General features: G+C 71.9%; 106 protein-coding genes and 5 pseudogenes (1 of these 111 cut by a window edge). 49 read left to right on the top strand and 62 right to left on the bottom strand.

The window, feature by feature from the left end:
* Positions 1-309: the 5' portion of an ester cyclase gene (locus tag LZ495_RS26750; RefSeq protein WP_235055450.1), read on the bottom strand. It extends 120 nt beyond the left edge of the window; only the first 309 of its 429 coding nucleotides appear in the window; its start codon is at positions 307-309; its stop codon lies beyond the left edge, outside the window.
* 226 nt (positions 310-535) lie between these two features.
* Between LZ495_RS26750 and LZ495_RS26745 the strand changes: the two are divergent.
* Both LZ495_RS26745 and LZ495_RS26740 read left to right on the top strand, forming a co-directional pair.
* Positions 536-1,054 (top strand): annotated as a pseudogene (locus LZ495_RS26745) (ArsR/SmtB family transcription factor); the annotation flags it as partial.
* 179 nt (positions 1,055-1,233) lie between these two features.
* Positions 1,234-2,571: an MFS transporter gene (locus tag LZ495_RS26740; RefSeq protein WP_235055515.1), complete on the top strand. Its 1,338-nt coding sequence runs from the start codon at positions 1,234-1,236 to the stop codon at positions 2,569-2,571.
* A gap of 317 nt (positions 2,572-2,888) precedes the next feature.
* On the opposite strand, the gene LZ495_RS26735 is transcribed toward LZ495_RS26740, so the two are convergent.
* Both LZ495_RS26735 and LZ495_RS26730 read right to left on the bottom strand, forming a co-directional pair.
* Positions 2,889-3,692 (bottom strand): hypothetical protein, encoded by an 804-nt coding sequence (locus tag LZ495_RS26735; RefSeq protein ID WP_235055449.1) that lies wholly within the window; start codon positions 3,690-3,692, stop codon positions 2,889-2,891.
* A 162-nt stretch (positions 3,693-3,854) separates the two neighbouring features.
* A complete protein-coding gene (locus tag LZ495_RS26730) occupies positions 3,855-4,679 on the bottom strand; it encodes an MBL fold metallo-hydrolase (RefSeq protein WP_235055448.1) in 825 nt (274 codons plus the stop codon).
* A gap of 130 nt (positions 4,680-4,809) precedes the next feature.
* On the opposite strand from LZ495_RS26730, the gene LZ495_RS26725 reads away from it, so the two are divergent.
* Both LZ495_RS26725 and LZ495_RS26720 read left to right on the top strand, forming a co-directional pair.
* On the top strand, positions 4,810-5,421 hold the full coding sequence (locus LZ495_RS26725) for a helix-turn-helix domain-containing protein (protein ID WP_235055447.1): 612 nt from the start codon (positions 4,810-4,812) through the stop codon (positions 5,419-5,421).
* A 432-nt stretch (positions 5,422-5,853) separates the two neighbouring features.
* Positions 5,854-6,567, top strand: coding sequence for a hypothetical protein (locus LZ495_RS26720; RefSeq protein WP_235055446.1), 714 nt, complete (start codon positions 5,854-5,856; stop codon positions 6,565-6,567).
* Positions 6,568-6,764: 197 nt separating this feature from the next.
* Here the strand turns inward: LZ495_RS26720 and LZ495_RS26715 are convergent, their stop codons facing one another.
* The 5 genes from LZ495_RS26715 to LZ495_RS26695 form a co-directional block, all read right to left on the bottom strand.
* On the bottom strand, positions 6,765-7,205 hold the full coding sequence (locus tag LZ495_RS26715; protein ID WP_235055445.1) for an SRPBCC family protein: 441 nt from the start codon (positions 7,203-7,205) through the stop codon (positions 6,765-6,767).
* A gap of 179 nt (positions 7,206-7,384) precedes the next feature.
* A complete protein-coding gene (locus LZ495_RS26710; RefSeq protein WP_235055444.1) occupies positions 7,385-7,723 on the bottom strand; it encodes an ArsR/SmtB family transcription factor in 339 nt (112 codons plus the stop codon).
* Positions 7,720-8,181, bottom strand: coding sequence for an SRPBCC family protein (locus LZ495_RS26705; RefSeq protein ID WP_235055443.1), 462 nt, complete (start codon positions 8,179-8,181; stop codon positions 7,720-7,722). Before LZ495_RS26705 ends, LZ495_RS26710 begins: the two co-directional genes overlap by 4 nt.
* Positions 8,182-8,391: 210 nt before the next feature.
* Entirely contained in the window at positions 8,392-9,114 is a 723-nt protein-coding gene (locus LZ495_RS26700) for an SMI1/KNR4 family protein (protein ID WP_235055442.1), read from the bottom strand.
* Between the two features lie 646 nt (positions 9,115-9,760).
* Complete coding sequence (locus LZ495_RS26695) at positions 9,761-11,071, bottom strand: hypothetical protein (RefSeq protein WP_235055441.1); 1,311 nt, start codon at positions 11,069-11,071, stop codon at positions 9,761-9,763.
* A 262-nt stretch (positions 11,072-11,333) separates the two neighbouring features.
* Here LZ495_RS26695 and LZ495_RS26690 point away from each other — a divergent pair, with 262 nt between their 5' ends.
* Entirely contained in the window at positions 11,334-11,729 is a 396-nt protein-coding gene (locus LZ495_RS26690) for a DUF4259 domain-containing protein (protein ID WP_235055440.1), read from the top strand.
* Positions 11,726-12,211 carry a hypothetical protein gene (locus LZ495_RS26685; RefSeq protein WP_235055439.1) on the top strand — a complete coding sequence of 162 codons (486 nt, stop codon included), beginning with the start codon at positions 11,726-11,728 and terminating at the stop codon, positions 12,209-12,211. Before LZ495_RS26690 ends, LZ495_RS26685 begins: the two co-directional genes overlap by 4 nt.
* A 141-nt stretch (positions 12,212-12,352) precedes the next feature.
* Here the strand turns inward: LZ495_RS26685 and LZ495_RS26680 are convergent, their stop codons facing one another.
* Entirely contained in the window at positions 12,353-13,975 is a 1,623-nt protein-coding gene (locus LZ495_RS26680; RefSeq protein ID WP_235055438.1) for an SMI1/KNR4 family protein, read from the bottom strand.
* A 709-nt stretch (positions 13,976-14,684) separates the two neighbouring features.
* Between LZ495_RS26680 and LZ495_RS26675 the strand changes: the two genes are divergently transcribed.
* The gene (locus LZ495_RS26675; RefSeq protein ID WP_235055437.1) at positions 14,685-15,320 is read left to right on the top strand and encodes a hypothetical protein; all 636 of its coding nucleotides are present in this window, start codon (positions 14,685-14,687) and stop codon (positions 15,318-15,320) included.
* A gap of 748 nt (positions 15,321-16,068) precedes the next feature.
* Here the strand turns inward: LZ495_RS26675 and LZ495_RS26670 are convergent.
* From LZ495_RS26670 to LZ495_RS26650, 5 genes are all read right to left on the bottom strand, one after another.
* Entirely contained in the window at positions 16,069-16,302 is a 234-nt protein-coding gene (locus LZ495_RS26670; protein WP_235055436.1) for a hypothetical protein, read from the bottom strand.
* Positions 16,303-16,680: 378 nt separating this feature from the next.
* Entirely contained in the window at positions 16,681-17,853 is a 1,173-nt protein-coding gene (locus LZ495_RS26665) for an MFS transporter (protein WP_235055514.1), read from the bottom strand.
* A 44-nt stretch (positions 17,854-17,897) separates the two neighbouring features.
* A complete protein-coding gene (locus LZ495_RS26660; RefSeq protein WP_235055435.1) occupies positions 17,898-18,464 on the bottom strand; it encodes a Chromate resistance protein ChrB in 567 nt (188 codons plus the stop codon).
* Positions 18,465-19,033: 569 nt separating this feature from the next.
* The gene (locus tag LZ495_RS26655; protein ID WP_235055434.1) at positions 19,034-19,426 is read right to left on the bottom strand and encodes a hypothetical protein; all 393 of its coding nucleotides are present in this window, start codon (positions 19,424-19,426) and stop codon (positions 19,034-19,036) included.
* 451 nt (positions 19,427-19,877) lie between these two features.
* Positions 19,878-20,765, bottom strand: a complete 888-nt coding sequence (locus tag LZ495_RS26650; RefSeq protein ID WP_235055433.1) for a hypothetical protein — start codon at positions 20,763-20,765, stop codon at positions 19,878-19,880.
* Positions 20,766-20,991: 226 nt separating this feature from the next.
* Here LZ495_RS26650 and LZ495_RS26645 point away from each other — a divergent pair, with 226 nt between their 5' ends.
* The gene (locus tag LZ495_RS26645) at positions 20,992-21,459 is read left to right on the top strand and encodes a DUF5959 family protein (protein ID WP_235055432.1); all 468 of its coding nucleotides are present in this window, start codon (positions 20,992-20,994) and stop codon (positions 21,457-21,459) included.
* 120 nt (positions 21,460-21,579) lie between these two features.
* On the opposite strand, the gene LZ495_RS26640 is transcribed toward LZ495_RS26645, so the two are convergent.
* The 3 genes from LZ495_RS26640 to LZ495_RS26630 all read right to left on the bottom strand — a co-directional run bounded on the left by LZ495_RS26640 (position 21,580) and on the right by LZ495_RS26630 (position 26,812).
* A complete protein-coding gene (locus LZ495_RS26640; RefSeq protein WP_235055431.1) occupies positions 21,580-22,074 on the bottom strand; it encodes a GNAT family N-acetyltransferase in 495 nt (164 codons plus the stop codon).
* 389 nt (positions 22,075-22,463) lie between these two features.
* Entirely contained in the window at positions 22,464-25,922 is a 3,459-nt protein-coding gene (locus LZ495_RS26635; RefSeq protein WP_235055430.1) for a hypothetical protein, read from the bottom strand.
* 395 nt (positions 25,923-26,317) lie between these two features.
* Positions 26,318-26,812, bottom strand: coding sequence for a hypothetical protein (locus LZ495_RS26630; RefSeq protein WP_235055429.1), 495 nt, complete (start codon positions 26,810-26,812; stop codon positions 26,318-26,320).
* 196 nt (positions 26,813-27,008) lie between these two features.
* Here LZ495_RS26630 and LZ495_RS26625 point away from each other — a divergent pair, with 196 nt between their 5' ends.
* The gene (locus LZ495_RS26625; protein WP_235055428.1) at positions 27,009-28,016 is read left to right on the top strand and encodes an aminoglycoside phosphotransferase family protein; all 1,008 of its coding nucleotides are present in this window, start codon (positions 27,009-27,011) and stop codon (positions 28,014-28,016) included.
* A 261-nt stretch (positions 28,017-28,277) separates the two neighbouring features.
* On the opposite strand, the gene LZ495_RS26620 is transcribed toward LZ495_RS26625, so the two are convergent.
* Both LZ495_RS26620 and LZ495_RS26615 read right to left on the bottom strand, forming a co-directional pair.
* Complete coding sequence (locus tag LZ495_RS26620) at positions 28,278-29,294, bottom strand: glycoside hydrolase family protein (RefSeq protein WP_235055513.1); 1,017 nt, start codon at positions 29,292-29,294, stop codon at positions 28,278-28,280.
* 272 nt (positions 29,295-29,566) lie between these two features.
* A complete protein-coding gene (locus LZ495_RS26615; protein WP_235055427.1) occupies positions 29,567-30,142 on the bottom strand; it encodes a PadR family transcriptional regulator in 576 nt (191 codons plus the stop codon).
* A gap of 156 nt (positions 30,143-30,298) precedes the next feature.
* Between LZ495_RS26615 and LZ495_RS26610 the strand changes: the two genes are divergently transcribed.
* From LZ495_RS26610 to LZ495_RS26600, 3 genes are all read left to right on the top strand, one after another.
* Positions 30,299-31,291: a GlxA family transcriptional regulator gene (locus tag LZ495_RS26610; RefSeq protein ID WP_235055426.1), complete on the top strand. Its 993-nt coding sequence runs from the start codon at positions 30,299-30,301 to the stop codon at positions 31,289-31,291.
* Between the two features lie 261 nt (positions 31,292-31,552).
* Positions 31,553-32,176, top strand: a complete 624-nt coding sequence (locus tag LZ495_RS26605) for an isochorismatase family protein (RefSeq protein WP_235055425.1) — start codon at positions 31,553-31,555, stop codon at positions 32,174-32,176.
* Between the two features lie 294 nt (positions 32,177-32,470).
* The gene (locus LZ495_RS26600) at positions 32,471-34,480 is read left to right on the top strand and encodes a hypothetical protein (protein ID WP_235055424.1); all 2,010 of its coding nucleotides are present in this window, start codon (positions 32,471-32,473) and stop codon (positions 34,478-34,480) included.
* A 66-nt stretch (positions 34,481-34,546) separates the two neighbouring features.
* On the opposite strand, the gene LZ495_RS26595 is transcribed toward LZ495_RS26600, so the two are convergent.
* Entirely contained in the window at positions 34,547-35,401 is an 855-nt protein-coding gene (locus tag LZ495_RS26595; protein WP_235055423.1) for an arylamine N-acetyltransferase family protein, read from the bottom strand.
* A gap of 243 nt (positions 35,402-35,644) precedes the next feature.
* On the opposite strand from LZ495_RS26595, the gene LZ495_RS26590 reads away from it, so the two are divergent.
* Positions 35,645-36,163 carry a septum formation family protein gene (locus tag LZ495_RS26590; protein WP_235055422.1) on the top strand — a complete coding sequence of 173 codons (519 nt, stop codon included), beginning with the start codon at positions 35,645-35,647 and terminating at the stop codon, positions 36,161-36,163.
* A gap of 73 nt (positions 36,164-36,236) precedes the next feature.
* Positions 36,237-37,049, top strand: coding sequence for a nucleotidyltransferase domain-containing protein (locus LZ495_RS26585; protein ID WP_235055421.1), 813 nt, complete (start codon positions 36,237-36,239; stop codon positions 37,047-37,049).
* A gap of 224 nt (positions 37,050-37,273) precedes the next feature.
* Here the strand turns inward: LZ495_RS26585 and LZ495_RS26580 are convergent, their stop codons facing one another.
* Entirely contained in the window at positions 37,274-38,071 is a 798-nt protein-coding gene (locus tag LZ495_RS26580) for an SGNH/GDSL hydrolase family protein (protein WP_235055420.1), read from the bottom strand.
* Positions 38,058-38,627: a PadR family transcriptional regulator gene (locus LZ495_RS26575; RefSeq protein ID WP_235055419.1), complete on the bottom strand. Its 570-nt coding sequence runs from the start codon at positions 38,625-38,627 to the stop codon at positions 38,058-38,060. The genes LZ495_RS26580 and LZ495_RS26575 overlap by 14 nt, the downstream gene beginning before the upstream one ends.
* A gap of 164 nt (positions 38,628-38,791) precedes the next feature.
* Here LZ495_RS26575 and LZ495_RS26570 point away from each other — a divergent pair, with 164 nt between their 5' ends.
* A complete protein-coding gene (locus LZ495_RS26570; RefSeq protein WP_235055512.1) occupies positions 38,792-39,271 on the top strand; it encodes a nuclear transport factor 2 family protein in 480 nt (159 codons plus the stop codon).
* Between the two features lie 89 nt (positions 39,272-39,360).
* On the opposite strand, the gene LZ495_RS26565 is transcribed toward LZ495_RS26570, so the two are convergent.
* Positions 39,361-40,149, bottom strand: coding sequence for a nucleotidyltransferase domain-containing protein (locus tag LZ495_RS26565; protein ID WP_235055418.1), 789 nt, complete (start codon positions 40,147-40,149; stop codon positions 39,361-39,363).
* Between the two features lie 230 nt (positions 40,150-40,379).
* Here LZ495_RS26565 and LZ495_RS26560 point away from each other — a divergent pair, with 230 nt between their 5' ends.
* Complete coding sequence (locus LZ495_RS26560; protein WP_235055417.1) at positions 40,380-41,600, top strand: epoxide hydrolase family protein; 1,221 nt, start codon at positions 40,380-40,382, stop codon at positions 41,598-41,600.
* Between the two features lie 14 nt (positions 41,601-41,614).
* Here LZ495_RS26560 and LZ495_RS26555 read toward each other — a convergent pair whose 3' ends face one another.
* The 4 genes from LZ495_RS26555 to LZ495_RS26540 all read right to left on the bottom strand — a co-directional run bounded on the left by LZ495_RS26555 (position 41,615) and on the right by LZ495_RS26540 (position 44,140).
* Positions 41,615-42,199 (bottom strand): SMI1/KNR4 family protein, encoded by a 585-nt coding sequence (locus LZ495_RS26555; protein WP_235055416.1) that lies wholly within the window; start codon positions 42,197-42,199, stop codon positions 41,615-41,617.
* 90 nt (positions 42,200-42,289) lie between these two features.
* The gene (locus LZ495_RS26550) at positions 42,290-42,661 is read right to left on the bottom strand and encodes a DUF4180 domain-containing protein (RefSeq protein ID WP_235055415.1); all 372 of its coding nucleotides are present in this window, start codon (positions 42,659-42,661) and stop codon (positions 42,290-42,292) included.
* Between the two features lie 179 nt (positions 42,662-42,840).
* The gene (locus LZ495_RS26545) at positions 42,841-43,788 is read right to left on the bottom strand and encodes a methylenetetrahydrofolate reductase (protein ID WP_235055414.1); all 948 of its coding nucleotides are present in this window, start codon (positions 43,786-43,788) and stop codon (positions 42,841-42,843) included.
* 124 nt (positions 43,789-43,912) lie between these two features.
* On the bottom strand, positions 43,913-44,140 hold the full coding sequence (locus LZ495_RS26540; protein ID WP_235055413.1) for a hypothetical protein: 228 nt from the start codon (positions 44,138-44,140) through the stop codon (positions 43,913-43,915).
* A 421-nt stretch (positions 44,141-44,561) separates the two neighbouring features.
* Between LZ495_RS26540 and LZ495_RS26535 the strand changes: the two genes are divergently transcribed.
* Positions 44,562-45,587 (top strand): hypothetical protein, encoded by a 1,026-nt coding sequence (locus tag LZ495_RS26535; protein ID WP_235055412.1) that lies wholly within the window; start codon positions 44,562-44,564, stop codon positions 45,585-45,587.
* Positions 45,588-45,711: 124 nt separating this feature from the next.
* Here the strand turns inward: LZ495_RS26535 and LZ495_RS26530 are convergent, their stop codons facing one another.
* The 5 genes from LZ495_RS26530 to LZ495_RS26510 form a co-directional block, all read right to left on the bottom strand.
* Complete coding sequence (locus tag LZ495_RS26530) at positions 45,712-46,470, bottom strand: hypothetical protein (RefSeq protein ID WP_235055411.1); 759 nt, start codon at positions 46,468-46,470, stop codon at positions 45,712-45,714.
* On the bottom strand, positions 46,467-47,366 hold the full coding sequence (locus LZ495_RS26525) for a nucleotidyltransferase domain-containing protein (protein WP_235055410.1): 900 nt from the start codon (positions 47,364-47,366) through the stop codon (positions 46,467-46,469). Before LZ495_RS26525 ends, LZ495_RS26530 begins: the two co-directional genes overlap by 4 nt.
* Positions 47,367-47,417: 51 nt before the next feature.
* The gene (locus LZ495_RS26520; protein WP_235055409.1) at positions 47,418-48,137 is read right to left on the bottom strand and encodes a CYTH domain-containing protein; all 720 of its coding nucleotides are present in this window, start codon (positions 48,135-48,137) and stop codon (positions 47,418-47,420) included.
* A gap of 143 nt (positions 48,138-48,280) precedes the next feature.
* Positions 48,281-49,189: an NAD(P)-dependent oxidoreductase gene (locus tag LZ495_RS26515; RefSeq protein WP_235055408.1), complete on the bottom strand. Its 909-nt coding sequence runs from the start codon at positions 49,187-49,189 to the stop codon at positions 48,281-48,283.
* On the bottom strand, positions 49,189-49,788 hold the full coding sequence (locus LZ495_RS26510) for a TetR/AcrR family transcriptional regulator (RefSeq protein WP_235055407.1): 600 nt from the start codon (positions 49,786-49,788) through the stop codon (positions 49,189-49,191). The genes LZ495_RS26515 and LZ495_RS26510 overlap by 1 nt, the downstream gene beginning before the upstream one ends.
* A 573-nt stretch (positions 49,789-50,361) precedes the next feature.
* Here LZ495_RS26510 and aspS point away from each other — a divergent pair.
* On the top strand, positions 50,362-51,729 hold the full coding sequence (gene aspS / locus LZ495_RS26505) for an aspartate--tRNA(Asn) ligase (protein WP_235055406.1): 1,368 nt from the start codon (positions 50,362-50,364) through the stop codon (positions 51,727-51,729).
* 270 nt (positions 51,730-51,999) lie between these two features.
* Here the strand turns inward: aspS and LZ495_RS26500 are convergent, their stop codons facing one another.
* The gene (locus LZ495_RS26500) at positions 52,000-52,521 is read right to left on the bottom strand and encodes a hypothetical protein (RefSeq protein WP_235055405.1); all 522 of its coding nucleotides are present in this window, start codon (positions 52,519-52,521) and stop codon (positions 52,000-52,002) included.
* 192 nt (positions 52,522-52,713) lie between these two features.
* Between LZ495_RS26500 and LZ495_RS26495 the strand changes: the two genes are divergently transcribed.
* Positions 52,714-53,520: a cytidylate kinase family protein gene (locus tag LZ495_RS26495; RefSeq protein ID WP_235055404.1), complete on the top strand. Its 807-nt coding sequence runs from the start codon at positions 52,714-52,716 to the stop codon at positions 53,518-53,520.
* Here the strand turns inward: LZ495_RS26495 and LZ495_RS26490 are convergent.
* Positions 53,504-54,538: a LysR family transcriptional regulator gene (locus LZ495_RS26490; RefSeq protein ID WP_235055403.1), complete on the bottom strand. Its 1,035-nt coding sequence runs from the start codon at positions 54,536-54,538 to the stop codon at positions 53,504-53,506. The genes LZ495_RS26495 and LZ495_RS26490 overlap by 17 nt on opposite strands.
* A 71-nt stretch (positions 54,539-54,609) precedes the next feature.
* Here LZ495_RS26490 and LZ495_RS26485 point away from each other — a divergent pair, with 71 nt between their 5' ends.
* Together LZ495_RS26485 and LZ495_RS44575 are read left to right on the top strand one after the other, a co-directional pair.
* The gene (locus LZ495_RS26485; RefSeq protein ID WP_235055402.1) at positions 54,610-55,734 is read left to right on the top strand and encodes a dihydrodipicolinate synthase family protein; all 1,125 of its coding nucleotides are present in this window, start codon (positions 54,610-54,612) and stop codon (positions 55,732-55,734) included.
* 98 nt (positions 55,735-55,832) lie between these two features.
* Positions 55,833-56,888, top strand: coding sequence for a sigma factor-like helix-turn-helix DNA-binding protein (locus tag LZ495_RS44575; protein ID WP_284701868.1), 1,056 nt, complete (start codon positions 55,833-55,835; stop codon positions 56,886-56,888).
* A 160-nt stretch (positions 56,889-57,048) separates the two neighbouring features.
* On the opposite strand, the gene LZ495_RS26475 is transcribed toward LZ495_RS44575, so the two are convergent.
* Positions 57,049-57,345, bottom strand: coding sequence for a hypothetical protein (locus tag LZ495_RS26475; protein WP_235055401.1), 297 nt, complete (start codon positions 57,343-57,345; stop codon positions 57,049-57,051).
* A gap of 393 nt (positions 57,346-57,738) precedes the next feature.
* Between LZ495_RS26475 and LZ495_RS26470 the strand changes: the two genes are divergently transcribed.
* Positions 57,739-58,242, top strand: a complete 504-nt coding sequence (locus LZ495_RS26470) for a hypothetical protein (RefSeq protein WP_235055400.1) — start codon at positions 57,739-57,741, stop codon at positions 58,240-58,242.
* Positions 58,243-58,308: 66 nt separating this feature from the next.
* On the opposite strand, the gene LZ495_RS26465 is transcribed toward LZ495_RS26470, so the two are convergent.
* Positions 58,309-59,139: a metallophosphoesterase gene (locus LZ495_RS26465; protein ID WP_235055399.1), complete on the bottom strand. Its 831-nt coding sequence runs from the start codon at positions 59,137-59,139 to the stop codon at positions 58,309-58,311.
* Positions 59,140-59,484: 345 nt separating this feature from the next.
* Between LZ495_RS26465 and LZ495_RS26460 the strand changes: the two genes are divergently transcribed.
* From LZ495_RS26460 to LZ495_RS26445, 4 genes are all read left to right on the top strand, one after another.
* Positions 59,485-59,907, top strand: coding sequence for a MarR family winged helix-turn-helix transcriptional regulator (locus tag LZ495_RS26460; RefSeq protein WP_235055511.1), 423 nt, complete (start codon positions 59,485-59,487; stop codon positions 59,905-59,907).
* A 100-nt stretch (positions 59,908-60,007) separates the two neighbouring features.
* Complete coding sequence (locus tag LZ495_RS26455) at positions 60,008-61,102, top strand: NAD(P)/FAD-dependent oxidoreductase (RefSeq protein WP_235055398.1); 1,095 nt, start codon at positions 60,008-60,010, stop codon at positions 61,100-61,102.
* 220 nt (positions 61,103-61,322) lie between these two features.
* Positions 61,323-61,919, top strand: a complete 597-nt coding sequence (locus LZ495_RS26450) for an SRPBCC family protein (protein ID WP_235055397.1) — start codon at positions 61,323-61,325, stop codon at positions 61,917-61,919.
* A gap of 21 nt (positions 61,920-61,940) precedes the next feature.
* Positions 61,941-62,591, top strand: a complete 651-nt coding sequence (locus tag LZ495_RS26445) for an HAD family hydrolase (RefSeq protein ID WP_235055396.1) — start codon at positions 61,941-61,943, stop codon at positions 62,589-62,591.
* A gap of 58 nt (positions 62,592-62,649) precedes the next feature.
* Here LZ495_RS26445 and LZ495_RS26440 read toward each other — a convergent pair whose 3' ends face one another.
* The 3 genes from LZ495_RS26440 to LZ495_RS26430 form a co-directional block, all read right to left on the bottom strand.
* Positions 62,650-63,120, bottom strand: a complete 471-nt coding sequence (locus tag LZ495_RS26440) for an SMI1/KNR4 family protein (RefSeq protein ID WP_235055395.1) — start codon at positions 63,118-63,120, stop codon at positions 62,650-62,652.
* A 69-nt stretch (positions 63,121-63,189) separates the two neighbouring features.
* Positions 63,190-64,215, bottom strand: coding sequence for a methyltransferase (locus tag LZ495_RS26435; protein ID WP_235055394.1), 1,026 nt, complete (start codon positions 64,213-64,215; stop codon positions 63,190-63,192).
* A gap of 316 nt (positions 64,216-64,531) precedes the next feature.
* A complete protein-coding gene (locus tag LZ495_RS26430; RefSeq protein WP_235055393.1) occupies positions 64,532-65,821 on the bottom strand; it encodes a trypsin-like serine peptidase in 1,290 nt (429 codons plus the stop codon).
* Between the two features lie 547 nt (positions 65,822-66,368).
* Here LZ495_RS26430 and LZ495_RS26425 point away from each other — a divergent pair.
* Positions 66,369-66,662 carry a hypothetical protein gene (locus LZ495_RS26425; protein WP_235055392.1) on the top strand — a complete coding sequence of 98 codons (294 nt, stop codon included), beginning with the start codon at positions 66,369-66,371 and terminating at the stop codon, positions 66,660-66,662.
* 123 nt (positions 66,663-66,785) lie between these two features.
* Here the strand turns inward: LZ495_RS26425 and LZ495_RS26420 are convergent.
* From LZ495_RS26420 to LZ495_RS26410, 3 genes and pseudogenes are all read right to left on the bottom strand, one after another.
* Positions 66,786-67,643: pseudogene (locus LZ495_RS26420) on the bottom strand (IS5 family transposase).
* A gap of 83 nt (positions 67,644-67,726) precedes the next feature.
* Positions 67,727-68,152: a RacP protein gene (locus tag LZ495_RS26415; protein ID WP_235055391.1), complete on the bottom strand. Its 426-nt coding sequence runs from the start codon at positions 68,150-68,152 to the stop codon at positions 67,727-67,729.
* A gap of 2 nt (positions 68,153-68,154) precedes the next feature.
* Positions 68,155-68,277, bottom strand: a pseudogene (locus tag LZ495_RS26410) (DUF6192 family protein); the annotation flags it as partial.
* Positions 68,278-68,426: 149 nt separating this feature from the next.
* Between LZ495_RS26410 and LZ495_RS26405 the strand changes: the two are divergent.
* Positions 68,427-69,254 carry an NmrA family NAD(P)-binding protein gene (locus tag LZ495_RS26405; RefSeq protein ID WP_235055510.1) on the top strand — a complete coding sequence of 276 codons (828 nt, stop codon included), beginning with the start codon at positions 68,427-68,429 and terminating at the stop codon, positions 69,252-69,254.
* Between the two features lie 361 nt (positions 69,255-69,615).
* Here LZ495_RS26405 and LZ495_RS26400 read toward each other — a convergent pair whose 3' ends face one another.
* From LZ495_RS26400 to LZ495_RS26380, 5 genes and pseudogenes are all read right to left on the bottom strand, one after another.
* Positions 69,616-70,428, bottom strand: coding sequence for a leucine-rich repeat domain-containing protein (locus tag LZ495_RS26400; protein ID WP_235055390.1), 813 nt, complete (start codon positions 70,426-70,428; stop codon positions 69,616-69,618).
* Positions 70,429-70,819: 391 nt separating this feature from the next.
* Positions 70,820-71,446 (bottom strand): annotated as a pseudogene (locus LZ495_RS26395) (TetR/AcrR family transcriptional regulator); the annotation flags it as partial.
* Between the two features lie 145 nt (positions 71,447-71,591).
* On the bottom strand, positions 71,592-72,278 hold the full coding sequence (locus tag LZ495_RS26390) for a DUF4166 domain-containing protein (RefSeq protein ID WP_235055389.1): 687 nt from the start codon (positions 72,276-72,278) through the stop codon (positions 71,592-71,594).
* A 167-nt stretch (positions 72,279-72,445) separates the two neighbouring features.
* Positions 72,446-73,384 carry a hypothetical protein gene (locus tag LZ495_RS26385; RefSeq protein ID WP_372498652.1) on the bottom strand — a complete coding sequence of 313 codons (939 nt, stop codon included), beginning with the start codon at positions 73,382-73,384 and terminating at the stop codon, positions 72,446-72,448.
* Positions 73,385-73,502: 118 nt separating this feature from the next.
* A complete protein-coding gene (locus LZ495_RS26380; RefSeq protein WP_235055388.1) occupies positions 73,503-74,426 on the bottom strand; it encodes a pirin family protein in 924 nt (307 codons plus the stop codon).
* Positions 74,427-74,590: 164 nt separating this feature from the next.
* On the opposite strand from LZ495_RS26380, the gene LZ495_RS26375 reads away from it, so the two are divergent.
* Entirely contained in the window at positions 74,591-76,330 is a 1,740-nt protein-coding gene (locus LZ495_RS26375) for an alpha/beta hydrolase (RefSeq protein WP_235055387.1), read from the top strand.
* Positions 76,331-76,435: 105 nt separating this feature from the next.
* The gene (locus LZ495_RS26370) at positions 76,436-76,900 is read left to right on the top strand and encodes a hypothetical protein (protein ID WP_235055386.1); all 465 of its coding nucleotides are present in this window, start codon (positions 76,436-76,438) and stop codon (positions 76,898-76,900) included.
* A 59-nt stretch (positions 76,901-76,959) separates the two neighbouring features.
* Here LZ495_RS26370 and LZ495_RS26365 read toward each other — a convergent pair whose 3' ends face one another.
* The gene (locus LZ495_RS26365; RefSeq protein ID WP_235055385.1) at positions 76,960-77,112 is read right to left on the bottom strand and encodes a hypothetical protein; all 153 of its coding nucleotides are present in this window, start codon (positions 77,110-77,112) and stop codon (positions 76,960-76,962) included.
* A gap of 112 nt (positions 77,113-77,224) precedes the next feature.
* Between LZ495_RS26365 and LZ495_RS26360 the strand changes: the two genes are divergently transcribed.
* Positions 77,225-78,079: a hypothetical protein gene (locus LZ495_RS26360; RefSeq protein WP_235055384.1), complete on the top strand. Its 855-nt coding sequence runs from the start codon at positions 77,225-77,227 to the stop codon at positions 78,077-78,079.
* 502 nt (positions 78,080-78,581) lie between these two features.
* On the opposite strand, the gene LZ495_RS26355 is transcribed toward LZ495_RS26360, so the two are convergent.
* Positions 78,582-79,262, bottom strand: coding sequence for an NAD(P)-dependent oxidoreductase (locus LZ495_RS26355; protein WP_235055383.1), 681 nt, complete (start codon positions 79,260-79,262; stop codon positions 78,582-78,584).
* A gap of 258 nt (positions 79,263-79,520) precedes the next feature.
* Here LZ495_RS26355 and LZ495_RS26350 point away from each other — a divergent pair, with 258 nt between their 5' ends.
* From LZ495_RS26350 to LZ495_RS26340, 3 genes are all read left to right on the top strand, one after another.
* Positions 79,521-80,588 (top strand): LolA-like protein, encoded by a 1,068-nt coding sequence (locus LZ495_RS26350; RefSeq protein ID WP_235055382.1) that lies wholly within the window; start codon positions 79,521-79,523, stop codon positions 80,586-80,588.
* Positions 80,589-80,610: 22 nt separating this feature from the next.
* Positions 80,611-81,099, top strand: a complete 489-nt coding sequence (locus LZ495_RS26345) for a winged helix-turn-helix transcriptional regulator (protein WP_308268647.1) — start codon at positions 80,611-80,613, stop codon at positions 81,097-81,099.
* Positions 81,100-81,401: 302 nt separating this feature from the next.
* Entirely contained in the window at positions 81,402-82,715 is a 1,314-nt protein-coding gene (locus LZ495_RS26340; RefSeq protein ID WP_235055381.1) for a vWA domain-containing protein, read from the top strand.
* 27 nt (positions 82,716-82,742) lie between these two features.
* On the opposite strand, the gene LZ495_RS26335 is transcribed toward LZ495_RS26340, so the two are convergent.
* Together LZ495_RS26335 and LZ495_RS26330 are read right to left on the bottom strand one after the other, a co-directional pair.
* Positions 82,743-83,621: a hypothetical protein gene (locus LZ495_RS26335; protein ID WP_235055380.1), complete on the bottom strand. Its 879-nt coding sequence runs from the start codon at positions 83,619-83,621 to the stop codon at positions 82,743-82,745.
* Between the two features lie 198 nt (positions 83,622-83,819).
* Positions 83,820-85,340 carry a DNA-3-methyladenine glycosylase 2 gene (locus LZ495_RS26330; protein WP_235055379.1) on the bottom strand — a complete coding sequence of 507 codons (1,521 nt, stop codon included), beginning with the start codon at positions 85,338-85,340 and terminating at the stop codon, positions 83,820-83,822.
* Positions 85,341-85,730: 390 nt separating this feature from the next.
* Between LZ495_RS26330 and LZ495_RS26325 the strand changes: the two genes are divergently transcribed.
* The 4 genes from LZ495_RS26325 to LZ495_RS26310 all read left to right on the top strand — a co-directional run bounded on the left by LZ495_RS26325 (position 85,731) and on the right by LZ495_RS26310 (position 90,144).
* Positions 85,731-86,033 (top strand): hypothetical protein, encoded by a 303-nt coding sequence (locus LZ495_RS26325; RefSeq protein WP_235055378.1) that lies wholly within the window; start codon positions 85,731-85,733, stop codon positions 86,031-86,033.
* Positions 86,034-86,144: 111 nt separating this feature from the next.
* Complete coding sequence (locus LZ495_RS26320) at positions 86,145-87,311, top strand: hypothetical protein (RefSeq protein WP_235055507.1); 1,167 nt, start codon at positions 86,145-86,147, stop codon at positions 87,309-87,311.
* Between the two features lie 47 nt (positions 87,312-87,358).
* Entirely contained in the window at positions 87,359-88,429 is a 1,071-nt protein-coding gene (locus LZ495_RS26315; protein ID WP_235055377.1) for a hypothetical protein, read from the top strand.
* A 98-nt stretch (positions 88,430-88,527) separates the two neighbouring features.
* Entirely contained in the window at positions 88,528-90,144 is a 1,617-nt protein-coding gene (locus tag LZ495_RS26310; protein WP_235055376.1) for an amidohydrolase, read from the top strand.
* Positions 90,145-90,276: 132 nt separating this feature from the next.
* Here LZ495_RS26310 and LZ495_RS26305 read toward each other — a convergent pair whose 3' ends face one another.
* Positions 90,277-91,095, bottom strand: coding sequence for a TetR family transcriptional regulator (locus LZ495_RS26305; protein ID WP_235055375.1), 819 nt, complete (start codon positions 91,093-91,095; stop codon positions 90,277-90,279).
* 340 nt (positions 91,096-91,435) lie between these two features.
* Between LZ495_RS26305 and LZ495_RS26300 the strand changes: the two genes are divergently transcribed.
* Complete coding sequence (locus tag LZ495_RS26300; protein WP_235055374.1) at positions 91,436-92,656, top strand: acyl-CoA dehydrogenase family protein; 1,221 nt, start codon at positions 91,436-91,438, stop codon at positions 92,654-92,656.
* 265 nt (positions 92,657-92,921) lie between these two features.
* On the opposite strand, the gene LZ495_RS26295 is transcribed toward LZ495_RS26300, so the two are convergent.
* The 5 genes from LZ495_RS26295 to LZ495_RS26275 form a co-directional block, all read right to left on the bottom strand.
* Positions 92,922-93,551, bottom strand: coding sequence for a histidine phosphatase family protein (locus LZ495_RS26295; RefSeq protein ID WP_235055506.1), 630 nt, complete (start codon positions 93,549-93,551; stop codon positions 92,922-92,924).
* 231 nt (positions 93,552-93,782) lie between these two features.
* Positions 93,783-94,658, bottom strand: a complete 876-nt coding sequence (locus LZ495_RS26290) for an MBL fold metallo-hydrolase (protein ID WP_235055373.1) — start codon at positions 94,656-94,658, stop codon at positions 93,783-93,785.
* Between the two features lie 571 nt (positions 94,659-95,229).
* Positions 95,230-95,919 (bottom strand): tyrosine-type recombinase/integrase, encoded by a 690-nt coding sequence (locus LZ495_RS26285; protein WP_372498651.1) that lies wholly within the window; start codon positions 95,917-95,919, stop codon positions 95,230-95,232.
* Positions 95,916-96,293, bottom strand: coding sequence for a hypothetical protein (locus tag LZ495_RS26280; protein ID WP_235055372.1), 378 nt, complete (start codon positions 96,291-96,293; stop codon positions 95,916-95,918). The genes LZ495_RS26285 and LZ495_RS26280 overlap by 4 nt, the downstream gene beginning before the upstream one ends.
* A gap of 466 nt (positions 96,294-96,759) precedes the next feature.
* Positions 96,760-97,614: a thioesterase family protein gene (locus LZ495_RS26275; protein ID WP_235055371.1), complete on the bottom strand. Its 855-nt coding sequence runs from the start codon at positions 97,612-97,614 to the stop codon at positions 96,760-96,762.
* A 219-nt stretch (positions 97,615-97,833) separates the two neighbouring features.
* Here LZ495_RS26275 and LZ495_RS26270 point away from each other — a divergent pair, with 219 nt between their 5' ends.
* The 3 genes from LZ495_RS26270 to LZ495_RS26260 all read left to right on the top strand — a co-directional run bounded on the left by LZ495_RS26270 (position 97,834) and on the right by LZ495_RS26260 (position 101,298).
* The gene (locus LZ495_RS26270; RefSeq protein ID WP_235055370.1) at positions 97,834-98,055 is read left to right on the top strand and encodes a cation:proton antiporter regulatory subunit; all 222 of its coding nucleotides are present in this window, start codon (positions 97,834-97,836) and stop codon (positions 98,053-98,055) included.
* Between the two features lie 542 nt (positions 98,056-98,597).
* On the top strand, positions 98,598-99,803 hold the full coding sequence (locus LZ495_RS26265; protein WP_235055369.1) for a cation:proton antiporter: 1,206 nt from the start codon (positions 98,598-98,600) through the stop codon (positions 99,801-99,803).
* Between the two features lie 109 nt (positions 99,804-99,912).
* Complete coding sequence (locus LZ495_RS26260) at positions 99,913-101,298, top strand: TerD family protein (RefSeq protein ID WP_235055368.1); 1,386 nt, start codon at positions 99,913-99,915, stop codon at positions 101,296-101,298.
* 21 nt (positions 101,299-101,319) lie between these two features.
* On the opposite strand, the gene LZ495_RS26255 is transcribed toward LZ495_RS26260, so the two are convergent.
* Entirely contained in the window at positions 101,320-101,784 is a 465-nt protein-coding gene (locus LZ495_RS26255; RefSeq protein WP_235055505.1) for a pyridoxamine 5'-phosphate oxidase family protein, read from the bottom strand.
* A gap of 188 nt (positions 101,785-101,972) precedes the next feature.
* The gene (locus LZ495_RS26250; RefSeq protein WP_235055367.1) at positions 101,973-102,887 is read right to left on the bottom strand and encodes a helix-turn-helix domain-containing protein; all 915 of its coding nucleotides are present in this window, start codon (positions 102,885-102,887) and stop codon (positions 101,973-101,975) included.
* 102 nt (positions 102,888-102,989) lie between these two features.
* On the opposite strand from LZ495_RS26250, the gene LZ495_RS26245 reads away from it, so the two are divergent.
* Positions 102,990-103,610, top strand: a complete 621-nt coding sequence (locus LZ495_RS26245) for a TetR/AcrR family transcriptional regulator (protein WP_235055366.1) — start codon at positions 102,990-102,992, stop codon at positions 103,608-103,610.
* A gap of 127 nt (positions 103,611-103,737) precedes the next feature.
* A complete protein-coding gene (locus tag LZ495_RS26240) occupies positions 103,738-104,487 on the top strand; it encodes a PaaI family thioesterase (RefSeq protein WP_235055365.1) in 750 nt (249 codons plus the stop codon).
* A 146-nt stretch (positions 104,488-104,633) separates the two neighbouring features.
* Here the strand turns inward: LZ495_RS26240 and LZ495_RS26235 are convergent, their stop codons facing one another.
* Both LZ495_RS26235 and LZ495_RS26230 read right to left on the bottom strand, forming a co-directional pair.
* Positions 104,634-105,629: a TauD/TfdA dioxygenase family protein gene (locus LZ495_RS26235; protein WP_235055364.1), complete on the bottom strand. Its 996-nt coding sequence runs from the start codon at positions 105,627-105,629 to the stop codon at positions 104,634-104,636.
* Positions 105,630-105,809: 180 nt separating this feature from the next.
* Positions 105,810-106,931: an LLM class flavin-dependent oxidoreductase gene (locus LZ495_RS26230; protein ID WP_235055363.1), complete on the bottom strand. Its 1,122-nt coding sequence runs from the start codon at positions 106,929-106,931 to the stop codon at positions 105,810-105,812.
* A 480-nt stretch (positions 106,932-107,411) separates the two neighbouring features.
* Between LZ495_RS26230 and LZ495_RS26225 the strand changes: the two genes are divergently transcribed.
* On the top strand, positions 107,412-107,594 hold the full coding sequence (locus tag LZ495_RS26225; protein WP_235055362.1) for a hypothetical protein: 183 nt from the start codon (positions 107,412-107,414) through the stop codon (positions 107,592-107,594).
* Between the two features lie 38 nt (positions 107,595-107,632).
* Positions 107,633-108,271 carry an MBL fold metallo-hydrolase gene (locus LZ495_RS26220; RefSeq protein ID WP_235055361.1) on the top strand — a complete coding sequence of 213 codons (639 nt, stop codon included), beginning with the start codon at positions 107,633-107,635 and terminating at the stop codon, positions 108,269-108,271.
* A gap of 626 nt (positions 108,272-108,897) precedes the next feature.
* Here LZ495_RS26220 and LZ495_RS26215 read toward each other — a convergent pair.
* Positions 108,898-109,158: a hypothetical protein gene (locus LZ495_RS26215; protein ID WP_235055520.1), complete on the bottom strand. Its 261-nt coding sequence runs from the start codon at positions 109,156-109,158 to the stop codon at positions 108,898-108,900.
* Positions 109,159-109,212: 54 nt separating this feature from the next.
* On the opposite strand from LZ495_RS26215, the pseudogene LZ495_RS26210 reads away from it, so the two are divergent.
* The 3 genes and pseudogenes from LZ495_RS26210 to LZ495_RS26200 form a co-directional block, all read left to right on the top strand.
* Positions 109,213-109,818: pseudogene (locus LZ495_RS26210) on the top strand (IS256 family transposase); the annotation flags it as partial.
* A 137-nt stretch (positions 109,819-109,955) separates the two neighbouring features.
* Entirely contained in the window at positions 109,956-110,642 is a 687-nt protein-coding gene (locus LZ495_RS26205; RefSeq protein WP_235055360.1) for a Rho GTPase-activating protein, read from the top strand.
* A gap of 278 nt (positions 110,643-110,920) precedes the next feature.
* Positions 110,921-111,304, top strand: coding sequence for a hypothetical protein (locus tag LZ495_RS26200; protein WP_235055359.1), 384 nt, complete (start codon positions 110,921-110,923; stop codon positions 111,302-111,304).
* The last annotated feature ends 891 nt before the right edge of the window (positions 111,305-112,195 follow it).

The following is a 112,195-nucleotide window of genomic DNA, read 5'->3' as shown; positions in this document are numbered from 1 at the left end:
GGGCCTGCCGGTGGGTGCGAGGGTGGTGCCGTCCGGCATGGTCAGCGGGCCGGTGTTGGTGCCGTGGAGCCAGCCTTCGTCGACGGCGGTGTCGCCTGCCTCGTACCGGTGCTCGTGGTCGAATTCGCTGTCCGGTACGGCGACGGCGAAGCCGGCCATGTAGTCGGCGATCGCGTCGCGGCCGCGGAACTCGCCGTCCGGCGTGCTGGCCACTGCGTCCGGTGCGAAGCACTCCGCGATGGCGCCGGCGCTCCTGGTTGTCGTCATCGCCTCGGTGAGGCGGTCCATGGCCTCGCGTGCCTGTCCCATGACGTGCCTCCTGCGGTCAGGGTCGACCCCCGCTTTCCATGATCCGTCTCCGCGCAGCCGCGGACCAGAGGCAAGGCAGGCGTACGGGCAGGTTCCGCGCGCAATGCGGCCGGCCGCCGTCCTGGGCATGGCGGAATACCGCAAATGAGCGTGTTTCGGACCTTCGCTGCCGGCAAGTCCGCGCGTTCCCCTTGACCAATAGTCAAGAAGTCTTGACCATTGGCGCATGCCCACCGACGATCTCCCCGAGACGCTCCACGTCACCACGGACGAGCAGCTCCGCGCCGTCTCCAACCTCACGCGCCACCGGATCATGGCCGTGCTCCGCTTCGAGCCCGCCACGATCACGCAGATCGCCGACCGGGTGGGGCTCGCCAAGGGCAGCTCCAGCTACCACGTACGGCTGCTGGAGCGGGCCGGCCTGATCAAGGTCGTACGGACCCGGAAGGTACGCGGCGTCACCGAGCGGTACTACGCGATGGCCGCTCGGTCGATCGTCCTGCCGGATCCGGGCGAAGGCGGGCCCGACGTGCTGATGCGGCACGCGGTGGCGGACCTGGAGGCGGCGTCGGGGGACACCGCACGGCACGTGCGGATGGCGCATCTGCGGCTCACCGACGAGCAGTTCGCCGAACTCGGGACACGCCTGCAGGCCCTTGCGGACGAGTACCGGGCACTGTCCGACCCGGCGCTCCCGGACGTGTCGCTCGTCTTCGCCCTCTTCCACCCGGTACACCCGGTCCAGCCGACCACCCCGAGCGGTCCGGGCACCCCGGGCACCCCGGCATTTTTGCCCACGCACGCCGCAGAGGCCCGAGAAGCATCAGCAGCTGCCGAAGAAGCAACACGAGACGGAGCAGACCAAGCAGCTGCAGGCGACGATGCACCTGCAGGGGACGCCGAGTGACCCTGGACGCAGCCAAGCTGCCGACCGGCTTCGGGCGGCTGTGGACCGCGCAGACGATCTCCTCGCTCGGCGACGGCGTTTCGCACGCCGCGCTGCCGCTCCTCGCACTCGCGCTGACCCGGGACCCGATGGCGCTCGCGCTCGTCACCGCCGCCGGGACGCTGCCGTGGCTGCTCTTCGGCATCCTCGGCGGTGCCCTGGTGGACCGCTGGGACCGCCGCCGCACGATGTGGGTCGCGGACGCGGCGCGCGCGGTGCTGCTCGCGATACCCGCCCTGGCCGCCGTATTCGGTGTGCTGAGCATTCCGCTGCTCGCGGCCGTCGCGTTCCTCCTCGGCCTCGGCGGGCTCTTCTTCGACACGGCCGCCACCGCGTACCTGCCGGACCTGCTCGGCCGCGACCCGATGCTCCTGGAACGCGCCAACTCCCGCCTGCGCGGCGCCCAGACCGCCGCGTCCGGCTTCGCGGGACCCCCGGCGGGCAGCGCGCTGCTGGCGGCCGGGCGGTCGGTCCCGCTGGTCGCCGACGCCGTCTCCTTCGCGGTCTCCGCCGTGCTCGTACGCTCCCTGCCCCCGGTGCCCCGGCCCGTGCCGGAAGCCCGCGAGTCGCTGCTGCGGCAGGCGCGGGCAGGTGCGTCGTACGTGTTCCGGAACCGGCTGCTGCTCGGGCTCGCGCTGCGCCCGGCGGTCGGGAACGTCGCGTTCCTCGCCGTGGAGACCGTGCTCGCGCTGTTCGCGCACGAACGCCTGGGCATCGGCGCGTTCGGGTTCGGGCTGCTCCTCACCGCGGAAGCCGCCGGCGGCCTGCTCGGCGCGGGCGTCGCATCGTTCCTCGGCCGCCGCCTCGGCACCGGTACGGCACTCACCTGCACGGCCGCCGTCGAGGGCCTCGCCATCCTCGGCCTCGCCGCCGCCCCGAACGCCTACGCGGCCGGCCTCGCCCTCGCCGTCTGCGGCGCGGGCATGGGCGCCACCATGGTGCTCGGGCCCTCCCTGCGGCAGGCGATCGTCCCCGCCCACCTGATGGGCCGGGTCGCCTCGACGTCCCGCATGCTCGGCATGTGCGCAGCGCCGTTCGGCGCGTTCCTGGGCGGCTGGCTGGCCACCGCGTACGACGTGCGCACCCCGCTGTACGTCGCGGCCGGGCTGCTGCTCGCCATGACCGCCGTCACCGCGACGATGACGAGCAACCGCCGGGTCGAGGCAGCCCTCCGCGCGGCAACACCCGCCGCTGCCGCCCCGGCGGATAAGGCCGCCACCGCCCACGCCCCCGGCACCGCAACCGACCTGGAACCCGGTACTCCTGCCCTGCAAGGCGCCGCGTACGCGACCGCGCCTTCGACAGGCGAGCACTGAAAGAACACTGAACGAGAGCGGACCAAGAGCGGAACGCCCGTCGTAGAACGAGAGCTTCCTTCTGGGCCCCCGTCCCGTCGCTGCGCCGCGACTTCGCATGCCGCTGCCACCGCCAACGCTGCCGCTGCTTCCGCCCCTCTACCCCTGCAGCGTCCTGTCCGCCCGCCCGGTGCTCCGAAGGCAGGCAGGACCGCCGAGGCCCGTTTACCGGAGGAACACCTCGACTTCCTCACCCGAATTCCCCGACGACCACCTGTCGGATCTCCGCTGCAGATGCGAAGAGCGCATGCGCGTCCCGGGCTCGGAGGAGTCGCCTGTCAGCCGTGTCGCTGCCACCATCTCTTCTTCTTCTCAGGCGTCGGAGGAGTTTGCCCGGCGGCCTCGACGGCTGATGCGGCATCCGGTGCCAGGCGGCTCAAGGCGGTCCTGATGCGGTCGAACGTCGCAATCGGGTGGCGGCCGCCGCGGCCAGGGAGGACCGCCCCGACACAGACCAGCTTGAAGCTGTCGCCGCCGAGACTCACACCGATGAACACCGGTGCGCCGACGCAACCCTGCGGTACGTCACCGACCCAGACGACGCCGCCACGACGGGCACGGGCCACCGCACCGACTACGACGGCCTGTTCCCGTGCACCGTTCCCGGCCCCCACGTCATGGCCGAGTAGGTAGGCCGGCACCGGTTCCGCGCCGAGGGCGGCAATGTCGTCGTCCTTGGCCGCCATTCCGTCGGTGATCTCATCGGTGGTCCACTGCCACCCCTTGCGCTCACCGTGTTCGTGCAGCCCAGAGGTCGGCAGGACAGCCACTCCCAGGTCGCCAAGGTGGGTCCATCCGTCGGCGAACCCGGTCCAGATCAGCTTCTCCGCGCTCACCGCCGGCGCGCACAACTCGGGCCGCAGAGTGAACTCCGCGATCTCGACCCGTGTCGGCTCACCAGCGGTCACGAGGAACTGCCGGACCCTCTCCACCTCGGCGGTGGTCTCCACCAACTCGTTGAACCAGAAGGCGGTCGCGTACTGCTCATCCCGGTGTGCCCGCCGGAAGGGCAGCGTTGCACGGCCGGCATTGGCGACTATCGCATCGATGGTGGCGTGCTGAACACCAGTCAGGTTGGACACAGCGCGGAAGCCTAGCCAACGCTCGAACAGCCGCCCTGGCGGGCTGCCGCGAGCTCCCGGCGAGGCGGGCGTGTCGCCTGGACGGCCGTGCGCCGGTGGCCGTGCGCCGGTGGCCGAGCGCCGGTGGCCGAGCGGGCAAATCTCCGGGACAGCCCGGCTCGCTCAGCCGATCGGGGGTGCGAGGTACTCCAGCGCATAGCCCTCGCCGGAGGCGGCGGGCGTGATGCGGGCGATGCCGGGGGAGTCGAGGTGGGCGCCGGCCACGAAGTGGTCGGGGCGGGTCAGCTGTTCGAGGAGTGCTGCGCGGGCGGCGCGGGCCTGGGGCTGGTCGCCGTCGAACTCCCAGGACACGTCCGGCCGGTCGAACTGCAGTGTGGGCACGTGGACGGTGTCGCCCCAGACGAGGAGGCGGCCGGCGCCGGCAGCGATCTCGTACACGGTGTGGCCGGGAGTGTGGCCTGGTGCCGGGACCGCGGTGGCCCAGGCGTTGATCGCGGCCTTCTCCGAGACGGGGACGACCCGGTCGCGGAGCGGTGCCAGCCGCCCGGTGAACACCGAGGTGTCTCCCGCGCCGATCCACACGCGCTCGAGCTTCGCGAACGCCTCCGAGCCGTCCGGCGTGACCAGGCCGCTCACGTGGTCTTCGTGCCGGTGGGTGATGGCCACGTCGGTGATCTGCGCGCGGTCGATGCCGGCTTCGTCGAGTGCGTCGTAGATGAGTCCCATGGTGGGGTCGTGCCAGACGTCGGCCGCGCCGGTGTCGACGAGGAGCGACTGTGCGCCGTCGGTGACGAAGAAGGCGTTGACCGACAGGCGCAGGTTGCCGCCGACCAGCGGGACGGCGGTCGGCAGTTCGGCGAGCGGGCAGCCGCACGCGTCGCGGAGCCGCGTCGGCGGCATGTCGATGTAGCCGTCGCGCAGCGCGATGACCTGCAGATCGCCGAATGCGAACGCGGCGTGGTGGCGGCCGGTCGAGAGCAGACGCATGGAACCCCTCCGAGATGTCGACGAGATGTCGAGCACACAACGTGCTTCTCTCATAGTAGATCACGTCTTCTATAAGAGAAACCCTAAACTGTGCGCAGCGATACGACGACGACACCGACCGAGGAGCAGCGTGGCCGAGCAGGACGAGAACGCCGCCGAACCGCCGACGCACGGCGACGACCTGGCCGGCGCGTTCGGCCGCAACGTGCGGCGGCGCCGCGACGAAGCAGGCCTGACGCTGGAGCAGTTGTCCGAGCGGTCGTCGGTCAGCCGGGCCATGCTGTCCAAGGTCGAACGCGGCGAGAAGAGCCCGACGATCGGCATCGCGTCCCGGATCGCCCACGCCCTCGACGCGTCCCTCTCGGACCTCGTCGGCGCGCCGGCTGCAGCCGCGTCCGGCGTGGCCGTCGTCATGCGCAAGGACGAACGCCCCGTCTTCCGCGACCCGGAGACCGGCTTCGAGCGGCACATGGTGTCGGCGGCCCCCGGCGCGGGCGGCGCCGAACTGATCGTCCACTACCTGCCCGCGCAGGTCTCCATGGGCCTGCTGCCCGCGTACCCACCCGGCACGGAGAAGCAGGTCGTGGTGCTCAAGGGCACTCTCACCGTCGCGATCGGCGGGATCACCGAGACCCTGGACCCAGGCGACTCGCTGTTCTTCCAGGCCGACACCGACCACGGCTTCGCCAACCGCACGAACGCACCCTGCGAATACATCATGGTCATCACCCGCAGGATCTGACCGGCCGCGCGCGGGGCCCGCGAAGCCGGCCGAGCCTGGCCGACACGGAGAACACGTCGAACCTGTCTACGGGTGCGCACACTTCCCGTGAACCGGCGGCGGTCTGACGCCGTGCCCCTCGGCCGGGCGCCGACCGCCCTGCGCCCTGCGTGTGTACGGCGCCTCCGCCCAGCCTCGTTGCGCCTCCGGCGGGGGCGGCCTTGCCGCGCCCGCACACCATGGGGACCCTTATCGCGAATTGCCGCGGACGCGCGCGTACTCGCGCCTGATGACGGGGATTCACGTGCGCAGACCGAGTCCCGGCAGCCGACGGGCACGTGAGAGGCCGAGTGGCACCTGCGGGCGGGCCATCGGGTTTCGATGCGGTGTGCGGAACGGTGCCGGCCAAGAATTCCCTGGGTGCGGTCGCCTGCGGCCCGTACGCTGGGGCGCATGTCGACGGGATGGCTCTCGCGGAACCCCGGCGCCGCCGACGGTCTGCGTCCTCTCGGCGGCGCGGTCATCGCCCACCGATCGCCGGAGAACGCACCGATGACGCCCCCGCTCGCGGAACCGCCCGGCCACGCTGCGTACTTCGCCGTCGGTGCGTTCCCGCGATTCCTCGCCGACGACGCGCACGCCGTGGCCTCGGCCATGCCGCCGCCCGAGCACGCGCCTGCGGAGCCGTTCGTGGTCGACGTCCAGGGCGAAACCGTGGCGATCCCGTACCGCCTCTACTGCGACGAGCCGGATGCCGCCCTCCAGGCGTCGTTCTCGGAGCGACAGGCGATCATTCTCCACTGCCTCTACACCCGGCACCACGACGGCCGGGTACGCCAACGGCACCTCGCGCACGTCCTGCCCGTGGTCGAGCCGTGGGTGGTGCCGTTCGTCGTCCAACTGCTCGGCGAGTACGTGGTGCAGATCCAGAGCGCCGTCCAGGACGGACTGGGCGGTCTCGACACCCCCGGAACGCCGCAGCACGACGTCTACGGCTCCGTCCTCGCCGCGAACCGCGAGTTCCTGCACCTCACGCGCCAACGCGCGGCCAGCTACTGGGACTGCTACTACCGCGGCAGGTACCCCTGGGAGCACTATCCCGGGCGCATCGTCCTGGAGTCCCTGCGCGCCGCCGCGCGCCGCGCGCCGCGCGGCCGGTTGAGGTGACGGGGCAGAACGTCCGTTCAGCTTGGCGTGCGCTCTGCCCCGTCCGTACGTCCGCAGGCGGGCGTACGGACGCGGCAGACGCAGGCCAGTCGGGACCAGTCGGGACCACGCCGGGGCCGAAGTCCCGGTGGCGCAGGCGGCTTCCCCGTCGTCCGCGCCACCGGGCCCCTACGCGGCCCAGCGCGGTCCCGTCCCGGCTAGTTCCAGTCGCTGATGGTGTAGTCGTGCGGCGCGGGGTCCCCCTTGCCGGTCTCGACGAGCTTCTTCAGGCTGATCATGTAGATCGCCCACTTGGTGCTGCAGTGGTGCATGAACTCGGCGGCTTCACGCCAGCCTTCGTGCTTGAACAGCACGATGGTGTAGTCGCCGGAGGTGGAGAGGCCGAAGACGATATGCGTGCCGATCCACTCCTTGGGGCCTTGGACGACCTCCCAGCGCACGAGCTCGCCGGGGCGGGTGTCCAGGACCTTCAGGTCGAGTCCGCCGGGGATGGAGCTGAAGCGGATGACGCCGCCGGCGGACGCATCGCCGGTGGCGTCGTCCGTCCACCAGCCGGTCAGGCCGTCGATCGTGGTCAGTGCCGTGTAGACGGCGTCAGGGGCGGCGACCACGCCTACGCGGTGCAGGATGTCGGGCATTGCGGTGACCTCTCTCGTGCGTTGCGGTGAATGGTGCGTGCATGGGGGAGTCCGGCTCCGGGCGTGCCGGGATGGCGCCGCCGCTGGTGCGGTGGCGCTGCGTTGCATCCGGCGTCGGCCTGTTGCAGGAGAACCCGGGGCTGGGGGCCTGGGGCGATCCGGGGTAGCCGAGGCGAGTGTCAGGTCTCCTGGCTGCGCTGGATGGCCTCGGCGATGCGCTTGATGCGCTGGAGGCGGGCGTCCCACGTCGCGCCCACGGCCGACAGCTGTGCGACGGCGCGGGCGAGTTGGGCTTCGTCGACGTGGTAGAGGCGTTCGCGTCCGGACGGGGTGGCGCGTACGAGGCCGGCCCGGTCGAGCACCCCGAGGTGCTTGGCGACGGCCTGCCGGGTCACCGGGAGGTGGGCGCTGAGCGTGGTGGCGGTGCCGCCGCCGTCGGCCAGGAGCCGGTCGAGCATGCGGCGCCGTATCGGGTCGCCGATGGCCGACCACAGTTCGTCGTCGATGGCGGCGGTCACGGCGCGGACACCAGGCGCTCGGCGTACGCGACCAGGCGGGGGAGGAAGAAGTTCCAGCCGTCGACGTGCTCCCGGTACGCCTCTTCCAGTACGGCCGCTTCCCAGCCCTTCTCGCGGAAGCCCTCCTCGGTGAAGCGGACGAGCGTGCCGGTGCCGGAGGGCTCCAAGTCGAAGGTGACGAGGAGCGAGTTGGTGGGCGTCGCGGCCTCGTCTTCGTAGACCCAACGGAAGGAGAAGCGGCGCGGCGGGTCGGCCTCGACGACGGTGATCGGTGCGATGACGGCGTCGGGGGCGCCCTTCGTGCCGAAGGTGATGACCCCGGTGCCGCCGGGTACGGGATCGAGCTCGGCGTCGTCGGGCCACCATTCGCGGAGGTGTTCGGGCGTACTGATCACCTGGTAGACCACTTCGGGTGTGGCATCGATGTGGATCTCCCGCGCGATGCTGCCGTACTCCATCGGGCCCGCCTCCTCATGCAACCTTGGGTTGCCTATGACGCTAGATCAGTCCCCCAAGATGCGCAACCTTTGGTTGCTTGTCTTGGGATACGCCAGTCCTCAGAGGCTGCACGCCCAGGCAGAGCCACGTCAGGCGGCCGCCAGTCCGACGGTCCGCGGGTTCGCGCATCGGCATCCGGCTTCCGGCAATCGGCGGCCGCCGGCAAAAGGTCAGCCACGGAAGTCCCATTCAAGGACGCGATGGCCCTCCGCCGTGGTCGCAGCCGAGGGCCAGTGGCCGCGGAACGAACCGCCGCTCTCCCACGCGTCCGCGAGGACGCCGAAGAGGTGCGCGAGGTCGACCGCCCAGAACTCCGGCATGCCGCCGTTCCCGAAATCGATCTCGAAGACCTGGCCGTGGCACGGACCGGGATGGTGGTCGACGAACATCACGGCACCCGTGACCGTGTCGGAGATCGGCACCCAGAACGCGACGTGCCCCTCGGGGTAGTCGTGGACTCCTGCGTCGGCGAACTCGGCGAACTCGGCGAACTCGGCGAACTCGTCGTCCGCATCGACATCGGCGGCCAGTTCGGCCACGCCAGGCTGACCGAGCTCCTCGGCCAGGTCCCTGGTGCGCTCGGACGCACTCGCGATCGCGTCGACGTCGCTCAGCCGGTGGCCGAACGGCAGGAATCCACCGCCCGATGTGTACGGGGGACCTCCTGCAACCGGGCCGGCGCCATTGTGCAGGGACAGCAGGACGGCCAACTGGGGGTGAGGCGCGAAGCCGAGCCCGGCCTCCAGCGCAGCCAGTTGTCCGGGCGTCGCTCCGGGGCGGAGCGTGGCATGACTGTCGGGGGCATGCGTGCGAAGGAGGCCGGCGAAGCGCCTCCACACACCCTGGATTCGCTCGGGAGCGTCGGCATCGGGATGCGGTCGGGGGTCGAGCATGCGAACGAGGCTAAGGCGCCTGCCTGACAGCCGGTCCGAGCGGCTCAGGCTGCGGGCCGCTAACGCGCTCGACCCCCGCCGCATCTTCGCCGACGCCGAACCGGGATGGTGCGACCGGCCCCTCGGCGGCTACTGCGTCACCGTGCTGATCGGGTGGTCGTACGAGGTGGGGCAGGTGTAGATCTGCATGCCGTAGCTGCGCCCGATCTCGACCCTGGTCGGCATGTGCGGGTAGCGATGGCCCGCTTGGTCCTCGTCGTCGGGACGTCGCTCACCCGGAAGTTCGCCGCGTACCCGAACACCACCAACAGCACCAGCGGCAAGGCAACGATCATCGCCATCGTGCGGCGGTCCCGCCGCAACTCCAAGAACTCCTTGAGGATCATCGCCCACACAGGGGCCACCCGCCTTGTCCGCCGGGCCCGCGCACACGGGCGACCACCAGAATGCATATTCCAGAGAAAATCGTGCACTCCAGACCTAGCGCATGCCGCAGTCCGGGCAGCGCAGGCACGGCCTGCAAGTAAAAACGCCATCCGGCCCAGCCCCGCCGGAGACCGTACGAAGGCACCAGGGAACCCGCCCCGGGCGCGGGCATTGCTGACTCCTGCAAGCCGGCGGGCAGTAGTTGCTTCGATGTCCGCAATCAGATTCGGTACGCGCCCGCCGGCAGTGTGCGGCTGGTGGCGTACGGAGTCAGCGCCAGCACGCCCGTGCCACGCATGAGTGTGTCTGCTCCGATGGCGAGCGGGCTGACTCCGTACGCGGCGGCGATCCGCGGCGCCAGATCGAAAGCCGCCCACTTCCATTCGTCCTCGGCGTCCTGCTCCTCTTCGGCCGTGTCCCAGTCGGATGCGAGGCCCAGTTCCGCGCGGCGAAGGCGTTCCAGCGGCAGCGGTTCCCCGAGGGTCAGCAACTCGTCGTCGCCCTTGCCGGTCTCGCAGTACCGGCGCACGACGACGCCGTCCTCGGCGAGGAGCCAGGCCGAACCGTCGCCTTGCGCCCCGTAGTAGTACGCCTGGGCCCGGCCGTAGCGGGAGCTGAGCAGCCCGCACAGGCGCAGGACGTCGTCGCAGCGGTCCGGATCGCACGGGTCGCACCAACGGCCCATCACGAACGTCCAGCCGTCGAGCTCGGGTGTCACGAACACCCGGTCGAAGCAGTCGTGGTCGGCGTCGAGGCGGCCGTGCGCGTCGCTGTCGACAACGTCGTTGCCCAGGGTGAACGTCACCTGCCGCGGCCCAGCCAGCCCCAGCGCGGCGATGATGCCCGCCTGGTCGCCGGACGGTATGGCCAGCCAGTGCATCCAGCACGCGTCCGGGGCGACCGGCCGGTCGCCGATCAGCTTGATCCTGAGCAGCCGTTCGACCGCCGCCCGGTCGCGGTCCGACAGCGCGGACTCCCCGCCGATGTCCGCGAGGACCGCCAGCGCCCGGGACCGCAGCCGGCCCGGGCCGTCGCGGCGGACCCGTCGGAGCACGACGGCGTCGCCCACGAGCATGAGGACCGTTCCGGCGGCCTCGGCGACTTCGGCATCCCGGTCGCCCAGCAGCGGCAGTAGCGCCCCGGCCGCCGGCAGCGCATCCGGCCCGCACGACCGGATACCGCCGACGGCGGCGTGCCGGACGTGGGCATCCGGATGGGACAGAGCCGCGGTGTACCGGCTGAGGGCAGCGGTGCCGTAGTCGCAGTACGCCCGGCCGATGCGTCGACGCGCTCCTGGGTTCCGCGCGGCGACGAGGGCCTCGAAGACCATGTCGAACGTACCCATGCCGATGCCGCGGAGCACGGCGCCGGCGACGTACGACGGCACCGGTGACGACTCGTCGACGAGTTCCCGCAAGACGGCCGGGGCGGCCTCGGCCCCTGCAGCGACCAGTGCCGCAGAGGCAGCCGGGCGCCGCTCGGCGACGGCGAGGTCACGTACGAGCTCGTCAAGGTACTCAGCCGCCGCCATGACTCTCTCTTCGGTACGTCCGGTCCCCGCCCGCGCCCACCATGGCGCAGCGCACCGACAAGCTGGTCGCCGATTCCCCTCGATCCCACACACGCGGGTCGCGTCGGCCGAGGTCGCTGCTCCGCATCGGCAATCCCCGTTCCGCCGTTTTGCGATGCCGGCGCATGTGCAAGGTCCCGGCTGGCCGGGCCCTCCCAGGGCTGCGTCGAACGCCAACGGTACGGTCCGGTGTCAGCAGAGTGATCCAGAAGGGGGACAAGCAATGGGCACATGGGGCACGGGCCCGTTCGACCGCGACAGCGTCGGGGACTTCGTCGACGCGGTTGGCGCCTGCGATTCAGCGGCTGCGACGGCGCTGGTGCACGCAGCCTTGGAATGTGTTGCGACCGGGCCCGGGCGGCACTACGGCGGCGAGGCGGTGGCCGCTGCGGCGCTGCTCGCGATACAACTGCCCGGCGGAGGCGCGTACACCGGCAACGAGGACGGACTGCCCGCGCTGCCCGCGTTCCCGGCCGAGCTGCCTGGCTTGGCCATGGACGCGCTGGAGGTGGTCTTGCATGGCGGATGCGACGTCTCGTCCGGCTGGGTCGACCCCGCTGACGAGGCCCAGTGGCGTGCCGGTGTCATCCGCATCCGCTCCGTTCCGGCCGCAGCGTGAAGTCCGCCGACGTACCCGATAGGCAGGCCGTCACACAGGCCGCCGCGGTGCTCTCCGCGCAGTTGGGCCTCCAGGACGCCCATGACCGACCGCCGTCGGCAACGTTCGTGTGGCAGGGGTATCTGCGCTACGCCGGTTCCCGGTTCGCCACGCCGCCGACGCCGGACGCCGACGGCCTGCTGTTCCAGTTCGGTACCTGGGCGTTCGACGGACCGCGGATGTTCAGTGTGGACTTCTGCCGCCAGTTCGAGATCGTCGGCGAGGACGGCGAGTTCGAGCACTACGTCCAGGTCCACTGCGAACTGATCTACCCGGCGGATCCCGAACTGGACGCGCTCGGGGGCTTCAACTCGTGGTTCTTCCACGACAGCGGCGATGACCTGGAAGCGTGGGCCGCAGCCATCGGCAGCCACCAGGTGTGGTCTGCCCTCGACACGCGCCGGCCGTCGTCCCTCCGCGTCTGGGAGGACGACGCCTGCTGACGTTGCCTCCCGTGCGGCGGCGCCATGTCATGGTGTGTCGTGCGTCGCGGTCCGGCTGTCTCCGGCTGCAGGCCCGCTCGGGGATCCGCACCATGCGGTGCCTGGGGCGAACTGCCGAGCCACCGCGTAGTGCGGATCCCGTCACCTGTCGGCCGTTCCCAGATTGCCGGCTGCGCGGACGGCGTCCGGGCTGTCCAGGCCGAGAAGGCTCGACCAGGCCAGCGCCTCGTCGAACAGGGCATCATCGTCGGCCAACCGGACTGCGGCGAGCTTCGGCGGTACCAGCCCCTGGCCCAGCAGCGCGGCCCACTGCTCCCGGTTCAGGGCCAGGTAGCGAAGCCCTGTCAGGTAGGACAGCACCGTCAGGTCGAGCACCTCGGCACGCGCGAGGTCCACGGCCCGCAGACCGGGAATGGTGCACAGCGGCGCGATGTTGATCGGGTCGGCGGCCGCCAACTCCAAGGCCGCGAGGTGGCGGTGGCCTGCGAGCGGAGCCAGGTCGCCGCCGTCCAGGGTGACGCGCAGCGCCTCGACCGGCAGCCCACGCAGGGGCGACAGGTCGGCGGTCGCGCTCCGGTTGAGATGGAGCCGCCGCAGACCGGGAGCTGCCGTGAGCGGCGCGAGGTCGACGAGGCCGGCATCGTTGATGTGGATCGCCTGAAGGGTGGACGGGACGTCGTCGGGGATCGCACCGACGACCTCGCGCGGGCCGCCGACCGGGTCCGGCTCCGGCAGCGTGAGGTAGGCCCCCTGCTGCTCGTCGTCACCGCCGTCCAGCTCGTACTCCGTCTCCTCCAGTGCCTCCAGGTGGTGGCCGAGCAGTGAGGTGACCGAGTCCGCGACGTACGTAGGGCCGTCCCGGTAGTCCCGGCCTATGCGGATGACCTGACCGGGGCGGCCGTCGCGTGCCGGGGCCATGTCCACTGCCAGGTAGTTGCCGTCCTCGCCGCTGGCGAACGGCAACCAGCCCGGGTGTCCGCCGCAGCGCCGGACGGTCTCCGGCGGATCGGCGTCGAAGACCACGTGGTCCCAGTCCATCTCCCAGCCGAACCAGTTCGGTTCGCGCAGATCGGTGTTCGCCGCCACGAGGTCTGCCAGCCGGAGCCAGGCGTAGTCGGCGAGGACGTAGTGGTGCTTGTGGTCTATGCCGTCGCCGTCGGCGATCAGGTACAGCGCTCGCAAGTCGGCGGGCAGGGCCCGGCCCATCCCGTGCTCGGCGTCGTCGATTTCCGCAGCAGAGGCAGCCGGAGGAAGCGGCTCGGGCCGCCCGAGGATCTGCTGCCGCTGCTCCATGTACTGGTGGAAGCGCGCCGCCGCAAGGTGCGGGTCGCCGAGTGGCTGGGCCGTGCCCTCCTCCTGTTCGGCGCCTGGCTGCACGAGCCGGTGGCCGGGGTCCAGAACGGCGAGGAAACCGCCGCCTCGTCCGCGCAGACTGGTGACCGCGTCCGTGGCCGCGACCATCCGGTACCGTCCGGACGGGCGGCACTCGATCTCGATGCTGACGCGTTCCCAGCCGCGGGCCTCACGCAACGCCGCGGCGAGGGCGTCGAGTTCCGTGAAGGGACTGGGGATGAAGTGGCCCCACGGAGGGCTGTCAGGAGCGGAGTAGTTACCGGCTGCGGAGACGCTTCGGTAGTCGGCGGTGCGGGTCAGAATCGCCCGCGTCCAACCCGTAGGCGCATGCGCGACGATCGCTTCGGCGAGTTGCTGCGCCGCGTGTTCCACCATGTCCGGCCCCCATCCCTTCGCGCGGTCGATCATCATCGCAGTGAACGGTGACAGGCCAACGGCACGGCTCCGTCGTGGAGGCGGCCCGGCAGTCGACACCGGGTCCTGGCGCGCGTCCCTCCGGAACGACCCTGAATTCGACGTGATACGGCCAAAGGGACAAGAGCATTACGCGACCGCCGCGGTGGTCGGAGCCCGGCCCCGAACCGGTCCTCATCCGGGCGCCGTCGACGATGGGCGCATCAGCCGACAGGGCGCAGTGGCTTCGGGTGCTGCCCGTCCGCCGGACTCCCGGACGCATGAACCCTGCAGACCGCCGGCTGCCCGAGTCCGGAGTCCGCTCCCTCTGGTTCGATGTGTTCTCCCGACGTATCAGGAGCTTGTCCATGTCCCGCACCACGCCGCCGCGCCCGCTCGACGTCACGGCCGTGTTCCCGGAACTGAGTCCGCTCGCACGCACGACGACGCGCCTGCACCCTCGGCCGGGCACCCCGACGGTGCGCGAGAGTTCCGTGGGTGGGCCGCTGCTGTGGCCGGCGGACGAGCCGTGGCCGGTGTGCCCTGAGACGCACGGGCCTTCCTCCAGGAACCGCCAGTCCCTCGGCGGCGTACGCCGCAGCCGTGAAATCCGCAATCAAGCCTGGGCTCGGGGCCTGCCGCAGGGCACCGCCGGTTCACCGCTGACGAGCGGGCCGAGCTCGACCGCATCGACGCGGGCCATCCATCCGACCAGGTCGATGCCGCTGTGCCCCTCCTGCCCGTCGCCCAGTTGTACGCGCGTGACACTCCCGGCCTGGACGGCCCCCTCGGGTGCGACCTGCTCCAGGTGCTGTGGTGCCCCTTCGAGCACGGCGAAGAGGCCCTGCCGGGTGTGCAGTTGCGCTGGAGGCGCGCGGACGACGTGGCCGCTGTGCTGACCGATCCGCCGGCGCCGTTCCTCGTCGAGCACGACGAGTACGTCCCCGAGCCGTGCGTCGTCCACCCCGAGCAGGTCCGCGAGTACCCCGCACCGCACGAGCTCTCCCGCGAACTCCGTGAGCGGGTCGGCGTGTGGGAGGAGAGCGTGGGCCTGGTCTACCAGTACGAGCTCGGTGTCGCGACGGGCTGGAAGCTCGGCGGCTGGGGCCCGTGGAGCTTCCGCGACCCCTCGCCGGAGGTCTGCGGGGTCTGCGACGCCGTCATGCTTCCCTTCCTCTACGTCGACAGCACCGAATGGGACGGCAACGACAGCTGGCGCCCGCTCGAAGACGCCGACGAGCGCCAGGTGGACGATCGCCCCGCGTACATGCCGACGATGGTCGAAATCGGCCGCACACACGGGATGCAGATCTACACCTGTCCCAATTCGCACGACCACCCGCTCAGTACGGTGACGCAGTAGTCGGCAAGACGTCGGTCGCACGCACTACTCCGGTGCGGCGTCGGCAAGGGCGCGGTACGGCCAGGCAACCGAAGGCGCCTTGCGTACATCGGTACAGCAGTCAGCGGTACGCGCTCGGGTACGCACTTGGCTCGACCGATGGCCCAAGCCGCTCACCTGTTGCTCGAAGTCGACGCCATGACCAACTCGGCAGACGGCTCCGCTGACGACTCGTTCATGGCAGCCGTGCCCGGGGCGGGCGTCAGCGTGGGTGGCGGCCGGGTTCCTTATTGTCGAGTAGCCGATTGAGGCGCCGGATCTCGGCGAACGAGCGCGGGATGTCCGCGTGGGCACTGCGGCGGGCATCCGGGCGTGATGGTCGGGATCCGTCGGGCACCTCATCGTCGTGCCATTAACGAATTACCGGTAACTCCATGCTGATAAAGGGTTCTTGGGCCGGAAAATCGGATCTTTCGGCTATTCGGGATGCCTGTCTGAGGTACAACACAATTCCCGCTATGTTGCTTGTTTCGTAATCGCACGACTGGGCGAGCTTCGTAGTTACGCAAGTGAGGGCCCGTGCGCGGTAGTCGCCTCAAGCGCTGGACCACCTCGGCTGGCGGCTGTAGGGCGATGCGTCTGGACGCCAAGGCAGGGCAGGCACGGAGGCTGGGATGTGGGCACCGGGCTCGGTGTACGGGCCGGGCAGCGCTTCGCGGCCGGCGGCGGCCGGGGCGCGGGAGCCGTCAGCGCGCGGGCGTGGCGTACATCAGTGGCCGCTCTTGCCGGACAGGTAGATGGCCAGCCAGATCACGCCGCCGATGATGTGCGTGGCGAAGAAGAACACGAACATCCAGCGCAGGATGCCCCGTTCGATGTCCCGCTGCGACTCTCCCCGGCGTACTGGAGGCTCCGGCAGCGGGGTCGGCCTGGCAGTCGGGTCCGCCGGGACTGCGTCCGAGGGCGCAGTCGGTGGCGGAGGTGCGTCGGCGTCGAGGGGCATCCGTCCATTGAACACCGTCGATACGGGTGCTCAGGCCGCGCCAATCCGTCCCAGTCGGCGCTAAACGGCCCGGTCTGGTGACTGCAAGCCGCCAAGCTGGTGAAGAAGCGGTCGTCTGGGGCGCATGGTGCTTGCGTGCACCATGAGGGCGTAGTTCTTAGAATCGATCTGGGTCAAATATTACTGACAGGTAGGATCGAGCTTCTCCGAGCGCGCTGCCTCGCCGACCAGGCCCGTGCCGATAGCCGCCGAACTCCCTGAAGAACAGGTCGCCGACGGCGCAGAGGTCTGCGGTCCGGTGTCCTCTCCCGGCTCCCGAACCGGATGGGCCAAGGCAGCAGCGAAACAGAGCGGACGGCGGGTCGGGTGTGCGCAGGATCAGCCTGCCGGCGTGCGGGGTTTGCCGTCCGGTTGCGGGGACGGGCGGTTTCGGTGGAGCAGCAGCGCCACGAGCGGGCCTGCGGCGATCACGGCGGCGAGTGCTGCGTAGCCGATGGTCAGAGTCGAGAGGGTCGCGACGCCGGCGACCAACAAGGGGCCTCCGGCGTCGCCGAGTTCGCGGCCGAGTTCGGCTGATCCCATGGTCTGGCCCATGCGTTCCTCCGGGGTGGAGGCGGCCAGGGCGGCGAAGCCCAGCGGGGTGATCAGGCCCGTCCCGGTGCCGATGAGCGCAGCGGCCAGCAGGATTCCGGTCAGGCCGGGAAGTGTGGCGGCGGCAAGGCCGGCGGCCGTGGCGAGGAGGCCGGTGAGCAGTCCGGTACGGGTGGACAGGCGTCCCGCGTCGAGCGCGCGTCCGGTTCGCGGCTGGACGACGGCGGCTGTGGCGGCCAAGAGGGAGACCGCGGCGCCGGTGGCCACGGTGCCGAGCCCGGCGGCGGACCCGGACACCGGCAGGAACCCGACGCCCACCGAGAGCGCGGCGGTCGCCGCGGCGAGCGCCGCGGTCGGGACGAGGAAGCTCCGGTCCGCGAGCCGGCGGGCGAGGTCGGCCACGGTCTGGCGCTTACGCGGCAGCGGCGGGACGACGGGTACGGCGAGCGCAGCCCACAGCGCAACCGCCGCCGCGCACACGGCCATCACCGTGAACAGCAGCCGCAGTCCGCCCGCCCACACCAGGACGCCGCCGAGCAGCGGGCCGAGGGTGTAGCCGATGGACTTGTAGAAGCCGTAGCCGCCGAACGCACTCCCGCGCTTCGCCGCCGGGTTGAGGCGGGCGACCATCGCGGACGCCGACGGGGAGAACGCGGACGCCGCCGCGCCCTGCCCGAGGCGCGCGGCCCACAGCCAGCCGGGGCTGTCGGCGATGGCGTACAGCGCAGAGGCGCAGGCGAAGGCGACAAGGCCGCCGAGTAGGACCGGCTTCGCGCCGATCCGGTCGGCGAGCGAGCCGAAGACGGGCTTGAGGAGGACTTCGGCGCCGTCGTACAGAGCGAGGAGTCCGCCGAGCACGAGGAGGGAGGTGACGGCGTCCTCGGAGAAGCCGCCGAGGTTGGCGGCGATGCCGTGCGCGCCGAAGGCGGTGGTGAAGCCGGCTGCGTACAGCGGCCACATGGCCCGCCGCGGGGCGGCGGTGACCGGGGCCGTGGGCGTGGCGGTCACGACGGCTCCTGGTCGGTGGCGTGCAGCGCGGCGAAGACGCGTTCCGCGTAGTCCTCGCAGACGGCGGCGCAGTGCTTGAGGCGCTCGCCGGCTTCCGCGGCCTCGGGGGCACCGAAGACGTCGCGGGCGGTGAGGTCGCGGTGCCAGCGCCGCAGCCGCTCCAGGCTCTGCTCCTCTTCTTCGAGCTCGGCCAGGGTGAACTTCGCGATGCGGATCTCCTTCGCGATCTCCGCCTCGAACTTGCCGCAGTCCGCCAGGAATTCGGCCCAGTCGGCGGAGCGTGCCGCGGTGAACATGTCGCGGAAGAGTGCGGCGTCCTGCTCGGACCGGCCGGCGGCCTGGAGTGTGAGGCCCTGGCCGCCGGCCGCGCCGGTGAGGGCGAGGGCGCGCTTCACTCCGGAAGCAAAGACGGGTACGTCCGGTACGGCCCAGATGCCCTGGCCGAGCGAGAGGGCGCCGATCTTGCGCAACTCCCGCCACACCGCGACGCGGTGCCGGGACGGGTCGGCAGGCAGCTTGATCACCAGGATCAGCCACCGGACGTCGGAGTCAGTGCTTGTCACGCAACAGAATGTAGCAGCCGTTACATCAGGGAGCGCGTCATGGGCGTCGCGCCGTGGTGTCCGTACGGCGAGGGGAAGACAGTGAGGCCCTTCAACCGTCCCTCAACCGTCAGTCGCCTGACGTCAGTTGCCGTCAGGCGCATCGTGAGCGCGATCGGCTCCGGCTCGCCTTCGAGATGTGCAGCAGGGTGCGGTACGTCGGGCCGCCCCTGGAAGATCCGGTCGCGCCGCCGCGACGCGGGACGCGGCCGAGTATCGGCTCGTGCGTGCCAGGCCGTCGGCGGAGTGTGCGTCGGCCAAGACGGGGATTGACCGAAGGCGGCGCACGAGCATGCTTGGGAGCTCGGCGACGCGTACCGGTACGAATACGAGTACGAGCCTTACGAAATGCCGGAGTTCCGCGTGCCTGTCACCGGTGGTGGGGAACATCGGTACACAGTTGGCGGTAAGCACTCGGCTCGGTCGAGGTCCAAGCCGCTGCCCTGCTGCTCGACGTGGATGTCGGCCGCCGCCCCACCAGGTGCGCCCTGATGACGAGCGGTTCATGGCAATCGGGCCCGGAGCGGGCATCAGCGTGGGTAGCCGAGCTCCTTGTTGCCGAGTAGCCCGTTGAGGCGCCGGATCTCTGCGGTCAGGCGTGGGATTTCCTCGCGGGCCATGGCGATGAATCTGGCGTTCGCGTCCCAACGTTCGTCTGCGACGTCCACGTAGCGTGGCTGCTGGACCGGGGTGGCGGCAACGCTCTGCTCATGATCGAACTCCGGCCAGCGTTCGCCCAAGCCGGTATCGCAGACAGTACTGACGGCGACAAGGTTCATCGCGAAGTCGTCGTCGAGATGCCGGACGTACCAGGGGCCTGGGGTTGCCGAATCGGCAATTCTCTCGATCTCGTCAAGCTCGTCGTCGGTCAGCGGTTCGGGTTCATCGGCACCACTGTGGTGATCGCCCGGCCGGGCGTGCATCGCTTATTTCCTCCGGGGTCTGCTCAGGCAACGGTCTACCGCGTTCGGTGCGCAGCAGATATTCGGGGTTCGGCGGATAGTCGTGGTTGTCCGGGGCCGGTGGGTGGATCCGCAGACTGCGCGGTAGGGCCACCCCGGCCAACTTGCCGTCCTGGATCATTCACAGGCCGAAGCAGTCGTCTTTCTCGCCGTGGATCAGCACTTGCACACTTCCGGGACAGAGCCACGGCAGCGACTCCAGATGTGCCAGGAGGCCGCTTCGGTTGGCATTTCTGCTCATGGGGGAGTATCGCCCGGCCGGCAGGGTCCACCGCAACCGTATTCGACAGCGTGCGATGAGATTGCACGATCAGATGGTTCCCGTCGGAGACGGACGAGACGTTCAGCGAGAGATCAGCGCGCGTACGACTCCGGCCTCGGCTCTCGCAGGACGGCCGGACACGGTCACGCCCTAGTTTTCGGGAGCGGCAGAGTCGTAGGGCGGGATGGCCCATTGCAGTACCGCTTCGCCGGCGCGGTTTTCGAGGGTGGCCGGGTAGACCTGCCCGTAGGCGCGCTCTCCGCGGTGGCGCATGGAGTGGTCCCCCGGGTCCCACCCCAGACCGAGTACCGGGCATCCGTCGAGATCGATGCGGCCGGCCAGGAGCGGGTGGCCCCAGCCGGCCCGGGTGAAGCGGTGGAAGTCCGTGTGGGGGTCGACGGAGACCATCAAGCCGTTGCCGGGACCCTCTCGGGTCCAGGTCCGCAGTTGTTCGGCGACGGCTTCGGCCTCGGCGATGGGGAGGTCGAGCCAACCGCGAGGGCCGTGTCCACTGGGGTACTGGACGATGCGGTCACCGCCGAACCGCGCATGGACGCTGTCCTCGTGCTTGCCCCAATACGTGACGTCCGCCAGGCCGTTGGTGGACTGGCCGTCCAAGCCGGTGAAGCCGTCCAGCGCCTGAGCGTCGCCGAGGACCATGCCGCACCGATCGACGGGGAGGTCGCCGAGCAGGACGGGACCGCCGTCATCGGAGCCGGGCCAGGGCAGGCCGAGGTCGACCTCCAGGACGGCGATAGTCGGCTCCCCGTCGAAGGGTGACGCCGACGTCTGAGCACGCACTTGCAAGGGCCGGTCCGCGGCGGCCGCGACGGCGATTGCCTCGCACATCCAGCCGGACGGCTCGCTGGTGTCGGGCCCGTGCAGGTGGCCACCGCCACCACCGCCTGTTACGGCCCTGGCCAGTTCTGACAGCGGCCGGCCCAACCGAGGCCAGTAGTCGATCCAGCCCGCCATCCCCAGCACAAGAATTCCGGAGGGCGCGGTGACGGTACCAAGGTCGACATCGGTCTCGGGCATCTGCTGATCGAACCGGGGCGGGGCCGAGATGATCAACCTGCTTTCACGTCGGCGACCTGCGTGAAATGGTCCTGCGGGGTGCGCGTCCGCCGTGTAGGCCGACCACGAGGCAGGTGGCGGCTCATGTTGTTTGGTGTGCAAGTGTGTTGCCGCGGGGGTGCGTGTGCGGTCAGGTAGCGGCGATGTACGGCCGGGCTCACGGTAGTCGCTGCGGGGAGGGGAAGCCTTGGGTGAGTCAGAGACGGTGGCGATGGTGGAGCTGTTCAGGATCGCCGATGAGGTTCAGGGCGTGACGGTCCGGTTTTCGCCGGTGCCGCGGTGGGTGGACGGAGGGTCCCGCATGTTCGCCGGCACGATTGCGGTGCACAGCGACTGGATCACGGCCGAGACGGACACCCATGTCGACGTCGATGACGACGGGCAGGACTCTCTGGACTGGTGGGAGACGATCCTTGACCGCTTCGAGGCGTGGGAAGCAGCTGACGCCCACCAGGACTTGTCGTTCGATTGGCCGCCGGCGGGCGAAAGCGGCTACGTGACAGTCAGCGGGGAGGACGGCGTGGTCAGCGTCCGGGTCTGCGACGGGCCGCGTACGTCGATCGGGGTGGAGGTGCCGGTTGACGTACGCGAGGACTGGATCGCCGCCAACCGGGCGCTGCTGGCCGCGGCGCGTACCGTTATGGGTCGCGGCTGACGTCCAAGCTGCGACGGGTCTGTCCGCCGTCCGCGCTGCGGCCCTGCTCGGCACGGGCCAGGGGCCTGCGGGCCGTGGCGGGACGAGGGTAGGAAGCTTGGTGGCGCCCGTCGGTGTGGGTCAATTGGCGTCGGGAAGGGCGAGCCATTCCTGCCAGGAGAGGTCGCGGCCTACGTAGCAGGGGCGTTCGAAGGGCCAGGCTTCGGCTATCCACTGCGGGACGAGGGCATCGAGGGCCTGTTCGAGTTCAGTGCCTACGCGGTCGTCGACCACCCACCAGGAGATCTCGGCGTCCGAGCCGGCCTTGCGCGGCGGGTCGATGTAGACGCAGCCGAGGAGGGCGGTTTCCGCGTCGTCCAGGAGTGCGTAGTTGAACGACTCGTGGGCCGCGATCTCTACTTCGTGGTGTATCAGGTCTTCGCGGTCCTGCTCGACCGTCATGGTGGCGGGCGGCCAGCCCCAGGCTTCGCCGTAGATGGACCACAGGCGTTCGCGCGAGCCCATCACGGCCGGGTAGTCGAGTTCGGTGTCGGCGCCGGTGATCGGACGCAGGTGGTGGTCGCCGGGCAGGGGCACACGCACCGGGTGGACGAAATCAGCGGGCAGCCAAGTCATGGGCGGGAGGGTAGCGGCCGTGATGTCGCGCCGCACCTGGTTAAGCGCCGCACCTGGCTGAATCCCGGGCGTGGCTTGCGGGTTGGACGTGATGCGGGGCGTGATGCGGGGCCTGGTGCGGGATTGGGTGCGGGACTTGGTGCGGCCTGGGGTTCGGGTTGGGGTGCGCGGGTCGGGGTTCGGGGCGGGCCTGGTGGGGCCGGGGCGGCGCGCCGATGGGGAAGACGGTGTTGGGGGGCAGGGCGGCGGGCGATGGGCGTGCGGTGGTGTGGGCCTGGCGGGGCCGGGGGGCCGGGGGGGGGGCGATGGGGGTGCGGTGGTGTGGGCCGGGCGGGGCCGGCCCGGGGCCAGGCGCCGTCCTGGTTGCGGGGCCGGGTGTGGCGTGGTCGTCAGATCTTGGGGGCGGTCACGGTGACGGTGGCGCCGGCGCCGGGGGCGCGGAGCCATACCGTGTAGGTGCCCGGGAGGGGGATGGTCAGGGCCGCGGCGATGGTCTGCGGGGTGCCGGTGCCGCAGGAGAGGGTGCCGCTGGCGATTTCCCGGTCGAACGGGTCGCGGACGCTGTATCCGATGGTTCCGGTGCAGGCGATCGGTTGGGGCGAGTAGCGGGGGAGCTCGGAGCCGGGTGGCGGGGCCTGGTAGACGGTTGCGGTGATCGTGTGGGTCGCGCCTTGGGCGGCGGTGAAGGCGTACGTCCCCTGCTTGCCTTGGGGCATGGTGATCGGGCCGACGGGGGTGCCGCTCATGCTGATGCCGCTGGGGACGGCCGTGGTGGAGAACACGGCGACGGTGAAGGTCGCCGATGCCATGCGGCGGTTCTCGAGTTCGAGGGTGTACGGGCCGTCCTGGGTCAGCGGGGTGCGGTCGAATGCGGTGAGGGGCTGGGGCGGGGTGGCGCCGACCGGGAATTCGCCGCGGGCGACGATGTCGCCGTTGGGGGCCTTGAGGGTGCCGGTGATGCGGCAGGCGGTGGCTTCGGCGCATCCGGTCGCGGCGGCGTCCAGGGCGGATGCGTACAGGGTCTGGCCGGGTTTGCCGGCGAAGGTCAGGCGGGTCCGCCGGCCGGAGTCGGGCAGGGTGATGCGGTTCGGCCGGCCGTCCGCGGTGGTTGCGGTGGTGCTGACTGTTCCGAACGCGCGTGCCTGGTAGGTGACCGGGGTGTCGGTGCCGCTGTTGCCGAGCGGGATGATGTGCAGCCAGTGTTCGCCGGTGCTTTCGGCGGGGCGCGGTTCGGTCACCGTCTGCTCGGCGCCGGGCGGGTACTCGCGTAGCTGGTCGGGGCCGCCGCTGCCGGTCGCGATGACGGCGGCCCGGTTCGGGTGGGTGAAGACCGTGGAGAACTCCCTGCCGTAGGTCACGGGGACCCGGACCCAGGCGCGTTGCCCCCAGACGGTGGTGCCGACCGAGCCGGTGGGTCCGTCGGCGGCAGTTGTCGTGTACGAGTGCGCGCCGTAGCGAAACACGCGGAGGGTGACGTCGAGCGGCCGTTCCGATCGCGGGATGACGTCGACGGTGAAGACGAGGCTTCCGGGGCCCTTGTAGACGAAGAGCCCGTGGGGGCCTGGGCCGATGAACAGTGGGTGGACGTCGGCGTTCGAGTCGCGGATCTCCGTGCGTGCGATCTCGGCGCCGTTCCAGCCGCGGAGGATGTAGTCGGCGGGGCCGTTGACCTTCGCGCTGAGGTAGAGGTACTCCTCGTTGGCACCTGTGAAGGTGTACCGGGCAGGGAGCCCCGGGCGCGGGGCGATGACCCGGACCGGTGCGGAGTCCGGGGTGACGTTCGAGGGCCGTTCGAGGCCGAGGGAGGCTTCCCAGGTCACGGCCAGGACGTCCTCGACCGCGTCCGCGGGCGGTCCGTCGAGTTCCGCGCGGGTGATGACGAGCGTGGAGACGAAGTCCGGGTCGTCGAGGCGGACGGTCGCGGAGCCGGTCGCGTCGAAGGTGTCGAGTCGGGCGACCGCGGGAGCCCCCTGGCCGCCGCGGCGCCACGTCAGGACTGCGTAGCGCAGGTTCTCTCCCGGTCGGACCTGGATGCGCAGGACCGAGGGGTTGTCGGACGGGGTCGCGCCGAGGTTGTCGACCAGGTCGACGTAGTGCGTGCCGCCGGGTTGCAGGAGGGTCGTCCGCGGGCCGGTGTCGGGCAGGCCGTCGGCGCCGCCCATGAGGATGCGGTCGCGTTTGGGGCGGGCTCCGGCGTATTGGTCGTGGATGACTTCGGCCGGGAACGTCTTCGCGTTCGTCAGTGCCTTCCGCCAGGTGCCGTCGGTGACGTCCGGGTCGGTGTAGCCGGGGACGGTGACTTGGCCGCCGGTCTGTGGGGAGTACACGGTCTTGGGTGCGTCGATGCGGTAGTTGGCGATGGCGAAGTCGAGCAGGACCGCGGACAGGTCGAGGCCGTAGCCGGCGAGCGTCCGCTTCACCGCGTCGACGATGTGGTCGGCGGTGTCCGGGTAGTTCCCCCACGTCCTGGCCACGAAGCGGCTGTCGGTCCGCTCGGTGAGGTATTGGACGAGCGGGAAGAGGGAGTACTGGCGCAGTGCGCCCCAACCGTCCCATGCGGTGAGGGCGCGGTGCGGTTGGCCGAGGAACCGGTCGAGGGAGCGTGTGTAGTACACGTCCTCTCCCGGTACGCCGTTCCAGGCGGTGCCGTCGGCTTCAAAGCTCTTGTGGGTCGCCCATTCGGCGGTCGCCTCCATCCACCAGTTCGTCTCCTCGCTGGGCGGTACGGCTCGGAGGAAGTCGATGGTGGTGTATTGGTAGGCGTGGAAGAGTTCGTGCCGCGGCAGGTAGTTGTAGCGGGACGCGGCGATTTCGGCGTCCGGGCCGGTGTTCTCGAGGCTGTCCGGCAGGAAGATCATCGGGTTCTCGTAGGGATCGGGGCTGTCGCCCGGCGTGGTGGAGCCGCCGCCGCGGGCGAAGGCGTGTCCGACGTACATCTTGAGGCGGCCTTCGGGCTGGAGGAGCCCCATGCCCAGCGCGTCGTAGGTCCGGAATCCGGATTCCATGCCCTGGACCATCTGGTAGACGGTGTCCGGGGTGTCGGTGCTGCGGGTGAACACCGGGGGCAGTCCCTTGGCTCCGGTGGCTTCGGCGATGTTGTAGTAGATCTGGAACCTGTCGCCGGTGTAGAGGCATTCGAACGTTTCCAGGACGTACACCCACGGGATGGTCGAGCACACGTTGCGCGGGTCGTCCGGGCGTTCCGCGCCGGCGGCGGGCGCTGCGGGTGCTGCGGTGGGTGCCGCGGTGCCGGCCGGCGGCTGGTCGGGCGGGCCGCCCTTGGTGGTGAACAGGTCGCGGACCCAGGCCTGGGTCCGCGGGGTGGCCGAGGAGAGCCGGGAGAACAGGAACGCCTTGTACGCGCCGATCCGGTGTCCGAGGTCGGTGGTGGACCGCAAGTCGGCGGGCAGCTCGGGGGAGTTCGTCAGGCGGAGGACGCCGTACCGGACCAGGTCGTCGTCGCTGATCCGCTTGGCCTGCCAGGCCGCGACGACCTTGTCGGCCGGGCCGAAGTCCGGGACGGCGGAAGGATCAGCGGCCGGGGCCGGCCGGGTCGGGTACGCGGCCTCGGCGCGGGCCGGGTGGTAGGTGGGCGGTGTGCCAGGCGGGGCCGCGGTGGTCCCCGGCGAAGCGGGGGCGGGGGTGGCGGGTGGCGCGCCGACTGTGAGGGCGCCGGGCGGGACCGCGGCGGGTGGGACTGCCGACGACGGTGCTTCGGCTGCGGAACCTGATGCGGACACCTCGGTGGACACCGCTGCCGCCGTCGGCGGCGCGGTGGTCGCGGCAGAGGGTGCGGCAGGGGTCGCGAGCACCGCCAGCGCGACGAGCACCGTGAGAACGTGCTTCAACGTACCTCCGTTCGGGTTCGCCGGGTCCGCTGCGGGTGCGGCGGTCCGGCGGAGACAACGCGATCACGGACATCCGCCGCGGAACGCCCTGTCCGCAGGCACACCAGGCCGACGGCGACCGGGCGGCGCGGCGCTCGCCCGGCACGGGAGACCGGCTGCGTGCGTGCGTGCGTGCGGGGCGAGGCCGAGACGGTGAGCGCCGGGCTCGGGTGCGAGGCGGTGTGCAGGGCGGGCTCGGGTGCGGGGAAGAACCGTGGCGGCGTTCCCGCCGCACCGCCAACGTAGGTCCGACCGGCCCTGCGGACTTCGGACGAATCCCGCCACTCGTGGGACGCGAAGTGCCAACCGGCCGGAAGCGGAACCGGTGCACCGGTCGGCGCCGGTGCACAGCCGGGTCACAGGTAGTCGCTGCGGTCCACCCACTCGCCGCGGCCGTCGGCGACGGCCAGTTGCGGTGCGAATTCCCCGACCGCGGCCGCCAGGTCGGCGGCGTCGTGGGCGGAGGCTCCGTCCACGACGCTGAAGCCGCCGCACGCGCTGCCGAACAGGCGAAGCGCCACGCCGTAGTTCGCGTGGCGGCCGCTGTCGCGCCGTGAGTCGTCGTAGCGGAAGACGTTTGCCTCGGTGGCGTCGTCCCAGCGCAGGAACTGCGGTTCCCAGGAGCCCAGGTACGCGTCTTCGGGCCCGATCGCCATGCGTACGACGTGCCGGTCGGCCTTGCCGCGCACAAGCAGTACGGCCACGCAGGAAGCCGCGATCCCGGCCGCCACGAAGAGCGCGGCGAAGGCGTGCTCGGCGGTGGACACCAGGACGGGTGCGAAGCCGGCCTGTGCGGGGAGAAGGATTCCAGCGGGCCGGGCATCGGCGAGGGTGCGCCTGTGCAGTACCACTGCGTCGGGTCCGGCGCGGGCGCTGCGGGTGCTGCGGTGGGTGCGTGGTGGGTGCGTACGACTGTGTGCACGGCTCCACGCCCGGTCGCGTGCACGGGTGTTCGCATGGCCAGGGGCGTCGGGCGTCGGGGGCAGTGTTCGGAGGCTGTGGACGGTTTGGCGCGGCAAGCCCAACTCATGCGTATGGTGGGTTCGCATGACTGCTGCGGAGTTCGAGGACCTGCCCGCTGTCGAGTCCGGTCCCCGGTCTGCGGAGGCTGTCCGGGGCGGGGTGCCGGGTGAGGTGGCGATCACTGCGGAGGTGGTGCGGGCGCTGGTCGAGGAGCAGCATCCGGACCTCGCCGGGCTGCCGGTGCGCGAGGTGGCCGGTGGGTGGGACAACCAGATGTGGCGTCTCGGCGAGGAGTTGGCGGTCCGGATGCCGCGGACGGAGCGCGCCCCGCGGCTGCAGCTCAAGGAGCGCCGCTGGCTTCCCGTGTTGGCCCCGCGGCTTCCGCTGCCGGTTCCGGTCCCGGTGCGGGAGGGTGCCGCGTCCGTGCGGTTCCCGAAGCCGTGGACGGTGCTGACGTGGGTTCCGGGCGAACCGCTGGACCAGGCCGTGCTCGGTCGCGGCAGGCATGCGGCCGACACGCTCGGCGGCTTCCTCCGGGCACTGCATGCCGAGGCGCCCGCCGACGCGCCGACCGGTGCGGAAGTGGAGCGCGGCGGGCATCCGAAGGACTGCGCGCCGGCCTTCGAGTACTTCCTGGCCGCGGTGGTGCCGGCCGGCCTTGCGGGTTCCCGCGGAGTCCGGGCCGTCCGCGCGGTCTGGGACGACGCGGTCGCCGCCCCCGGGTGGGACGGGCCGCCGCTGTGGCAGCACGGCGACCTTCACCCGGCGAACGTCGTCGTCGCGGACGGGACGCTCGCGGGCGTGGTCGACTTCGGCGAGTTGTTCGCGGGCGACCCGGCCTGGGACTTGGCGGCTGCGTGGATTCTGCTGCCCGCGGGGGCCGCGCCGAGGTTCTTTGCGGCGTACGGAGGCGCGGACGAGGCGACGATCCGCCGCGCGCGCGGACTGGCCGCGCTCAAGAGCCTCTTCCTGATCCTGATGGGACTGAACGGGCAGCGCGGACTGCCCGGTGGCAAGCCGTCCTGGGGGCCCGCGGGCCGGGCGGCGCTCGACCGCGTCCTTGCCGACGGCGGGTACCCGGACGGGCGTTGACCCGGCGGACCCCCGGCGGGACGTCGGTGCCCGCCCCGGGGCGCGACCGGTGCGACGAGGACCGGCCAGGGAACTGCCGGCCGGGATGCCGCCAGGCGGGATGCTGCCGGCCGGGTGTCCTTGCCTCGGGAGGCGGATTCGCGGCGGTGTGCCTGGACGCGGAGATCCGTCCGGGGCTTCGAAGCGGATGTGGGCTGCGGCGTACGCGCGTGGCAGATGCTTTGCGCCCGCCGGCCGCAGGCGGGCGCGGGGGCCGGTCCGTTACGCGGGTGCTGGTGCGGATTGTGCCGTGGAGTGCGCGGCGGTGTCGCGGCTGTGGCGGGTGACGAGGTTGCGGTAGGTGTGGAAGGCGGGTTTGGGGGTGTAGTCGTCGGTGGTGAGGCCGAACCGGTGGAAGAGCCCGGGGCGGCTGGTGTCCGCGTCGCGGAGGGCGAAGTGGGTGTAGCCGGCGAGGTTGAGGCGGTGGGCGTGGGCGGCGAGGGCTTCGACGATGGTCTCGACGACCTCGGCTTGGCGGTGCGGGGGCCGGTCGGGGCCGGTGGGCCAGCCGTGTTCGGTGATGTGGAGGGGGAGGTGTCCCAGGCCGGCGGGGGCGAGGACGGTGTCGCGGTGGTGGCCGAGGAGGCCGATGACGGCGCGGTCGAGTTCGGCGGCGGCGATCGGGCGGAAGACGTCGGGGAAGAAGTCGAGGCCGATGTAGTCGAGTTCGGCGGTGAAGGTGGTGCCGCCGCGGTCGGCCAGGTCGGTGGCGAAGGACGCGGCGGGTCCGAAGAGCGGTGTGGTGTTGAAGCCGACGCGCAGGTGGGTGTGCCCGAGTTCGCGGGCGCGCTGCTTTGCGGCGGCCACGCCGCGGACGATGGCGTCCTGGACGCCGGGGTAGTACCCGTCCAGGGTGGGGAGGGTGGTGACGTCCGGTTCCTCGGTGATCTGGAGGGTTTCCGTGACGCTCCCGTACTGGTCGACGAGTTCGCGTACGAAGGTGCAGTAGCCGTCGACGTCTCCGGAGGCGGAGTGGTACTGGGCGACGAGGTCGAGGCGGCGTCCGCGGACGGCGTGCCGGGCGGCGTCGCCGGGGGTGGCGGTGGGGTGGGCTGCGCCGGGGCCGAGGCGTGTGGTGTCGTCGAAGGCGAGGTAGGCGCGGACGAGGAACGGGCGTCCGGGGCGGCCTTGGAGGAGGTCGAGCGCGTGGTCGATGCGCGCCGGGTCGTCGGGAGGTCCGCCGGCCAGGCCGCCTGAGTCGTCGCCTACGGCGCTGCCTGGGTATATGCCGAAGAGCAAGCCGGTGGACGGGGTTGCTTCTTCGGCGGCTTCCGGTGCCGTGAGCGCTCGGGGGGTCGCGGGAGCATCGGTGTCTGCGTCCGCGGTCTTGCGGTGGGTCGGGTCGTCGGCCCTGGGGGTGGGGGCGGTCGTGGATGCGTTCACGTTCATGGGGCCGGAGGCTTCCTTCGGGGGCGAACGGGTGGACGGGCGAGCGGCTGGGTGAGCGGCCGGGTGAGGGGATGAGCGGGCAGGCGGACGGGCGGGCAGGCGGACGGGCGGGCAGGCGGACGTCACGCGGGGGCGGGCCAGGTGAGTGCTCCGGTGCGGATGTCGTCGGCGACGGAGTCGAGCCAGGCGATCTCGGCGCGGGCCAGGGCGAGGGCGTACTCGGCTTCGATGACGTGCAGGCGGGGGACGTCCGCGGCGAGGGTGCGGGCGAGGCGCGCCGTGTCGGATTCCGTACGGGCGCTGAGGCGTTCGGTGCGTTCGGCGAGGGCGGCCAGGGCACCGTCGCGGCCGAGCGCGCCGAGGTAGGAGACGGCGCCGAGGAAGGGGGTGAACTCGTGTTCCGGGTTGCGGATCAGGGTGTCGAGGCGGCGGACGAGTTCGGCGTGTCCGGCCGGGGTGAGGGCGTAGACGGTGCGCTCGGGGCGGTTGCCGGCGCGTTCGCGGGTTTGTTCGGCGATCCAGTCGGCGTCGGCGAGGGCGGCGACGGTGTTGTAGAGGGTGCCGCGGGTGACGGCCGCAGCGTGGGTGTCGCTGCGCTGCCGGAGCTGGTTGAGCAGGTGGTGCGGGTGGGACGGCTGTTCGAGGAGGAGGCCGAGGACGGCCAGGACGATGGGGTTGTCGAGGGCGCGGCGAGGCATAGTCGAAATCTATCAGTCCAAATAGACTATTGGGCCATGCGCACCATCCCATTCCGGATAGGAGCAGGTCAGGTGGGGAGTGCGGATGGCGGTCGTGTCCGGATGTGACAGATTGCCGTCATTGCGGTCATGGTCGGGGGGCGTGAGTATAGAGTCATGCCCCTGACCCACCGCGTCGTGATCGCGGTCTTCCCCGACGTCGACCTCCTCGACGTCACCGGCCCCGCCGAGGTCTTCGCGCTGGCCAACCGGGAGACCGCGGGCCGCGCCGGGTACCAGGTCAGGCTGGCCGGGCCGGAGGGCGGCGTGGTCCGTACCTCGGCCGGGGTCCGGCTGGTGGCGGATCTTGCGTTCGACGAGGTCGGCCGGGACGTGGACACGCTGCTCGTGCCCGGCGCGGTCGACATGGCCGACGAGGTCCCGGTGGCCCGGATCGATCCGGACGTCGTGGCCTGGGTCAAGGAGACCGCAGGGTACGCGCGGCGGGTGGCGTCGGTGTGCGTCGGAGCGCACGTCCTGGCCGCGGCCGGGCTGCTGGACGGGAAGACGGCGACCACGCACTGGTCGACCGCCGCCCAGCTGGCCGCCGACCACCCGTCGGTCACGGTCGACCCGGATCCGATCTTCGTACGCACCGACCGCGGCCGGATCTGGACCGGGGCGGGCATCAGCGCGTGCCTCGACCTGGCGCTCGCGCTGGTGGCCGAGGACCTGGGCGAGGACGTCGCGCTGACGGTGGCGCGGCAGTTGGTGATGTACCTCAAACGCCAGGGCGGGCAGAGCCAGTTCTCGGTACCGCTCAGCCGGCCCGCGTCGGCACGGCGGGACATCGACGAACTGCGGCTGTGGATCGCCGACAACCTGGACCGGGACTTGTCGGCGGAGGTGCTGGCGTCGCGGATGTGCCTGAGCGAGCGGCACTTCGCACGCGTCTTCAAACAGGAGACCGGCGCCAGCCCCGCGGGGTACGTGGAGGCCGCCCGGGTCGAAGTGGCCCGGCGGCTCCTGGAGACCACCGACAGTCCGCTCGAGCAGGTCGCGGCCGGGGCCGGGCTCGGCTCGGCGGAGACACTCCACCGGGCGTTCCGGCGGCAGCTCGCGACCACGCCGGCGGCGTACCGGCGGCGGTTCCGTACGCAGTCGGCCTGAGGTCGGCGGCAAGACCAGCGCGGCCGGGGTGACCGGCACGAGTGGCGGGACCGGCCCGGCGGGACCGGCCCGACAGGACTGGCCCGGCAGGACCGGCTTTACGCGATACCGACCCGCTGCTCCACGCACGTATCGAACGGGAAGACGGCACGGCAGCACGCCGGTGCGGCTTCGCCATGCCTGCCGGACGCCGTCCGTCATCCATCCGGAAGAACACGGAAAAACGCAGTACAACGCCGTACAACGACGAAAGGCCCCCTGATGAGCACGAACCAGCCCTCCGCGACCCTGCGCGACGTGATCGGCCTGGACAACCAGCCGGCGAAGCTCAGCGACTCCGTCGTGGTCTTCATCGACTTCCAGAACACCTACCGCACCGGCGTGATGGCCCTCGAAGGCGCCGAGGAGGCGCTCGCCGCCGCGTCCCGCCTGCTGGAGCGCGCTCGTGCCGCGGGCACCCCGGTCGTACACGTGATCAACGACGGCGGCGAGGGCACGCCGTACGACATCCGCGCGGAGATCGGCGCGATCAGCGACCCGGTCGCGCCGGTCGACGGCGAGGCGGTGGTGGTCAAGCAGTTCCCGAACTCGTTCCACCTGACCGAGTTGGAGCAGACGCTGACCGGTCTGGGTGCGGCGCCGGGCAGCGGCAAGGACCTGGTCCTGGCCGGGTTCATGACGCACATGTGCGTGAACTACACGGCGCAGGGCGCATTCAACCTCGGCTACCGGCCGACAGTGGTGGCCGAAGCCACCGCGACGCGCTCGCTGGCCGGTCCGGACGGGGCCGTCCTGCCTGCTGCGACCGTGCACGCGGCGGCGCTGACCGGGATCGGGGACCTGTTCGGGGTTGTTGTGCCGACGGTGGACGAACTCCCGGCCTGAGCCGTTCGAACGGCCTGAACGGCTGATCGCTCTGACCGGTCTGGTCGGACTGACCGGTCAGGTGAGTCTGAACGGTTTGATCGGTCTGGTCGGTCCGATCGGACGTACGCGGTGGTGTCCGCCCTGCTATTGCGGGGTGGACACCACACCGCCTTGGCTTGCCGCGCATCGCCGTTGCACCCCGTATGGCGGCCGTTTCGGGTGGTTAGGCTGCTCGGATGGTCGTTTCCCCCGTCCGTACGCGGTGCGCCGAATGCCTGCGTCGACGTGACGCGAGTCTTGCGGGTCGCTGACGTGGCGCCCTTCGTCTACCGGATATCCCTGGCGGCCCCCGACCCGGGTACGACGGTCGCGGCTCTCGGCAGTCAGGCATCTGCGACGCCCGCTGCTGCTGCGGACCGCCCGGTCCCTGCGCGCCGCCGACTCGCCGATGCGTGTGTGGCTGCGGTGGCCGGCTTCGCGTTCGACGCCGGCGCGGCTCAACTGGTCGTCGACAACCCGATGCTGGACGGTTTCTTCTCTTTCGCCATGCCCTCCCCGCGCAGACCCGCACCGGGTCTGGAAGGCCTGTTCCCGCCGGACGGCTCCGGCTTCCACGACGGGGCGCGGCTGCCGTTGTCGATCGGCCTCGAGCTGGTCCGCGCCATGGTGCTGCAGGAGGGCGTGTGGTGCCGACTGCACGGCGGGGACAGCAGGGACGGCGGGTTCTTCGTCCATGTCGGGTACGAGGACGACATCTACGTCGGAGGCGACCGCCCCTTCACGGAGGCCGCGGCCCGCGCCCGGGTGCTGGGGCTGCAGGTGGCCCGTGTCGCCGAGTCGCCGTTCGCGCCGGACGCCGACGAGGTCGCCGGGCCGGGCGAGGAGCCCGCGGCGGACGACGCGTTCTGGACGGCCGTCGCCGAACTGGCGGCGGAGCGCGGCAGCGTGCTGCTGGAGGAGCAGTACGTCGGCAACGCGTACCGCCGGCACTGGATCTCCGCGGCCGGGGCGACCCCGGCGATGCGCACGGTGGAGGAGGTCCGCGGCGTGCTCGGCCCGCGGGCCCGGCTCGCGGTCTGGCCGGACGCCGGCGACGACGAGGCGGAGGCCGAAGCAAAGACGGGGGCAAAGACTGAGTCGGAGACGGTCCGGGCGGCTGTCCGACGCCAGGACTGCCTGCAACTCCTCGTCCGGTACTGCCCGGACGGGAGATTCCACCCCGAGATGATCGCCGAGCCGCACGTGGCCCGCGCCGACGTACCCGATCCGACGGGCTGCCCGGCTCGCGGCCACCGTTCCGCCCTGGTGCCGCTGCTCCGCACGGACCGCCGGCCGCTGCTGGCCGCGGTGGTCCCGGATGCGGACGGCGTCGTACGGGCGCGCTGGCGTACCGATGCCACGCCCGCCGACAGGCGGCGCGCGTACCTGGCCGGGCTGCGTGTCGGGGACGTGGTGTCCGGTGTCGTGTCGCCCGCGTGGACCGAAGTGGGCGTGTACGTCGAGCTCGACGTCCCGTGGGAGGTGTCCGCCTGGGGCACGGTGATGGGGGTGGTCCGGTTTCCGCACCTGTCCTGGACGCGGGTCGACTCGGTCGGCGATGTCGCGCCGCCGGGGGCGGCGGTCCGGGCCCGGGTGCAGGACATCGACTGGGCGCGCGAGCACGTGTACCTGTCGGTGCGGGCGTTGCAGCCGGATCCGTGGCGGCAGTACGCGGACACGGTCGAGGACGGCGAGATCGTCCGAGGAGTGGTGGACTCGGTGCGCGCGGTTGCAGGCGCCCGCGTCGACACGCCCGCTGACACGACCGCCGACATGCGCGAGGGCACGGGCATAGACGCGAACACGGGCACGAACACAGGCACGGTCGTGATCCGTCTGGCCGACGCCGTCGAGGCCGTGGTCTCGGGGGACGACTTCGCCGGGCATGGTGCCGAAGCCGTGCCGGGCGACGAGGTGTTCGTGAGGATTACCCACGTCGACAGGGATCAGCGCCGGATCGCAGTGTCGCTCGCTGCCGCGATCGCCTGGTTCGGCGACGACCTCGACGACGAGGACGGGGGTTCCTTCCACCCCGGCCACTACGGGATGAACATTGACTACGACAAGAACGGGGACTACGTCTACCCGGTCGGCTTCGACGTCGACGCCGAGGAATGGCTGCCGGGGTTCGACGACGAGCGCCGCACCTGGGAGCAGCGGTACTTGGCCGCCGAGGCCCGCTTCGAGGCGCACAAGGCGTACGTGCTCCGGACCCGCGAGCGTGCAACCGCCGCGCGGGGCGTTGCCGGGGCTGCGCCGCTGCCGGGGCCCTCGGGTACGTGATGCGCGGCCGGGGGCGGCGAGTCCGTCGTGCCCGTCGTGCCCGTCACGTTCGTCCCGCGCCTGCGGTCAGCGTGTGGTGGTCGTGCGCTGTCGCGCGGCTTCCCAGCCCTGGTGTTCGGCGCGGACGCGATGCCACAGCCGGGCCCGTGCGGGGGTGTCGACGTCGGCCAGGTCCAGATGGAACACATCGGCGAGCAGGTCGTACCACTCCGCGGCCGTGTCGATGATCCGCTCGTGCGTGCCGTCGGCGTCGATTCGGCGCAGCACGCAGCCGCGCAGCATGTCCACGCCCTTGGCATCGCGGAGCTGGACCTGGAGGACCCGGACGAACCCGGACTCGGGGGAAGAGGACAGCTGGAGGTGCTTCGCGGTGAAGGCGGACAGGTCCACGGGCTCGGGCGCGAAGACCATCGCGGTGAAGGCGCCCCGCGGGTCGTGGGTGAACCGCCAGCCGCCGGGAACCACCGTCGAGGGCGCCATGGCGTACGTGAACGGCCCCTGGGTGTACGTTCCTTCGCGGAGCGGCAGCGGCTCGTGGATGCCGCCGGCGAGCCCGGTGTCGACCAGCCACCGCTCGCCGTCGAGCCCCACGGTGAGGGCGAGATGGTCACCGCCTGGGCCGTCCGGGTCCTCGACCTCGTCCTGGACTCCGGCTCGGTGCAGGGTCACGTCGTAGCCGAGGGCAGCGAGCAGCGCGGCGAAGGCCCCGTTGAGGTGGAAGCAGTAGCCGCCGCGCCCCCGCAGGATCCGGGCCACGGACTCCTCGGCGCTGATGCCCGTCGGGCGTTCGAGTTGGTTGTCGAGGGTCTCGTAGGGGATTCGCTCCACCTGCGCACGGTGCAGCGCCCACAGCGCCTCGGCGGTGGGGGCCGTCGGTCGGGCCATCCCCAGCGCGGCCAGATACCCGTCGACGTCGATCATATTCTCCCTCACCGTGCGAACGGATGATCACTATAGGCGGGGCCTCCGCATGCGGCCGGGGACTCCCACGCCGACGCGTCGGCCGCCGGACTCGGCGTTCCCGCGGCTCGTGGGTGGTGAGGGGCACGTGAACCGCCGGTACTTCCGCCGACAGCGCGCCGCGCCTTTCATCAGTGGGGCGGGTGATGGCTGGTTTTCGCCGAGGGATAGCTTTCAGGCCCCGTACGTCAGGAGTTCCAGGTCATGGCAGCGCCCGCCCCTGTTTCCGTCCGCCCGTGGTGGCGCCGTACGCCCGTGGTGCTCGGCATCGCGACGGCCGCGATAGCGGGTGTTGTTGTCGCGGTGGTCGTCGCCATGTCCGGATCGTCGTCCGGCGACGAGCTCGAAGACATGCGGAAGGTGACGGCCGTGCCGCGCTTCGATGCGGGCGACTGCTTCGACTTCCTCCGCGGCCCGCAGGGCGGCCCCGACATGCCGCGGGGGAAGGTTCCGTGCGACGGGCCGCACGACGCCGAGGTCGTCGCGATCCTCACCCCGCCGACCGGGGACACCTACCCCGGCAGCGCGGCCCTGGGGACGCTCGCCCGCGAGCAGTGCCCAGCGCGCGCCGCCGCGTACCTTGGCGAAGGGTCCCCGGCGGCGGCGAAGTTGTCGCTGCGTTTCTACAACCCGAGCGAAGCGGCATGGCTCATGGACGGGGACCGGAACGTGACGTGCTTTGTCACCGACCCGGCCGGCCCGATGACGGGCTCGCTGCGCTGACGGCGGTACGCCCGCGGGTACGGAGGCGTCGCCTTGCTCGCGTACGGGCTTGGGAGCGGGCAGAGTTGCGTCTGTGACGGAGACGGGGACCGGCCTGGACGCTGAGGGGTTCATCGCCCGGGAGGGATCGCTCGACCGGGTGACCGAGGTGTTCGCCCCGGTGGTCGCGTCGGCCCGCGTACGCATCGCCCGGGTCTTCGGGTCCGACCGGCTGCACGGCGCGTACCTGTACGGCAGCATCCCCCGGGGGACCGCGATCCCTGGGGTCTCCGACCTCGACCTCCTCCTCGCACTGCGCACGGAGCCGTCCCGGGCGGACCGCGCGGAAGCCGACGGGCTCGAATCCTCGCTCGACGCCGCCTTTCCGCAGGTCGACGGAGTCGGCGTGCTCCTGTTCGGCGTCGGCACGCTGCTCAGCGACCTCGAACGCCACGACCTGGGCTGGTTCGTCGCCTGCCTGTGCACCCCGCTGCTCGGCGCCGACCTCGCCGCCGAGTTGCCGCGCTACCGCCCCGATGCCCTGCTGGCCCGCGAGACCAACGGCGACCTGGGCCTCGCGCTCGCGCCCTGGCGCGCCCAGGCAGCCGCAGCCGAATCCCCCGCAGCCCGACGCGCGCTCAGCCGCGGCGCCGCACGCCGAATCGTCCGGACCGGCCTGACCCTGGTAATGCCGCGCTGGGGCGGCTGGACCAGCGACCTCGCCCGGTCCGCCGAGGTGTTCGGCCGCTACTACCCGCAGCGCGCCGACCAGATGCGCCGGGCTGCGGCCGTCGCGCGCACGCCGTCGTCCGATCCGGCTGTCCTGACCATGCTGGTCGAAGACCTCGGGCCGTGGCTGGCGGCGGAGTACATCGCCGTCCACGGACACAAGACACCCCGGCCCTGAATCCGCCTCTTCCGCCTCGTTCACCCTGCGGCACGGGGCGTGTCGCACGATCTTCGTCGGGGACCGGCATGCGTACGAACGGCGTGGAGGCAGGGCTTTGCGCACGAAGCCCTGTGGGACGTCGACTCCCGCTCGGTTCGGGGATGCCGTGACCCACAGGGCTCTTCCGTGCCTGGGCTACGCGCTCGGCTGGTTCGGCGCGGGTCCGCGTCCCGGCCCTTCGCCTATGCCGCCTCGGGCATCGGGGCCACCGGCAGGAGTGCCGGGCGCTTCGCGGTGCGGCCGTCGCCGGAGGAGCGGCCGCGCAGGCGGCGGCCGAGCCAGGGGCCGAGGAACGAGGCAGCCCAGCGGACTTCGGCGGCGCCGGCGCGCCAGCCGGTCGGGAACGGGGTGGCCGGCGGCGGCAGCGGGCGCGTCCATGCGTCGGAGCTGCCGGGCAGCCGCAGGGCGTCGGCCAATGCGGCCGCGATGAGTTCGTGGCCGAGGGGGCTGGCGTGCAGCCGGTCGGCGCTCCACAGCCGCGGGTCGGCGGTGATCGACGGGGAGCCGGTGTCGGCGACGGTGACGCCGTGCCGGGCGGCGGCCTCGCGTATCCGCTCGTTGAGCGCGGCGCAGCGCGGGCTGAGGCGCCGGGCGAGCGGCGTGATGTTCGCCGGGTCCGGGAAGGTCACGGTGACGACGTGCGCGCCCTGCGCTGTGAGCGCGGCGAACATCGCCTCCAGGTGCCCGGCGACCTGGTCGGCGTCGAAGCCGGGGCGCAGCAGGTCGTTCACGCCGGCCGCGACGCTGGCCAGGTCGGGGCGCAGCGCCAGGGCCGCGTCGAGCTGCCCTTCGCGGACCTGGCCGGCCAGGCGTCCGCGTACGGCGAGGTTGGCGTACTGCAGGCCGGGGCTGTGCGCGGCGAGGTGCTCCGCGAGGCGGTCGGCGAAGCCGCGCAGGCCGGTGGTGTCGTCCCCGTCGCCGAGTCCTTCGGTCTGGCTGTCGCCGAGGGCGACGTAGCGGAGGTATTCAGTCGCGGGCATGGTTCTTCTGCCTTTCCCTGAGGATCGCTGCGCAGTGTTGGGCCCAGTCCCGGTTGGCCTGTTCGTAGGCGAGGCCGCGGAGGCAGGTGAGGTAGGGGCCGATGCGGGTGCTGTGCTGCAGGAATTCCGCCTCGGTGCGGTCGCCGCGGATCCGGTCGAGGAGGCCGCCGAAGAGCTCGACCTTGGCGGCGGCGTAGGCGGCGCGTTCGTCGAGGCGGGCGATGACCTCGTCGGCGGCGACGAGGTCGCAGGCCTGGACCTGGACGAGGAGGTCCTCGCGCAGGAACGTGGGCTTGGCGGTGGTGGCGGCGAAGCGCTGGAGTTCGCCGATGCCGGTGTCGGTGACTTTGAACATGCGCTTGTTGGGGCGGGTGTCCTGGACGACCTCGCGTCCGCTGACGAGTCCGTCGGCTTCGAGGCGGGCGAGTTCGGCGTAGACCTGCTGGGGGAGTGCGTGCCAGAAGTTCGCGACGCCCGCGTCGAAGTTCTTGGCGAGCTGGTAGCCGCTGAGTTCGGCGTCGAGCAGGGCGGCCAGGACGGCGTGCCGCAGGGCCATCGGGATGGTGCCCCTCTCCGTTGTGCGCTTGCGGGGTGACGGTGGCCGGGGTGTGTCGGGTGGCGCGGTGGGCGTGGTGGGCGCGGTGGCTCTGTTGCGGTGCGACGCGGTCATGATACTCAAGGATCTGACTATTCTGATCCGTGAGTATGGAGGCGATGGAGATGGCCCGCGCCGAGCAGTTCCGCGCTGCAGTCGACCAGCACGACCTGGCCGCCCTGGAGAAGCTGTTCACCGAGGACGTCCGGCTCTACAGCCCGGTGAAGTTCACCCCGTTCGAGGGGCGGGCGGCGGTGCTGGGGCTGTTCGGCGTGCTGCTGCGCACGTTCGAGGGCTTCCACTACATCGGCGAGCTCGAGGGGGACGTGGAGCCGACGTCGCGCCCGTCCGCGGAGGCCCCGGACACCTCGGGCGCGTCAGGCGCGTCTGGTGAGTCGGGCGAGTCGGGCGAGAACGGCGTCCCGTCCGCGGTGCTGATCTTCCGCGCGACGGTCGGCGGGCGGGAGATCCACGGCATGGACCTGCTGCAGTTCGACGAGGCCGGCCTGATCAGCGAGGTGACGGTCATGCTGCGCCCGCTGTCCGCGGTGCAGACCGTGGGAGAGGCCGTGCTGAGGGGGCTGGCGGCAGACGGGCTCGCCTGACGGGTGCTCCGTGGCCGACGCGTTGACCGGCCCTTGCCACCGGGGTGCCCGGCTCGACGGTCACCCCGCCGATCGGCTCGACTATCGGCTCAGGCGCGCGAAAGCCGGGCGCGGACGAGCAGGTCGTGCAGGGCGTCGTGTCCGGACGGCCGTGCCGGCAGCGCCGATACGGCCTGCGCAGCGTCGAGTGCCGCATGCAGCCGGACGATGTCGGTGCCAGCGACGGTCGGGGCGACCAGCCCGTGGGCGCTTCCGTGCTCGGCTTCGCGCTTGGCCGCCACGAGGTCGGGGACGTACGCGGGTGCTTCGGCAGGGCAGATCGCGGCGAGAGCGGGGAGGTCGGCGACGACTTCCCCGCTGCGCATGAGGTAAATGCCGGTGAGCAGGACGCGGAAGGGGTACAGCAGCGGCTTCAGCTCGCCGGTCCGCTCGTACAGGCGGGTCTGCGTTCGCGCAAAGCCGGCGTAGTGGTGCGCGTGATGGCGGGTCACGAGGCCGGGGGCCAGCTCCACCAGTTCGGCGTGTGCGGGGATGGTGTGCACGACGAGTGGTGAGAGGAGCTGTTCGAGGACGTACCCGTTGCGGCGGAGAAGCAGGCGGACGAACTTCCCGAGGTCGTGGGTGACCAGGTCGTTCTCGACGCCGGCCGGGTCCCCGTCGGGTGCGTCCGCGGTCCAGATGCGCACGCGGGTCTGCTCGCCTTCGCGCAGCCCGACCAGCTCGGACAGCGGCAGCAGGTGCGCTCCGCGCAGGTCGATGTCGGAGTCGCGGGAGGGGAACCCGTACAGGTGCGCGCCGGACACCGTTGCGAAGACGAGTGGATCGGGCTGTGCGGCGGCGATCCCGGCGAGGGCTTCGCGGTCGAGGTCCAGCGGCACGGCGGTCTCCGGGGTCGGGACATGCGTCGGGGCATGTGTCGGGGTGTGGGAGGAGTCTGCCGGAGGGTGGCGTGTCCGGCTGAGGTGGGGCTTCGAGACCGACGTGGGCTTTCGGGGCAGCGACACCGTGGCTGGCTCGCTCCCTGGCCCCATCGCCGGCGGAGCACGCGGGCTCGAAGGTCCCGGGGCTTTGGGGTGCTTCCGGTGGGTACGGCCTACCATGCGTACCCATGATCGACATCGCGAGCGGAGCGCACGGACGCCCGACAGCCCTGCGTCCGTTCCGGCTCGAGGTGCCGCAGGCCGACCTCGACGACCTGCACGACCGCCTCGACCGCACGCGCTGGCCGGACGAGTTGCCCGGTGTGGGCTGGGCGTACGGCATCCCGCTCGCCTACGTACGCGAACTCGCGCACTACTGGCGGCACACCTACGACTGGCGCGCCGCCGAAGCACAACTCAATGCGTGGCCGCAGTTCATCACCACCATCGACGGCGCCACCGTGCACTTCGCACACCTGCGCGCCCCTGAGCCGGACGCCACCCCGCTGCTCATGGCGCACGGCTGGCCCGGCTCGTTCGCCGAGTTCGCGGCCGTCGCCGGGCCGCTGACCGATCCGCGGGCGCACGGCGGCGATCCGGCCGACGCGTTCCACCTGGTGCTGCCCAGCATCCCGGGGTTCGGACTGTCCGGGCCGACTCGCGAGACGGGGTGGGAGTTCAAGCGCGTCGCGGCCGCGTTCCACGAGCTCATGGCGCGGCTCGGCTACGCCCGGTACGGCGTGCAGGGCGGCGACTGGGGTGCGGCGATCACCCGCGAGATGGGGCGTACGCACCCCGACCGGGTCGTCGGCGTCCACCTCAACCTCCTGCCTGGTGCCGCCGCGGCCGCCGAGCCGACCGATGCCGAACTCGCCGCCCTGTCCCCGGCCGAACGCGACCGCACGCGCGCATCCTGGGAACGCATGCGCGCCTGGACCCGCGACAAGCAGGGCTACGCCGACATCCAGGCCACCCGCCCCCAGACCCTCGCGTACGGCCTCACCGACTCGCCGGTCGGGCAACTGGCCTGGATCGCCGAGAAGTTCAAGGAATGGACGGATTCGCGCGACCGGCCCGAGGACGCGGTCGACCGCGACCACATGCTCACCAACGTGATGCTCTACTGGCTGACCGGCACCGCGGGATCCTCCGCCCGCATCTACTACGAACGCGCGCACGCCGACTACTGGGGACAGCCGCCGGAGCCGTCCACCGCCCCGACCGCGCTCGCAGCCTTCGCGCACGACAACTTCATCCCGCTGCGCCACATCGCCGACCGCACCGACCACATCGTGCAGTGGACGGAGTACCCGGACGGCGGCCACTTCGCAGCGATGGAGCAGCCGGACGTCCTGGTCGCCGACATCCGCCGCTTCTTCCGCAACCTGCGGACGCGCCCAGCAAGCTGACGGCAGACCGACGCTCACAGGCGGCGAGGCGCGTCCGGCCAGCGCTCGAAGGCGAGGCCGGGGCCGCCCTCGGCCTTGTCGTCGTACCAGCCACGGCCGGCAAACCAGGTCTCCAACCACTCCGCGAGGCTGCCCGCGTCAAGGAACCACGCCGCGGATACGTCCTCGCCGGTGATCGCGTTCGGCTCGAAGAGCAGCACGGTGCCTCCGCCACTGCGGCAGTCCACGCACGCGGACATCGCACAGCCCCAGTCGAGCACCGGCACGACTCCCTCGGGCCACCGCCACCACGTGTCGGCCGGATCCCGAGGAATGCTGTTCAGGTACTGCCCTACGACAGACGGTTCCGGCACCCGTTTGCGTCCCTCGGACACGGGAAGCCCCTGCTCCGGACCACCGAAGAGCGGCATCAGCCCGCCCGCCGGGCCGAACCCGCCGTTGCCGACCGTGCGATAGAGCGCGGCAAGCAGCGGGTGCACCGGGAAGCCCAGGTCCTGTTCGACCTCAGCCAGTTCCGCAGCCGAGACCGGGGGACGCAGACCGCGTCTCCGCGCGGACGCCGCCGCCACTCGACGGATCAGGTCCTCGTCGTCGGTCACGGATGCAGCATCCCGTCCGCGTCCGACAATCCGGCGCGCGGCCGAGGGACGCGGACGGTGACGCTCAGGCGGGAGGTTCAGGCGGAGAGTTCACGAAGCCGGGGCGAGGCGGGTGCGGAGTGCGTCGAGGTCCGGGAGGAACCACAGGTGGCTGCCCCGGTTGCTCTCCCATACGAAGTCGCGCAGCGCGCCGCTCTCGGCGGTGCGCGCGCTGATGTCGCCGATGACCGCCAGGCCGAGCCGGTAGTTGGCGAACTTCTGCACGATGTCCCCGGCGACCCGCGTGTGCAGGGCGAAGAACTCATCCCCGAAACGCCCTGCCGGCACCGCGACCCACTGGGCCTCGCGGCCGAACGCGTCGCCGATCAGGTCCATCGCATCACGCTCGCTCCGTACCGGCGCACCGTCGGACGCGCAGACGAGAACGGCGGTGTCGTGGACGACTTCGAGCGTGTCGGTCATGCGCGGTGTGCTCCTCGGCGGGGGTGATCTTCGGAGTCTAGGCACGAGGACCCACGCCGCCACCTCATTTTCGGCGGGCGGCGCTCACTGCCGTCCACCGACCGGCCGAGTCTTCGCTGCGAGCCGCCCGCCTATGTCGACAGCGGCTCCGTACGCGGCGGCGCGGCAGCGCGGGGATCTCACCGCAGATGTACGCGCGGGGCGAATTCCGTGCGGTCGAGCTCGGTCCGGAGCCGGGCGGCCAGGTCGACCGCCGCCTCGATCTCCTCGCGGCGGATGGACACGCTCTCGATGTTGAGTCCGAACGGCACGTCGAGCCGTCGGCAGAAGGCCATCAGCTCGCGGGCGGCCGCCAGCGCATGCTCGAACGAGGCCTCGAGCGTGTCGGCGGCGTACTGGAGTTCGTTGTGGATCCAGCGGGGCACATCCACGCCGAGCCACCTCAGGAACTCGAGCGTCTTCATCGACCCGCAGACCGAGAACGTGAACACGATCGGGACGGGCGCCACATCACGCGCGGCGCACTCGTAGCGGTAGTCCGACACCAGGTCCTTGGCGGCGTTGACGTCGTAGACGACCTGGGTGACGAAGTAGGAGCAGCCGGTCTCCTGCTTCGCGAGCAGACGCAGGTGCTCCGTACCCGTGCGCCTGTGCCGCTCCGGGATCGCGACGCCGCCGAGCAGGACGTCGGGCCTGAGTTCGGCGCGCAGCGACTGGGCGCGCGGCAGCGTGGTGGCGACCGGCGTCTCCCGCGACGCCGCGCCCACGAAGACCGAGAGGGCCTGGTTTGGCTGCTCGGTGAGCCAGCTTCGGAAGTCGCTCTCGTCGTACTTGCCGACCGCCCGGTAGACCACGACCGGCAGGTCGAGCTCCCCGAAGTGCCGGGCGAGGTACTCGGCGGGGTCCATCGTCGGAGTGAACGGGAACGGCCGCTCGGCCGGGTTCCGGTCGCTCTCGTCGTCGATGTCGTAGAGCACGAGCCCGTCGGGCTCCAGCCCTTCGAGCCGCTTGCGGGTGATGTCGGCGATCTCCTGAGCCCGCGCGGGGGTGGTCGTCTGCCTCGGCGGCGTCACCGCGAAGAACAGAAACTCGCCTACGCGGTCACGGATGCGCTGCTGGAGGTTCACGGCAGCGACCCTAACCGGTCGGCGCTCGTTCCAGCGTGATCCGAACGCAGCCGCGGCCGCAGCGACAGCCCGGACGCGCGGGCTTCAGGTGGGTGTCGCCCGGCCCCTCGACTCCGGCATCAGGCTAGAGAAGCCGCCAGCGGCGGTACACGGTCGCCATGGCGCCCGCAGGACGCTCCCGGTCACCCGACGCACGCTCGACCACGACCCCGCCGTCTGCGGCCCACAACCGGTCCCCGGCGTTCAGGAACAACGGCCGCTCCAACTCGAACACCGAGCACCCAGACTCGAATTCGATCCTGTTCAGCAGCAACATCCTCGGGGCCGTCACGCCTTCACCGGTCAGTATCACGCCCCCATACTCCCGCAGCGATCGGACAGGTTCCCGAGCGTGCCGGCCGAACCGATGATCGCGACCTGGGGTAGAGCACAGGCTGATGGCGATCCGTTGCCTCGACGTCGAGAGCGGCAGCGGCTGCGTACGCGGCAGCGCGGCTGCGCGCCGCTTCACCGCAGATACGCGCGCGGCGCGAACTCCGTCCAGTCGAGACGTTTGAAGGTGTCGGCCGGAGAGTGGACCGCGCACGACTGGGCGGGCGGGCGATCCAGCGGCACGGGCTGGAGATCCGTGAGGCGTACCGCTTTTGCTTCTGTCCCGAGGGGCACCGCCCGCGGTCGGGCTGATCGTTAGGCTGGCGGCCCAACCGGCCGTACTGGCGTGTGATGACCACCATGGTGCGCGCCGGCTGCGGTCTGCGGTCGAGGGGGCTTGGATGGCGTGGTGGTGGGAAGACGACCCGGCTTACCAGGCGGTCGTGCGGGCATTCGTGGACGGAGACCCAGAGGATCATGCGGGCGGGCCGCTCGACGTCCGCGCCGTAGTGGCGATGCTCTCTCGGGAGTCCAAGGACGCGTTCGCCTACGACGACATCCCGTGGGACCGCTTCCCTTGCGGCCCCGAGACCCGGGACAACGTGGCGCGGCTGCGTTCCGCCGACGCCAATGTCGTGTACGGCGCCCTGCGCGGTGTGCACGGGGAACTGGCCAACAGCGCCTGGTCGGTGGCGGCACTTGCCGTGCCGTTCCTCCTCCGTGTGGCGGCCGACCCCGACGGTCATCACCGCGCCTACGCGCTGGAGCTGGCGGCGGGCATCGTGCAGTGGACGCCGGGCCCTGGCCGGTGCACTCGCGAAACACTGCTGCGTGTCGGTGACGGCGGTTGGCGGTACGAGCCGAGCGCCTACGTTGGGACCTGGGGGATCGAGGCCGCGCGTGATGCCGTCGCTGCGGACGCCGACCTCGTCATGGCTCTGCTGGACGACCCCGACCCTGAGGTGCGCGCCGCAGCCGCCTACGCAGGCGTGGTCGCGTCCGGGCGTATCGACGACATCCGCGATGCCCTGCACACGCGTTTTCGCGACGAAGCCGACCCCGCAGTGCGCGCGGGCCTGGTGCTCGCACTCGCGCAACTGGCGTACGTGGACCCGGCTCCTGAACACGAGGCATGGACCCAGGCCTTGTGGGCCGATCCCGCGATGCCGCCCGCGGTCCGGGTGAGCGCTGCGCTGGGATGGCTGTGCCTGACCGATGCGCCGGTCCCGGACGACCTGCGCGCCGTACTGGATGCGTGCGCGACCGGTGAGACGGCACAGCTGATGAAGTCGCTGCCGTGGATGCGCGCCGTCGACTACGACGGCGACACGGCACTCCAGCGATGCGTCCTCGGGTTGCTCCACCCCGACCAGGCCGCCAAACCGGTGATGGACGACCCCTGGGGGCGGCCTCCGGCATTCGCCTGAGCGATTCCTCTGGGAATGCTGCAACGGGCAACTGACACGGCCGTGCCGCTTCACCCCTCAGCGCCCAAGTTCGGCGTACTACGGAGAGGTGCCTGTCACTTCGCCGATCACGCCGACCGAGTCCTTATGGGGCGGTGGCGGGTGGGCGCATCAAGTGGAGGTCTTCGCCCCAGGCGTCGAGGACGGCGGCGTGGCCGGCCTTGCGGGCGCGGGGCTCGACCTGGGCGAAGAGTGCGCGCTGGTCGGTGGGGTCGCAGGTCGTGGCGATGCGGGTGAGTGCGGCGGTGAGGGCGGGCGTGTCCCAGTCGGGTAGCGGGTATCGGGCGAGTTCCCATTCCAGGTACTTGTTGTACGGCCGCGGGCGGCGGTCCATTGCGAACAGCAGTTCCAGGAGGAAGCCGATGCTGTCGACGGCGTCGAGCCGGGCGGCGAGCGGGAGTCCGTCCCGGGCGTTCTTCAGGCTGCGGTAGTGCGCATTGGCGTACGCGTCGAGCCAGGACGCCGATGCGGTGGTGGCTTCGTCGGCGTCCAGTTGCGCCTTGGCGGCAACGATGCGGGAGATCTCGCCGTCGAGCCGGTCCAGGACGACGCGGGCGCGTGCCAGGGCGTAGCGCTCGAAGCCGGGCATGCCGAGCGCGCGGAACTCGGCGAGGGTGACGACAACGAGGTCGAGTGCGGGGCTGCGGAGGCCTCCGGACCAGGCGGGGGCAGGGTCCGAGTCGGCGAGGATCGCGTACACGTCGTGGTCGGAGTGCGGGCCTGCCATGCCGTCGTGGGCGTGGGAGCCCTTGAGGACGATGCCGACCACGGCCGGGTCGGCGACGGCGCGGGTCACGAACGCCTCGTAGGTGAGGGGTACGGGGGAGACGGGGGACGTGGTCATCGGTTGGTGTCTTCCTCGGTGCGGTGACCGTCGTCCTGATCGCCGTCCTGACCCTGGGCTTGGTCCTGGTCCTGGCCGTGGGCTTGGGCCTGGCGGTGCGTGGTGTGGTCGGACGCCGGGGTGGTGAGCGCGTCGATGGCCGGGCCGAGGAATGCGCGGGTGAGTTCGGCGCGGCGGGTGAGCCATTCAGGCGTCGGGGCCTGGGGCTGCTCGGACGCGGCGTCGGCGTAGCGGCGTGTACGGATGTCGCGGACGACGTCCGCGGGAGCGTCCAATCGGGTGAGGACGTCCAGGGCTTCGGCTTTGGTGATCAGCGTGTCGTCGCGGAGGGTCGCGGACGCACGGGCCAGGGTCAGCAGCCCGAGGTCGACCCAGACGTCGCGCAGCCAGCGTTCGGGATGGTCCAGTGCGGGACGCCAGAAGCCGGTCAGGTCGGCGGTCACGAACGCGGCGAGTTCCTTGCGGGATACGGCCGGGACGAGGGCGTCGGGCGGCGTTCCGTGGAGGACGAGGCCGAAGCTGTGGAGTTCGCGCCGGGTCACCGGGGTGACGGGCCGGTGCATCAGTTCCTCGTGGGCCCAGGTCAGGTGCGCACGGGCCGGGTCGGCGGCCTCCGTGGTGGCGAGGTAGCTGCAGTGCAGTTTCGCGGCCAGGGGCGTGGCGGCTGCCAGGTGTTCGTGTACGCCTGCGATCCCGGCTTCGTCGGCCGCGGTGCACGGCCGGTCCAGCACGGCGATGAGGTCGAGGTCGCTGACGCCCGGACGGTAGTCGCCACCGGCGAGTGAGCCATGTGCCCAGAGCGCGGCGACGGGCAGTTCGCGGCGGATGCCGGCGAGGAAGGCGTCCAGGAGGGAACGGGTGGCCGGGTCGATGCTCGTACTCGCGGTCGTGGTCATCGGGACAACAGTGTGGACCACAGGGGCCGGGCCCGGGTGCCGTCGGGGGAGTCAGCTGCTCGCGTGGCGGATGCCGAATTGCGCCAGAAGGACGCGAAGTTCGGCAGCCGACGTGTGGGCCAGGCGCCCGCCGGTGAACCTGCGGTCCGCGGTGACCTCCGCGACCGCAGCCGGCGGCGGGCCGCAGGAGCGGGCCTCCGCGTCGGTAGTGAACTCGGCTTCGGCCAGGACCAGGCCGTCCAGCGGCCCGCCGAACACGTCCACCCCGAACGGCGGAACGCTGTGGCGCGTCTTGACCAGGACCGCGGCGGGAAGCACCGCGAGCGCCTCGTACTCGGCGCGGGAGAGGTAGAGGGACGAGATGAGGCCTTGGACGGCCTGGTGGTCTGCGGCGCAGAGCCTGTTGGCGTCAGTGCCTTCGTGGGGTTCGGGGATGACGTTGTCGGCGGTGGCGACAGCGTTGTCGGCGCCGTACGGGTGGCCGGTGTGGTCGAGGCCGAGGTCGCCAGGTACGTCGAGGTCGCCAGGTACGCCGGACTGGCCGGGTGCGTGAGGCGCGTCTGGCAACCGGGGGATCTTCTGGGTGAGCTTGTAGACGCACTCGCCGGTCGCGGCGTTCTCGCTTCGCCGAAGCCGCAAGCGCGTCCCGGGCACGTACCGGTCGGTGATCCGGCGGGTGACCGTCACCGCGGCAGGCGGGGGCGGCCCGGGGAGGAGGAATCTGCGCTCGCGTTCGATCAGCGCGTACTTGCCGGGCCGGAGTTCGTGCATGCTTCCCCGTTCGTGGCCGTAGGGACGTCCAACGTCACGCGATCGCGGTGCCGACCGCGGAACGCCCGTTCCCCCAGCGTGGACGAACCGACCGCACCGGGGGAACGGGCAGGAGCGCAGCGCCGAGCCCGCGCTCACCGCCGTCAGTGCTGCGAAGGCTCCACGGCAGGGAGGCCCGCGAAGTACGTGGCGGCCATGTCGTCGTCGGCGTGGCCCTGGGCCGCGGCGCGGCGGAAGCGGTCCCCTGCCGCGGTGGCCAGGTCGACGGGTACGCCGGCTTCGGCGGCGGCCTCGGCGATGAGCCGGGTGTCCTTTTCGGCGTTGCGGACGGAGAAGCTCGGCGCGTAGTCGCCGCCGAGGATCGCGCCCATCTTGGCCTGCACGTACGGGCTGTCCATCGGTCCGCCGCTGACCGCGCGGGCGAACAGGGAGAGGTCGATGCCCAGGCCCGCGGCGAGTGCGAGGGACTCGGCCAGCACCGAGGTGAGCGTGACGGCGAAGCCGACGGTGGCGAGCTTGAGGCGGGTGGCGGCCCCGGTGGTGCCGACCCACACGGTGTCGCTGCCGACGGCGTCGAAGACCGCGGCCAGGCGTGGGTCGGTGCGGGCGGGTTCGGGGCCGGATGCGAGGACGACGAGCGTTCCGGCTTCGGCGGGTTGGCGGGTGCCCTGGACCGGGGCGTCGGCGAAGAGCAGGTGATGGGTGTCCGCGAGGTCGGCGAGGCGGTCCAGCGCGGTGGTGCCGACGGTGCTCATCTGGGCCCAGGCCTGGCCTGCGCGCAGGGCGGGTGCAGCGGCGGTGATCGCGGCGTGGACGGCGTCGCCGTCGCTGAGCATGGTGACGATGACATCGGCTCCGGCGACCGCTTCGGCCGGGTCGGCGGCGGCTGTTGCGCCGTCCGCCTCGAGCAGCAACGCCTTGCCCGGGGTGCGGTTCCACACGCGTACGGTGTGGCCGGCCCTGACGAGGTTGCGGGCCATGCCGGAGCCCATGATGCCGGTGCCCAGTACAGCGACGGTCAGATGGGCGGTCAGGTGTGCGGGCGTGGCCATCAAGACGTCCTATCGTGAACGGGCAGTACAGAAAGAGTGAGGGCGACGACTGAGGCCAGGCGCCGCCGGTCCGCGCCGGCTTTGCCCTGGACGCGCAGTCCCTGGACGGTGGTGACGATCAGGTCGGCGTACGCGGTCAGGTCGGTGTCGGCGGGGAGTTCGCCCTGGTCGCGGGCGCGGCGCAGGGCGGCGGTGACCGCGTCGGCGAGGGCGTCGAGGGCGGTGCCGACGATGCGGCCCGCGGTCGGGTCGCGGGGGGCGCGTTCGACGGCGGTGTTGGTGATGAGGCAGCCGCGCCGTTCGGGGTCGTCGACGGTCTCGTCGACCATGCCGAGCAGCAGGTCGCGGAGGAGTTCGCGGATCGGGGCGGGGCGCTGCAGGACGCCGGTGTTGACGGTGGCGGCCTGCGCCGCGTAGCGGGCGAGGGCGGCTTCGTACAGGCCGTCCTTGCTGCCGAAGGCGGCGTACAGCGATCCGCGGCCGATGCCGGTGGCGTCGACGAGGTCCTGGATGGACGTCGCTTCGTAGCCTTTCCGCCAGAAGACGTGCATCGCCTGGTCGACCGCGGCTGCGGTGTCGAACTCCCTGGTGCGTGCCATGAGGGAACCCTATCTCGATTATGGAACGATCAGTCAAGATCGAGTCGGGGCGCGTCGAAGCCTCGTGGAGTCGGCGTGGGACGGGACCGGAGGTGGGCTGGAGGTGGGCTGGAGGTGGGGTTGGAGGTAGGCCGGAGGCGGGCGTGCGGGTGGCATCCGGGCGGCGTCGGGTCGACGTCGGGCGGGTTTGGGGCCGGGTGTGCCGGGATGTGCAGCCGCCGTGCGCGGCGCGGATTTTCTGGTTGCCGAGCGCGGCGGCGTGCGCATAGCCTCCCGGGCAACGCGTCGACGGAGACAAGTAGTCACCGGATCGGGCAGGTACGAGAGAGCCGCCGGAAGCTGGAAAGGCGGACCTGTCCCCGGTGGTGAAGACCCTCCCGAGTGCGGGGAGGAACGGCCGCGCCCACACAGGGGCAGCGGCCCGAATGCCCCGCCGGCCGGCCCCCGTGACCGGGCCTGTCGAGGCCGCCGCCGTCGTCATGACGGAGGTGGTGAAAGTGCGGTGGCACCGCGAGTTCCCTTCTCGCCCGCACTCCCAAGGGATCACCACCGCACACTCGACAGAGGTTCGTGATGATCTCCAAGCCGACTACCCCTTCCGCGGCCCCTTCCGCAGCCCCGCCTGCGGGTTCGCCTGCGGTCCCGCGCGTCCTGGCCGCGGAACTCCCGCAGCACGTCGGCCGCCACGTCACCCTGCAGGGCTGGCTGCACCGCAGGCGCGCGCTGAAGACGGCCACCTTCCTCGTGCTGCGCGACCGTTCCGGGCTGTCCCAGACCGTCGTCACCGACCCCCGGACCGCCGCGGCCGTGGCCGGGTTCCCCGAGGAGACCGTCCTGCAGGTCGAGGGCCTCGCGACCGCGAGCACGCAGGCGCCCGGCGGGGTGGAGGTGACGTCCCCGACGGTCACCGCGCTGTCCGGGCCCGCCGCACCCGGGCCGTTCGACCTGTACCGGCCCGACGTCCCCGCCGCGCTGCCGACGATCCTCGACCACGCGCCGGTCGCGCTGCGCCATCCCAGGCTGCGCGCCCCGCACCTGGTCTCGGCGGCATCGGTGGCCGGGTTCCGGGCGGCGCTGGACGAACTGGCGTTCACCGAGGTCCACACGCCGAAGGTGGTCGGCACCGCCACGGAGTCCGGCGCGGAGGTGTTCTCCGTCGACTGGTTCGGCAGCCCCGCGTACCTGGCGCAGTCGCCGCAGTTCTTCAAGCAGTCGATGGTCGGCGTGTTCGAGCGGGTGTACGAGACCGGGCCGGTGTTCCGGGCCGAACCGCACGACACCGCACGCCATCTCGCGCAGTACACCTCGCTCGACGCCGAACTCGGCTTCATCGCCGACCACCGCGACGTCATGGCCGTCGTCCGGCACGTCCTGGCCGGGATGACCGCATCCGTACGCACCCGGGCCGGCGAGGCGTGCGCACTGCTGGACGTCGAACTCCCCGACGTCCCGGCGCACATCCCCGAGATCCACTTCGCCGACGCGCAAGAGCTGATCGCCGCGCACACCGACGAGGACCCGCGCGGCGAACCCGACCTCGCCCCCGCGCACGAGCGCTGGCTGTCCGCGTGGGCGGTACGCGAGCACGGCAGCGAGTTCCTGTTCGTCACCGGCTACCCGATGGCCAAGCGGCCCTTCTACACCCACCCCCAACCCGGCCGCCCGGAGTACTCCAACAGCTTCGACCTGCTGTTCCGCGGCCTCGAACTGGTCACCGGCGGCCAGCGCCTGCACCGCCACGACGACTACCTCGCGGCGCTCGCCGCCCGCGGCCTGTCGCCGGAGCCGTACGAGGGCTACCTGGCGGCGTTCCGGCACGGCATGCCCCCGCACGGCGGGTTCGCGCTGGGGCTGGAGCGCTGGACAGCCCGGCTGATCGGCGCCGACAACATCCGCCGCACGGCGCTGTTCCCGCGCGACATCCACCGGCTGAGCCCGTGAGCGGGCGGAGATGGGGAGCGGGTAAGGCGGCGCGTGGGGCTCTCGCGGACTGTGACTTCTCGGCTCGGTGACTCAGCGGCGGTGCGATTCCGTGCCTGTGCGGCCACCCGGCGGTGTGGGCTTCCGGGTCCCTGCGGGCGTCGGGGCATCAGGAGCACCGCAGGCCTGAAGGTCCACAGCGCGTCGCGTCCGTGAGCTGCTGATCGGCGTTCGCCACATGCGTCGGCCAGGTGCGTTTGCTGCGTGCGCGGGTTCCGCCTCCGGCAGGAGTCAGGGGCGGACCCCGCGCACGTGGCCGGCCGAGAAGTGGAGTTCGTGGGGCAGGCAGCAGTCCGAGCACAAGGTCGCGACGAGCGTGCCGCACGCGGCGCAGGCCTGGTTCATGCCGCCGTACGGCGTCGCCCCGCAGCAGGCCGCCGACACATGGCGCAGTTCCAGGCCGCGCGCGTCGGCGGGATCCACCACGATGTTGCCGCGCGGCCCCCGCGACACCAGCATCTGTCCCTGCCCGTCCGACATAGGCCCGTGGCGCGGCATCACTTCGACGCCGGGCGTCGCGGAGACGACCAGAGGAGCGCCGTACGGCTCGGTCTCCACGGCGTAGCGGCCGGCCGAGATCGTGGCGGGCGACGGGCCGGGGTGCTCGGCGTTCCACCATTCGTAGTAGGGCGGTTCGGGGACTGCGGGCAGCGGTGCGAGCGGGGCGGTGAGCACGGAGTCGCAGGCTGCGCAGACGAAGACCACCGCCTCGGCGTCGCCGTCGTCTTGGTGGGTCTGCTGCCGGTCGCCCATGCGGACCACCGTACGAGGCGTACGCCCGGACGTGTGCGTCGGCCTGGCCGTGCGTGTCCGGCTTCCGTCCGGCCGCAACGCCGCAGTGCGCTTGCGGGCGCTGCATGTGCGCGCTCTGATGTATCGACTCGATATATCGGATCGATATAACATGCCGAGCAAGCGAATGGCAGGCAGGCGGACGGAGGCGCGATGGGGACGGGCACACGCGGCGAACTGCTGGAGCTCTTGGCGGACTCGGTGGCCGCGATCGCGCATCCCCACCCGACGCGCGTCGGCATCGACGGCCCTCCGGCGGCCGGCAAGACGACCCTTGCCGACGAACTCGGCGATGTACTGCGGGCGCGCGGCCGCTTCGTCGTCCGTGCGCAGATCGAGGACTTCCTGCTCCCCGAGGCCATCCGCTTCCGGCGCGGCAAGGACGACCCCGAAGGGTGCTTCCACGACAGCTTCGACTTCGACGGTCTCCACCGGTCACTCCTCGGACCGCTGGGGGCGGGCGGCGACCGGAAGTTCCGGTGCGCGGTCTACGACCGGTACGCCGACGCGGCCGTCGCGGAGCCCCTGCGTACGGCGCCGCCGGATGCGGTCCTGCTCTTCGACGGCGTCTTCCTCATGCGCCCCGAACTGATCGACGCCTGGGACCTGCGGGTCTTCCTGTCCGTCCCGTTCGAGACGACGCTGGCCCGCGCGCGGGTGCGCGACACGAACGCGTCCCGGCCCGCGGCGGAGGTCGAGCGGCGCTACCGCAGCCGGTACATCCGTTCACAGCAGTACTACCTCGACACGATCGGCCCGGTCGGGCTTGCAGACGTGGTCGTACGCAACGCGGTGCCGAACCGGCCGGAGTGGACGGTACGGACGCCGCCCCGCGCGGCGGCTGGGACGTCCGGGCGCGCAGGCGTCGGCACCGGGACTGGCAGCGGCACCGGCGCAGGCGCAGGCGCGGGAGCCGACGCCTGCGCCTGCGCCCGAGCCGAGGTCAGCCGAGCGGAGTGAGCGCCGGCGGTGCCGTGGCGCGCAGCGCTTCGGCGAACGCCCGGATCGCCGGGTGCCGTCCGGCACCCGCGCGGTAGGCCACCTGGGTCTCGCGGGCCAGCGGGAGGCGGGTCAGCCGGGTCCGGCGTACGGTCTCCGCCGGAGTGTGCGCGATGCCCAACTCGGGGACGAGCGCCACGCCCAGGCCGGCCGCGACCATGCTGAGCACGGCCGCGAAGTCGTCGACGTGGTGGCGGGCTTGCGGGGTGAACCCGGCCGCCTCGCAGGCCCGGACGGTCATCGTGTGGCAGAGCGTGCCGGGGGTGGCCAGGATCCAGGCGGCGTCGCGGCAGGCGGCGAGGGGCGATTCGGACGCCCCTGCGGGCGTTTCTGCAGGTGCCTCGACTGATGCCTCTGCGGATCTTCTGGACGCGTGTGCGTACGCCGATGCGGATGCGGAGGTGGTAGCGGTGTCGCCGGCGCCGGCGTCGGCGCCGGCCGACGCGGAGTCAGGTTCGGCAAGGTGAAGCGCCTCGGTGAACAACGCGCGCGACTGCACGCCCGGGACGCTGATCCGCGGTGCGAAGTCGTAGCGGTGCAGGAGTGCGACGTCCAGTTCGCCGGCGCGCAGCCGGTCCGCGGCCTCGACCGGGTCGAGTTCGGCGACGCGCGGTTCGAGCGCGGGATGCTCCGCGGCCAGCCGGGCCAGCGCGTCGGGCAGCAGGGACCGCGCGCCCGAGGAGAACGTACCGATGCGCAGCGGCCCGGCCGGGGCTCCTCGGCGGGCGGCGAGGTCGGTCTCGGCTTCTTCGAGGCGGGCCAGGACGGCTTCGGCGTGGGCGGCGAGTGCCGCGCCCGCGGGGGTGAGGGCGACGCTGCGCCCGGTGCGCTCGAGGAGCGGCAGCCCGGCTTCGCGTTCCAGAGCGGACAGTTGCTGGGACACCGCCGAAGGGGTGAAGGCGAGTGCGTCCGCGACGGCGGCGATGGTGCCGCGGTGGGCGAGTTCGCGCAGCAGGCGCAGGCGGCGTACGTCGAGCATCAGTCCAGCTTATGCCCAGGTGTACGAAAGCGAACTGGACCTACCGGGTCGGAGCGGGCGACGCTCGTGCCATGACCTCAGAGAACTCGGCCGGCGCCGAACCCCCCGCGTACGGATCCTCCGGGCATGTACGGCACCGCGGCGACGCGGGGCAGGTGCCGCGCGGCATCCACGTCCCGCTCGTCACTCCGTTCGACGCGGACGGCAGCCGGGTGGACGTCGAGGCGCTGGAGCAGCTTGCGTTCGCGATGGCCGACGCGGGCGCAGCAGGCCTCGTCGCGCTGGGGACGACCGCCGAGTCGGCGAGCCTCGACGCCGCCGAGCGGCGCGCGGTCGTCGGCGTGTGCGCGCGGGTGGCTCGCGAGCGAGGCATCGGTCTGACGGTGGGGCTGGGCACGAACGACACGCGCAAGGCGGCGGAAGAGCTTGCCGCGCTGCCGGACCTGGTTGCCGCGGGAACGGGTGCGGGCGGGCGTCCGGGTAGTGGCGGTGGCGGGACGGTGGCCGCGCTGGTCCCCGTCCCGTACTTCACGCGGCCCACGGAGGCGGGCGTCGTCGCGCACTTTGCGCACCTGGCGGCGGGGAGTCCGGTGCCGCTGGTGGTGTACCACGTCCCCTATCGCACGGGCCGGGCGCTGTCGTCGGCGACGCTGCGTGCGCTGGCGGCCATCCCCGGGGTCGCGGGGATCAAGCACTCGCCGGGCGGGATCGACCAGGACACCGTCGAGCTTCTCGCGGCACCGGAGTTGGACGCGCGGTCCGGGGCGTCCGGGGCGTCCGGCGCAGCGGGCTCGGGCGGCTCGGGCGGCGGCTCCGGGTTCCGGGTGTTCGCGGGGGACGACACCGTTTGCTCGCCGCTGCTCGCGCTCGGCGCGGCGGGCGGGATCCTGGCGTCGGCGCACGTTGCCACCGGGGTGTTCGTGGAGCTGACCGCGGCGTGGCGGCGCGGGGACGTCGCGCGCGGGCGGGAGCTGGGGCATCGCCTGGTGGGGCTGTCGGCGGCGCTGTTCGCAGAGCCGAACCCGGTCGTGATCAAGGGCGTTCTGCACGCCCTCGGCCGCATCCCGAGCGCGGCGGTACGGCTGCCGCTGCTGCCGGCCTCGGCAGGCGCGGTCGAACGCGCGCTCGCGGAACTGGCCGCGGTGGAGGCTGCCGACGCGGCGCCTGTGCGGGAGGACGCCCCGGCCGTGTGCTGACGTGTCCGCGAAGTGGCGTCGTGGGGAAGGGGCGGGCTTGGTCACGTCCGCCACCCGGTGTCCGTCATTGATATGACGGAGGATCCGGACGGAGGTGCGTGAGCACGGTGGACGACAAATACCTGGCGGCCCGCTTCGACGCGGAGCACGAACGCCTGCGCGGGGTCGCGCGCCGCGTGCTCGGCGACTGCGGCGAGGAGGAGGTGGACGAGGCGCTGGCGAAAGCGCGCCAACGCCTCGTCGCCCCTTGCTCTGACGCCGTCCCCGCCCTCGACAGCGCGGGCGGGTGGCTAACCGCGGTCGTCGGGCGCATATGCCTCGATGCGCTGCGTACGAGGGACACGAAGCGTACGGAGGACCCGGCGGCTCCGGTCACCTCAGGCGCGTCTGGCACTTCGGCCTCCTCAGTCAGGTCGACCGCCTCGACGGCCTTGACCGGCTCGACAGGCTCGACGCCGTTGACCGCCTCTGCCACCCCGCCTGCGTCGCCCGCCGAGTTTCCTCCGGTCGACTTGATCGGCACCGTCGCCGACCCGGGCGAACAGGCCCTGCTCGCCGACGCGATCGGGCGCGCCCTGGTCGGGGCACTCGAGGCGCTCGGGCCGGCCGAGCGCCTGGCGTTCGTCCTGCACGATGTCTTCGCTCTGCCGTTCGACGACGTCGCGGCGGACACGGGCACCACAGCGGCGTCCGCGCGGGAACTCGCCGGCCGTGCACGCCGGAACCTCCGCTCGACCGCCCCCGATCCGACCGCCCCGGACCCCGATGGCCCGGTTCGGGACGGCGACGGGTCCCCCTCCCGGCACCGCGCCCTCATCGCCGCCTTCCAGGCAGCGGCCCGCCGTGCCGACGTCCCGGCGCTGCAGAAACTCCTGGACCCGGACGCCGTGTTGCGTGCCGACCTCGCAACGCTCGAATCCGGCGGTCTCGGCGTCGTACGCGGAGCCCGGGCCGTCGCCGAGGCATGCGCGCTTCGGGTGGCAGCGTCCCGTCCGGCCACGGTCGACGGCGCCGAGGTGCTGGTCTGGTCCCCGGACGGACGCCCGCGGGCCGTATACCGCTTCACGTTCGCCGGGGACCGCATCACGGCGATCGACCTGCACGCCGACCCGGAGCACTTGGCCGCGGTACTGGCGGTCCCGCCCCCGCCGTGATGGCGCGAGTCAGCAGGAAAGCCGCGTGACCACGGCGTCCCCGTCCTGCGCGGCTACGCGGCTACGGTGAGGAACTTCCGGAGGGCGTCGAAGTTCCTGACCGCCTGCTCGCCCCATGGCGAGCCGGCCAAGCCGCGCCGGCCATGGGCTCTCCCGGGAGTCAGGCGTCTCCGCTCACCCAGGGTTCGGTGGGCTGCGGCCAGCCGTTCGGGACACGCTCGCCGCTCACGAAGTCGGTGACGAACCGGCGTAGCGAGACGTCCATATCGACGACCTGCCCCCACTGCCGGAAGTCGACCGCGACCGACCACTCGGAGGCTTCTCCAGAGCAGAGGTAGAGGCCGTCTCCGTCGTAGTTGTGGTAGCCCCAGGGCACCAGGCTTGCTACTCCGCCGTCGATGTTTCCGGGTGGGTGGTCGCCGAACACTTGGCGCAGACCGGCGGTCTGCTCCTCCATCCAGCTGAGCAACGGCGGGCAGCCTTGGGGATGCGGTACGTGCAGGTAGCCTCCCAGGATCCCGTCGCCGTATCCGCTCGCGAGGTCTTTGTAATCCTGAGGGAGGGCCTGGCCCAGTTGTTGCTCGATGTGCTCCCAGACCTCAACGCCCGGTCCGGTTCGGCGGGGCGCACCGAATAGGGGGAACAGCCAGTCGGCTTCCAAGCGGGCCTCCGCGGTAGCCGCCGTGGTGGTGGCCGAGTCCAGGGTGGACTGGGATGTCGAGGAGCGCCGGTCGCTGACCGGTCACATCCATTGGCACAAGAGGTGGCAGGCCTGAGCTGCCGGGCCTGAGGGCTGAGCCACTGTAGTCCGGTCGGAGCATCAGCGCGGTAGTCGTGGGGGAAGCGAAGCGTGGACGAACGTGTGGCACTCAGCCTGATCCGGATGGCGGCTGCGGACATGCTGCCCGCGGTGGGCTGGGGGCAGCCGCCCGATGCGCAACTCGTCCGACTCGGCGTCGACGCGCTCTGTGCGGGGGTGGATTCCCCCTCGCTCGCGCAGTTGGCGGGGCTCGGGCGGAACGAGTACGGCGAGGCGCGGGACTTGTTCGTGTGCGTCCTGGACGAGCTGGGGCTGGTCCCGCTGACCGGGGACACGCTGGCGGATGCGCGCTGGATCGTGGCGCGGTGGTGGATCGGTGAGATCGCGGCCGGGCGTCTCGAGCCGCTTGAGGGGGCCATGCTGATCGGGTTCCAGGTGGCCACCGAGTTGGGCCACCCGGCTGCGCTGGAGCCCTTCTTCGACGCAGCCATGGCCGCCACCGACCCCGATCACGATTCCTCGTCGTCGAGCGCCAAGGCGGACATCGCGGGCAGGGTCGTGCGGGCGGCGCGGGAGTTCGTGGCGGCGGGCTGAACCCGGCCGGGAGCAAACAGCCGCGGCCCACCACGGCGCGCGGTGGCCGCGGTCTTCGGCGGCAGGTCAGAAGTGGCCGGTGGGGGCGGTCGTATGGCTCACGGCGACCGTGTGGGTGACGCAGCTGCTGCGGGACGGGTCGTCCGGGGTCGGGGTGCGGTCCGCGACAAGGTGCAGTAGGAACGCGGTGGGTTCGTGGACGTAGCCGATGGGGTGCTCGTCGCACATCGCCAGGTCGGTCTGGCGGTAGGTACTGGGGGCGATGGCCACGGTGGTGCCGGCGAAGGCCGCGGTGATGGGCCGGTGGACGTGGCCGGCGAGGATGCGCGCGGTGTGCGGGTGGCGGGCGATGGTCGCGGCGAGGGCGTCGGCGTCCTGCGGGGCCACCCGCATGCCGTCCAGGAACGGGATGCCGACCGGGACCGGCGGATGGTGCAGGCAGACCAGGGCGGGGCGGTCGGTGTGCCGGGCCAGGGTGGCGTCGAGCCAGGCGAGTTGCCCGGCGTCCAGGCTGCCGCTCTGCGGGTCGGGGGCGCTGCGGGAGGAGTCGAGGACGATGACCGTGACGCCCGGGTGGACGGCTGCGTAGTTCGTGGCGTTCCCGTCGGCGAGGAAGCGCGTACCGCCGAACGTGTCGAGCAGGGCCTTGTGGTTGTCGTGGTTGCCGGCCGCGAGGTGGACGGGCAGCGGGTAGCCGCGCAGGAGTTCGGCGAGCACCGGGTAGCCGTCGGGGCGGCCGCGGTCGACGAGGTCGCCGGTGATCACGACGCAGGCGGGGCGCGGGCGCAGGGACAGGACGCGGCCGAGGGCGCGGTGCAGGCCGGCGGCGGGCTCGCCGGCCAGGGGTCCGGTGACGAGGTGCGGGTCGCTGAGGTGGGCAACGGACGTGTTCGTCATGGGTGGTGCCTGCCCCGGCGCCGGGCGCGCTGCCCTCGCGGCCGCGCAGCTTCGGCGGTTGTCCGCTGTCGGCGCAAGCGGAACGGACACGTCAGTCCGCCCACCGGCACGCCGTCCCCCCGGGGGAGGCCGTACGTAGGCGCGCCGCATTGAAGTGCGGTGTACGCGCGGGCAAGCCTGCCGGGCCACGGCGTGCGTTCTGGTCGGGGCTGCGGACGGCCGACCCGCCGTCGCTCGGCGGCCTGCGCATCTTGCGTAGTTCGTGCCGCGAATTACCGAAGATTCCGGTGTTAGCCTGGCCGCGTGGCTAAGTATGAGGATGGCCCGGTCGGGCTTGTGGCGGCGATGGTGCGCTCGACGTTCCTGGTGAATGCCGCGTATGCGGACGCGGCTCGCGAGCACGGCTTGACGCCGCAGCAGGGGCAGTTGCTGTGCGTCCTGATGGCGCAGCCGTACGGCATGGGCGAGTTGGGCGCGATGCTCGGGCTGGCCAAGTCGAGCATGACCGGCCTGGTGGATCGCACCGAGCGCAATGGCCTGGTCAGGCGGGAGCCGGACGCGCGAGACACACGCGCCGTACGTGTCGCGCTCACCGAGGAGGGGGGCCGGCTCGCCGACGACTTCTACGCCGACGCCTGCCGACGGATCGAGAACCTGGCTGCCGGGCTGCCGCCCGCCGACAAGGACGCACTCGCGGGGCTGCTGGGCCGCGTCGTGGCGGACAACGAGGCTCCGGAGGTGTTCACGGAGTCGACCGGCGGGGAGTGACGCCGCGTTTCCCCATCCGCAAACGGGATTGCAGTTCGTAGTACGAACTACTATGGTTCGTACTACGAACTTCAATTTCGTTTCTCGGGAGCGTTTCATCATGAGCCGTACTGTCGTGATCGTCGGTGGAGGCTACGGCGGAGCCGCGGTCGCCAAGGCGCTGGAGTCCGAGGCGGACGTCGTCCTCGTCGATCCGCGCGACGCGTTCGTCAACGCGGCCGGGTCGCTGCGCGCGGTCACCCGGCCCGACTGGGCGAACAACATGTTCTTCCCGTTCGAGACCCTGCTGGCCCGCGGAAGGCTGGTGCGCGACCGCGCGGCCTCGGTGGACCCGGACGGCATCACGCTGGCTTCCGGCGGCCGCGTCGACGCCGACTACATCGTCCTCGCCACCGGCTCCGACTACGCCTACCCGGCCAAGCCCGTGTCGACCTCGGCCGCGGAGGCCATGGACGACCTTCGTGCGACGCACAAGGAACTCCGGCAGGCCGACCGCGTACTGGTCCTCGGCGCGGGCCCGGTCGGGCTGGAGCTGGCCGGAGAGATCAAGGAGGTCTGGCCGGACAAGCACGTGACGGTCGTCGACCCCGCCGGGGAACTCCTTCCCGGTTTCGCGCCGGACGTGGTCGCGGACCTGCACGACCAACTCGACGCACTGGGTGTCGACGTACGCCTGGGCACGGCTCTGACGGCCGCACCCGGGACCGAGCCGGGCCACGCCGGCGTGTTCACCGTCACCACCGCCTCCGGGGACGCCATCGAGGCCGACATCTGGTTCCGGGCCTACGGCACGACCACCAACAGCAGCTACCTCGCCGACGGCGCGCTGACCACGCTGACACCGCAGGGCCGCGTGCCGGTCACCGCATCCCTCAACGTGCAGGGGTACGAGCACGTCTACGCGGTCGGCGACCTCACCGACGTCCCCGAGGCCAAAATGGCGGGCTACGCGATGCAGCACGCCGAAGTGGTCGCCGCCAACATCGCCGCGCAGCTCAAGGGCGAGCAGCCCGCCGCCACGTACCGACCGCTGGCCTTCCCCATGATCCTGCTGCCCCTCGGTACTACCGGCGGCGTCGGCCAGCTCCCTTCTCCCGAAGGGCCGTTCACGGCACCGACGGCCATGGTCTCGGAGTTCAAGGGCGCCGACCTGTTCACCGCACGCTTCATCGGCCAGTTCGGCCCGACGGCCTGAGACGGCCTTAGGCCCGGACGACCCGACCGGAAGGAGACGATGCTGTAAACCCGCTTGCGCCGCAGCGGCCTGTGCCCAAGTGGGTGCGGGTCGCCTTGCGGGTCGACCGTGTGGGCCGACCGTGCGGGCGCGCCACATTGACCTGGGGCGTCCGCACGGGCAAGTCTGCTGGCCACGGCGTGCGTTAGGCGGTCGCGGGTCCGGCAGGAGGAGGCGGCATATGGAGTGGACGGGCCAGCGGTACGCGGACGGTCCGACCGTCGCGCTGGAGGCGTACGTCGCGGCGCCGCCCGAGCGCGTGTGGGACCTGGTCGGCGACATCCACCTCATGGCGAGGATCAGCGGCGAACTGCAGACCGTCGCATGGCTCGACGGCGCGACCGGCCCGGCGGTCGGGCACCGCTTCGCCGGGCACAACGAGCACCAGGCGATCGGCCGGTGGAGCACGACGTCGTACGTGGTCGAGTGCGAGCGTCCGTACCGTTTCGCGTGGGCGGTGGAGGACCCGGAGACGCCGGTCGCGACGTGGCGCTTCACCGTGCGGCCGGAAGGCGCGGGATGCGTGGTGGAGCAGTGGGTGCGGCTCGGTCCCGCGCCGTCGCGATTGAGCCAGGCGATCGCCCGCATGCCCGACAAGGAGCAGCAGATCGTGTTCGTCCGCATGCGCGAGTTCGAACGCGGCATCGCGGCGAACCTGGCCGCCGTCAAACAACTCGCCGAAGAACCCGGACCGCCCGATCAGGCCGGACCGCCCGATCAGGCCGATCAGGCCGAACAGCCGGATGGCGCACCGGCACCGAGCCCGGCGTCCGCATAGCGGCGCCGCTAGTCTCACGGCATGGACAAGCCGATCGAACTGGTGATCTTCGACTGCGACGGTGTGCTCATCGACAGCGAGCGCATCGCGGTACGGGTCGATGTGGTCGTCCTGGCCGCGCTGGGCTGGCCGATGACCGAGGAGGAGGTCGTCGACCGGTTCGTCGGCCGTACGACCGCCGACTTCGCCGCGGACATCGAGGCCTACCTCGGTCGGCCGCTGCCCGAGGACTGGGCCGACGAGTTCCGCCCGCTGTACGAGAAGGCCCTGCGCGACGAACTCACCCCGGTCGACGGCATCGTCGACGCCCTGGACGCCATCACGCTGCCCAGCTGCGTCGCGTCCAGTAGCGACCACCACCACCTCCGCACGTACCTCGGGCAGACCGGCCTCCTCGACCGCTTCACCGGCCGGATCTTCAGCGCCACCGAAGTCGCCCGCGGCAAGCCCGCCCCTGACGTATTCCTGCACGCCGCCAAGACGCTGGGCGTCGACCCGGCGGCCTGCGCGGTGATCGAGGACAGCCGCCACGGCGTCGCCGCAGCACGCGCCGCCGGCATGCGCGCCTTCGGCTACTGCGGCGGCCTCACTCCGGCGTCCTGGCTCGAGGGCCCGTCCACCACGGTCTTCGACGACATGCGCGCCCTTCCCGGCCTACTCGCGGGAGCGTGATCCGGGCCTGGGTCGGGGCCGGAGTCGGGGTCGGGGGTGTGACGAGGCGACCGGCCGCTCAGCCCTGTGCGGGCCGGAGCAGATCGAGGAACGCGCCGAACGACCCCGCAACAGTGCGCGGTACGCGGTCCTCGTCGACGTATGCGACCGAAGGCTCGCCGCCTGGCCCGCAGACGGAGTAGTCGAGCATGACGGTGTCGTGCCCGCCCGAGGGTGTACCGAAGAGCACGACTCCGATGGGCGGATAGTCCCACTCGTCGATGAGATAGGCGCTGCCCGTCTCTGCGTCGATGCCGTTGTCGCCGCCGATCCCGTAGAGCTGCTGCACCTCGAAATGGTCGCCGGCCCAGGAGGTCCGGAACGGCGTCGGGCAGACGCGGCGGCGCAGAAGGCCGCCATTGCGCACCGCCAGCAGATCCAGGTACCGCCGGGGCAGCACCACACCGAGCGATTCCTGAGCGCGTTCGGCCATACAGACGCGCAGGGTCGGACCGGTGAAGTAGTCCTCGTCTTCGAACGTGTCGTCCATGTGCTGCTCCCTTGGCATCTGCTGCCGCAGTATCTCGGGCACGCGTCAAGCCGGGTCACCCGTGCCCGGTCAGGCACACGCCGCCTCGATGATCGACACATCTGATGCCGTCGCGATGACCCGCTTGAGCCGGAAACCGCAGGTGTGCAACAGCGACTCGTGTTCCCCGCGGGTGCGTTGCCTGCCCCCGGTGTGGATGAGCATCACGATGTCCATGGCCTTGGACCAGTCGGGCCCGGGATCGTCGGGGATGACACTTTCCACCAGCAACAGCCGCGCATGCGGTGGGGCGGCCTTCCGTACGGCGGCCAGGATCGCGGTGGCCCGTTCGACGTCCCAGTCGTGGATCACGTCCATGAGCATGTAGGTGTCGCAGGCCGGCAGCGGGTCCTTGAAGAAGTCGCCAGGTTGCAGTGTGAGCCGATCTGAGGCGATCTCCGCGGCACGCTCGATCACCGGGGGCAGGTCAAAGAGGATGCCCGTGGTTCGCTCGGCCGCGTCCACCACTGCCTGGAGTAGGTGTCCCTGGCCGCCGCCGATGTCGGCGATCGTGCCGCAGTCCGAGAAGTCGTAGGCGGCCAGGACACTCGCGACCTGGATGCGTGCCTTGGAGGCCATCGCGGCGTCGAAAACCCGGCCCGCCTCGGGGTCGCTGTCGAGGATGGCGAAGAACCCGTCCGGATTCAGCTTGTTCGTGACCGGGAGTCCGGTCTGGAGTGAGTAGTCGAAGTAGGCCAGTCGCTTCACAGTGCTTTCGGATCCGAATGTCGCCGCGAAGTCACGCCAAGACTGGGGATGGTCGGAACGGAGCATTCGCGACGCGCCGGTATGGGTGAAGCGGTCGGAGTCGGCTGCGAAGACGCCATGGGCAGCCAGGAGGCGTAGTACACGGCCGAGGGCCTCGGGATTCACTCCGGTGGCTTCGGCCAGCTCCTCGGCCGTCCGCGGCGTGTCGTCGAGCGCATCGGCGATGCCGAATCTGGCCACGGCGGCCAGGCAGTGCCCGACAAACAGGCCTCCGAGCACCCCGGTCAGTGTGTCGAAGGGCCCCGGCCGTCGATCGAGCGCGGCATGGTGATCGTCACTGGCGGGCATGGAACGCCTCCGATTGTCCCGGCTATGCGGACGGCGCAAACGTCGTCGCCCTCATTGTGCGAGTCTCAAGGCGTCGTCGGCAGGGGGAGGCTGTCGGGCCGGCCAAGCGCCTGCCAGGCCCTGCAAGGAGGCCGCAGCCGTCATCGGGCGGGCGGTGCCGGTGTGCTCCGGGGTTCGGGGTCCGGCGTGTGGCGCCCCTCGTCCGCGGCGGTGCGGGCCGCCGGTCCCCGTCCGTCCCGGATCCCCATGCGAGGACGGGCGGTGGACCGGCGGCCGGTAGAGGTGACCGGGGAGGTGTTCCCTCGGTCGGGCCGGGTCAGGACATCTGGACCAGGTTGTAGAGGATGCGCGTGTCCTCGGTGAAGGACGGGCCGACGATGTTCTGCGCGTTGCCCAGCGATCCGAGGAACTGGCTGTAGTTGAAGGAGTTGAGCGAGACCTGGGTGCCGATGCCGGCCACCGGGTCGAAGTCCTGCAGCATCGGGCCGCCGCTGGCGCCGCCGGAGAGGTTGGCGTCCAGGGTGTAGTTGAGCGACATCGTCCAGTCCTTCTTGGCGATGTTCTTGGCGTACACGAGGCTGGTGCCGTCGTAGCGGGCGACCGGACCCGACCCGAACGACGGGGCGGCCGGGTAGCCGAACGCGTACGTCTCCTTGGCGGCGATGGGCCGGAACGCGATGTGCTGCGCGCCGACCTCGTCCGCGAGCCGCACGCCGGGGCGGTGCGGGTCGACGACGGTCATCATCGCCACGTCGTACTGGAAGTTGAACAGGTTGAGCGCGGACACGCCGACCTGGCCGAACGCGGACCACTGCCCGGTCGTGTAGATCTTGTCGACCACCCACAGGCCGTGCGGGGCCTGGGACGCCAGGTCCGGGGCGTCGCCCCGGTACCCGGGCACGAAGATCATCTTGTCGTTGGTGAGGTCGATGGCGTCCTGGGCGAAGCCGTTCTTGTCGCCCGCGGCCTTGGCGATCATCGGGACCGGGACGAGCGTGCAGTGGCCGGCGGTGACGATCGTGCGGCCGTTGGCGCTGTCCACCGAGTTCGCGCTGCACGTGGTGGGCCAGGAGATATGCCGGTACTCGGTGGTCTGGCCGTTCTCGACCTTGATGATCTCCTGCGTCTCGATGAAGTGCCGCTCCGCCGGGACCACGGGGTCCGCCGGGACGAACGCCTTTGCGTCGGCGTCCCAGGACTTGAACGCACCGGTCTCGCGGACCGCGCCGACCGCGTCGCCCGCGACCGAGGGCCGCGTCACGGCCTGCCAGGTCGCGGTCTGGCGGGCGAACACCCGTCCGACAGTGTCGGTGACGGCCGCGTTCCCTTGCGGGTCGACGGCCGACCACTTCCGGCCGCGGTCGGTGTCGGTGAAGTACGGACCCTCCGGGTACTGGGTGATCGTGAAATCCCAGCGCGCGAAGTCGTCGCCGGTCCAGTAGTCCAAGACGGCGAACTGCTTGGCCGGGGTGTCCGCCCACCACTGCGGATAGACCGGCGCGGGCGGCGGGGCGGTGGCCCCGGCGGGCGCGGGTACGGACACGGGCAGTACGGCGGCCGCGGCGATCAGCGCGGCGGTGAGCAGGTGGCGCAAGGGACGTCGCACGGGCGTTCCTTCCGGGGGGCGCAGGCCGGCACGCGGACAGCCGCGGTCGGGCCCGGGGCGCGGAACTCCCCGAGCCGGACCGGCGGACCGCGGCGGGACGGGCAGCGGACGGCGGTGGCGGGCGCCACCCGGGCAGACGACTCAGGCGGGCGAACGGATGGCGTACGGGCGGCGTATGGACGGCGTATGGACGGACGGCGCCGGACCGAGCCGGATCGAGCCTGGGCCTGGGTGGCGGGACGGCGGACAGCAGGTGTCCACGGTGTCGGTCCGGGCGCCAGGCGTCTTGGATAAAACCGACCCGGGTTCGGGATGTCGGGATTGGCTGTGTCCACGAGTTCGGGTGGCAGATGTTGAGGAGTTCGGAAGGCATTGAGGGAGCCGCTGTCGCCGGATCGTTCACGAGCCGTGAGTATCTGTTCCTGAACCCAGGTGCTGGTCCTAGGAGTTGGGTAGACGGTCTGGCATGAACACCGTTGGGCTTCCTGCTTGCGAGCCGAGGGTACTCAGTCTTCTCCAGCTTCTCCGACCTGGTCATACTCGCGGCATGAGATGGGTCTGGTGGGCGTTGGCCGTGTTCTTCAAGCTCTGCGGATTGGCCTTGTTCGTGTGGGTGGAGGTCTTCCTCGACTTCGGGTACCGGCACTTTTGGCAGGAAGCGGTGGTCTACATCCTCGGATTCTTCGGCGCCGGGTTCCTGGTGTTTGTTGTGGGCCAGCACTTCGAGGAGCGGTTCGATGCGGATCCGGACACCCGAAGCAAGGCCCAGAAGAAGCTGTACCGCAATATTCATTCCAAGGAGCACAAGGGGGATGACATCGACTGGGGTCAGTTCGGCTGACCGGGTCGGATGACGGAGCAGCTGGTCTGGGCCGGACCCAGGCCAGCGGTGCGTGCCCAGGCCCGCCGGCAGGGACAGTTCGGCGACGGCCCGGACGGCGTTGGCGGAGACGACGCCGGGCGATCACGCCGCGCGGGCGGGCGGCGCCGCAGGCGCCGGCCGCCCGGCCTGGACGGTGCTGCGGCGGGTGAGGCGGCGGGTCATCAGGGAGATCGCGGCCCAGGTCAGAAGGCTCTCGGCGTGTTGGATCAGCCGTTCGTAGTCCCGTGCGTGCCGAAGGGCGTGCATGAGCCAGGCCAGTGACCTTTCCACGACCCAACGACGCGGCAGCACCACGAACCCGACCGCGTCCTTGGGCCGGTTGACCGTCTTCAAGGTCAGCCCGAGCCACTTCTTGGCCCAGTGGACCAGCTATCCGCCGTAGGCGGAGTCGGCCCAGACGATGGTGATCTCGGGGTGCATCAGCCGCAGCCGGAACAGGACCTGCTTGGCCGCGTCGCGGTCGGTGACGTCGGCGGGGGTGACCATGACGAACAGCAGCAGCCCGTGTGTGTCCACCACCAGGTGCCGCTTCCTCCCGTTGACCTTCTTTGCGGCGTCGTAGCCGCGCGAGTCCTTTCCCACGGTCTCTGCCGCGCGGACGCTCTGGGAGTCGATCACGGTGGCGACCGCGCGCGGCGCGCGGCCCATCTGCCGCCGCACTTGCCGGCGGAGCTGGTCGCGGATCTGCCCGACCACTCCGGCTGCCGCCCACCTGGCCATGAACCCGTAGCACGTCTTCCAGGGCGGGAAGTCACGCGGCAAGGCGCGCCACTTGCAGCCGGTGTCGACGACGTAGCGGATCGCGTCGACGGTCTCGCGGCGCGGGTGCTGCTCCGGCCGCCCGCCCTTCGGCGTCTCGCAGGCCGGGACCGGCAACAGCGGTTCGATCAGGGCCCATTCGGCGTTCGTCATGTCCGAGGGGTAGCAACTGCGGCGCATCGGTCGGTTCCTCCTCCCGGAAGCCGGATCCGGGGCGGGGGCCGTGCAGCGGCCCCCGCCCCGGGTGGGGAGCGGCAACAGGTTCAGGAGTCGGAGGTGTCGAGCATGTCGAGGTTGGTCTCGATCGCGCTGAGCATGGCGCTGGCGTAACCGATCCACCTCGCCCTCGGCGTCTCCGCCAGCTGCGGCGCGACCGTGCCGGTCACCAGCCGCCGGATCTCCCCGAGCTGCTCGCGCACCTGCCCGCGGATGTACTGCTCGACGTCCTCGGCCGACACCCCGAAGCGGTCGCCGTCGGCCCTGGTCCAGATGATCGGCGGCCAGCCGCGCTCGGCGATGATGTCGCGCAACCGGGCCAGCCCTGACCGGAACTGGCTGGGCGAAAGCTCCGTGGCGCGCTGGAGCTGGAAAGAGGTCAGCCCGGCAGGACGCGCCTCGAACAGCACGAACCGGATGGAGTCCGCGTGCCGTTCGGCGGCCTGGCCCCGGCGACGCGAGGCCCGCGGCACGGCTACTCGCCCCGCAGCAGACGCGCCAGCGCGTCGTCCATGTCGACCTTGCCGGTGTCGACCGCGGTCTCCACCCAGTCCAGCGTCGCGCGGACCCGGGCGACGTTCTGGTGCAGCACGTCGCGCCTGAAGGCGGTCGCGCCTGGCCGGCTCCGCGTAGCGGGGCCGGGCCTGGGCTGTCGCATTGCGGAATGAAGTCGACCTATATGCCGCCTACGGTCGTCTGCAGCCGGGCAGCGGAAAGCCCGGCAAGACAGAGCGAGCGAGGGGCGACATGACGATTCTGGTGACCGGTGCGACGGGAACTCTGGGGCGCCACGTAGTCAGGTGCCTTCGGCGCGCCGGACACCCGGTTCGGGCACTCACGCGTACCCCGGCAGGGGTCACGGGTCTGCCTGACGGAGTGGAGGTGGTCGGGGGCGACCTCACGAGGCCGCTCACGCTGGCGGCGGCTTTCGACAGGGTTTCCGCCGTTCACCTCCTGGGAGCCGTCGGCCACGACCACACCCCCTTGGGCGCAGCAGGGCCGCAGATCGTGGCAATGGCCGTCGAAGCGGGCGTGCAGCGGCTGACGGTTCTGTCACCTGGTGAAGAAGGCGACCTGGAACAGGCCGTGCGTGACAGCGGGCTGGAGTGGACGTTCGTCTGGCCGATCGACTTCATGTCCAACGCGCTCGGATGGGCCGAGGCCATCCGCAAGACCGCGCAGGTCCGCGAGCCCTACGGCGGGCGCAGCACCGCCTCGGTCGACGAAGCCGACGCCGCAGCCGTGGTCGCGACCCTGCTCGCCGAAGGCGGGCACGCGGGAAGGAGCCTCACCTTGACGGGCCCCGAAGCACTCACCCCGGCCGACAAGGTCGCTGCCATCGCAACCGCGACCGGCCGTGAGATCCGGTTCACCGAACTCACCGACGACCAGGCGCGCCTGCAGTGGCGCGCCGAGGGTTGGCCCGCGGAAGGCATCGAGTTCATGCTCCACATGTGGGCGACCGTGCCCGACTCGGTGGCCTCGGTGACGTCAACGGTCGAGGAACTCATCGGCCGCCCGCCCCGGACCTTTGCGCAGTGGGCCGCCGCACACGCCGATGCCTTCCGGCCTTGAGGAACATCAACCCTTGGCGGATCCGGGTGACCCTCGACCCCGCGTACCAGCGCCTTCACTTCTCATGAACAACGCCATTCGGGATTTGCGGGGTCGGGAACCAGGCCGCGGCGAGGCGAGCGGACGTGGCGCTCTGCCGACGGGGGTTCGGGGGCTGCGGGTGGCTCGCTGTGTGCGCCGTACAGGCCGCCCGGGCGTTACGGATCGTGCGGGCTCGACGGGCTGTGCGGGGCAGGCCCGTTGTGCGGCTGCGGCTGCGGCTGCGGCTGCGGGGGCGGGGCGGCCGGCGTGCCGAAGCGGCGTGGGGGTGCAGCGTCCAGGACGCGGTGCCCAGGAGCGGTGCCCAGCCGGCCTGCCTCGGTCAGGACAGGACGATGCAGCCGCGCCGTTCCAGGCGGGCGGTGATGTCCGGGGCAGGGGTGAGCGGGTTCCAGCGCAGGTCGAGCTTTTCCAGGGCGGGCAGGTCGGCGGCCCAGGCCGGGAGGTGTTCGATGCGGTTGGCCCGCAGGTCGACGTGGCGGAGCCGGGGGAGCGCGGCGAGAGTTTCGGGGACGTGGTCGAACGCGTTCTCGCGCAGGTCCAGGTGCCGCAGGTCGGCCAGGCCGGCCGTGCGCTCCGGGAGGCTGGTCAGGTCGTTGCCGCGCAGCCACAGTTCACGCAGGGCGGTGAGGTCGCCGAGGGAGTCGGGCAGGCCGGTCAGCCGGTTGTGCTCGGCCCGGAGTTCGACCAGGGCCGCCATCGCCCCGAGGTTGTGCGGGAGCTCGGTGAGGCGGTTCTCGGCGACGTTGAGGTAGCGCAGCGCGGTGAGGCGTCCGAGTGCCTCGGGGAGCTTGGCGAGCCGGTTGTCGTGCAGGTAGAGGAAGTCGCTCAGGCCGGCCAGGTCGCCGAGTTCGTCGGGGAGTTCGGCGAGGTGGTTGTGGCCGAGGTCCAGGGTCCGCAGGTGCTGCAGGGTGCCGATCCGGGGCGGCACCGCGGCCAGGTCGTTCTCGGCGAGGATCAGTTCCTGCCAGTCGTCGCGCGCCCACACCTCGTCGGGCACCCGGCCGAGGTGGCGGCGCCACAGGTCGAGACGGGGCGGGGTGCCGGACGGGCCGCGCGGCGGGGCCGGGGCGGGAACCGTGGCCAGGGCGGAAGTCGGGGCCGGGGGCGGCTGCGGGATGCCGGTGCTGTTCATGCGCGGACGGCCTCCTGGACCGGTGGGGTGCTCAGGACCGGCTGGTGTCGGAGTCGGGGGCGGTGCTCGTGCCGGTGCCGGTGTTGCTGCCGGTGTTGCTGTCGGGGGCGACAGTATTGCCGGGTGCGGGGCCTGCCGTCTTGGCAGAACGGGACGCAGGCCCGGCTTTCTTGGCGGCGGCTTTGGAAGCCGGGGTCCGCTTCGCAGGCTTGTCGGCTGATTTGCGGCGGGCGGGGTCGCCGGAGGAGTCGGCTGCGTTCGCGGCGGTGTCCGTGGCGGCATCCTTGGCGGGCCGGGTCGACTTCCCCGTTCCCGTCCCTGCCCCGGTTCGTGCTGCCGTCGCTGGTGACGACGGGGCGGATGCCGCCGTACGGGAGGCCCTGGCGGCCCGCGGTGTCTGCGCGGTGCGCCGCAGGCGGCTGCGGACCGCGCGCTGGGTCAGCGGGCCGAGGTCTTCGAGGAGGCCGACCAGGGCACCGAGTTGTTCGAGGGCGTCCAGGGCGCGGTCCGCGCCCGCGCGGTCGACGCCGCCGTACAGTTCCAGGCCGATGAACGCGGACGCGACGGCGCGCGCGAGGCCGGGTGCGTCGACGACCTCGGCGAGCGGGGTGTCGGCGAGGACGCGCGCGAGTACGGTCTCGATCTCGTCGATCCACATCCCCAGCCCGGCGGCGGTCGCGGGGGCGAGTGCCGGGTCGGTCTGCGCGCCGGCCAGCAGGTGGGCGAGGACGATCATGTCGGCCTGGCCGTCCTCGTGCAGTTCGCGGCTCAGGTCGAGCAGCTCGCGGACGGAGCCGACCGCGGCGAACCGCTCGCGGTACGCGGCCACATGCTGTTCGGCGCCGTGCGCGCAGGCCGCGGACAGGAGGTCGTCGACGGTGCCGAAGTGGTAAAAGACCAGCGCCTGGTTCACGCCCGCGGCGGCGGCGATGGTACGGGCGGACGTGCCGGCGATGCCGTGCGCCCGCAGGGTGTCCAACGCGCCCTGCATCAGCTTGGCCCGCGTGTCGCTGCTCATCTGGGACGGGTTCTCCGTGCTTCGTCGGGCCACGGCGGCGGCACGGCGCCGCGCGTTCCGCTTCCGCGGGTCCGGGCGCGGCCGGGCTCGCGGCGCGGGCGCGGCCGGGAGTCGTGCAGGAGTCGTGGCCGGGGTCGTGCTGCGGTCAGTGGCGGGATTCCTCCCGTACCGGCCTAACGCTAGCGGGCACAGAGGTGCTGCCGAGCGAGGTGTAGGCGGCGGTGAAGCTGCCGTCGTACCCGAACACCGGTCCGACGAGCGGATTCACCACCCGGACGCTGATCCGGAACACGCCGGCCCCGTCGTCGAACGACTCGCGCACCAGCGCCTGCCCGACGACCGGGCGCGGCAGGCGGACGCCGAGGATCCCCTCGTACAGCCGGTAGGCGCCGGAGCGGATCTCCAGGCCGCCGCGGGGCGTGGCGGCGAACCGCAGGTCCACGGCGAGGTGCTGGTGGGTGCCGAGGTAGTCGACGACGCAGCCGCGGCGTTCGCTGTAGACCATGGTGGCGTCGAAGCGGCGGTGCCGGCGCGGCAGGCGGAAGGTGCGGACGAAGGTGACGGTCTCGCGGCCGAACGAGTCGAGGTACGGGTAGTTCTCGATGGTGAACGGCACGTCGGTGCCGGTCTCGGCGAGCAGGACGTGCCGGCGGTCGCCGAACGCGAGGAACGGGCGCAGCAGCGGGCGGGTGCGGGGCGTGCCGTGCCAGATGCGGCCCATGGTGCCGGTGCCGACGCAGGACTCGCCGGCGTCGAGTCCGACGCCGAAGCGGCGGCGGAGCTCCGGGTGGAGGCGGCCGAACTCGCGGGCGCCCATGGCGCGCTGGAACATCGAGTGGGTGCGGTGCGCCGGGCGTGCGGGCGCGGCGCTTTGCGTACCTGGGGTGTTCGGGGCGGACGCGTGGGCGGATGGGGACTCGGTGCCGGAGCCCGAGGCGGAGGCGGTGTGAGAGGCAGTGGCGGTGTGAGAGGCGGACACGGTGCTCGGGGCGTGCGGGGTCATGGCATCTCCAGGCGGGCGAGGGTCTCGGGCGGGGTGGCGGCGCGCCGGTCCGGCGGGCGGCGCAGGCAGCGGCGTGCCGACGGGGTGCCGGGCAGCGGCGGAAGGAGCAGGGCGAGCACGCCGGTCCCGGCGGCGAGCGCCCAGGAGCGGGTGCCGGCGATGACGGCGGCGACGGCCGCGGTGCGGGCGGCTGTCTCGGCGAGTGCGCGGTGCAGCGTCGCGGACGGGGCGGCGCCGGTCTCCAGCCACAGGCGGAGGCGGTCGAAGGACCAGGCGGTGGCCCAGCCCATGAGGGGGCGGAAGAGCCGGTCCGCGGTGCGTCCGAGGCGGCGGCCGCCGAAGCCGGGCGTGTAGTCGTAGCCGGTGAGGAAGCGGATGCCGTCGGGGGTGGGGACGTACCGCCAGTAGCCGCGTCCGTACCGGATCGGGGAGAGCGGGTGGGCGGACGCGAAGCGCAGGGCGGAGGTCGCGGTGCCGTCGGGGCGGAGGCGTTCGCCGGTGGTGGTGCCGGTGCCGGCGATGGTCAGGCCGGGGAACGGGCGGGTGGCGTAGCGGAAGCGGCGGCCAGGTGCGGGGGCGGCGGGTTCGCTTTCCGGGTCCGGCTCTCGCCCTGGCTCTGCCCCTGGCCCTGGTTCTGGCTCTGGCTGCGGGGTGGCGCCGCAGGTCGGCTCCGGCTTCGGGGTGGTGCCGCGGGCGGGGACGGTGTCGAGGTCGCGGATCTCGGTGAAGCGCAGGTCCCAGCGTTGGTGGAGGGCGGGGTCCTGGGTGTGGCGCCACAGTTCGTAGGGGTGGGTGCGGACGAGGGTCTCGATGTAGAGAGGGCGGGGTCGGGCGCGGCGGCGCGATCGGCCCTCAAGGCGCAGGTGCGGGAGCAGCCGAGGGAGCCGGAGCGGCTGTCGGCTCGGCTGCGGGGGGCGGTGTGGACGTGCGTGCATGGCGGAGTCCCCTGCGGAAGGTCCGAGGACATGGGTTTGAGCGGGTGCTCAAATCGACCGTAGACGATTTTGAGCACCCGCTCAACCATGACCTCGGGGCGATCCTCCGCCCCGCGCGTCAGTCGGCCGGGATCTCGCCGAAGGCGCCGGACTGGACGTCCGCGACGGCCTGCTCCAGTTCGCGGCGGGTGTTCATGACGAACGGGCCGTAGTGCGCGACCGGTTCGCGGACCGGGCGGCCGGTCCACAGCACGAAGCGCAGGTCCTGCGCCTGGTCCGGGTCGGCGGTGACCGCGAGCACGCCGTCGACCGGCGCCCCGTCCGCCCCTTCCCCATCCGCACCTGCCCCGGTATCCGCGGGGGTGCGGGGCGACGGGGCGAGGTGGACGACCTGTCCTGCGCGGGCCGGGGTGGCGTCCGGACCGAAGGTGCCGGAGCCGGCCAGTACGTACACGAAGCCGTCCTGGTCGGACGGGATTTCCTGGGCGTACGAGGCACCCGGGCGGACCGTCGCGTCGGCCATGGTGACCGGGACGACGTTGACCGCGGGGCCGACGGCGTCGCCGGAGCGGCCGGAGAAGACGCGTACCGCGACGCCGTCCTCGCGGCGTACGGGCATCGCGTCGGCGCGCAGGTCCTGGTAGCGCGGCTCGTCCATCTTGTGCGCGGCCGGGAGGTTGACCCACAGCTGCAGGAGGTGGACGGGTTCGCCGCGGTAGGCCTTCTCGGCATGGAAGAGGCCGCGTCCGGCGGTCATCCACTGGACGTCGCCGGGGCCCAGGACGCCGTGTCCGCCGCGGTTGTCGCGATGCTCGGCCCGGCCTTCCAGGACGAGGGTGACGGTCTCCTGGCCGCGGTGCGGGTGCCAGTCGAAGCCGACCGTGCTGAACCAGTCCTCGGCGAGGAACAGGAACGGGTCGTGCCGGGTCGGGCGGCCCGGCTCGAGGACCATCGCCTTGTCGTCGACCTGCGCGTCGCCGCCGAGCATGCGGCGGTCGGTCACGGCGGCCACGCGGCGTGCGGTCGGGGTCTGCGCGGTCATCCCACACCTCCAAGATTTGGTTGAACGGTCAACATAACTGTGGGGCGGGGCTCCCTATTCCGGCGGGGCGGGGGCCGGTCGGCGGGCCGTCGGCCCTCGTCCGACTGTCCGGAAAACGCCCCTTGCGTCGTCGCAGCACGCCTCAGGTGATACCCCTTGGGCCCGTGAATCCCTCCCGCTCCGCCGCGCACCGACCGTCGCCCACGCCGCCGATACCGCAGCTCCGGCCTCTCCAGCCGCCGCAGCCGCAGGCCCCGGCGGCCGCCCCGCGCGGACGCACCGCCCGACGGAGACACGGGATCCCGGCCCTGCTCGCCCCTGCGATCGCACTCGCGGTCCTGGCCGCCGGCTGCACCTCCGACGACGGCCCCGACACCGCCAAGGGCGGCAACACCAGCGCCGCCCCCGGCACTTCAGGCGCCCCGGGCACCCCGCCCGGGAACGGAACCGGGACCGGCACCGGGAACCCGCCGCCCGCCGGCACGGCGTACGGCCAGGACAACCCCGCACTCAAGGACTTCTACGCCCAGAAACTCCAGTGGCAGCCCTGCCCCTCGAGCGGTTCGGCCGCCCCCGTCCTGCAGTGCGCCGCGCTCCAGGTCCCCCTCGACTACGCCGCCCCGACCGGCAAGACCATCCGCCTCGCCGTTTACCGCGCCCCCGCGACCGGCGCGCCGTCCGCCCGGATCGGCAGCCTCGCGGTCAACCCCGGCGGCCCCGGCAGCGGCGTCGGCGGCCTGGTCGAGCGCATCGCCGGCAATCAGCCCAAACTGGCCGAGCGCTACGACATCGTCGGCTTCGACCCGCGCGGCTCGGGCCGCAGCAGCCGCATCGTGTGCGCCGACGGGCCGCTCATGGACCGCCTCCAGTCCATCGACCCGACCCCCGCCGACGCCGCCGAGGTCGCCTCCGCGGCCGGCGTCCTCAAGGAATTCGGCCAGGGCTGCGCGTCCCGCATGGGCGACCTCCTCCCGCACATCGGCACCGCCACCGCCATCGACGACATGGACGTCTTCCGCGCCGCGCTCGGCGAGGACAAGCTCAACTACCTCGGCATGTCGTACGGCACCCGGCTCGGCAGCCACTACGCCGAACGCCACCCCTCCCACGTCGGACGCTTCGTCCTCGACGGCCTCGTCGACTCCTCCGTCGACCGCATCACCATGGCCCGCGAACAGGCCGAGGCATTCGACCTGGCGTTCCGCGCCTTCGCCGCCGACTGCCTGCAACTCGCCGACTGCCCCTTCACCGGCACCGTCGCCGACGCCACCGTCCGCATGCGCCGCGCCCTCGACGAACTGGACCGCAATCCCGCCAAGATCGGCGTCCGCCGCCTCGACGAAGGCATGGCCGCCAGCGTCATCGGCAGCTACCTCTACAGCCGATCGGCGTGGGAGCCGCTGCGCATCCTCATCGGTTCGCTCTTCACCGGCAGCCCACGCCCCCTGCTCGACGCCTTCGACTCCTACGCCGACCGCGGCCGCGACGGCGCGTACCGGGACTCCACCCTCCCCGGCTACTTCGAGATCAGCTGCGCCGACGGCCAGACCCTCACCGCCGCCGAAGCCGCCGACCTCACCCGCGACATCATGGCCACCGCCCCTGTCCTCGGCCCCGGCGTCGTCTGGAGTTGGGCCGCCGACTGCCCCGCCCCCGGCCCGGACCGCGCCCGCCCCATCGCCGGCGCCGACCTCCCCGGCATGCTCCTCATCAGCACTACCCGCGACCCGGCTACCCCCCACGTCAACGCCCCGCGCGTCGCCGCCCAACTCCCCAAGTCGGTCCTGGTCACCTACGACGGCGACGGCCACGTCGCCTTCGGCGGCCCGGCCTGCGTCGACGGCGCGGTCGTCACCTTCCTGACCACCGGCAAACTCCCGGCGGCGCCGCTGACCTGCTCCTGAGACCCCTGCTCCTGGGCCCTGCGCGGCGAACCTCCAGCCGTGGCGTGTCGCCCTGCGTGGCCAGGATCCGTTGCCCTTGGTCATGAACAAGGAAAGGGCACCACCGTGGGCGCCTCCGGCTGGAGCTACACCACCCCGTACGTCGACGACCCCGCGACGTCGCTGAGACTGCTGCGCGAGCAGACGTTCGCCGCGTACGACTTCAGCGACGTCGAGGAATGGGGATGCCCGGTGCCCGCGTCGCTCGACGATCTGTACGACCAGGTGTACGGCGAGTACCTCGGCACCGAAGGCACCCATTCGATCCTCGACGTCGACACGTTCCTCGCCGAGGACGCGGCGCCCAACATCCGCTTCGGGGACCACGGCGTACTGCGCCTGTGGCCGAAGGCCAAGGTCACCGAGGTGTTCGGCACCGGCGAGCCCACGGGTGCGGACGTCGAAGCGTTCGACTTCCTGGAGCTCTCCGCCGCGGACCCGAGCCTCACCAAGTGGAACGGCCGCTGCATCGTGCTCTACCGGGACGGCCACCCGCACGAGCTGTTCATCTGGGGCCGGTCCGGCGACTGACCGCGGCGACGGCGGCAAGGCCGGCCTGGATCGTCGGCCTTGCCGGTGCCGGCGGCGTCTCAAGTGACTTCGTAAAACCGGCGGACGTGCCGGAGCTCGCCGGACTGCAGGTCTTCGTCGCGGATCCAGAAGGCGACGTTGACGATCTCCGCCCACTCGGTGCCGGCCTCGGACTCCAGCTGCAGCTGAAGCCGGCGCGGCCCGCCCGGCAATCCGCTGGTGGACTCTGCGACTCGCCCCGGCCGCGACGGGAGAACGGGACGGGCCTGCCCGGACGGCAGTGCCGCTGCGCAGGGCCCGGCCCGTACCTGCGATCGTGGCCGGGTGACCGATCACTCCGGCGTGCCCGCCCGGCTCGCCCGCCCCGCCGGCCTCGACAGCACAGGACCGTCCGACGACTTCGCCGTGCTCTGGCCGCGAGCCGCGTCCACTGAGACGGCGTGGCTGGAAGAGCTGGCGGGCAGCGGAGTCACCGGCTTCATGCCGCCGCCGATGCCGGACGCTGCCTGGGTCCTGAACGCGATGTACGAGCATGAGAGCGGGCCGACCGACGCGACCTACGACGATCTGCACCGCGCGCGGGTCGCGGAAGGCCTCGTCCCGACGCGCATGATCGGCGACATGGACCTGAACACCATCGGCACCGCGACCGGCGGCGGCCTGGGCCGCGCCGAGCATCCCGGTCCCGGGTGGCGACGGCTCCGGTGGGCGGAACTCGCCGGCCGGGTCGGCGATCCGGTGGTGCCCGAGGGCATGCTGCCGTGCTTCCGCTGCTTCCCGTCCGCGAAGATCGCCAGTAGTTGGCCGCTCGGCATCCGGCCGCCCACCGAGGGAAGCATGGACCGTGCGACGTGGAACCGCGTCACCGCCGTGCTCGCGGAGAACTCGCCGGACGGAGCGGACACCCGCTGCCTGGCGTACTACAACCCCCTGATGCTGGGCTGCGAGGACTTCGACGACCTGCACGTACGCGCGGGACGGCTCGGCGACGCGGCAATCCTGTACGACACTCCCGACGCCGACTTCAGTCCGTCGAACCTCTGGGCCCAGGACCGCTCGTGGGTGCTCTGCACCGACTACGACCTCTGGGGCACCAAGATCGCCGGCCCGTCCGCCCTTATCGAGGCGCTCCTGTCCGACCCCGAACTCGAATCCGTCCGCCTCCCCTGGGCCCGCTGAGGCGAATTCGGCCGGGAATCATGCACATTGGATCGCCCGTATCACGGGCATTGCCCGGGTCCGTGTGCCCATGAAGCCGCGGCCGCGCCGCGTCAGGCGACGTACTGAGGCAGCCGATGCCCCCGTACCAGGCGGACGTCAGGCCCGAACCGGGCAGGCAGCAGAGCTCGTACGAGCCTTGCCGATGAACGAGACGATGCCCCGGCAACCACACTGAAAGGCCAGCTTCGACCGCTTCAATCGGCGGCCCGACTAGGACGTCCTTCCGACGATGACCTGGGCATGCGTCTGCCATCGCCCGCGACCACGCGGGCGATGGCAGACGCGTACTCCGAGGGTCGGCTGGCCGCCGCGTACTCCGAGGGTCGGCCGATCAGCTCGGAGCACCGTCGCTCTGGAACAGCGGGGCTGCACCGTACCTGTCGTCGTGGACTTCGCCGTCGGCCACCCCGCCCCGCGAACGCAGTAGTACGACATGGGGCACGGCAACTTCGACAGCGGGTCAGTACGCGACGGCCGCCAGCATGCGGTGGTGCTCGGGCTTCTCGGCCTCGTCGACCAGCGCCGCTGCCAGGTCCGCGTACGCGAACGGCGGGGTGCCGTCCGGCTCCGGGAGCAGGCGGTGGTCGCCGATGCGGTACGTGCGGGTGCCGGGAGCGGTGTCGTCGAGCATCACCGGGGGCGGGGCGAGCACCAGCCAGTCCAGGTCGGCGTCCGCGGCGCGCAGGACGTCCAGTTCGGCGGTGTGGCCCAGGGAGAAGGCGCGGTTGGCGGGAGGGAAGTCCGGGGCATCGTGAACCGCGACGCCCGGGGCGACCTCGAGCGTCGTCCCGATGCCGACCAGCACAAGCCGCGCCACGCCCGCTTCGCGCAGCCCGGCGATCAGCGCCCGGGCCGCCGCGGGGAAGAACTCCACGGACGGGACGTCCAGGCGGGCGGCCGCGTTGACGACGGCATCGTGCCCGGCGGCCGCCGCGGCCACCGACGCGGCGTCGGTCACGTCCCCTGCGACCACGGCCACCGTGCCGCCGCCGCTTGCGCCGGTCGTGGCGAGTGCGGCGAGGCCCGTGTGCTGCGCCGGGTTGCGGACCACCGCGGTCACTTGATGGCCTCGGGACGCCGCCTCCGCGACCGTCCTGCGCCCCGCGCGCCCGCCTGCTCCGAACACTGCGATCTTGCCCATGCCGGTTGCTCCGTCCGAGATCCACCGGGCGGCAGGACCGCCGACCGGACCTCGGACGCTACGTGCGGGGGTGCCGGTTACCGCAACGATACCGACGTACCGGGACCTCCGCGGGCCGCGTGACGCCGCGCCGAACATCCTTACTGGACAAGGGAGATCGCGCATCGGTACGCCGAAAAGAGGTTGACCTGCCGGTTAGCGTTCTGGCTGGCCGACCGCTCGGTCGGCCAGCCAGAACGACACGGAGGACCCGCACACGTGCGATCACGACCGCAGCACAGCCGGAGACCCCTGGCCGGACGGGCCACGACTGTGGTCGCGGCCTGCCTCGCGGCTGTTGTGCTCGGGGCGGCCGCTTGCCGGAACGACGGCGGCACAGGCTCCGCACCGGACGCAGCGGCCGGCGGCACCGACGTGTTGCAGGTGCTGCGCGCCGCGAAGGACGCCACGGCAGCGGCACGGACCGTCTCGGGCAAAGGCGTGCTCGGTATTGGCGAAGGCCCTGCGGACAAGAGGGTGGACGCGGCGTTCGCGTACGGCCCGTCGCCGGCCCTACGGTCCACGGAGGTCGCCCCGGCGGGAGCGAATGCAGGCGCAGAGCTTCCCTTGTTCGAGTACCTCGCCACGGAATCCCGCCTCTACATGCGCGTCCTCGACGGCGGCGACATGCCCGGCGCCGACCAGATGTCGGACGATGCGCTGTCGCTGTGGACGAGCCTGCCTCCGTCCGGAGTCCTCGACATACCCGACGGACCTGACGGCCTTGGGATCGACCCTGGCGACCGCCCGCCGCTGTCGGCCGCCCCCGACGCCCACCTTGCCCTGCTCGACCCGCTGACCGGGCTCGCCGTCCTGGCCGCCGCGCCCGACGCCCGGCGCATCGGCAGCGAGAAGATCGACGGCAAGGACGCCGTGCACTACCAGGGCGTCTTCCCGGCCTCCGCGCTCGCCTCCGCGACCGCCGCCTCGCTCGGCCTGACGGAGAGCCAGTTCCAGCGCCTCGCGACCGACTTCCGCGACAACCGGCCGACGTCGATCCAGGTCGACATCTGGCTCGGCCCGGACCGGCTGCCGGTCAGGCAGGACGTGGCGAGCCGGTACGACCCCGCTGCCGACCGTACGACCCCTCCGGCAACCGAATCGACCGACACCGACCCGGGCTCCGGCTCCGACCCGGGCTCCGACCCCGGAAGCGAGTCCGGGACCGGAACCGGGTCTCTGGACCCGCCGGCGCCGCTCGCCTTCACCGTCTCCATCACGTACAGCGGCTGGCGCAAGCCCGTGGACGTCGCCGAGCCGCCTGCCGAGCAGCTCCGCAACGGATAGTCCGAACGGGTAGCGTCGGGGCATGCCGTCCGCAGACACCGACCTCGCCGCCCGCCAGGAGACCGACGCGTCCGCGATCGCCGCCGCCGGAACGGCTTCCGGCGCGGCGCCTCGCGGGCTGCCGCCGCTGCGTGCCGACATGTTCGCCGAGGGGTGCCCGAGCAGCGCCGTCCCGATCCGGATCGGCGAGAAGTGGGCCGGCATGGTCCTGGTCTGCCTGGCCGACGGGCCGCGCCGCTTCTCCGAGTTGAAGGTGCCGCTGCGCGGCGTCACGCCCAAGGTGCTCACCGAGACCCTGCGCGCCCTCGAGCGGGACGGCATGATCACGCGCACCGCGTACGACGAGATGCCGCCGCGTGTGGAGTACGCGCTGACCGACCTCGGCCGCTCGCTGTTCGCGATGATGCACGCCTGCCGTGAATGGGCCGAAGCGAACCTGCCCGACGTCCTCGCGGCACGGGAGGCCTACCTCGACGCGCAGGCCGAGGCCCGTACCCGCGACGCGGGCTGAGGCCAGGGATCACAAGGCCTCGCCGGGCGGTGCGTGGCGTCCGGTCAGTCCCACCAGCGCGCTGGTCAATGCGAGGGCGGCGAGGACGCGCCGGGTGTTGTTCATGCCACGCAAATGATCGTCAAGGCCTCGGGGCACACGTCCTCGTTCAACCGCTGAAGGCCGTCCCTGCTCCGGCCCCTCGAACCGGTATCGAGGGTGCCTGGACCGCGTCTGGGACAACCGGATCGCGGCGGCCGGTGACGAGGTCCCGCTTCGGCTTCACCGGCGCCGCGATCCGGTTCACGGCCACACTGCTGTGCATGACGACCCTCACCGCCGGGGCCAATGTCCCGGTCCCCGCCGGGAACCTCACCCTTGTGGTCCGCTGGGCCGCGGACCCGCATCCGCACGGCGGCCCGGCCGTCGACGCCTCCGCACTCCTTGTCACCGCCGCCGGACGGGTGCGCACCGACGACGACTTCGTCTCGTGCAACCGTCCCCAGGCCGCGGGCGGAGCCGTCGCGCACCACGCAGGGCAGGCCGGCACCGAGTACCTGACGGTGCGTCCGGACGCGCTGCCGGGCGACATCGACCGCCTGGTGGTCGCCGCCTCGGTGCGCAGCGGCACCTTCGGCTCAGTCGTGGGGCTCGCGCTGGACCTGGTGGACGCGTCGGGCACGCCGGTGGCGACGTACCCGGTCGGGGCGCGTGGCACGGAGGCCGTGCTGGTGCTGGGCGAGCTCTATCGCCGCCAGGGCGGCTGGAAGCTGCGCGCCATCGGACAGGGCTACGACTCGGGCCTCGCCGGGCTGGCGACCGACTACGGCGTGACGATCGGCGATGGAGAGCCGCGAGCCGAGCACCCGGCCGCACCCGGCGACGCGGACACCGCGGGACTGCCGCCGCAGATGGGCGCGATGGTGTCGCCGCGCAAGGAGACGGTCCAGCTCACGCTGGAGAAGAAAGGCATCGGCGGGGTGCGGGCCCGCGTCGCCGTGGTGCTGGACCGATCAGGCTCGATGAAGAACCTGTATGGGGAGGGCACGGTCGGGCGGCTCATCGAGCGCATGGCGCCGGTGGCGGCCAAGCTCGACTCGGACGGGTCGCTGGATGCGTGGATCTTCGCTGATCGATTCGCTCGCCTTCCGTCGGTGCGGGTGCCCGACCTGGCCCGCTGGATCGAGACGCATGTGTACATCTCCTCCAAGGGCAGGCAGTTGCCGCCGCTGCCTGGCGGCGGCGAGCGCCACCCGGACGACCTCGCGCACGTGTTCGGGGGAAACAACGAGCCGCCGGTGATCCGCGACATCATTGACTACTACTCCGCCCACCCTGGCGACCCGGTTCTGGTCCTGTTCTTCTCTGACGGCGGCATCACGAAGGGCACCAAGATCGGCGCGCACCTCAAGTCGGCGTCCGTACTGCCGATCTTCTGGCAGTTCGTCGGCCTCGGTAACGCCGACTACGGGGTTCTGGAGCGGTTCGACACACTGCGCGGGCGCGCGGTGGACAACGCCGGGTTCTTCAGCGTCGACGACGTCGACCAGGTGGGCGACGCCGAGCTGTACGACCGGCTCTTGGGCGAGTTCCCGCACTGGCTGGCCGCCGCACGTGCCTGCGGCATCGTCCGGTGAGTGTGCAGCTGCCGGCGGTTCCGATCCTCATGCGGGCGCGAGGCGCCAGGTGCCGGTGGGCACGTGCAGGGTCGCGATGTGGGCGGGTTCCGTGGGGAGTTCCTCGCTCAGACGCCACGACTCCGACACGGCCGTGAGGTGGACGGCGACGGTGGTCTCGGTGCGCGGGCCGAGGACACCGATCCAGTACGGGCTGTCCGCGATCAGCTGTGCGGGCAGTTCGGGGGCGGGTTCGGGGACCTCGATCGGCGCTGGGGCCTCGACACGGTCCGCCGCCCGCAGGCCCAGCAGCGCCGAGCCGACGAGCAGTGCAAGCAGGCGGCCCAACACTGCGCCGGGGAAGCCGGGAACGGTGGACTCGACGAGCAGGTAGCAGTCGTCGTGGCCGGAGAAGCGCAGGCTCGTCCCGTCCAGGGCCGGTACGAGCGGCTCGGGGTAGGAGGTCGTCCCGATGGCCAGGGCGAGTTCGTCGAGCCGAGCCGGCGACGGCGGGCCCGGTAGGTCGATGAACCCCAGCCCGTACGGCGACCAGTCGTCGGCGAGAAGCCGGCCCAGGTCGTCGCGGTGCAGCACCAGGAGGTCGGTGCCGAGGCCGACACCGCCGGCCGCCCACGCGGGCATCGGGTGGACGGTGCCCGCGACTCCGTACTCGGCCAGGACCCGCGACAGCGGCCACGGCGTGTTGTCCTCGTCGTAGAACGCAGTCGTCTCCATGGAGTGGATCAGGACCGTGTCGTTCGCCATGCCGCGCGCCAGGACATCGGCGATGTCGGCTGCCCGGGCGGCGGTGCCGGTGACCAGCCACGCGCCCGCCTGCTCCCGCACGCTGAAGGACAACGGGAACGAGCGGCCCGCCTGGCCGGCCTTGTGGACACCGAACGCCGCATCGGGTCCGACTGCCACCATGGCCCGCCCTCCTCCCCGGCCGGCGCCGCACACTCTGCCCTGGCAACGGAGGTGCCCCGGATCAGCGGCAGGCCATCATTGCGTCCGCTCGGCCCGGCGCGCCGAGCGGGTACCTCGGTGCGTACGTGTGCCGGAACGAGCAGGACCGGAACTAGCGGGACCGCGCAGGGCTACGCGGCCCTGGCCTCCAGGCTGCGGTCAGCCGCCCGATGCGCCGCCCTGGATGTCGGACAGGTGCGTCCACAAGTGCATCGCGGCGTACGCGCGCCACGGGCGCCAGGCCTCGGCGCGTTCGGCGACCGCGGCCGGGCTGTCGTCGGCGCCCAGGGCGCGCAGGGCGTGGCGGACGCCCAGGTCGGTGAGCGGTACGGCGTCGGGGTCGCCGAGGGCGCGCATCGCGATGTACGACGCGGTCCACGGGCCGATCCCGGGCAGGGCGAGCAGGCCGCGCTCGGTCTCCTCGCGGTCGGCGCCCGCGTCCAGGACGACCGTGCCGTTCGCGACCGCCGCCGCGACCGCGCGCAGGGCCTTGGCGCGGGCGCCAGTCAGGCCGATGCCCGCCAGGTCGTCCTCGGCCACCTGCGCGGCGCTCGGGAACATGTGGGTGAGCGTGCCGTCGGGTGCAGCGAGGGGGCAGCCGACCTTGCGGACCAGGCGCTCGGCGAGAGTCCGCGCGCCCTTCACCGTGACCTGCTGCCCGAGGACTGCGCGTACGGCCAGTTCGAAGCCGTCGACGTGCCCGGGGACGCGCAGGCCGGGCCGCTTGGCGACCAGCGGGCCCAGCAGCTCGTCGGCGCCCAGCACTTCGTCCACGCCTTGCGGGTCCGCGTCCAGGTCGAACAGGCGGCGGCAGCGCTGCACCGCCGCGGTCAGGTCGCGCAGGTCCTCCAGGCGCAGCCGCAGCGTCGCGAAGCCCGAATCCGGGTGCGGGGTCAGCGTCATGGTGCCGGTGCGGCGCGGCAGGCGCAGGCTCCGCCGGTACGACAGCGCCTCCCCGGCCCCGCCCGGCGCGTCCGAGGTCCGCGCGTACGCGACCTCCTCGACGCCGCCGATCGCCCGCGCGCCCAGGAACTCCAGGATCGCGTCGTGCGCGAACGGGCGCCGGTGCTGCAGGCGCAGCACGATGTCGCCCTCGCCGTCCGCCCCCGGCCCGGTCGGGCGCCGCCGGCGCCGCAGCTCGGTCGGGGCGCATCCGAACGCCTCGGCCATCGACTCGTTGAACTGCCGCACGCTCGAGTAGCCCGCGGCGAACGCGATCTGCGTGACCGGCAGGTCGGTGGCCTCGAGCAGCATGCGGGCGGTCTGCGCGCGGCGCATGCGGGCGAGCGCGAGGGGCCCGGTGCCGACCTCGCCGACCATCTGCCGGTGCAGGTGCCGCTCCGAGACGGCCAGACGCCGCGCCAGGGCCGTCACGCCGCCCTCGTCCACCACGCCGTCCGCGATCAGGCGCAGCGCCCGGCCGACCAGGTCCGCACGGATGTCCCAGTCCGGGGAGCCCGGGCTGGCCTCGGGGCGGCAGCGCTTGCAGGCCCGGAACCCGGCGGCCTGCGCGGCCGCGGCGGTGGTGTAGAAGGACACGTTCTCGGGCTTGGGGGTGCGGGCCGGGCAGCTCGGACGGCAGTAGATGCCGGTGCTGGACACGGCCGTGTAGAAGCTCCCGTCGAAACGCGAGTCGCGGCTGCTGATCGCCTGATAGCGGGCGGTGAAGGTCTCGGGCACCCGTCCATCATGCGTCGTCCGCCCGACAAACGACTGGCGGATTTCGGACACGGCGGTGAGGGAGGAAGCGACGGGGAGGAAGCGACGGGGAGGAAGCGACGGGGAGGAAGCGACCAGGGGGTGGTGAGGGGACGTGGTCAGGGGGAGCCGACGTGGAGACGTCGCGGACAGGATGCGGGCACGGCGCGGGCGCGGCGTGCGATACGGCATGGATGGCATGGATACAGCGCGGATACGGCCGCGGGGGTGGCGACCGGGTCGTTGGATGGGGCCTCTACGCTGAGGCGCCCTCATCTTGCGTCAGTTCCGCGTCGGTCCGCTCCGGAGCACGTCATGCCTCGCCGCCCCTTTGCCGCGTCCGGTCACCGCGTCCCTGGCGGGCGCCCGGCCATGAGCGGCGGACTCCGGGACGCGGGTCCGAGCACGAGTCAGCGCACGGACCCGGACCCGGATCTGGCCCCGGATCCGGCCCCGGCTGCGGATTCGGAGTGCGACTCCGATCCGCTCATACGCGGTGTCGGGACGCTCAACGCGTTCGCCGGGCTCGGCTTCGTGGTCGCCCTGGTCGCCATGTGCGCCCTGCTGATCGGCGGGTTCCTGGTGTTCGTGAACGTGTTCGCCGCAGTCGGCGACCAGTCGGCGCCGGTCCCAGCCGGGCCCGCGGTCGTACGCGGCACCGGAACTACGCGGTAGGCCCGGAGCAGGCAACGGCGGAAAACCGGTTGGCCGTCCTGCCCCCGGGCGGGACAATCACGCGGCGGCCCTGCCCGGCCGCGTGGGGCGTCGGAGGGGGACCGCTTGGCCGTGTTCGTGTGTTCGGGATGCGGAGCGGAGCTCACCGCCGAGGTCGAACAGGTGGCGCTGCCCGCACACGCCGGGGGCCACAGCGGCTACGACGTGATGCCCCCGTCCCTGGAACCCAAGACGTACGCGGTGATCCCGGAACCCTCCGGATGGCCGTGGCGCCGCTGGGCGGACATCGAGAACGCGGACGAAGTCGCGGAGGCCCGCGGGATATTCGCACCCGTCGGGAGCCTCTCCTTCGCCGCCCCGGGAGCAGTTCTCATCGGCCCGGGCGACGCCGTCGGGACGGTGCTGATCCCGGACCGCTGCGACGGCAGCTGCTGCGGACTCGACGGACGAGACGGCCCCAACCTGGCCTGCACGCAGTGCGGCCGCCCGGTCGCGACCCTCACGGACGACTGCGGCTACTGGCGGGAAGCACGGTTCGAGGCAGACGCGGTACGGCGTCTCGGGGGCGACACCGAACCAGCCGACGAGGGCAAGGACGAGGACTGGGACGCGGTCGGCGACGGACACTTGGCCGACCCGGCCGGGACGGGACCCATCCGGCAGGAACGGCACGACCGCTGGTGCCCGCGCTGGGAGATGGCCGCCGGGTCGATGCTCGCGCACATCGCCGCCGCCTCGGGCGGCAGACCGGTGGACGTTCCGGACGGTCTGCTCGCGGCGATGTTCCGGCGGACGCTTGCGCGGCTGCTCCCGGCGCCGGGCTCACGCCAGGCGTACCGCCGTGACGTGAAGAGGCTGGCCGTGGTCGGCCCTGGTCGACCCGCCGACGTGCCCGGTGCCGGCAAGGGCGCGGCCGTCATCGCCCTGGTGCCCCGCCATCCCCGCACCGGACGGACCTGGCAGCCGCCCACCAGGACCGGCCTGCACGCCACCGTTCCGGTGGACACGGAGATCTGGCGGTTCCTCGCCTTCGCCCCGCCCGTACCCGCAACGTGGCGGAGCGCCCGCGGGACGGTGCGGGACGGTGTCGAGCGCGACCACCCGCTGCCGCAACGCCCGGCGTACCCCTTCCGGCCGTACGAGGACCCGTTCCTCGCAACCCTCGCCCGCCTGCCCCAAGTACGCGAACCCTGGCTCCGGGCTCGATACGACCGGCTGCGCCAACGCCGGACGTTCGAGGCCCTCGGTCTGTTGGACGACTTCGCCCTCACCCCCTGAGGAGGAACACCCCTGTGGCCGTGTTCGCGTGCGCAGCCTGCGGGACCGTGCTGACTGTCGACGTGGACGAGGTGGTGCTGCCCGTGTACGCCGGACATCTGTACGGCAACGGCGTCCTCTTGCCGCCCCTGCTGGGGCCCGGGACCTTCGCCGCCGACCCGGCTTCGGGCACGGTGGTCATACCGCCGGGTGCGGTCGCCGGAGCCGTGTTCATCCCGGAGCGCGCCGGAGGGTTCTGCTGCGGACTGGACGGGCGGGACGGCCCGAACCTCGCCTGCGCGGGATGCGGACAGCCCGTGGCGACCCGGGTGGACGACTGCTCGCTGTGGCAGGAAGTCCGGTTCGAGCCCGACGCGGTCCGGCACGTCCGGACCGCGCGCGACTCTCCGGCCGACGCCGGCGGCGCAAGCCTGCACTGGTCCTCGGTGGCCGACCCGAACGTGGACGACCTCCCCGGGCCGGCGTGGCACGCGGAACCCGGGGCGTGGTGTCCCCGCTGGGAGCTGAGCGCCGGGGCGGTCCTGGCGCACGTCGTAGCCGCTGCCGAAGGCAGGCCGGTGGGTGTTCCGGACGGGCTGCTCACCACGATGCTCGTCCCGGCTCTGCGGAACCTCGTCCCCGGGTCGGGATCAGTACCGGCGACGCCTGCGGCACCGGCCATGCCGGGTGCGCCGGGCCTGCGTGGCCCGGACGTACGGGCGGATGCACCGGTGGAGGTACCGTCCGCGCCGGATCTGCCGATACTGGCCGTCGCCGGTCCCGGTCTGCCGGACGCGGATCCCGGACCGCGCCGCCGCATCGACCTCGTGCCCCGCCACCCGCGCACCGGACAAGCGTGGCAACCGCCTTCCGGGGGCCGGGCCGTACCCGTGGAGACCGACGTCTGGCGGTACCTCGCGTTCGGACGCCACACCGCCATGCCGTGGTGGCCCGCGTCCGGGAACCTGCCGGACGGCGTGGCCCGCGACCATCCGCAACCGGCACGTCCGACACGGCCGTTCCGGCCCGGCTGGCAGGTGTTCCTCGCCACGTTCGCCCGTCTGCCCGAGGCACGCGAACCGCACCTGGCCGCGCTTGCCGAGCGGGTACGGCGGCGCCCGTACGCGTACTTCCCCTGAGGCGACCGCTCCTGCGGCCTGCCCCACGGCTCCCTGCCGCCGGGCGCGGCAGGGAGCCGTGGCCGGAGTCCCGCGCCGGACGCGGCAGACTGGGGCCCATGACCGTGATCCTGCTGCGCAACGGCAACGTCTACAGCCCCGCCGATCCGTTCGCGACCGCGATGGTCGTCGAGGACGGCACCATCGCGTGGATCGGCGCCGAGGGCGCCGCCGAGGCGCACACGTCCTCCGCCGACGAGATCGTGGACCTGGCCGGCGCGCTGGTGGTCCCGGCGTTCGTCGACGCGCACGTGCACGCCACCGCCACCGGCCTCGCGCTGTCCGGCCTGGACCTTTCCGGCCTGCGCGCCGGCGGCCCCGGCGACGGACTGGACCGGATCGCGGCGCACGCCCGCACGCTGCCCGCCGACGCGGTCGTCCTCGGCCAGGGCTGGGACGAACCGGCGTTCGCGTCCGGCGTCCCGGACATCGCAGCGCTGGACCGTGCGGTCGGCGACCGCCCCGCGTACCTGTCGCGCATCGACGTGCACTCCGCGCTGGCGTCCTCGGCGCTGCGCGCCGCCGTCCCCGGCCTGGCAGGCCTGGACGGGTACGACCCGGCGGGCCCGCTGACCGGCGCCGCGCACCACGCCGTCCGTGCCGCCGCGCACGCCGCGCTCACCTCCGGGCAGCGCGTCGCGGCCCAGCGCGCGGCCCGTGCCGAGGCCGCCCGGCTGGGCATCGGCACGCTCGTGGAGTGCGCCGGACCGGAGATCGCCGGCGAGGAGGACCCGGCGCTGCTGCTCAAGCTGGCCGCCGAGGAGGCCGGCCCCGAGGTCGTGGCGTACTGGGGCGAGGCCGTGGAGACCGCCGCGCAGGCCCGCGAGCTGATGGCCCGGCACGGCGCGCACGGCCTCGGCGGCGACCTGTTCGCGGACGGTTCGCTCGGCTCGCACACCGCCTGCCTGCACGCCCCCTACACCGACCGCCCCGGCACGCACGGTCTGGCGCACCTGGGCCCGGACGCGATCGCCGCGCACCTGGCGGCGTGCACCGAGGCAGGTGTGCAGGCCGGGTTCCACGCGATCGGCGACGCCGCAGTCGACGCGGTCGTCGCCGGTGCGCGCGCCGCCGCGGACCGCTTCGGCGCGGGACCGGTACGGGCGCTGCGGCACCGCGTCGAGCACGCCGAACTGGTGGGCGACGCGGCGGTGGCAGCGTTTGCCGACCTCGGCCTGGTGGCGTCCGTGCAGCCCGGCTTCGATGCGGCGTGGGGCGGCCCGGACGGCATGTACGCACGCCGCCTGGGCGCCGAACGGGCGGCCCGCATGAACCCGTTCGCCACCCTCAACCGCGCCGGGGTGCCGCTCGCGTTCGGCTCGGACGCGCCGGTGACGCCGCTGGACCCGTGGGGCACGGTCCGCGCGGCCGCGTTCCACCGCACCGCGGAGCAGCGCATCTCGGTGCGCGCCGCGTTCAACGCGCACACCCGCGGCGGCCACCGGTCGCTGGGGCGCGACGACGAGGGAGTGCTGGTGCCGGGCGCGCCGGCGACGTACGCGGTGTGGCGGACCGGCGAGCTGACCGTCCAGGCCCCCGACCAGCGCCTGTCCGCGTGGTCGACGGACCCGAGCTCGGGAACTCCGGGGCTGCCGGACCTGTCGCCGGACGCCGAACTGCCGGTGTGCGAGCGCACGGTCGTGCGGGGCGTCGAGATCTACCGCGCGGGGCGGTAGCCGAGGATTCGAGGGCTCGGCCGCCCGGGGGCGGCCGGTGACGTACGCGCTGACTCGGGCCCTGGTGCCTGTCGGCGGTGACACGTGTCCGTCCCTGGCGCGGCCCGCGCGGCCCGCGCCGCATCGGGCAGGTCAGCCCTGCGCGTCCCCGCCCGTACCGTCCGCCGCGTCCGTTCCCTCGGGACGGGGGCCGCGGCCCGGGCGGGCTGCCTCGGCTGCCTCGACGGCGTCTGCGGCGGCGGCCAGCGCGGTCGGCAGCGCGCCCCACAGGAGTTCGGTGAGGTAGACGGTCAGCTCGGCGCGCTCGCACGGGTGCTCGTCGAGCCACCAGTCGCCGCAGGCCTGCACCATGCCGACGATGCCGTGCGCCCACGCCCGGGCCAGGACGCCGGTGGCGCCCAGCGGGTCGAAGGAGCGGGCCAGTTCCTCGCCGACGCGGCGCTGGTAGGCCGTCACATGGCCGTGCACGTCCGCGGATTCGGCGCCGGCGCGGTGCAGCAGGAACCGGTACACCTGCGGGTTGGCCTCGATGTGCGCCAGGTAGGTGTCGATGGTGGCCTGCACGCGGCCGCGCGGGGTGCGGGCGCCGCCGGGGCCGGGGTCGACGGCGGCGCGGATGGCGAGCGCCAGTTCCTCGGTGTGGCGTTCGGCGAGCGCCCGGTAGAGGCCGTCCTTGTCGCCGAAGTGCCGGTAGAGGATGGGCTTGGTGATGCCGGCCTCGGCGGCGATGGTGTTCATCGACGCGTCGGGGCCGTCGCGCATCACCACGCGGTCCGCGGCGTCCAGGAGTTCCAGGCGGCGCAGCGCGGAGCGGCCGCTGTGCGCGGTGCCCTGCGCGCTGCCTTGCGGGGCCCCGGTGCCGGAGCCCGCTGCTGCGCCCGCGCCGGGTGTTGCGGGGGAGTCCGCGGCCGGTCCGGTCGTCCCGGCGGCAGCGGCTTCGTTGTGCGTCATGCGACCCTTCGCCGAACCTTTGCTTCTGTTCCGTCTGCTGTTCCGACTGCCCGTGCGTGCGCTGCTGCCTGCCGTGTGCCGGCTGCGGCGCGGCCGGGCGGGCCGCCGGTGCGGTCCACTACCGACAGTAGGTGGAAGCGCCCTGGACCTTGACAGATGTTACCAGGAGTAACACACTGCGGGTTACCAACCGGTAACACGTAGATGGTCCCCGCACCACCCCGTGCCACCGCACCGCACACCCCGCACCTCCCGCACACCCGCACGGCACCACCCGCCAGGAAGCCCGCCGACCCCGGCACGGCATCACACCACCAACCACCGCAGGGAGCCAGACCCGATGAGCGCATTCTCCCTCCAACTCACCGACGACCAGCGCACCGTCCGCGACTGGGTCCACACCTTCGCGGCCGACGTCCTCCGCCCGGCCGCCGCAGAATGGGACGAACGCGAAGAAACCCCCTGGCCCATCCTCCAGGAAGCCGCCAAGATCGGCCTCTACTCCCTCGACTTCTTCTCCACCCAGGCCTTCGACCCCACCGGCCTCGGCATACCCCTCACCATGGAAGAACTCTTCTGGGGCGACGCCGGCCTCGGACTCGCCATCACCGGCACCACCCTCGCCGCCGCCGGCGTCGTCGCCAACGGCACCCCCGAGCAGGTCGGCCTCTGGGCGCCCCGGATGTTCGGCACCCCCGACGACGTCAAGGTCGCCGCGTTCTGCTCCAGCGAACCCGACGCCGGATCCGACGTCTCCGCCATGCGCACCCGCGCCACGTACGACGACATCACCGGCGAATGGGTCCTCAACGGCGTCAAGACCTGGGCCACCAACGGCGGCATCGCGCACATCCACGTGGTCGTCGCCACCGTCGACCCCACCCTCGGCGCCCGCGGCCAGGCCAGTTTCGTCGTCCCGCCGAACACCCCCGGCCTCACCCAGGGCCAGAAGTTCAAGAAGCACGGCATCCGCGCCTCGCACACCGCCGAGGTCATCCTCGACAACGTCCGCATCCCCGGCGACTGCCTCCTCGGCGGCAAGGACAAGCTCGACGAACGCATCGCCCGCGCCCGCGAAGGCGGCCGCACCGGCGGCCGCGCCAACGCCGCGATGGCCACCTTCGAATCGTCCCGCCCGGCGGTCGGCGCCCAGGCCGTCGGCATCGCCCGCGCCGCGTACGAGTACGCCCTCGACTACGCCAAGACCCGCGAGCAGTTCGGCCGCCCCATCATCGACAACCAGGGCGTCGCCTTCACCCTCGCCGACATGCGCACCCGCATCGACGCCGCCCGCCTGCTCGTCTGGCGCGCCTCCTGGATGGCCACCACCGGCCAGCCGTTCGAGGCCGCGGAGGGCTCCATGTCCAAGCTGTACGCCGGCGAGACCGCCAAATGGGTCACCACCAACGCCATGCAGATCCTCGGCGGCAACGGCTTCACCCGCGAGTACCCCGTCGAGCGCATGCACCGCGACAGCGCCATCTACACGATCTTCGAAGGCACGAGCGAAATCCAGCGCCTGGTGATCGCCCGGACCATCAGCGGCATCCCCATCCGCTGAACCCGGGCAACGTTGAACCCGACGGGCATCCGGTGATGCCTGGCTTCCGTTGAACCGGGTCCGTTGAACCGGGTCGGGTGAACTCGGGCGCCCGGTGAAGTCGGGCGCCCGATGAGGGGGCGTCTGGCCGCATGCGAAGGCCCGCGCGGCTTGTGCCGTGCGGCCCTTCGCATGCGGCCGTTGCGTGTGGCCCCGCGGCGATCCGGCGTGACTACCACGACGACGCCGACACCACCCCACAAGCGATGAGTTCGGCACCTTTGCGTCAGGCGCCGAACTGGCTCCGAGACGAAGCCTCGGCCTTCGACGGCAGCAGGTCCCTCGCGGGCTCGCTGTAGCCCACCGACACGACGCGGTCGCCCTCGTAGGTGAACGTCGTCAGTGACGCCAGCGAGCACTGCCGCTTGCGCGGATCATGCAGCAGGCGGCGCCCTTCGACGTACGAACGCACAACCCACACCACCACCTGGTGGCTGACCAGCACCGCCTCATGCCCGCGCGCCTTGTCCCGCGCTGCATCGAGGGCCGAGGACATGCGCACGACCTGGTCGATGTACGGCTCACCCCACGACGGCCGGAAAGGATTCCGCAGGTACTTCCAATACCGCGGGTTCCGCAGCGCGCCCGCGCCCACGCCGAAGGTCTTCCCTTCGAAGCTGTTCTTCGCCTCCGTCAGGCGGGGATCGGCCACGACGTCGAGGCGGTGGCGGGCGGCAACCGGTGCGGCCGTCTCCTGCGCCCGCTCCAGCGGCGAGGCGGCGACGTACACGATGTCCCGGTCGGCGAGGCGATCCGCAACCTGCTCGGCCATCTTCACGCCGAGGTCGGACAGGTGGTAGCCGGGCAGCCGGCCGTACAGCACGCCCTCCGGGTTGAACACCTCGCCATGGCGCATCAGGTGGATGACAGTGATGTCGCTGTCCTTCGCGGGCACCTCTACGCCTCCCGGCTGCCGTGGGTACTCCGCAACCTACGCGCAGCACGGACGACACGCGGCACGGTATCCACGAAACGAGCCGATGCTGCACCCAACGCCGACGGGGCTACCGAACACGGTGGCCACTGCCGTCGACGGGGCGCGCCGCCATGACCTACCAAGGCGACCACAGCTGCTTCCGCTGCGCGCTCAGAGAGTGTGGAACGGCTCCGTCAGGTGCGGTGTCGCCAAGTGCCGGATGCTGCCCGGGCCGCCCGGGGTTCCCGTGCCGCGGTCCAGCAGGCGCTGCCTCGAGCTGCGGGCCGCCTCGGGGTCCTCCTCGTGCGCGTACGCCAGCTCGGGGTGCAGCAACTGGAGCGCGTGCACCAGGAGATCGCCGGTGACGACCAGCGACTCGCGGCCGGCCTCGACCAGCACGCTCTGGTGCCCCGGCGTGTGCCCGGGCGTGGCGACGACGCGACCTGCGCGCAGCGGCGTGTCCCCGTCCAGGAGGCGCAGCCGGCCGGCGGCCTGGAGCGGGTCGGTCAAGGTCCCGCGAAGCTGCGGGTTGAGCGCGTCCAGCGCCTCGAACTCGGCGCGCTGCAGCAGGTACTCGGCGTTCGGGAAGTACGGGCGGCGGCGCCCGGCGGCACTCGCGGCTCCCGCGGCGCTCTCTGCCGGCGGAACAGCGGCGTCGGTCACCACGGCCCACCCGACGTGGTCGGTGTGCAGGTGCGTGAGCACCACCGTGTCGACCTCGGCCGGGTCGATGCCCGCGGCGGCGAGGGACGCAGGCAGCACGCCAGGCACCGGCGCCCATGAGGCGGCCGGGCTGTCCGCCGGGCCGATCCCGGCGTCCACCACGGTCACACCCTGGTCGCTGCGGATCGCGTACGCGCGGAACTGCAGCCACCAGCGGCCGCCGGCGTCGACCGACCCGGGATCGAACCGGTCGGCCGCGGCCCACTGCGCCGCCGTCGCGTCGGGGAACGCCTCGGCGCGCGGGGCGAAGAACGGCCCCTCGGCGTCGGCGAGGGCGATGATCTCGGTCGGGCCGACCCGGAGGCGGGGAGCACTGAGCGACATGATCGCGATCCTGCCACGCCGCGGAAGAGCCGGTGGCGGTCCGGCTCTTCCGCGGCGGTTGGCGAGGGGCGTTCCGGCCGGCCGCGATCGGCTCGCGATCGGCTCGCGGCCGGCCGTGGCCGGTCTCCGGTCGGTGTGTGGTCGGTGTGTGGTGGGTCTGCGGTCAGCCCGCGGCCGGCGGGCGGTCCGTACGGAATCCCGCAGGGTCCGGCGGCAGCGGATCCGGGAACGGGTTTGGCAGCGGCTCGGGCCCCGGCTCCGGGGACGGCACCGGAAACGGATCAGGCGGCCACGGGCCCGGTCCAGGCGGACCCGGCGGACTCGGCGGTTGCGTCACCACGACCTCCACACACACGCACGGCACAGGACGACATCCCCCGACGACGCCGATACCCGCGCGCAGGGCCCCGACTCACCATGCGTAACCCGGTCGCCGCAATACGGAGCAACCGCGTGGCTGCACGTCTGGCGGTCCGCCTGCGTACCGGGGCCGCGCTGGGTACGGCGGGTTCGTGCGTACGACGGGCCTGTCCGACGGGCCTGTGCGTACGACCGGTGCCCGGACTACGGGTCACCGCGCGAGCGGTGAACGCCCCAGCGCCTCAGCGGCCGCCACCGCCGACGGGTCCAGGTAGACGGACGTGGTCGACACGTCCCCGTGGCCCAGGATGTCGTCGACCGTGCCCACGTCCGCGCCTGCTTGGCGGAGCAGGACCGTCGCGGCCGTGTGCCGCAGACCGTGCGGCGTCACCGCCTGCCGCAACCGGGCCGGCATCAGCCGCACATGGCGCTGCACCATCCGCTGCACGTTCCGCGGCGCCATCCGCCGCCCGCGTACCGTCACCACCAGCGCCCGTGCCGCGTCCGCCCGCGCCTCCGCCGGATCCGACGCGGGAGGTGCCGGCCGCTCACCCTCCCGGTACGCCGCCAGCGCCGCCAACAACGACTCCGACAACGGCACATGCCGGGACCGGCCGCCCTTGCCCCGCCGTATGTGCAGCATCCAGCCGCCGTCCTCCAGACGGCGTACGTCGTCCGCATTTGCCGCGCAGATCTCCGACACCCGCGGGCCCGTCTCCGTCAGGAGCCGCAGGATCACCTCGTCGCGCAGCGCCAAGCGCTGATCCGCGCGTACGACCCCCGACACCGCTCCCGGCAGCGCCCCCGGGGACTCGCGCAGCGCGACGGCCTCCTCGACGGACAGGCCGAGCCGGGCGCCCTTCGCGCGCGACGGCACGCGTACGCCCGCCACGAACTTCATGGGATCCGCGCGTACGTAGCCCCCTGGATGGCCCACCGGAAGAGCCCGCGTACCGAGGCCAGCCAGCGCGCGCGTGCATGCAGGCCCCGACCGGGCACGTCCTCGCCGTCCGCTCCCAGCTTGCGGCGCCGCGAGTACCGGGCGTCGGGGGCGTTGGCGATCCGGACCACGGCCAGCTCGACGTCCGACGCCTCCACGTCGTCGAGGACGACGGCCGCACCGACCAGGCGTGCGAATTCCTCCACATCGCGGACGTACGCAGCCGCGCTCGACGCGGCCAGCGCACCCATCGCCACACGCAGCGCCAGCACATCCGCGTACTCGCGCACCGCCGCGCCGACCTCGACCCGGCGCAACTCCCTCGGCGCCGCCACACCCGCGTCCCTCACCCTCGGCCGCGACCCGCACCCGGCAACCGGCGGACGGGCCGACCGAGAAAGCCAACCATGGCGTACTGACAAGGGGTGGGAGGACGCTGCTGCGCGGCGGGGCCGGGGGGATGGCAACGGGAAGTGGAGATCGGGGTCTGGTGGAGGTAAAGAGGGCGGGCCCCCTGCGGGCCAAACGAATGGGGAAGGGGCGAAGTTCCAGGGGAGGGAAGGAGGTTGGGAACGAGTGGAGGTTGGAGAAGGGGCCAGGGTTGGGAACGAGCGGAGGTTGGAGAAGGAGCAGGGTTGGGAACGAGCGGAGGTTGGAGAAGGAGCGGGGTTGGAGAAGGAGCGGGTTGAGGGAGAACGCGGGTTGTGCGAGGGGGCGGGAGTCGGGGGCGGACGCGGGTTGTGGGAGGGGCGGGGCATCCGACCGCACCGCGCCGCGCAACACCGCGTGGCGTTCCCCGCACTACGGTGCCGAAGCTCCCGGGACGGGTGCCACGAACAGCGACTGCGCCACCGAACCGAACAGCCCCGCCTCGTCGAACAACTGCGTACGCGCCACACCGACGCCCGCGTCCCCCAACTCCGTCGCCGACGACAAGCACAGCCACTCCGACACCGGCACCCGCATCAAGTGCACCGACAGATCCAGGTTCGGCCACACGAACTGCCGCGAATCCAGCTCCGCACCGATCCCCGAACCGGTGTCCGCCACCAGCACGACCCGCTCCAGCGCCCCCAGCACCTCGCCCTCCACCAGCGGACGCCCGCACCGCACCCACGCCGTCGCCGGACCCGGATACCGGAACGACCCCGACACGAACCGCCAGTCCAGCGCCCGCCCGTACCCGAACCGCCGCGCCAACGGCCCCTGCGGCTCCGCCGGCACCGGACCCGGCACCTCCGACGGCACCATCGCCGCCTCCGGCAGCCCCGGCACCTTCGCCGCCCGCACCCGCCACAACTGCGCGGACAGGCACACCCGCCCGTCCACACTCAGCTCGCCCGCGACCAGCTGCACGCTGCGCCCGTCCCGCACCACCCGCACGGCCACCCGCACCTCGCCGACCGGCACCGGGCCCAGGAACTCCACCGTCAGCCGCGCCGGCACCAGCTCCGGACGCGGCGCCAACCGCTCCAACCGCCCCGCCAGCAACGCCGACGGCGGACCCCCGTGCTGCTGCTCCAGACTCCACGGCCCCTGCGTCAGCTCCGACGCGGCATACCGCTCCGCCCCCAGCGGAACAAAAAACGGCTCCTCGGCATTGACCGCAACCGCACCGGCCGCATCCGCCGGCCCCGAACCGACCACGTCGCCCATCCCCGACCCCCGCCGACTACCCGTCCGGCCAACCGACCGGAACCCACCGACCCCGTCCACCGCGCATCCCATCACACCTGCGGCACACCCGGCCTGTGGATCACCACCGAACGCACCACCCGCCACTAATGTGACGAGAAGGCCACCATCCGGCAGCCCACCCGCAGGACCACCCGCGGCACCGCCCGCCGCACCGCGCACCCGACCAGGAGACCCGCCATGGCCAGCCAAGTCCCCATCACCTCGACCCCCCTCCCGGGCATCGGCACCCAGTACACCCTCAAGACCCAAGGCGGCCGCGCCCTCAGCATCGTCGCCGCCCGCGACGGACGCCGCAGCCTCGCCATCTTCGAGATCGACGACCCCGACGCCTGCGGCCCCGGCGTACGCCTGACCCCCGCCGAAGCCGCCGCGCTCGCCGAACTCCTCACCGAGGACTGAGCCCCGCAAGCCTGCGCTCCGGCCCGCTCCGCCCCAGTCGGGCCATTCCGTGCGCCCGAGCCCGGTACGCCCGAGCCCGACCGGCCTACGGCGCTGCGTCGGCGTACCGGCCGCAACCGGTCCGCACCCAGCCGAACCGCCGCCGCAGCCATAGCCATCGCGATCGCCGCGGCTACGTAGCGGTTTGCGGCGCGCCCGCCACGGCTCCCACCACGCCCGCAGGCCCGAAGCCCTCACCCGATGACCACCCCACAGCCCCTGCGGCCCCGCCGCGGCCGGACACCGCCCGACCGCACCGCGCCGGCCACACCGCGCCGGCCACACCACGTCCGACTGGCCGGACACGAGCCGCCGGACACGAGCCGGCCACCTGCACCCACCCGACCCACCCGACCCAGACGGCACGACGCCGCACCAGGCCGCACCCACAACGCGCACGCAGCATCCGCCCCCGCCCCACCCCGAAGCTGCGCCCCGCCCCCGTACCGCCTACACCGCCCGCACACCCCCCCGCCCCCGAACCGGAGCCCGGCACCCCCGCCATGCACCCCGCCACGCTGTTCATCCAACTCGGCGCCGTCATCCTCGGCCTCAGCATCCTCGGCCGCCTCGCCGCCCGCTTCGGAATGTCCCCGATCCCGCTCTACCTCCTCGGCGGGCTCGCCTTCGGACACGGCGGCATGCTCTCCCTCTCCGAAAGCGACGACTTCATCTCCGTCGGCGCCGAAATCGGCGTCATCCTCCTGCTGCTCCTCCTCGGCCTCGAGTACAACGCCGGGGAACTCGTCACCAACCTCCGCGCCGGAGCCCCCGCCGGCGGCGTCGACTTCCTCCTCAACGCCACCCCCGGATTCCTCGCCGGCCTCATCCTCGGCTTCGAACCCGTCGCCTGCATGGCCCTCGCCGGCGTCACCTGGATCTCCTCGTCCGGCGTCATCGCCAAAGTCCTCGGCGACCTCGGCCGCCTCGGCAACCGCGAAACCCCCGTCGTGCTCAGCGTCCTCGTCCTCGAAGACCTGGCCATGGCCCTCTACCTGCCGATCCTCACCGCGCTCCTGGCCGGCGTCGGACTCCTCGGCGGCAGCATCACCGTCGCGATCGCCCTCGGCACCATCGCCGTCGTCCTGGTGATCGCCCTGCGCCACGGCCAGCTCGTCTCCAAGGCCCTGTCCAGCGACGACAACGAGTTCCTGCTCCTGGGCGTCCTCGGCCTCACCGTCCTGGTCGCCGGACTCGCCGACCGCCTCCAGGTGTCCGCCGCGGTCGGGGCCTTCCTCGTCGGCATCGCCATCTCCGACGAAGTCGCCGAACACGCCCACGACGTCCTGTCCCCGCTCCGCGACCTGTTCGCCGCCGTCTTCTTCGTCTTCTTCGGGCTGTCCACCGACCCCGCGGACCTGCCGCCGGTCCTGCTCCCGGCCTTCCTCCTCGCGGTGGTCACCGCCCTCACCAAGATCGCCACCGGCTACTGGGCCGCCCGCCGCGCCGGCATCGCCAAACCCGGCCGCTACCGCGCCGGCGGCGCACTCGTCGCCCGCGGCGAGTTCTCCATCGTCATCGCCGGCCTCGCCGTCTCCGCCGGCACCGACTCCCGCCTCGGCCCCCTGGCCACCGCGTACGTCCTGATCCTCGTCGTCGCCGGGCCCCTCACCGCCCGCTTCGCCGAACCCGTCATGCGCAAGATGTTCGGGCCCGCCCCGGTCAAACGCCCCGTCCCGGCACCGGACGACCTCGACCTCCTGCCGTAGGACGGGGACGCCCCGGCGCCCGACCAGGCCCCGTACCGCACCCGGATCGCCCCCGGACTGCACCCGAACCGCCCGGTACGCTGCCGCAAACGATCTCGGGGAGAACCTCATGCCGATGCTCCAAGGCGCCAACATCCCGGTACCCGCCGACCGGGTACGCGTCGAACTCGGCTGGCTCCGGGCCCCCGGCACCCCCGACGCCGACGCCTCGGCACTCCTGCTCACCGCCGCCGGAAAAGTCCGCTCCGACGACGACTTCGTCTTCTACAACCAGCCCGCCCACCCCGGCGGCGCCGTCCGCCACGAAGGCAAGCACCAGGACGCCGACGGAAAGGTCGTCGACACCCTCACCGCCGACCTCGCCGCACTCCCCGCGGACACCGCCACCGTGGTCCTCGCCGCCTCCGCCGACGGCGGGACCTTCGGACAGGCACGCGACCTCCACATCCGCGTCCTGGACGCCGCCGACGGCACCGAGATCGCCCGCTTCGACAGCACCGGCGCCACCACCGAGACCGCCTTCGTCCTCGGCGAGCTCTACCGCCGCGGCGGCGGCTGGAAGTTCCGCGCCGTCGGCCAGGGCTACGCCACCGGGCTGGCCGGACTCGCCACCGACTTCGGCATCACCGTCGAGGAACCCGCAGCACCCGTACCGGCACCCGCACCGAGCCCATTCCCCACGGCGACCCCGACCCCGACCGCGGCATCGACCCCGACGCCGACGGCGGCCCGGTCACCGTTCGCCACCGCGCCCTGGCCGGCGACCTCGCCCTTCGGCCGCGCACCGCAGCAGGACCGGCGCCCGGCGTCCGCTCCGGCCTCGCAGGCGAAGACCACCCTCACCCAGGACGCCCCCACCGCATCCCTCACCCGCCACGGCAGCGCCACCGGCCCGCTGCGCGTCGAACTCGTCTGGAGCGCCCGGCGAACCGACGCCCCGCCCGCCGACGCCCGCGGCTGGCTGCGCCGCGCCCGGCAGGCCGTCTCCACCCGCAGCGCCGAGTTGGACCTCCAATGCCTCTGGGAGCTCCGCGACGGCACCAAGGGCATCGTCCACCCGGCAGGCCGCCTCTACGGCGCGCTCGACGCGCCCCCGTACGTCCGCCTCGGACGCGACGACCGCAGCGGTGGACGCGGCGTGGGGGAGAGCCTCACCATCGGCCTCGACCACGCCGCCGAGATCAAACGGCTCCTGCTCTTCGTGTCCATCCACCAGGGCGCGGACAGCTTCGCCGGCCTCGACACCGTCGCCACGCTGTACCCGCAGAGCGGACCGGCGATCGAGATGCAGCTCGACGCCTGCACCGTCCCGGCTCGCGGCGCCGCACTCCTGCTCATCGAGAACACCGGCAGCGAACTCGTCGTCCGCCGCGAAGCCCGGTACATCGTCACTCCCGCCACCCCGGCCGCCCCGGACGGGACGCCGGGCGTGCCGGACGCCATCGCCCTGCAGTACGGCTGGGGTCTCGCCCCGATCACGCTCGCCCAGGGCTGACCGCGGCCGGTTCGTGCGCGGTCAGCCGGCCAGCCACTTCCCGTCGCGCATCAGGTCGCGCCCCGCGATCTCGTTCGCCTCGCGCCACGCCTGCACCCGCACCGGCCGGATCCGGAAGTACAGGTACGGCGTCGCCAGCGGGCGCGGGTCGAACTCCGCCTTGGCGGCGAACGCGTCGCCGAACTCGGCATCGACCGAATCGGCCGGCTCCGCGGCCTCGACGACACCCTCGACCATCACCACGTCACGCGTCGGCCCCACCCCGATACGGGCCCGGCCCACGGCCTGGAGGTTCCGCGCAGTACGGCTCGCAGCCGGCGTCGCGAACACGATGGCCTCGCCGTCCCACAGGAACGACAGCGGCACCAGATACGGCATCCCGGACTCCGGGTCCGCACTGGCCAGCCACAAGTCGACGTCACCTGCCAGGCGGTCCAGAGTGTCGCGCAAACGCTGTTCGGCGGTACGGGGCGGCGCAGCCACGATCGGCTCCTCACGGGTGGCGCCGGGAACCCCCGGCACACGCGGTGCGTGGGAGCCGAAGGCGCGGCCATCGGTGTCCGGTCCGGACGCTACCAAAGGCGACCGGGCAAGGCTTGGGCACTCGGGTCGAGCCCTCAGGTCGGGCACTCGGCTCGGGCACTCAGGTCGAGCCTTCAGGTCAGGCATTCGGCTCAGGCACTCAGCGCCGGCAGCATCAAGCTGGTGACCTGCTGGTCCACCCGGTCCAACCGCTGCGACCCGGCCGGCTCGCCGTCCCGGTGCGCCACGAACTGGCTCGGCGTCAGACCCGTCATCGCCTTGAACTCCCGGCTGAAATGCGCCTGGTCGGAGAACCCGCTGCCCATCGCCACCTGGCTCGGCCGCGTGCCGGCCGCCAGCAGCGACAGCGCCCGCTGCAACCGGAACACCCGCGCCGCCTTCTTCGGCGCCAGGCCGATCGTCTGCCGGAAGCGGTTCTCCAGATGCCGGCTGCTCCACCCCGCCGTGTCGCGCAGCAACCGGATCCGGTCCGTACCGCTGCTCCGCTGCAGCGCCCGCCAGCTCTCCATCACCTGGGCATCCGGATCCCGGCCGTCCGCGCACCGCCGCAGCAGGAAGTCGTCCAGCACGTCGAACCGCGCGGCCCAGTCCGGCGCGGCCGCCAGCCGGTCCGCCACCCGCGCATCCCGCCCGCGCACCAAGTCGGTGATCGAGACATGCGCTTCGGCGATGTCGCTCATCGGGATGCCCAGCAGCCGGTACGCCATCCCCGGCGACAGCAGCACCTCCACCGCCTCCATGCGCCCGCTGTGCTCCGCGAACACCGCCTGCGTCTGCAGCCCGGTCACCAAGATCTCGCCCGCCCCGCACTGCAGCGTCGCCGACGGGCCGCGGCTCATCCGGATCGGCGCGTCGAACAGCACCACCATCGACACCATCTGGATCGGCATCTCCAGCCGGCGCAGCGTGTGCCCGACCCCGAACCGGTACCCCCGGTAGCCGCGCACACCGCCGCGCAGCCGCTGGTCCGGCCGCCCGTCCACCACTTCCCAGCTGCCGGCCGGGCACCGCGACTCGCGCATGCCGGCCCTGACGGTCGTACCCATCCGCCCTCCCAAGTGTCGCGGCGCACGCCCCGGCTGCCCGGATGCGTCGAGAGAATACCGTTCTTCCTGAGGTGGTGCGGAGGCGGTACTAGGCTCCTCCGCATGGACACCCTGGACGCCCCGCCGCTGGCCGTGGACACGATGACCGACGCACAGCTCGCGCGACGTCGGCGCATCACCGAGGCGGTGATCGACCTCGTCGCCGACGTCGGCCCCGAGGCCTTCCAGATGAAGGACGTCACGGCCCGCTCCGGCGTCGCCCTCAAGACGCTGTACCGGTACTTCGCCTCCAAGGACCACCTGATGGCCGCCGCGGTCGCCGACTGGCACGACCGGCTGGTCCGCCAGGTCGCCGCGGACGCCGCCCGCCGGCCCGGCGCCGCGGCCCCCGAGGAGGACCGCCCCGACGTACGCGTCCTGCGGTTCTCGCTGCGCGGCCTGCGGGCCTTCCAGCGGCACCCGAACTTCGCGCGCCTGGTGGTCTCGCTGGTCGCCTCGCCGGACCCGTACGCCAGCGAGACCATCGCCGAGATGGACGCGGCCTCCGCGCGGGCGATGCGGGCGATCATGCACGACGTCCCCGCCCCGCTCGCCGACACCGTGCAGGTCGCGGTCCAGTCGGTGCTGATCGCCGGGCTCACCGCGTGGGTCACGGGACGCACGACGTGGCCCGAGCTGGTCCGGGACCTGGAGGCGGTCATCGTGCGGCTGCTGCGCGACTGACCCGCGACGGCGGGAACGACAGGAACGCGGGGCGCGAAAGGCGGAGAGCAACCGGAAGACTCCTTGACCAACAGTAGAACTTCATTCTACTTTCTGGGGCGTCGGCATCCAGCCCCGAGGAGTCCCCATGGCCACCCCCGCGACCGCACCGGCGACTGCACCGGCGACCGCTCCCGCCACCCCCACCACCTTCCGACCCGGCCACGCCGAAGACCTCCAGATCTTCTGGACCCGCACCGAACCCGTCGACGCCGGACAAGCCGCGCGCTTCCGCATCGCCGCCGAACTCCGCGCCCTCGCCACCCTCGTCCTGCGCGCCGCACCCCAGGACACCCACGTCCCCGCCCTCGACACCGCCGCCGAGCAGCTCCGCACCCTGCACGCCGAACTCGCCGCCGCCGTCCCGCAAGCCGACTCCGCCCAGCGCGGCGCCGACGACTTCGGCCCCGCCGTCCGCTGCCCCACCATCGGCCTCGCCAACACCCTCGCCCCGCCCATGCGCGTCGCCGGCGGCAGCGACACCGTCCGCGGCCGCGTCGTCTTCGGCGAACTCCACGAAGGCCCCCTCGGCCGCGCCCACGGCGGCATCGTCAGCGCCATGTTCGACGAGATCATGGGCATGGCCCCCACCACCGTCGGACGCTTCGGCTTCACCCGCGAACTCCGCCTCACCTACCGCCGCGCCACACCCCTCCACGTCCCCGTCCACTACGAAGCCCGCGTCGCCGAGGAACTCCCCGACGGCCGCAGCCTCCGCGTCACCGCCAGCTCCCACACCGAGGACGGCACCACCCTCGTCGAGGCCGAAGCCGTCTTCCACTGCGTCGACGCCCTCCGCCTCGCCCCCGAGGACGCCGCCGCCCGCCCGGCCGGCTGACCGGCCCGACTGACCGGCTGACCGGCTGACCGGCCACCTGACCGCTCACCGGCCGCAGCCGCTCCGGCACCCCGGGCGGCACCCCGCCCAAGAACGCGGGTGCCGCCCGCCCCGAAAGGACGGACGGCACCCGCGACCCCGCACCGCTAGCGGCCGGCACCGCCCGCAGCGGCACCCGCACCCGCCGGCTCCGCCGCATCCGCATCGAACTCCCGCCCCGCCGGCACGTTGTACGGCCCGTACGGTCGGTCGCCCAGAATCGACACCCGCTCCACCACCCGCCGGTTCGGGTAGTAGTCGTTCACCCCGTAGTGCTGCACCGCCCGGTTGTCCCAGAACACCACCGAGTCCACCTCCCACCGGAACCGCATCTGGAACTCCGGCACCCGCGTCTGCGCGAACAGCACCGACAGCAAGTCCTCCGCCTCGTCCTGCTCCAGCCCCGGGATGCTCTCGATGAACACCTCGTTCAGGTACAGCGACCGGCGCCCGGTCACCGGGTGCACCCGCACCAGCGGATGCACCACCGGCGGGAACTCCGCCTTCCGCTTCTCGTACGCCTCCTTGCTCATCGCATGCCGCGCTGCCCACGCGAAGTCGTGCACCGCGGCCAGCTCGTCCACCCGGGCCCGCACCTTCGCCGGCAGCCCGTCGTACGCCGCCGCCATATCCGCGAACATCGTGTCCCCACCGGCCTCCGGAATCTCCACCGCACGCAGCACCGTCCCCAGCGCCGGCTCCTCACGCCACGTCACGTCCGTGTGCCACACGTTCTCCCGACCGGGGGAGTCCGGGCCCTTCTCGAACCGCACGACCTCGGGCGTCTCGCCCTGCTTCAGGTACGGGTTCACCTCCAGCCCGCCCCAGTTCCGCGCGAAGTCGCGCTGCTGCTCCGAGGTGACCGGCTGGTCCCGGAAGAAGATCACCTTCCACTCCAGCAGCGCGTCGTCCAGCTGCTTGCGGACGTCCTCGGTCAGCGGCTCCCGCAGGTCCACCCCGCGGATCTCGGCACCGATCAGCGGCCCGTGCGGCACCAGCTCGAACGCCGTGTACTCGGGGGTCTTGATGTAGTCCGGCAGCCGGCGCAGCCGGCGCGGTCCGACGTCCAGCGAACGCCGGGAAGTACGCGTGAAGACGGTCATGGCAATGCCTTTCGGAGGATGGACGGTGGAAGGACGGAGACAAGACGGAGGAGAACAGCCGAGGGCTGCCGAGTACAGGCAGGACAGGCAGGACGGCGGAGAACCGGTGAAGGACGGGGAGAGCGGAAGACCGGAAGACCGGAAGACCAGGAGAGCGGAGAACCGTGCGCGGCGGGCGGGTCAGCGCGCAGCGTCGCGGAACCGCGTGGTGCGGTGCACCGGGTCGGTGTCGAACTTCGGGATGATGTGCTCACCGAAAAGGCGAATGGTCTCCAGCGTGTTCTCCGGCGTGTCGCATCCGATTCCCAGGACCAGCTGGTCGACGCCGGCCGCCTCGAATTCCTTGACGGTGCGCATCGCCGTATCCGGGTCGCCGCAGATCATCGCACCCGCATCCGACGCGAACTCCACCATTTCCGCGGTCAGATCGGGCATCAGTTCGGGCCAGAACGGAATGCCCTCCACGTGCGGAATGGTGTCGTGGTACCGGAACACATTGCTGGTGACATACATCGGGCGCGCCGCGACCGCATTGGACACCGCCTGCCGGTACGACTCCGACACGAATGCCGTCGTGCACACCATGACGTTGTCGTTCACGTAGTCGCCGATCGGCTCGGCGTTCACGATCGTGTCCTTGTAGAGCTTCACAGCCTGCTCGGCCAGCTCCGGCTCGCCGATCGAGAAGCCCAGCACGCCCAGGCCCATCCGGGCCGCCATCTCGAACGACGGCGGACTGCCGGCCGCGTACCACATGGCCGGATGCGACGGCTTGTACGGCTTGGGGAGGATCTTGCGCGGCGGCATCTGCCAGTACTTGCCGCGGTAGCCCTCGTACTCGTCCTGGAGCCACATCTTGGGGAACTCGCGGATGACGTCCTGCCAGATCTCCCGCGTCTCGTCGAGGTTCTCCACGCCGGGCAGGAACGGCAGGATCTCGTGCGAGCCGGCGCCGCGCCCGGTGCCGAACTCGAACCGGCCCTCCGCGAGGTGGTCCAGCATCGCGACCCGCTCCGCGACGCGGACCGGGTGGTTCACCTGGGGCAGCGGATTGAAGATGCCCGCACCGATGTGAATGCGCTCGGTGGCATGCGCGAGATAGCCGAGCACGACGTCGTTCGCTGACATGTGCGAGTACTCGTCGAGGAAATGGTGCTCGGTCGCCCACATGTACTTGAAGCCGGCCCGGTCCGCCGCGATGCACGCGTCGATTTCGGCCATGAGCGCCTGATGCTCGGCCGCCGGATTCCCTACCCGGCGGAACTCGGGAACGTAGCCAAGGATCATGACACCGAATTCCATGCGGACTCCCAGACAGATCGGGTACACACCTCATCCCGGATCTGACGCGTCATCAGATCCGCAGGGCAGAGCTTCGCCGGGCCCTCGCCGCGCCGTATTGCAGAAAAGCGAAGTCGCCGCCCGCCGCGAATCCGCAACCGCCCGACGGACCGGTTGCCGGACCAGGCGGTTTGTGGAGTTTCCCGCCGTTCGCACGAATACCCGCCGCCCGCCCGGAACCGGATTGCCCGGAATCTCCATCCGTCGCTTCACAGGGGCGCCCGGCACCGCCGCCGGAGCGTGATCCTCGTCATGCCGCGGCACACTTCTTCAATCAGGCGTATGAGTGAGAACGTGTCCCGGCGCGGACTCGCCACGGGCCGGAGCCGAGGGCTCCGCAGAGCCCTGCCGAGCCCTCGACGCACCCCCGGGGAACACCCCCTCGGCCCACCCCTCCGGGACCCCACCGGGCCCCATCGGACAGCGCACGGGAGCGACCACATGACGTCGGCATGGCGGATCGGCACGACCACGGTGCACAAGATCCTGGAGACCGAAGCGGACGTCCCCGTCATCGGCGCCCTGGACACCGACGACGAAGGCCTCCTCGACCGGCACCCCTGGCTGTTCCCGCACTTCGCCAAGCCCGGCGGCACCTTCGTCCTGTCCTTCACGGGCTGCTGATCGACACCGGCGAACGCCGCATCCTCGTCGACACCTGCATGGGCAACGACCGCGGCGACCGCCTCCCGTTCCCCGGCCTGCAGACCACCTGGCCCGACGACCTCGCCGCACTCGGCTACCCGCCGGCCGCCATCGACGCCGTCGTGTGCACCCACCTGCACTTCGACCACGTCGGCTGGCACACCCGCCTCGATGCCGGCCGCTGGGTCCCGACGTTCCCCGAGGCCCGGCACCTCGTCGTACGCGAAGAATGGGAGCACTGGAAGGCCGGCCCCGAGGAACCCTGGCTCGTCCCGCTCCACGACACCCTCGACCCGGTCGCCGAAGCCGGACTCCTGGACCTGGTGCCCGCCGACCACGTCGTCGCCCCCGGCGTACGCCTCGAGCCGACCCCCGGGCACACGCCCGGTCAGGTTGCTGTCGTTATCGAGTCTGTGGGGGAGTGGGCGGTGATTACCGGTGATGTGGTGCACCATCCGCTGCAGTTCACTGTCCCGGGCATGGCGAGTGCCGCGGATCACGATGCTGTGCTGGCTGCGGAGGCCAGGCGTGTGTTCGTGCGGCGTTACGCGGACACGGGAGTGCTGGTCATCGGCACGCATTTCCCGGGGCCGACGGCGGGGCACCTGGTCACCAGGGGAGGGGAGGTGCGCTTCGTGCCGCTGGAGGAGAGCTGAACCCCGGGCGCGCGAGGCGCAGATGCAGGATCGACGGGTCGGTTCGCAGCCTGGGCTCCTGCACGAACTCGCTTGCAGGAAAAGGCCGTTGGCCGCGCAACACCAAACCATGTCGTGTAATGCTGATTGCACGGCATGGTTCGGGGGAGTCGAAGCAACCCCCTGGCGGGGGAGTTGCTCCAGCCTGCCGCAGAAGCCCGCCGTGCGCGCGCCGGACGACCGGGCGGGCGGCTTGCGGAGGATTCGCCGTACGGGCGAAGCTCCGGGCCGGTGGCGGGGGACGGCCTCTTCACGATCGTTTCAGACAAATCCGGCCGGCCTGCGGGGGCTTCGCCAGGAAGCATCCTGACACCGGACGCGGACGCCGAAGACGTAGCGGAGGTTGTACGGAGGCGCGTGACGCGTACGGACCGATCCGAAATGAACGGCCGGCGTACGTACGGAAAGTCCGATACACCGACGTGCGCATCGGCGTGGGTGCACGTGCGCTCACTCGTACCGGGCGACGCCCAGGGCAATGTGGCGAACGCCCGGCGCCGACGCGCAACCGCGGCATACGCGTACGGGACGCGGCCCGCCTCGAGCCAGCGCGAACGGCAGCCTGCAGCAAGCGTTCTGAAGCCCCTTCAGCCCCTCCCAGCCCGCTCCCGCAGTTCGCCGATAATGCGCATTATGTCAAATAGCGGATCCCGAGTCGCCTGGAGTGCCAACTGGCGATCCCCCGCGACCGAGCTTTCGCGCACACCGGCGCGGATGTCGTCCACAGCCTGGCCGGAGGTCATGTGCGTGCGTGCTTCGCCGAGTGCGCTGTGTTCGGTGCAGAACCACAGCGCGCCGCGGGCACTGCCCACGCGTCCTGGCACGGAGCTGTAGTTGGTGAAGTACACCGGCCGGAAGCAGTCGCGCAAAGAGGCCCGTCGACGACGACGTCGCGCAGCTCCGAGGGCGCCAAGTACTGGCTGCGGGTGCTCACCGAGCTGAAGAACCGCGGCGTCGCGGACACCTGCATCGTGGTCTGCGACGGCCTGAAGGGCCTGCCCGACGCGATCAACACGGTCTGGCCGCAGGCCGTCGTCCAGACCTGCATCATCCACCTGCTCAGAAACTCGTTCCGCTACGCCGGCCGCCAGGACTGGGACAAGATCGCCCGCGACCTCAAGCCCGTCTACACCGCGCCGAGCGAAGACGCCGCGCTGGAGCGGTTCATGGAGTTCGGCGAGACGTGGGGGAAGAAGTACCCCGCGATCGTCCGGCTCTGGCAAGCGGCCTGGGCCGAGTTCGTCCCGTTCCTCGCCTTCGACGCCGAGATCCGCGCCATCATCTGCACCACCAACGCCATCGAATCGCTGAACGCCGGGCTCCGCCGCGCGGTCCGCGCCCGCGGCCACTTCCCCAGCGACGCCGCCGCCCTCAAATGCCTCTACCTGGCGCTCATAGCGCTCGACCCCACCGGCACCGCCAAAGCCCGCTGGGCCCGACGCTGGAAACCCGCCCTCAACGCCTTCGAAATCACTTTCGAAGGACGCCTCATACGCACCACCCACTAACCAGCAACATCAACTAACCGTTTACGCCAGGAACTTGACACTCCCGGAGCAAGGGCTGAAGGAAATGGGCAAAGACACGATCGACCCATTGGGCATGATGGACCGGTGTCTTTGGAGTGGACCTTGCGGAAATAGCAATGAAGCGATCTGAACCCATAAGACTGCACGCCTTCAAAAGTCGACGCAGAGTGCATGGGGCCGTGGTAAAAATCAGGATATCCATCGAAAGGTTTAGAATGGCCGGAGTTTCCGTTCGAGTGGCTTCTGGTGGGGTGACGTGGGAGTACGTCGATTTTTTGAAGCTAATCACTGATGCCATGGCTCCATTCCAAGTCGGCCGTGCCGAGTCCCAAGAGCTTGGGATTTGGGACTCATGGAGTATCGAAGGGGGAGTCGATGGCTCTGGGATCCCAGTAGCCGCCGGCGCGGCGAATGCATCGGATCTCCTTAATTCCGCAGAGTTCGCTTGGGAGCACGGCTCAAGGAGCCCCGGGATTGTCAGGAGATGTGCCGGAGGCAGGCGAAGCCTCCTTGACTTCGAGGCGGTCAGAGCAGAGGCTGCCGACTACGCTGGTGCAACCTGGGATCTCTGGCGCGACCTGCAGGGATCCATGGAGCCAGTACCTTCATGGTCCTCCTACGCTTCGAGCCGTGAAGGAGAAAACCGGCAGCAGGTTGTTGACGAATACAAATCTCAGGAACTGATAAAGAGCTTTGCGGCGCGAAGAATCCCTCGCGAAGCTCTGAAGATCTTCTCTGGGGCGTTTCTTAGGATTGGCGATCCCGTGGAAGACCTTGCCGTCAGTCGAGCCAATTTTATTTAAGGTCATCTCGATCTGGCTTGGCCTTGGACTGATGTGGTGACTGACGATGGCTGGTGGATTTCTCAAGAGGGATGGACGCTTCACGCAGTTTGCCCCAGGCAGCAAGTTGCACTCATCGCGCCCCTGCTGCTCCCTCGCCGCAAGCGATCCATAGGTACCAAGAAGAACTTTCAGGAGATGGATTTGTAGTCAATCTGAGTTGCCACGTATGACATGGTGCCCGGCGGCTCACGAAGGCCAGGCTGAGCGCCGTCGCGCGACTACCGGGTGACTCGTCCGTGATCGCCTTTGCCGACCACCCGCCGGGCCTGTGGAGACGTTCAGGCGACCCCTGTCAGATGTGTTTCGGCGTACCGATGTTCGTCCCCAGTGTCGTTCTCTCCGCGCTGGCGGCGCCTTCAACGGGCGTCGGTGGTGTCACGGATCTTGGGGAGCGTATGACCAGTATTTCCATGGCAGAGGAACTGTGGGGCCGACTCTCTGTCGAAACGCAGGACAAGGTAGACGGTCTCATTAGATCGGGCGAAAAGGTCAAAGCCATCAAGCTGATGCGCGATAGTGCGGACGATCCAGTCCCGGGGTTGCCTCTGTGTGTGGAACTACTGACTCTGCGGATGACGGAGCTCGGGTTGCTCGCCTCGCACGACGGTCCGCAGACGTAGCGGCCGGCTTTCGTTGCGGGTGCGGCATGGTTCCGAACTCGTTGCCACGGGTGATCCAAAGACTTGGCTGCCCGGGGCTCCGTGACGGTTTGACTGCCGACAGGGATGCGATGGCTGTGTGGCGGAGACGCGCCCATGCCGACTTTCTGGGCTGGTGTGCACCCTCCCTGGGGTGGTGCGGTTCATTCGGTGCCTCCGGGGCTAATCGGTACATTCCTTGGCGGTGTCCACCGCCGTGGCCCGTGCAGGGGGTTGCTGTCGTGGTGAAGCCGGGACAGTCGAGCAGCGAGCCGCGCAACGAGCCGGGCCGTTCGGGCGGGCTGGGGGAGCGGTGCGCGGCGCAACGGTCGGTGGATCCGGTCCCGGCGGTGTTGTTCTCCGATGTGGTCTTGGACTCCGGTTTCGGCGCGGACCCGGGTTCCGGTGCCTGCTCGGCCTCCGATTCCGCCTTCGGCACGTTCGCGGGCCGGTATGGAACCCGCCCCGGCCGCAGCCGCTGGTCTGGCTGCGCCGTCCCAGCCGTCCTCGTCGGTGCCGGCGGGGGATTCGCGGACCGGGTGCGTTCCGCCGTGGCTCCGACCGCTGTGCCGAGCGAGGACCCGGGCTGTGGGTTCCGCCGCCTTGGCCTTGGGGGCGGAGTCCGGACCGGTGGGGGGGCGACGCCGGCGAAGTCGCGGGTCCGGCAGGCTCGTTCCGTGTCGCCGTCCGCTGCCGTGTCTGGTGTTTCTGCCCCGGCCGCTCCGGCGCGGCAGAATGTCTCGGTGTGGGCTTGATCCACTTTGACGGACACCCTGGATGAGGGGCTTTGGCCTCTCTGGGGAGGATGTCCATCATGGAGAGCATGGGGAAGAAGAAGCCTCGGCCTCGCCGCTCGTTCACGCCGGAGTTCAA

Origin of the sequence: Yinghuangia soli (genome assembly GCF_021502675.1) — a bacterium.
Taxonomy (GTDB): domain Bacteria; phylum Actinomycetota; class Actinomycetes; order Streptomycetales; family Streptomycetaceae; genus Yinghuangia; species Yinghuangia soli.
Note: the sequence above shows the minus strand (reverse complement) of the source record. Positions and strands in the feature narration are given on the sequence as shown.

Excerpts from the sequence above, each read along its gene's own strand:
- LZ495_RS26230 (WP_235055363.1), bottom strand. The coding sequence starts at position 106,931 with ATGGAATTCGGTGTCATGATCCTTGGCTACGTTCCCGAGTTCCGCCGG.
- LZ495_RS26425 (WP_235055392.1), top strand. The coding sequence starts at position 66,369 with ATGAGATGGGTCTGGTGGGCGTTGGCCGTGTTCTTCAAGCTCTGCGGA.
- LZ495_RS26595 (WP_235055423.1), bottom strand. The coding sequence starts at position 35,401 with ATGATCGACGTCGACGGGTATCTGGCCGCGCTGGGGATGGCCCGACCG.
- LZ495_RS26275 (WP_235055371.1), bottom strand. The coding sequence starts at position 97,614 with ATGGGCGACGTGGTCGGTTCGGGGCCGGCGGATGCGGCCGGTGCGGTT.
- LZ495_RS26235 (WP_235055364.1), bottom strand. The coding sequence starts at position 105,629 with ATGACCGTCTTCACGCGTACTTCCCGGCGTTCGCTGGACGTCGGACCG.
- LZ495_RS26590 (WP_235055422.1), top strand. The coding sequence starts at position 35,645 with ATGGCAGCGCCCGCCCCTGTTTCCGTCCGCCCGTGGTGGCGCCGTACG.
- LZ495_RS26455 (WP_235055398.1), top strand. The coding sequence starts at position 60,008 with ATGAGCCGTACTGTCGTGATCGTCGGTGGAGGCTACGGCGGAGCCGCG.
- LZ495_RS26250 (WP_235055367.1), bottom strand. The coding sequence starts at position 102,887 with ATGGGTACGACCGTCAGGGCCGGCATGCGCGAGTCGCGGTGCCCGGCC.
- LZ495_RS26290 (WP_235055373.1), bottom strand. The coding sequence starts at position 94,658 with ATGTCGCTCAGTGCTCCCCGCCTCCGGGTCGGCCCGACCGAGATCATC.
- LZ495_RS26205 (WP_235055360.1), top strand. The coding sequence starts at position 109,956 with ATGAAGCGATCTGAACCCATAAGACTGCACGCCTTCAAAAGTCGACGC.
- LZ495_RS26500 (WP_235055405.1), bottom strand. The coding sequence starts at position 52,521 with ATGGGCGACCGGCAGCAGACCCACCAAGACGACGGCGACGCCGAGGCG.
- LZ495_RS26270 (WP_235055370.1), top strand. The coding sequence starts at position 97,834 with ATGGCCAGCCAAGTCCCCATCACCTCGACCCCCCTCCCGGGCATCGGC.
- LZ495_RS26325 (WP_235055378.1), top strand. The coding sequence starts at position 85,731 with ATGAGCGGCGGACTCCGGGACGCGGGTCCGAGCACGAGTCAGCGCACG.
- LZ495_RS26435 (WP_235055394.1), bottom strand. The coding sequence starts at position 64,215 with ATGCCCGCCAGTGACGATCACCATGCCGCGCTCGATCGACGGCCGGGG.
- LZ495_RS26335 (WP_235055380.1), bottom strand. The coding sequence starts at position 83,621 with ATGGTGGCAGTCGGACCCGATGCGGCGTTCGGTGTCCACAAGGCCGGC.
- LZ495_RS26655 (WP_235055434.1), bottom strand. The coding sequence starts at position 19,426 with ATGCACGCCCGGCCGGGCGATCACCACAGTGGTGCCGATGAACCCGAA.
- LZ495_RS26345 (WP_308268647.1), top strand. The coding sequence starts at position 80,611 with ATGCCGTCCGCAGACACCGACCTCGCCGCCCGCCAGGAGACCGACGCG.
- LZ495_RS26390 (WP_235055389.1), bottom strand. The coding sequence starts at position 72,278 with ATGTTCCAGCGCGCCATGGGCGCCCGCGAGTTCGGCCGCCTCCACCCG.
- LZ495_RS26400 (WP_235055390.1), bottom strand. The coding sequence starts at position 70,428 with ATGAACAGCACCGGCATCCCGCAGCCGCCCCCGGCCCCGACTTCCGCC.
- LZ495_RS26490 (WP_235055403.1), bottom strand. The coding sequence starts at position 54,538 with ATGCTCGACGTACGCCGCCTGCGCCTGCTGCGCGAACTCGCCCACCGC.
- LZ495_RS26510 (WP_235055407.1), bottom strand. The coding sequence starts at position 49,788 with ATGGCACGCACCAGGGAGTTCGACACCGCAGCCGCGGTCGACCAGGCG.
- LZ495_RS26380 (WP_235055388.1), bottom strand. The coding sequence starts at position 74,426 with ATGACCGCGCAGACCCCGACCGCACGCCGCGTGGCCGCCGTGACCGAC.
- LZ495_RS26715 (WP_235055445.1), bottom strand. The coding sequence starts at position 7,205 with ATGCCCGACATCCTGCACCGCGTAGGCGTGGTCGCCGCCCCTGACGCC.
- LZ495_RS26610 (WP_235055426.1), top strand. The coding sequence starts at position 30,299 with ATGCCCCTGACCCACCGCGTCGTGATCGCGGTCTTCCCCGACGTCGAC.
- LZ495_RS26465 (WP_235055399.1), bottom strand. The coding sequence starts at position 59,139 with ATGACGAACACGTCCGTTGCCCACCTCAGCGACCCGCACCTCGTCACC.
- LZ495_RS26460 (WP_235055511.1), top strand. The coding sequence starts at position 59,485 with ATGGTGCGCTCGACGTTCCTGGTGAATGCCGCGTATGCGGACGCGGCT.
- LZ495_RS26680 (WP_235055438.1), bottom strand. The coding sequence starts at position 13,975 with ATGATGATCGACCGCGCGAAGGGATGGGGGCCGGACATGGTGGAACAC.
- LZ495_RS26670 (WP_235055436.1), bottom strand. The coding sequence starts at position 16,302 with ATGCCCCTCGACGCCGACGCACCTCCGCCACCGACTGCGCCCTCGGAC.
- LZ495_RS26625 (WP_235055428.1), top strand. The coding sequence starts at position 27,009 with ATGACTGCTGCGGAGTTCGAGGACCTGCCCGCTGTCGAGTCCGGTCCC.
- LZ495_RS26295 (WP_235055506.1), bottom strand. The coding sequence starts at position 93,551 with ATGCGCCATGGCGAGGTGTTCAACCCGGAGGGCGTGCTGTACGGCCGG.
- LZ495_RS26690 (WP_235055440.1), top strand. The coding sequence starts at position 11,334 with ATGGGCACATGGGGCACGGGCCCGTTCGACCGCGACAGCGTCGGGGAC.
- LZ495_RS26310 (WP_235055376.1), top strand. The coding sequence starts at position 88,528 with ATGACCGTGATCCTGCTGCGCAACGGCAACGTCTACAGCCCCGCCGAT.
- LZ495_RS26495 (WP_235055404.1), top strand. The coding sequence starts at position 52,714 with ATGGGGACGGGCACACGCGGCGAACTGCTGGAGCTCTTGGCGGACTCG.
- LZ495_RS26225 (WP_235055362.1), top strand. The coding sequence starts at position 107,412 with ATGACGTCGGCATGGCGGATCGGCACGACCACGGTGCACAAGATCCTG.
- LZ495_RS26570 (WP_235055512.1), top strand. The coding sequence starts at position 38,792 with ATGGCCCGCGCCGAGCAGTTCCGCGCTGCAGTCGACCAGCACGACCTG.
- aspS (WP_235055406.1), top strand. The coding sequence starts at position 50,362 with ATGATCTCCAAGCCGACTACCCCTTCCGCGGCCCCTTCCGCAGCCCCG.
- LZ495_RS26220 (WP_235055361.1), top strand. The coding sequence starts at position 107,633 with ATGGGCAACGACCGCGGCGACCGCCTCCCGTTCCCCGGCCTGCAGACC.
- LZ495_RS26405 (WP_235055510.1), top strand. The coding sequence starts at position 68,427 with ATGACGATTCTGGTGACCGGTGCGACGGGAACTCTGGGGCGCCACGTA.
- LZ495_RS26340 (WP_235055381.1), top strand. The coding sequence starts at position 81,402 with ATGACGACCCTCACCGCCGGGGCCAATGTCCCGGTCCCCGCCGGGAAC.
- LZ495_RS26700 (WP_235055442.1), bottom strand. The coding sequence starts at position 9,114 with ATGCTCGACCCCCGACCGCATCCCGATGCCGACGCTCCCGAGCGAATC.
- LZ495_RS26605 (WP_235055425.1), top strand. The coding sequence starts at position 31,553 with ATGAGCACGAACCAGCCCTCCGCGACCCTGCGCGACGTGATCGGCCTG.
- LZ495_RS26695 (WP_235055441.1), bottom strand. The coding sequence starts at position 11,071 with ATGGCGGCGGCTGAGTACCTTGACGAGCTCGTACGTGACCTCGCCGTC.
- LZ495_RS26475 (WP_235055401.1), bottom strand. The coding sequence starts at position 57,345 with ATGGAGGAGCAGACCGCCGGTCTGCGCCAAGTGTTCGGCGACCACCCA.
- LZ495_RS26520 (WP_235055409.1), bottom strand. The coding sequence starts at position 48,137 with ATGCACGAACTCCGGCCCGGCAAGTACGCGCTGATCGAACGCGAGCGC.
- LZ495_RS26445 (WP_235055396.1), top strand. The coding sequence starts at position 61,941 with ATGGACAAGCCGATCGAACTGGTGATCTTCGACTGCGACGGTGTGCTC.
- LZ495_RS26265 (WP_235055369.1), top strand. The coding sequence starts at position 98,598 with ATGCACCCCGCCACGCTGTTCATCCAACTCGGCGCCGTCATCCTCGGC.
- LZ495_RS26530 (WP_235055411.1), bottom strand. The coding sequence starts at position 46,470 with ATGACCACGTCCCCCGTCTCCCCCGTACCCCTCACCTACGAGGCGTTC.
- LZ495_RS26560 (WP_235055417.1), top strand. The coding sequence starts at position 40,380 with ATGATCGACATCGCGAGCGGAGCGCACGGACGCCCGACAGCCCTGCGT.
- LZ495_RS26260 (WP_235055368.1), top strand. The coding sequence starts at position 99,913 with ATGCCGATGCTCCAAGGCGCCAACATCCCGGTACCCGCCGACCGGGTA.
- LZ495_RS26640 (WP_235055431.1), bottom strand. The coding sequence starts at position 22,074 with ATGACTTGGCTGCCCGCTGATTTCGTCCACCCGGTGCGTGTGCCCCTG.
- LZ495_RS26285 (WP_372498651.1), bottom strand. The coding sequence starts at position 95,919 with ATGAAGTTCGTGGCGGGCGTACGCGTGCCGTCGCGCGCGAAGGGCGCC.
- LZ495_RS26720 (WP_235055446.1), top strand. The coding sequence starts at position 5,854 with ATGTCGACGGGATGGCTCTCGCGGAACCCCGGCGCCGCCGACGGTCTG.
- LZ495_RS26240 (WP_235055365.1), top strand. The coding sequence starts at position 103,738 with ATGGCCACCCCCGCGACCGCACCGGCGACTGCACCGGCGACCGCTCCC.
- LZ495_RS26615 (WP_235055427.1), bottom strand. The coding sequence starts at position 30,142 with ATGCCTCGCCGCGCCCTCGACAACCCCATCGTCCTGGCCGTCCTCGGC.
- LZ495_RS26550 (WP_235055415.1), bottom strand. The coding sequence starts at position 42,661 with ATGACCGACACGCTCGAAGTCGTCCACGACACCGCCGTTCTCGTCTGC.
- LZ495_RS26535 (WP_235055412.1), top strand. The coding sequence starts at position 44,562 with ATGGCGTGGTGGTGGGAAGACGACCCGGCTTACCAGGCGGTCGTGCGG.
- LZ495_RS26245 (WP_235055366.1), top strand. The coding sequence starts at position 102,990 with ATGGACACCCTGGACGCCCCGCCGCTGGCCGTGGACACGATGACCGAC.
- LZ495_RS26730 (WP_235055448.1), bottom strand. The coding sequence starts at position 4,679 with ATGCGTCTGCTCTCGACCGGCCGCCACCACGCCGCGTTCGCATTCGGC.
- LZ495_RS26525 (WP_235055410.1), bottom strand. The coding sequence starts at position 47,366 with ATGACCACGACCGCGAGTACGAGCATCGACCCGGCCACCCGTTCCCTC.
- LZ495_RS26580 (WP_235055420.1), bottom strand. The coding sequence starts at position 38,071 with ATGCCCGCGACTGAATACCTCCGCTACGTCGCCCTCGGCGACAGCCAG.
- LZ495_RS26515 (WP_235055408.1), bottom strand. The coding sequence starts at position 49,189 with ATGGCCACGCCCGCACACCTGACCGCCCATCTGACCGTCGCTGTACTG.
- LZ495_RS26305 (WP_235055375.1), bottom strand. The coding sequence starts at position 91,095 with ATGACGCACAACGAAGCCGCTGCCGCCGGGACGACCGGACCGGCCGCG.
- LZ495_RS26575 (WP_235055419.1), bottom strand. The coding sequence starts at position 38,627 with ATGGCCCTGCGGCACGCCGTCCTGGCCGCCCTGCTCGACGCCGAACTC.
- LZ495_RS26650 (WP_235055433.1), bottom strand. The coding sequence starts at position 20,765 with ATGCCCGAGACCGATGTCGACCTTGGTACCGTCACCGCGCCCTCCGGA.
- LZ495_RS26705 (WP_235055443.1), bottom strand. The coding sequence starts at position 8,181 with ATGGAGTACGGCAGCATCGCGCGGGAGATCCACATCGATGCCACACCC.
- LZ495_RS26485 (WP_235055402.1), top strand. The coding sequence starts at position 54,610 with ATGACCTCAGAGAACTCGGCCGGCGCCGAACCCCCCGCGTACGGATCC.
- LZ495_RS26450 (WP_235055397.1), top strand. The coding sequence starts at position 61,323 with ATGGAGTGGACGGGCCAGCGGTACGCGGACGGTCCGACCGTCGCGCTG.
- LZ495_RS26385 (WP_372498652.1), bottom strand. The coding sequence starts at position 73,384 with ATGCACGCACGTCCACACCGCCCCCCGCAGCCGAGCCGACAGCCGCTC.
- LZ495_RS26355 (WP_235055383.1), bottom strand. The coding sequence starts at position 79,262 with ATGGGCAAGATCGCAGTGTTCGGAGCAGGCGGGCGCGCGGGGCGCAGG.
- LZ495_RS26665 (WP_235055514.1), bottom strand. The coding sequence starts at position 17,853 with ATGTGGCCGCTGTACGCAGCCGGCTTCACCACCGCCTTCGGCGCGCAC.
- LZ495_RS26300 (WP_235055374.1), top strand. The coding sequence starts at position 91,436 with ATGAGCGCATTCTCCCTCCAACTCACCGACGACCAGCGCACCGTCCGC.
- LZ495_RS26440 (WP_235055395.1), bottom strand. The coding sequence starts at position 63,120 with ATGGACGACACGTTCGAAGACGAGGACTACTTCACCGGTCCGACCCTG.